This window comes from Massilia agri, from assembly GCF_024753255.1.
Lineage (GTDB): Bacteria > Pseudomonadota > Gammaproteobacteria > Burkholderiales > Burkholderiaceae_D > Telluria > Telluria agri.
This window is the reverse complement of sequence record NZ_JANUHA010000016.1, coordinates 1-113,675: the sequence shown is the minus strand read 5'-3', so window position 1 is coordinate 113,675 and position 113,675 is coordinate 1. Positions and strand designations below refer to the sequence as shown.

The following is a 113,675-nucleotide window of genomic DNA, read 5'->3' as shown; positions in this document are numbered from 1 at the left end:
GTCCACGTGTCCTACCGCAAGGGCGACAAGGTTTACTGGACCGCGAAGAAAGTGATGCTGGCCGAGGGTGAAACCCTGGTATCCGACGGCAACATCGAGGCGCGCGCCCGTTGCGCCAACCAGATTTCCGACACCCCACGTCTTCCGGTCGAGGCCCACGGTCCGTCAGCCGAAGAGCTCGACTCCTCGGTCGTCGAAAACGATCCCGCAGCAGGCGGGCTCGAGAACGTGTCCATGGCCATGCTCGAGGGTGAAGGCGCGCCCGGCGGCTTCCTGCATGCACCGGGGACCGGCAGCGCCGGCGGCATCCTGGCCGGCGGCGCCGCGCATGAAAGCGCATCCCTGTTCGCCGCTACGGCGAATGTCCCGGGGGCGTCCAGCGGCGCCATCCTGTCCTCGCGCTCGGGCAGCTCGCGCGCCGCGCCCGGCAAGGGTGCTGAAGAATCCTCGGGCGGCGGCAGCGATGACGACAGCGGCAGTGGCGGCAGTGGCGGCGGCACCCCGGCCGAATCGAATCCGTCGACGGACACGCCCGGAACCAGCGTGCCCGGCACACCGTCCACCCCGTCGCCCCAGCCCGTGACACCGCAGCCCTCCACGCCCGGCACCACCCCGGGCGACGGCGGCAGCCCCGGTTCGCCGGGCACTTCGCCTTCGCAGCCGAACGTCCCGACGCCCGCGCTGCCTGACGGCGGCCAGTCGGGCGGCGGCGAGAGCGGCACCCCGTCCCAGCCCCCGGCCGAGATCGGCACCAATCCGTCGCCTGGCGGCCCGGACGATTCGCCTGTGCCCGAGTCCTCCCTCGAACCGCCGAAGGAGCCGGTGCAACCCGGCCAGCAGCCGGCCAAGCCGGTCGAGGTTCCCGAGCCGGGGTCGTTGTGGCTGCTGGCCCCCGGCCTGGCGCTGCTCCTGGTCCTGCGGCGCCGCAAGCGCCGCGCTTAGGCGTTCAGGCCGGGATCTTGAGCCCGGCCGCCACCGCCGGTCGCTCGCGGAAGCGGGCCAGGGCCGCCTGCAAGCGCGGGAAATCCTCGAAGCCCACCAGCTCGCCGGCATCGTAGAAGCCGACCAGGTTGTTCACCCAGGGGAAGGTCGCGATGTCGGCGATCGTGTACTCCTCGCCGGCGATCCAGGCGTGCCTGCCCAGCTGGCCTTCCAGCACGCCCAGCAGGCGTTTCGATTCATTGACGTAGCGATCGCGCGGACGCTTGTCCTCGTATTCCCGGCCGGCGAACTTGTGGAAGAAGCCGAGCTGGCCGAACATCGGCCCGATGCCGCCCATCTGGAACATCAGCCACTGGATCACCTCGTAGCGTTTACCCGGATCGCGGGGCAGGAAGCGGCCGGTCTTCTCGGCCAGGTAGATCAGGATGGCGCCCGATTCGAACAGCGCCAGTGGCTTGCCGCCGGGACCATCGGGATCGATGATGGCCGGGATCTTGTTGTTCGGATTGAGCGACAGGAAGGCCGGCGACAGCTGGTCATTGGTCTCGAAACTGACCTTGTGCGCCTCATAGGGCAGCCCCGTTTCCTCCAGCATGATCGAGGCCTTCACCCCATTGGGCGTCGGCAGCGAATACAGCTGGAGGCGGTCCGGATGTTGCGCCGGCCACTTGGCGGTGATGGGAAAGGCGGAAGCGTCGAGCATGGCAGTCCTCATACGGTTGCAGGACTGCCAACGATAGCAAAGTTCGGCGCTTCCTGCCGGAGGCGCCTTCAAGCATCCTGCACCGGCATCCCGTCCTAGCCGAACAGCTTGGCGGCCGTGCGTGCGATCAGTTCACCCTGGTGGCGAGCGCCGCCCAGCTCGATCTCGCTCGGCTGGCGCTGGCCCTGCCCGCCCGCGATGGTCGAGGCGCCATAGGGGCTGCCGCCGACGATCTCGTCAAGCGACATCTGCGGCGCATAGCTGTATGGCAGGCCGACCACCACCATGCCGAAGTGCAGCAGATTGGTGATGATCGAGAACTGCGTCGTTTCCTGGCCGCCGTGCTGGGTGGCCGTGGAGGTGAAGGCGCCGCCGACCTTGCCGTGCAGGGCGCCGCGCGCCCACAGGCCGCCGGTCTGGTCGAGGAAGGCCGCCATCTGGGAGGGCATGCGGCCGTAGCGGGTCGGCGCGCCGATGACGATGGCATCGTAGTCCGGCAGCTCGTTCACGGTGGCGATCGGCGCATCCTGCTGGAGCTTGAAGTGGGCGTTTTTCGCCACCTCCTCGGGCACCGTTTCGGGGACCCGCTTCACGTCGACCGTGGCGCCGGCCGCGCGCGCGCCTTCCGCCACTGCGTTCGCCATCTGCTCGATATGCCCGTAGGTCGAGTAATACAGTACCAGTACCTTTGCCATCGACTGCCTCCGCTAGATTGGTGGGTAGAAGGCCATTGTAGCGACAATGACCACCTTCCACCCTCGGCGTCCGGAATCGTGCGGCGAGCGCTGCGCTTCATGCGCGACCGCGCCGCCCTGTGGATCAGATCCAGTAGATGAAGGCCGCCAGGGCCAGCACCAGCAGCACGCGGGTGATGTTGTAGGCCGTCCTGTTCCACGCCTTGAAGCGGCGGCGGTACTGGCCCATGTAATAGGAAATACGGAACAGCTTGCTCACCAGGCCGACCTGGTCGCCCGTCTCGTTGGGCGAGGCGGCGGCCGTCATCATGGTGCGGCCCAGCCAGCGGTTGACGGCCCCCATCCAGCGGTAGCGCATCGGACGCTCGACGTCGCAGAACAGGATGATGCGGTCGCTCTCGCTGCCGTTGATGGCCCAGTGGATATAGGTCTCGTCGAAGATCACGCCCTGGCCGTCGCGCCAGCTGTGGCGCTCGCCGTCGACCTCGATGAAGCAGCGGTCGTCGTTCGGCGTGGCCAGGCCCAGGTGGTAGCGCATCGACCCGGCGAAGGGGTCGCGGTGCGGGTTCAGCTTGCCGCCCGGCGGAAGCTCGGCGAACATGGCCGCCTTAACCGAGGGGATAGCCTGCAGCAGCGCATAGGTTTGCGGGCAGAGGCGCTCGGCCGAGGGGTGGCTGGCGTCATACCATTTCAGGTAGAAGCGCTTCCAGCCGTTCTTGAAGAAGGAATTGAAGCCGGCGTCGTCGTTCTGCTCGGCCGCCTTGATCTTCTTGAGTGCCAGCAGGTTCTCGGCCTCGGCGCGGATGATGGGCCAGTTCTCCTGCAGGCGGCTCAGTTCCGGAAATTCGCTCACCGGAATGTAAGGCGTACTCGGCACCCGCGAGAACTTGTGCATGAAGATGTTGATGGGCGCCATGAACGACGAATGGTCGAACAACTGGCGGCGGAAAGGCAGGCGGACCCGTCCGCGGAAGTGGATGTGCAGGATCGAGAGAAGATAAAAACCGACCACAACCCACTTCATTGCATCCTCCATCTCGGCCGACCTGGCCAGCTTGACAAGGACGCAGGATACCATAACGGCCGCTCGGCCGTTGGAGGGTGGGTCGCAATTCTACGGACCCATGGAGCGCCGGCAAGTGAGTCGCTCACGGGCCGGCGCGGTGTGCGGCATGCAAGGCCGCAGGGGAAACTCAGTGCTGGCTGGAGGTGATCGCGTAACCCTTCTCGCCGATCTGGCCGGCCACGTTCTCCAGGTCGAACTCGCTCACCTGGTCGGCGTCGTCGTCGACCTCGTAGGCGCGGGTTTCGATTTCCCAATCGGTATTGGTGGCTTCTTCAGGGATGTTGCGTGATTCCGGTACTGCCAGATAGGACAGCTTGCCGTCGGTCTCTGCTCTACGGTAAATATCCAAGCGCATAGTCGTTTCCTCAAAGTCAAAGCCTGCTTTCACGATAAAAGCGGGCAGCTCCACAGTAGAAGATCGAAGCGCTGTCGTCTGTTATCTGGCCCACACTCAGCGGCCGGGTGAATTGCCGAGTATCCGCGCCGGCAGCATCACAATCGCGCGCAGCAACTCGAACACCGCCTCCACCCCGATGCCGAGCAGCCGGAATGGCAGGAGGATCAGCCAGACCAGCGGATACAGCAGCAGGGCCAGCAGGGCGATGGGCCAGCACAGGAACAGCAGCAGCAACCATAGCAGGAAACCTAACATTGTTCTCGCTCCTTTGAGTTTGACGGCGCAGGAGCACTGTAGGCTGGCGTGGCGGTATTGACAATCCGTCTGCGACAGACGGGGCAAAACGCGGGGTGGACGGGAGAAAAGGCGGGCAAGCGGCGGGTGGACGGCGCTGCCGCCCACCCCGGACACGGCCTCAGGCGAAGGCCGGGGCCGGCTCGAGGACCTTCTGGTTGATCACCTGCGCCTGGATCGAGGCCTGCAGCGACGGGATCGAGCCGCCGGCGCGGTACTGGAAGGCCACGTGCAGCATGTCGCCCGCCTCCACCTGCATCGGGTTGGCCAGCGGCAGGGTCATGTAGTGGTTGAGCCAGTCGATCGTGGTCGACTGTTCCTGCACGATGGCCAGCACGTTCTTGGTGATGAAGCGCATGGCGTTGAGCAGGCCGCCCTTCTCGATCATGATCGCGCCCTCCCAGGCGAACACACTGTCGACCGGCTGGCTGAAGTCGATCACGCTGTAGACGGCCGGCTGGCCCAGCTCGACGGTGCCTGGCCAGATCACGCCGGTCTCCTGGAACTGCACGATCGGCGCGTGGAAGCCCTCGAAATCGTATTCCTGCGAGATCGGCTGGGCCGCCATGATCACGGCTTCCGGCAGGAAGACCGGCAGCGGGCCGCCGAACTTGGCGAGATAGCGTCGCTTGAACGATTCGATGACCTCGACCTGCTTTTCGCGCAACATGGCCACGTGGATCATCTCGCAGATCACGACGTCGACCGGCTCGGGCGGCAGGTACTCGAAGGCGTCGGCGTGGATCACCTCGACCTTGTGGCCGTTCGGGTTCATCGCCAGGAACTTGCGCGCCTCGCGCACCATGTCCGGGTTGTATTCGACGCAGTAGACCTTGGCCGCCTGCTGGGCTGCGAAAAAGGACAGCACGCCGGTGCCGCCGCCCAGTTCGAGCACTTTGGCGCCCGGCTTGACGGCATAGTGGATGGCGGACTTGAAGCTGTGCATCCGGTTCTGGTCCATCAGCATATTGTGATGGTAGTGGACTGGAATGAACTGCCCCAGGTAGCAGCTTTCGATTTCGCGTTCGTTCAGCATGGTCTTCCTTCTCGCACGATGTGCACGTGATGTGCACATTTCAGGTCGTGCAAGCATTATGGCCAAGGAAACATGCGGCCCATGCGCGGAGCTGGAGGGTGTTTACCGTCCAGTTCCGTGAAGGAATGTTAAAGCGTCAGCGCTTGAAGCTGGAAATCGCCCTGGCGATATCGTCGCGGCCGGCGCGCTCGGCGATCTGCACGGCGGTAAGGCCCTCGCCATTCCTCAGGCGCGGATCGGCGCCCTGGGCCAGCAGCAGCCGTGCGACTCCCTCCTGCCCCTCGCGCGCCGCCATCATCAGGGGCGTATAGGCGCCGCTCGCGCGCGGCGAGCGCGCATCGAGCTTCGCCTTGCGGGCGATGAGCAGGCGTGCAATGTCCTCGTCGCCGCTGGCGGCCGCATAGTGCAGCGGGGTCCAGCCGGCCCGGTTCACGGCGGCGCCGCGCTCCAGCAGGGCCTGGGCGGCCGCCTTGTTGCGCTTGAACGCCGCCATCATCAGGGCGGTGTTGCCGTTCATGGCCTGCGCTTCGAGGTCGGTGCCCGGGTGGGCCAGCAGGGCCCGGAACACGCCCATCGCGTCCTCGCGCACCGCCAGCACCAGGGCCGGCTCGCCGCCGAGCGGGTTGATCTCGTTGGCGTTCACCACCTTGCCCACCATTTCCGTCACGGTCTTCGTATCGTTCAGCTGGACCGCACGGAAGAAGGCCGTGCGCTCCTCGGGCGTGGCGGCAGCGGCCAGGCTCCCGTGCAGGGTGGCGGCCAGTACAAAGGCAGGCAGGATGAATGAACGCATGGGTGGACGCATGATTCAGGCCTTCGCGGTACTGAACAGGGTGAAGAAATTCTCGCTGGTCTGGCGCGCCAGCTCGGGGAGCGACACGCCCTTGAGGTTGGCGATGAACTCGCCCACGTGGGCCACATAGCCCGGCTCGTTCATCTTGCCGCGGAAGGGCACCGGGGCCAGATACGGCGAATCGGTCTCGATCAGCATGCGCTCGAGCGGCACGGCCCGGGCCACTTCCTGCAGCTCCTTCGCGCTCTTGAAGGTCACGATGCCGGAGAAGGAAATATAGAAGCCCTGCTCCATGGCGGCCTGGGCCACTTCCAGCGACTCCGTGAAGCAGTGCATGACGCCCGCAACGCCGCCGGCGTCCGTGCCGGCGCCCTCTTCCTTCATCAGGCGGATGGTGTCGGCGCTGGCCGCCCGGGTGTGGATGATCAGGGGCTTGCGGGTCTCGCGTGAAGCGCGGATATGGGTGCGGAAGCGCTCGCGCTGCCATTCCAGGTCGCCCTCCAGGCGGTAGTAGTCCAGGCCGGTCTCGCCGATGGCGACGATCTTCGGATGGTTCGCCAGCTCGACCAGCTGCTGCACGGTCGGTTCCGGCGTGTCTTCGTAGTCGGGGTGGACGCCGACCGAAGCGTAGATATGCGGATATTGCTCGGCCAGGGCCAGCACCTGGGGGAAGTCCGGCAGGTCGACCGACACGCACAGGGCGTGGGTCACCCTGTTTTCGGCCATCCTGGCGAGGATCTCGGGCATCCGGGCTGCCAGCTCCGGAAAATTGATATGGCAGTGGGAATCGATGAACATCCCGTCATTTTAATGCAGCGAGCGGACGGCCGTCGCCTTGGCCCGGCCACCATCCCGACAACAACCTCGGTGTCAGGTCTGACATTCGGACACGAACTCAACAGTTGCGAGCCAATATTGCTGAGCTCGTGTCCATTTGTCAGACCTGACACCAGGGTTTGCCGGTGTTGGGCTAGGATTCCAGCAGCCCGCGCAGGCGCTCCAGCGAGGCGTCCCAGTGCGCGGACACGGCGTCGAGGTAGGCGCGCGCCTCCTGCAGCCGGCGCGCGTCGAGGGCGTACAGCACTTCCCGGCCCTGGCGGCTGTGCGTGACCAGGCCTGCGGCCTCCAATACCTGCAGCTGCTTGACGATGGCCTGGCGGCTGACCGCTTCGCCGTCCGCCAGCACGGTGGCCGACACCGCCCCGGCCGCCAGCAGGCGCCTGATCAGCTGCAGGCGGCCGCTATCGCCCAGGGCTGCGAACAGCTGGGCGAGTTCGCCTTCACTGCTGGTCGACATGGCGCCGGATGTTGTCAAGCTGGGCCGCCCAGCCGCCCTCGTTCATGCGGAAGGCGCGCAGGCGCCGGTGCTCGGGGACGCGGCTGAATCCGGATTCGATGATGGTCAAGCTGGTGCCGGCGCCCTTTTCCTCCAGCGTGAATTCGACGAGGGTGGTCGGCTCGCGTGCGGGATCGCACTCGGCGTCGATCCCGTAAGGAATCCAGCGGAAGCTGAAGGCATGCGGCGCATCCATCCGCTCGACGGTGCAGAACACCGTGTTGGGTGCGATCGGGCGGATGCCGGAAGCTTCCACACCGAGCGTGCGCTGGTGCGCCATGATGCGGGCTTCGTCGAACTGCATGGTGAAGGTGCCGGTGACCGTCTCACCCGGCTTGAAGGGCTGGTCCAGCACGACGCCAAACCACTTGCCGAATTCCCGGTGGTCGGTGAGCGCATGCCAGACGCGCTCCCGGCTGGCCTGCAGGTCGATACGCTTTTCGATACGGTCGAGCGATTCCATACATCCTCCATGAAGTGCAACTAGATGGTTGCATTATAGAGGATTTGCGTCATAGTGCAACCATTTTGTTGCACAACGAGGATCAGGCGACGCGCTTGCCCAGGATGATGAGGTCGCGCTCGACGCCGTCGAGATTGGCCACGCGCGGGAAATGCGCCCATTTCTCGAAGCCGTACTTGCCGAACAGCGCCAGGCTCGGCGCATTGTGGCCGAAGATGAAACCCAGCAGGGTGTGCACGTCCACCCGCGGCGCATGCGCGATGGCGAGCTCTAAGCAGTAGCGCCCGATCCCCTTGCCGCGCGCTTGTTCCGCGATGTAGATCGACACTTCGGCCGTGCCGGAATAGGCCGGGCGGCCGTAGAAATTCGAGTAGGACAGCCAGCCGATCACCGCTGGCTTGTCGCTCTTGTCGTCGGCGTCGTGGATCACCCACAGCGGACGCCGCTCCGGCGTATGGTCCGCGAACCACTGCTCGCGCGACTGGACCGTGATGGGCTCGGTGTCCGCGGTGACTTCGCGCGAGGCGACGGTGGAATTGTAGATATCGACGATGACGGGCAGGTCGTCGCGGGTGGCCAGGCGGTGAACGTAGGACGGCATAGATTAAGCGCAGCTAATGCGAAACCGAAATAGGTAAATTAAATTGAATCAGAGCGTGTGGGTGGCGCGCGCCGAGCGCAGGGCCGCGCCGAGGATCTCTTCGATGCGCGCCTTGGCGCGCTGGCCCGCCTCGTCGGCGGGGAAGTGCACGCCGATGCCCTGTGCCTTGCTGTTGTTGGCCCCGGCCGGCGTGATCCAGGCGACCTTGCCGGCGATCGGGTATTTGTTCGGGTCGTCCATCAGGGACAGGATCAGGTAGATCTCGTCGCCGATCTTGTAGGGTTTGGTGGTCGGCACGAACATGCCGCCATTCTTCAGGAAAGGCATGTAGGCGGCGTACAGGGCCGCCTTTTCCTTGATCGCGAGCGACAGGACGGACGGCCGCGGCTGCTGCGGGGCGGTCGGGTCGTTCGTCGTGGCGTTCATCGGATTCCTTTCATGCGCAGCACGAAGTGTACTCAAGCAACATATCTTCTACAAATAATTTCGCAGAAAGGGGGTGGTCCGCCACGGCCCGGCGCTCCCCGAGCCCCTTGATGGCGCGGTTCAGCTTTGCCGTGGGCACGCGGCCGGCCAGCTGGGAAACCTCCCTCTGGTAGCGCGGATAATAGCGGATTCGGCCGGACAGCTTCATCGAGAGCACATCGTAAAGCCAGCGCTGCTGCCACGCCACCAGCGCCGGCAAGGCGGCCTTGGATAGCTTGTCCGCGGTGCGCAGGGCGCCATCCACGCTTGGCGTTGCCAGGAAATGCAGCAGGGTGTCCAGGTCTTCGCGGCTGCCGGACTCGGATTCCCGCAGCGCCGCCAGCGGGGCGCCGCCCTGCTCGCGCAGCCAGCTGTCGGCATCCTGCACGCCCTGCGCCTTGAGCCAGGCCAGCGCTTCCTCGTGGGCCGGCATCGGCAGGGCGAACTTGCGGCAGCGCGACAGGATGGTCGGCAGCAGGCGGTCCAGGCTGTTCGAGGCCAGCAGGAAGACGGTGCCCGGCGGTGGCTCCTCCAGGGTTTTCAGCAGCGCATTCGAGGCCGGCATGTTCAGCGCCTCGGCCGGATACAGGACCACCACGCGCAGGCCCTGCCGGTGCGTGGAAATGTTCATGAAGTCCGCGAGCGCGCGGATCTGCTCGATCTTGATCTCTTTCGACGGCGCCTTGCTCGACTTGGCCTTGCCGGCGGGTTCGGCGCCCTCTTCTGCCTCGCCGGCGGGTTCGTCTTCCAGGGCCTCGGGCCGCACGCGGCGGTAGTCGGGGTGGTTGTTCTGCAGGAACCAGCCGCAGGACGCGCATTCGCCACAGGCGTGGCCGTCCGGGCGCACGTTCTCGCACAGCAGGGCCTGGGCGAAAGTCTCCATGAAGTCGGCCTTGCCGACGCCAAGCGGGCCGTGGAACAGGATGGCGTGGGGCAGGCGCTCGCGCATCTGCTGCAGGCGGGACCAGGCGTCCACCTGCCAGGGGTACATCGTCACAACAATTTCTCCAACACTTGCGACAGCTGCGACTGGATCGCGGGAATCGCCCGGGTCGAGTCGATCACGACGAAGCGCTCCGGGTACTGGGAGGCCCGGCGAAGATACTCGCCGCGACATTTCTCGAAAAATTCAGTCTGCTCGCGCTCGAACTTGTCGAGGGTACGCGTCGCATCCAGGCGCTCGCGCGCCACTTCCAGGGGCACGTCGAACAGCAGGGTCAGGTCCGGCTGCAGCTGCGGATGCACCCACGCTTCGAGCGCCTCCATCTTGCCGCGGTCCATGCCGCGGCCGCCGCTCTGGTAGGCGAAGCTGGCATCCGTAAAACGGTCCGACAGCACCCAGTCGCCGCGCACCAGGCCCGGCTCGATGACCTGGGCGATGTGCTCGCGGCGGCTGGCGAACATCAGCAATGCTTCGGTTTCCAGGTGCATCTTCTCGTGCAGCAGCAGCTCGCGCAGCTTCTCGCCCAGCGGCGTGCCGCCCGGTTCGCGCGAGGACACCACGGTCTTGCCGCGCGCCGCCAGGAAATCGGCGACGAAGCCGATGTGGGTCGACTTGCCGGCGCCGTCGATGCCTTCGAAGGTGATGAACTTGCCTCTCAAGATACTTCCTACAGCCTGTCCCTGCCTCATTGATTGGTCCGTCGCTGGTACTGGTTGACCGCCCGGTTGTGGTCGTTCAGGTTGTCCGAGAACTGGCTGGTGCCGTCCCCGCGCGCCACGAAATACAGGGCCTGGGTCTTGGCCGGCGCCAGCGCCGCCGCCAGCGACTGGATGCCCGGCAGTGCGATCGGGGTCGGGGGCAGCCCGGCGCGCGTATAGGTATTGTAGGGGGTGTCGAGCTGCAGGTCCTTCTTGCGGATGTCCCCGGCGAAGCGCTCGCCCATGCCGTAGATGACGGCCGGGTCGGTCTGCAGCATCATGCCGGTGCGCAGGCGGTTCACGAACACGCCGGCGATCATGGTGCGCTCGCTCTTCTGGCCGGTTTCCTTCTCGATGATCGAGGCCATGATCAAGGCCTCGTAGGGGCTCTTGTAGGGCAGGCTCGGGTCGCGGGTCTCCCAGGCGGCCTTCAGGTGGTTCAGCATGGCCTGGTGCGCCTGCTTGTAGATGGCCAGTTCCGACGAACCCTTGGCGAAGAGATAGGTATCCGGGAAGAAGAGCCCTTCCGGCTTCGTGTACTCGGTCGAGATCTTCTTCATGAGCTCTTCGTCCGACAGCTTGACGGTGTCGTGGCGCAGGCGCGCGTGGGCCTGGACGGCGGCGCGCATCTGGCGGAAGGTCCAGCCTTCGACGATGGTGATCGATTCCTGGGCGAACTCGCCGCGCACCAGCTGGGTGAGCAGGCGCCGCGGCGAGGTATTCGGTTTCAGCTCGTAGCTGCCGGCCTTGATCCGGCTGGCCTGGCCCGTCACGCGCGCCAGGATGTTGAACAGCTGCGGGTTGACCGGCACGCCGGCCTTGGCCATCTGCTGCGCCGCCGCGCCGACCCCGCTGCCCGGGTTGATGGTGAACTCGACCACCGGCCCTTCCGTGGTGAGGGGGCTCTTGGCCCACCAGGAAAAGCCGGAGACCGCGGCCACCGAGACGATGACGCCGGTGACCAGGAGTTTTTTAATGAATGCCATATGTTCTTTTTGTGGTTTGCGCCGCGGCTTGGACCGCTTCCGGCGCGATTGTGCCGACATCTTTATAATGAGCCCGTAATGATAAAGCCTAATTGCTAATACTAACTGGATTTATGCTTAACTGGACAGATACGCTTGCCTCGCTTGGCGCCCGTTTCCATATTGACGAGGCATCCCAAGTGGAAGATTTTGGCCGTCCCCTGGCGGCCGCCGAGCTGGCCGAGGGCTTCGTGGCCCCGGTCACCGACCTGGGTCTCATCGCCGTGCAAGGCGAGGATGCCGCCAGTTTCCTGCACAATCAGCTGACCAACGACGTCGAACACCTGGGCCGGAACGAGGCCCGCCTGGCCGGTTACTGCACCCCGAAGGGCCGCCTGCAGGCGACCTTCCTGGTCTGGCGCGATCCCGACACCGTGTTCTTGCAGCTGCCGCGCGCGATCCAGGCGCCGCTGCAGAAGCGCCTGTCGATGTTCGTGCTGCGCGCCAAGGCAAAGCTGCGCGACGCCACCACTGAGGCCCCCTTCGCGGCCGTGCTGGGCCTGGGCGGCGCCAAAGCCGAAACCGCCCTGCGCCGGCACGTGGCCACGCTCCCCGATGCCCCCTACGGGAAGGTCGAGGGCGAGTTCGGCACCGTGATCCGCCTGCTGGACGCTTTCAAGGCGCCGCGCTACCTGTGGCTGGCCACGGTGGAAGCGGCGAGCGGCGCCCTGCCCGCCCTCGCCGGCGAACTGGCGCTGGGCGGGACCCAGGCCTGGCAACTCGCCGCCATCCATGCCGGCGTGCCGCAGATCGCTGCCGCCACCCAGGAACAGTTCGTGCCGCAGATGGTCAACCTCGAGCTGCTAGGCGGCGTGAATTTCAAGAAAGGCTGCTACCCGGGCCAGGAAATCGTCGCGCGCAGCCAGTATCTCGGCAAGCTCAAGCGCCGTACGGCCCTCGCGACGGTCGCGAACCCGGCCGCGCGCGCCGGCGACGAAGTCTATTCGATGGAAGACCCGGGCCAGCCCTGCGGCATGGTGGTCAACGCCGCTCCGAACGGCCTGGGTGGCGCCGACCTGCTGGTCGAGCTGAAGCTGGGCGCACTGGGCGAGGACGTGCGCCATGGCGCGGCCGGCGGCCCCGCCCTGCGCTTCGAGCAGATGCCCTACCACCTCGACGCGCTCGACATCTAGCGATGATCGACCTGTACGTGTATTACAAGGTGCGCGAGGAAGATGCTTCTGCCCTCGCGCCGCGGGTGCGCGCCATGCAGGAGCGGCTTGCCCGCGCCGGCATCGCCTGCCAGCTCAAGCGCCGTCCGGAAGTCCGCGACGGCCTGCAGACGTGGATGGAAGTCTATCCCGCCACCACCGATGCCTTCGCAAGCTCGGTGGAAGGGGCCGCCCTTGAGGCCGGCCTTGCCGAATTCATCCAGGGCCCGCGCCGGTCCGAAGTCTTCATGGACCTGCCGACATGTGCCTGATCGTCCTTGCCTGGAAAGTGCTGCCGGGCGTACCCGTCATCGCCGCGGCCAACCGCGACGAGTTCTACGACCGTCCCGCCACCCCGGCCGCGCCCTGGCCGGAACACCCGCACGTCATCGCGGGCCGCGACCTGCAGGGCGGCGGCAGCTGGATGGGCGTGACGACCCGCGGTCCAAGCGGTCCGCGATTCGCCGCCCTGACGAATATCCGCGGCCCGGCCGAGCGCCGCGAGAATGCGCCCACCCGCGGCGACCTGGTGGCCGGCTTCCTGACGGGCGAGATGTCCGCGCCGGAATACATCGCCGGGATCGTGGCGCGCGGCGACGTCTACAACGGCTACAACCTGGTGCTGGGCGACCGCGAGGCCCTGTACTGGTACTCGAACCGCGGCGCCGACGACCCGCGCAACGGCCAGGCCCTGGAACCGGGCCGCATCTACGGCATCTCGAACGGCCTGCTGGACGCGCCCTGGCCCAAGGTGCTGCGCACCAAGGCCCAGTTCGCCAGCCTGCTGTGCCAGGGTGCGCCGGAAGACGCCTATTTCGAGATGCTGGCCGACACCACCCGCGCGCCGGACGTGCGCCTGCCCGAGACCGGCATGCCGATCGAACTCGAGCGCATGCTCTCGCCGGTCTGCATCGAATCCGACGGCTACGGCACCCGCACCTCGACCGTCGTCAAGCTGTACAGCGAAGGCGAGCCGGAACTGCACGAAAGGATCGTCCAGCCCGACGGCCAGGTCGCCGCCTGATCCACATCACTCCCGCCCCGACTTTCCCCCTCGGGTGGGGGAAAGACATTTGCGCGACAGATTCCAGGCGCCGGCGAACTTAACATTCTTTCCTCATGGCAACCACAAGAGGAAAGATATGAAGACATCCCTTACACGACTGGCGGCGCTCTGCCTGCTGGCAGCCAGCGCCGCCGCGCCTGTCGCGGCCCAGGCCCAGGACACCGGCAAATGGGTGACCGGCTACTACGGCGCCTACTTCTGGGACAACCCTGACTACCAGGCCCCCGAGCACGTCGACATGACGGCGATGACACACTTCGTGTTCGCGCGCATCGGTCCGGGCGGCGGCAAGAGCGGCAAGCCCGGCGAGATCGTGCCGGGCGCCGGCACGGCCCATGAGCGCCGCGACCTCGGTCCCGGCGCGGCCTGGGACAAGAGCGTCGAGGAATACCTGATCATGCGCGCCCACCAGGTCGGGACCAAGGCGATCATCATGCTGGGCGGCGAAGGCGACAATGCGGGCTTCATCGCCTCCTCGCAGCCCGCCGTGCGCCCGACTTTCGTCAAGAACCTGGTCGACTACATGGTCGCCAAGGGCTACGACGGCGTCGACGTCGACTGGGAAGGCATCAAGGACGACGCGGCGGAGGAACAAGCCCTGCTCGAGGCCCTGATCGCGGACATTCGCACGGAGGCCAACGCGCGAGCGCGCTACCAGGACAAGCCGGTCATCATCACTTTCCCGGCCGGGATGCTGAACACCAACATCGACAAGGTGAGCGAACACCACAAGCGCGTGGCGAACCTGGTCGACCAGTACAACTTCATGAGCTATGGCATGGGCTGGTTCGGCCAGGGCTGGGCCAGCACCACCTTCGCCCCGCTCACCGGCCACAGCCGCACCCGTCCGATGTCGATCGCCAGCACCATCCAGATGTACGAGGACGCCGGCATCCCGCGCTCCAGGCTGGGCATGGGCCTGGGCTTCTATGGCATGAACTACGCGCCGCCCTTCACCGGACCGGACCAGCCGACCGATGGCGACCTGAGCCAGTGGTCCGTGTTCGACGTGCGCTGGAACTACGCCCAGCTGCACAAGCACGGCTACCTGAATAACGGCATCCTCGCCTGGGACGCGGCAACCCGGACCAGCTACCGGGTCTACCCGGGCGGCTACACCCCGGCCAGCCGCCCGGAGTGGGCGACCGGCTACCTGAGCTACGAGGAGCCGGACACCATCGCCGCCAAGGGCGCCTGGGCGCAGTCGACCCGCGCGGGGGAAGGCGCGGCCGGCACCATCATCTGGCTGGTCAACTACGGCACCACGGACGGCGTCAACAACCCCCTCCTGACCGCGACCAAGAAGGCCTTCCTCGACCCCAACGCGGTCGAGCCCGGCCCCTACCCGAACCCGCTGCCGCCGGCGCCGGTGCCGACGGTATCGGTGGCGTTCGCGAAGCCGAACGACTGGGGCAGCGGCTGGTGCGGCGCCATGACCGTCACCAATGTCGGCGACACGGCAGGCTGGTGGGTGGCCGAGCAGGACTTCCCGGACACCGTCACCTCGCTGTGGAACGGCAGCTGGACGCAGGAAGGCCGCAAGCTCACCGTCAAGGGCATGAACTGGAACAAGATGCTGCGCCCGGGCGACAAGGCCGAGATCGGCCTGTGCGCGACGCGTCCGGCCAGGCCGGTGGAACCGCCGCCGCAACTGCCGGCCGGCGCCCTGGTATCCAAGCTGCTCATTACCGGGGACTGGGGCAGCGGCTACTGCGCGCGCGTCGAAGTGAGCAGCACGAGCCAGGTCGATGCCGTGGGCTGGACTGTGTCGCTGCCGGTTGCGGGCACGCCGAGCGGGCTGTGGAACGGCAAGTACACGCTCGAGAATGGCGTGATGCAGCTGTCGGGGCCGGACTGGAAGCCGGACCTGGCGGCCGGCGCGACCTGGGACAGCACGGGCTTCTGCGCGACCCGCTGACCGGCTCTACGTACCTTGAACGCGTGGGCGGTCCCCCGCCCGCGCGTCCAATCAGAGCATGGTCAGCGCCGCCCCTTGACCCCCGCCTTCAGCATCGCCGTCAGCTGCGGCGTCGCCGCATACGGATCCGCCGGCTGCGCCCCTTTGACGATCGCCTCGAAGCGCTCGGCCGCCGCCCCCAGCGCCTGGGGGTGGGAATAGATGTAGAAGCGTTCCTCGCGGATCGCATCGAAGGTGATGCGCGCCACGTCCTGCGCCGTCACCTTGCCCGACTCGACCGCCTTTTCCGTCATCATCTGGGCCGCCACCTGGCTGGGCGTCACCTTCTCTTCGCTCTCCAGTTCCTCCGGCCGGTTGCGGTGCGACCGGGCTATGCCCGTCGACACGAAGTATGGGCACAGCACGGAGGCCTTGATCGGCGCATCGACCAAAGCCAGGTCGTGGTACAGCGTCTCGCTGAGCGCCACCACCGCGTGCTTGGAGACGTTGTAGACACCCATGGCCGGCGGGCACAGGAGGCCCGCCATCGAGGCCGTGTTGACGATGTGGCCTTCGTAATCGCTGTCGCGCGCGGCGCATTCGAGCATGGCGCGGGTGAAGACGCGCACGCCGTGGACGACGCCCCAGAGGTTCACGCCCAGCACCCATTCCCAGTCCTGCTCCGAGTTCTCCCAGATCAGGCCACCCGAGCCGACGCCCGCATTGTTGAACACCAGGTGCACGGCGCCGAAGCGCGCGATGGCCGAATCGGCCAGTTCCTGCACGTGCGATCCCTTGCTGACGTCGCAGACCATGGACAGCACCTCGGCGCCGACGTCCAGCAGCTCTTCGGTGGCGTGTTCGAGCGCCTTGGCCTGCACGTCGGCCAGCACCAGCTTCATGCCGAGCCCTGCCGCCATGTTGGCGAACTCGCGCCCCAGGCCGCTCGCGCCGCCGGTGATGACGGCGACCTTGCCGCGAAAATCCTTCATGCTTGTTCTCCCCTTGCGTGGGTCTCAGACCGCGGACACGCCCCCGTCGACCGCCAGCGTCTGGCCCGTGATGTGCTTGCCGGCATCGGAGGCGAACAGCACCACCGCGCCTTTCAGGTCCTCGTCGTCGCCCAGGCGGTTCAGCGGCGCATCCTTGGCCAGGTTCTCGGCCCCAAAGGCCGCCAGCACCCCCTTGGTCATCTTCGAGGGGAAGAAGCCGGGGGCGATCGAGTTCACGGTGATGCCGTAGCGGCCCCATTCGCCGGCGAGGGCGCGCGTGAAGTTGACCACGGCGCCCTTGGAGGTGTTGTAGGCGATCGTCTGCATCGTACCCGGTGGATTGCCGGCCAGGCCGGCGATCGACGAGATGCTGATGATACGCCCGTAGCGGCGCGGGATCATGGACAGTTTGCCGACCGCCTGGGTGACCAGGAAGATGCTGCGCACGTTCAGGTCCATCACCTTGTCCCAGGCCTCGACCGGATAGTCCTCGGCCGGGGCGCCCCAGCTGGCGCCGGCATTGTTGACCAGGATGTCGACGTGGCCGAGTTGGGCGATGGCCTGTTCCACGAAGGCGTGGGCCTGCGCTTCGTCGGACAGGTCGGCGGCGATGGCGAAGGCGTCGATGCCGCCTTCCTTCAGTTCCGCGACGGCCTGGTCGAGTTCTTCCTGCTTGCGCGAGGAAATCACGACCCTGGCGCCCTGCTCGCCGAGGGCGCGGGCCATCTGCAGGCCGAGGCCGCGCGAGCCGCCGGTGACGATGGCGGTCTTGCCTTGCAGGGAAAAGAGTTCCTGGGTGGTGCGCATTGCTGTCTCCGTTCTATTTGTTGGGTGGCGGGTGGATCAGACTTCGTAGTCCATGCACTGGCGGCCCTCGCGGATCGCGCCGATGAAAGGCACCACCGCCTTGTGGACCGGGTGGTTGGCGTAGGCGTCGAGCGCGGCCTTGTCGGTGAACTCGGAATACAGCACCACGTCATAGGTCGCCTCCAGGCCGGGCTGGGCCAGGGTCACTTCGAAGGTCAGTTGTCCCGGCACGATATTCGCGCACTCGTCCAGCCTGCGCTTCATTTCGCGCGCATTGGTCAGGCGGTCCGCGCCCGCCGCTTCATCCTTCAACTTCCACATCACGATATGCTTGAGCATCTTGACTCCTGAAAGGTCAAACGCGGTTAAACGACTTCGAACAACCCGGCCGCGCCCTGGCCGCCGCCCACGCACATGGTCGCGACCACATACTTCACGCCGCGGCGCTTGCCCTCGATGAGCGCATGGCCGACCAGGCGGGCGCCCGAGACGCCATAGGGATGGCCGACGGCGATCGCGCCGCCGTTCACGTTCAGGCGGTCCATCGGGATGCCGAGCCTGTCGGCACAATACAGCACCTGCACCGCGAACGCTTCGTTCAGTTCCCACAGGCCGATGTCGTCCACCGTCAAGCCGGCGCGCTGCAGCAGTTTCGGGATCGCGAACACCGGGCCGATGCCCATCTCGTCCGGCTCGCAGCCGGCCACGGCGTAGCCGCGGAAGATGCCCAGCGGAGCCAGGCCACGGCGCTCTGCCATGCGGCTGCTCATCACGATCGTGGCGGCGGCGCCGTCCGAGAACTGGCTCGCATTGCCGGCGGTGATGACGCCGCCCGGCAGCGCGGTGCGGATCTTCGAGACTCCCTCCAGGGTCGTGTCGGCGCGGATGCCTTCGTCGGCCGAAATGGTCACTTCACGCGAGAGCAGCATGCCGGACGCCTTGTCGGCCACGCCCATGGTCACGGTCATCGGCACGATCTCGGCATCGAAACGGCCGGCGGCCTGGGCGCCTGCAGCGCGCTGCTGGCTCTGCACGCCGTACTCGTCCTGGCGTTCGCGGCTGATGCCGTAGCGCCTGGCCACGGTCTCGGCGGTCTGCAGCATCGGCCAGTAGATCTCCGGCTTGTTCTGCTTGAGCCAGACGTCATACAGCATGTGGCGGTTCATTTCCTGCTGCACGCAGGAGATCGACTCGACGCCGCCGGCCGCAAAGACTTCGCCTTCGCCGGCCAGGATGCGCTGGCTGGCGGTGGCGATGGTCTGCAGGCCGGACGAGCAGAAGCGGTTGATGGTCATGCCCGGCACCGTCACCGGACAGCCGGCGCGCAACGCGATCTGGCGCGCGATGTTCACGCCGGTGGCGCCTTCGGGGTTGGCGCAGCCCATCAGGACGTCCTCGATCTCGCCCGCCTCGATCCCGGCGCGCTCGATCGCCGCCTTCAGGACGTGGCCGCCGAGGGTGGCGCCGTGGGTCATGTTGAATGCGCCCTTCCACGACTTGGCCAGGCCCGTGCGGGCGGTCGAAACGATGACGGCGTCTACCATGCTTGTCTCCTTCTATGGGTGTTCTGGACCGGTCGAGAATAGCATGATTTAGAACGGTCGTTCGTAAATAATTCTGCAAGTCATATTGCGCAGCGCAGCAACGATACATACAGAATGAAAGCGGACGCCATTATGTTGTCTTGCACCAATTGCAATGCTCATCTGTAAGTTTGATGTAAGTTTGGAGAAAGCATCGTGTAAGGAAAGCGGCACACACTCCGCGACAGCTGACAAACAATCAGCATTTCCGGTGACACGAAGTACATCAACTATAACGGAGACACACATGGCAATTACACCCGGCATGACCGCCGGAGGGAAAGCTGCACCTTCCTCCGCCGGACTCACCAAGGAAGAACGGAAAGTCATCCTCGCTTCCTCGCTCGGCACCGTGTTCGAGTGGTACGATTTCTACCTCTACGGTTCGCTCGCCGCCATCATCGCCAAGCAGTTCTTCATCGGCGACCCGACCACCACCTTCATCTTCGCCCTCATGGCCTTCGCGGCGGGTTTCATCGTGCGTCCCTTCGGCGCACTGGTGTTCGGCCGGCTCGGCGACATGATCGGCCGCAAATACACCTTCCTGATCACGATCCTGATCATGGGTGCGTCAACCTTCCTGGTGGGGCTGTTGCCGAGCTATGCATCCATCGGCATTGCCGCGCCGATCATCCTGGTCAGCCTGCGCATCCTCCAGGGCCTGGCGCTCGGCGGCGAGTATGGCGGCGCGGCCACCTATGTGGCCGAACATGCGCCGCACGGCAAGCGCGGCTACTTCACCGCGTATATCCAGACGACCGCCACCCTCGGCCTGTTCCTGTCGCTGCTGGTCATTCTGGGTACCCGCACCGCCATCGGCGAAGAAGAGTTCCAGGCCTGGGGCTGGCGCATTCCCTTCCTGATCTCGGTCGTGCTGCTGGGGATTTCGGTCTGGATCCGGCTGGCCATGAACGAGTCGCCGGCATTCGCGAAGATGAAAGCCGAGGGCAAGACATCGAAGGCGCCGTTGACCGAATCCTTCCTGAAGCCCAAGAACGCCAAGATCGTCCTGCTGGCCCTGATCGGCCTGACGATGGGCCAGGCGGTGGTCTGGTACACGGGCCAGTTCTACGCGCTGTTCTTCCTCACCCAGACATTGAAAATCGATGGCCCGACCGCCAACATCCTGATAGCGATCGCGCTCGCCCTGGCGACCCCTTTCTTCATCGTGTTCGGCATCCTCTCCGACAAGATCGGTCGCAAGTGGATCATCCTCGGCGGTTGCGTGATCGCCGCGGCGACCTACTTCCCGATCTTCAAGGCCATTACCCACTACGGCAACCCGGCCCTCGAGCGCGCCATCCAGACTTCGCCGGTGGTGGTCGTCGCCGACCCGGAAACCTGCCACTTCCAGGTGGACCCGACCGGCACCACGAAATTCCCGTCCTCCTGCGATATTGCAACCCGCATGCTGACCGCAGCCTCGGTCAGCTACACCATCCAGGATGCCCCGGCCGGGACGGTCGCCACGATCAAGGTTGGCGACAACACCTTCCAGTCCTTCAACGCCGTCATGACGCCGGATAACCTGAACTTCGATGCAGCTTCGAAGGCCCGGGAAGATGGCCTGAAGAAGGAAGTTACCGCGTCGCTGAAAGCCGCCGGCTATCCGGCCAAGGCCGACCCGGCCGAGATCAACAAGCCGATGCTGGTGCTGCTGCTCTTCATCCTGGTGCTCTACGTGACCATGGTGTACGGACCCATCGCCGCCATGCTGGTCGAGATGTTCCCGACCCGTATCCGCTACACCTCCATGTCCCTGCCCTACCACATCGGCAACGGCTGGTTCGGCGGCATGCTGCCCACCATCTCCTTTGCACTGGTGGCCTTCAAGGGCGACATCTACTATGGCTTGTGGTATCCGATCATCATCGCGCTGATCACGGTGGTCATCGGCGGCCTGTTCGTCCGGGAGACCAAGGACAACAACATCTACGCAAACGACTGAGCATCGAAGGCGCAATGAAAAATGCCGCTGGCGACAGCGGCATTTTTTTATTGCGGCGCTACTTCGAGTCGAGCAAGGGACTGCGCGGCCAGGCCAGCAGGATGGCCAGCCAGGCCAGGAAGGAAAAGCCGCGCCAGAAGCCCAGCACGCAGAAGAAGAACAGCGTCCATTGCGCCGCGCCGGCAGGATCGGGGATACCGGCCTGCTCGAGCACGAAGCGTGCGCAGAACGCACTGACACCGCCGGCAAGTGCGTTAAACCACCATTTCTTTTCAAGGTTCGACATCGGATCGCGAGCGTTGGTTTGGGAAGGGGCAGTGTAGCAAGCCACCAGGGCAGGAAAATCCACGAAAACTCACCCGGGCGAGATCGGCCGGGCACTTGATCGGAGACGGAAGGAGTGGTTTAATCATACGGTGTATATTTAAGGAGACTACATGAACACCGGTCACGTATTCATTGCCACCAGCCTCGACGGCTACATCGCCCGGCCGGATGGCGACATCGGCTGGCTGCTCCAGCGCGATGCCGCCGACGAAGACCACGGCTACACCGACTTCATCGCCGACAAGGACATGATCGTGATGGGCCGCGGCAGCTTCGACAAGGTGCGGACCTTCGAGACCTGGCCCTACGACCGGCCCGTCCTCGTCCTGTCCCGCCAGCTCGCCGGCACGCCGGTCCCGCCCACGCTGGAAGGCAAGGTACGCTTCTCGAGCCAGGCTCCGCGCGAGGCGATGCGCATGCTGGGCGAACAAGGGGTACGCCGGGTCTACGTCGATGGCGGCCGGCTGGTGCAGTCCTTCCTGCGCGAGGGCCTGATCGCCGACATGGTGATCACCACGGTGCCGGTACTCATCGGCGCCGGCCGCCCCCTGTTCGGGGTACTGGAGCGCGACCTGGACCTGGAACTGCTTGGGAGCCGCAGCTTCCCCTCGGGCCTGGTCCAGTCGACCTACCGCGTGCTGCCATGAACCGGCCTAGAGGCCGCCCGGCACGCGGCCAGGGCGTGACGGTGGACGCCATCCTGGACGCCGCCCTGTCCCTGCTGGACGAGGAAGGCGAGCAGGCGCTGTCGATGCGGGCCCTCGCCGCCCGCATCAAGGTCACGCCCATGAGCCTGTACCACCATGTGGCGGACCGCGCCGCCCTGCTCGTCGCCTTGTCGGGCAAGATCTATGGCGGCGTGCTGGAGGACGTACCCGACGACCGGTCCCCGCAGGAGGCGCTGCGCGTGCTGCTCCTGCGCTACCACGAGGCCGTCGGCCGTCATCCGGCGCTGACCCTGGCCATCTTCGGCGAACCCGCGGCCTTCGCCGGCACGACGGTCCGGATCACGCAGCGCCTGGAAGCACTGCTGTCCGCGCTCACCCCACAGCTGCGCCTGTGGCGCGACATCCTGGTCGACCACGCGCACGGCAGCGGCCTGGCGCTCGCCGCTGCGCGCGACGATGCGGTTCATGCGGACACGCTCCGGGGCCAGTATGCCGAAGCGTTGGACCCGCTGCTGGCAGCGTTGCGCGCATCCGGCAAGGAGCGCTGAGCGCGCGCGCCCGCCAGGGCCATCGCTGTACCATGGGGTCCGGCAAGCACGCACAGGAGGAAGCGGTGTTCGAACAGGTGGAAGGACAAGTCCAGGCGTCGGTCGAGTGGCTGCGCCTCTTCGTGGAGGCGCTCGGCGCCCTGGTGATCGCGGCCGGCGTCGTCGTGGTCGTGCTGGCGCTGGCGCGGCACCTGCTGCGCGAGCGGGGGTCGAGCTTCGGCCCGATCCGCCTGTCGTTCGCCCGCTACCTGACGCTCGCCCTCGAGCTGCAGCTGGCGGCCGACATCCTCTCGACCTCGGTGGCGCCGACCTGGGACCGGATCGGCAAGCTTGCCGCGATCGCCGTGATCCGGACCGCCCTGAACTACTTCCTGAGCAAGGAGCTGCAGGCGGAAGGCGCTACTGTCGTGGCGCCTGCGGGGGAGCGGCTGTCCCGTCCTGACCGGCCGTGATTCCGTCCGGCCGGCCGCCGCTTCCCATGGTCTTCCTCATAGGAAGCGCCCCATTCCTCTCGCGCAGCAGGAAGACGATGGCGCCGACCGGCAGCGACGCGGTCAGGATCCAGGAGCCGCCCAGGGGCGCCATGAAGCTCGCGCCGAGGAGCTCCAGGTGCAGGGGTACGAAGCGCCATTCACCGCTCGTCCAGTCGACCGCGAGCTGGCCGAAGCTCACCAGGATGAACAGGACCCAGAGCGCCTTCTTCGCCAGGCCCTTGGTACGCACGCAGCGGTACAGGGCGTACAGCGACAACGCGAAGGCCGCCAGTGCGGCTACGAGCACGCCATACTGCACCATCGACTTCCCGGCCAGGCTGAAGCCATGTTCCGCGGCCAGCGACTGGGCTCTCGGATAGACGTGGAAGGCAATGACGGAGCGGGCGCCGTCGCGCATTTCGGTAGTGACGGTGGCGAGCATCCAGCCGGTGGCGAACTCGTACTCGGTATTCAGGGTCAGCCAGGTGACGCCCCCTTTGGTATTCTTGTGGGCGCTCACGATGGTCACCGAGCGCGGTTCTCCCACCGGCACCGCTGCCGCCATCGTGTCCAGCGCCTCGCGCAGTTCGGGCGTGCGCAGGTCTGCGCGCAGCGCACGCTCGATCGCCACATAATCACGCGCGCGCAGCCGGTCCACGAGGCTGTGGGCCCGCGCCTGCTCGTCGGGCGTCGCGATCAGGCCGATCCAGGCTTCCAGGGAGCAACCGGCCAAGGCAGTACACAAGACCAGGCACGACAGGATGAAGCGCGTGCGCAGGGCGGCACGAAGAAGGTGTGTTCGCATCGCGACGGTCCGGAAATGAACAGGACGCAGATTAACACTTCGCCGGCCCCTCAAAACCAGCGAAATGTCACGCGAAGGAAGCGGTGGCTAGGCGTGCGGCAGCTCGATGCCGCCCAGCTTCCAGGTCCACAGCCCGTGGCGGTGCAGGATGAAGGCTCCGGCGTCGCCGCTTTCGCGCTCGATGGCGACGCGGTCCCAGCTCCGGTAGGACAGCGTATAGCGGACCTTCTTCCCGCTTGAAGAAGGCGGCGGCATGCCGTCGCCCGGCTTATGCCGGACGCGCACGTCGCCCGCTTCGAGCATGGCGGTCACGCCGGCCGGCGACACCAGGGCGTCGACGAGCGGGTCGATCACCACGCCGGCGAGCGCCCTGCCGAAATTACCCAGGAGACCGCCGCTGTCCTGCCCCTGCGCTCCCGCCCCCATCCTCGCCATCACCTGGACCTTGACGTTCTCGCGCAGCGCCGGGAAATCCACGAATCCGGCAACACGCGTGGCGTCGCGTTCGGACACCGCTTCGCGCAACTGCTGCAGGCGCCACCAGGGACTCGCATAGCTCGTTGCCCCGAGCAGCAGCAGCGCCGCGACCGCGCCGGTCAACAGGCGCTTGCCGGTCTTGCGCGCGCTCACCCGTTGAAGCCCTTGCCCTCAAGCGCACGCTGTTCCAGGAGCGGCGCAGGCTTCCAGGCTTCGCCATGGCGGCCGCTCGCATACTTGCGGATGGCGTCGAGCACGTTCGGCAGGCCGACCGTGTCCGCGTAGAACATCGGGCCGCCGCGGTGCAGCGGGAAGCCGTAGCCGGTCAGGTAGACCATGTCGATGTCCGAGGCGCGCAGCGCGATGCCCTCTTCCAGGATCTTCGCACCTTCGTTGGCCAGGGCGTACACCAGGCGTTCGACGATCTCCGCATCGTCAATCGCGCGGCGCTCCACGCCGATGTCCCGCGAATGACGCTCGATCATGTCGTTGACCAACTCCGAGGCATAAGCCTTGCGGTCGCCCGCCTTGTAGTCGTACCAGCCGGCGCCGGTCTTCTGGCCGAAGCGGCCCTGTTCGCACAGCAGGTCGGCGGTCTTCGAGTAGGCGATTTCCGGCGACTCGATGGCGCGGCGCTTGCGGATGTACCAGCCGATGTCGTTGCCGGCCAGGTCGCTCATGCGGAAGGGTCCCATGGCGAAGCCGAACTTCTCGATGGCCGCATCGACCTGTTCGGGCAGCGCGCCTTCTTCCAGCAGGAAGAAGGCCTGGCGCAGGTACTGCTCCAGCATGCGGTTGCCGATGAAGCCGTCGCACACGCCGGACACCACGCCGGTCTTCTTGATCTTCCTGGAGAGCGCCAGCGCGGTGGCCAGCACGTCCTTGCCGGTTTCCTTGCCGCGCACGATTTCCAGCAGCTTCATCACATTGGCCGGGCTGAAGAAGTGCAGGCCGATCACGTCCTGGGGACGCTTCGTGAAGGAGGCGATGCAGTCCAGGTCCAGGGTCGAGGTGTTCGAGGCGAGGATCGCGCCCTGCTTCATGACCTCGTCCAGCTTGCGGAACACCTGCTCCTTGACGCCCATGTCCTCGAACACGGCTTCGACCACGATGTCGGCCTGGGCGATGTCCTCATACGCCAGGGTGCCGGTGATGAGCCCCATTCGCTGCTCGAATTTTTCCTGGGTCAGCTTGCCCTTCCTGACCGTGTTCTCGTAGTTCTTGCGGATGGTGGCCAGGCCCTTGTCCAGTGCCTCCTGCTTCGTCTCGAGGATGCTTACCGGGATGCCGGCGTTGGCGAAGTTCATCGCGATGCCGCCGCCCATGGTGCCTGCCCCGACCACGGCGGCGCGCTCTATCCCGCGCACAGGCGTATCAGAAGGCACGTCCGGCACCTTGCTGGCGGCACGCTCGGCGAAGAAGGCATGGCGCAGGGCCTTCGATTCCGGCGTTTGCGCCAGGTGCAGGAAGCGCTCGCGCTCGAACTTCAGGCCTTCCTCGAAGGGCTTGGTCACCGACGCGGCGACGGTCTCGACGCATTCCAGCGGCGCCGGGAAGGGACCGGCCATGGCCTTGACGGTATTGCGCGAGAACTGGAGGAAGGCCTCGTGGTTCGGATAGTCGACCTTGCGGTCGCGCACCTTCGGGAGCGGACGCACATCCGCGACCTTCTCGGCGAAGGCGATGGCGGCCGGCAAGAGGTCGGTCTCGGCCGGGAAGACCTCGTCGAACAGGGCCGTGCCGGCCAACTTCTCGGACGGCACCGGCGTGCCCGACACCACCATATTGAGGGCCATTTCCAGGCCCAGCACGCGCGGCAGGCGCTGAGTGCCGCCGGCGCCCGGCAGCAGGCCGAGCTTCACTTCCGGCAACGCGATCTGGGCGCCAGGGATGGCCACGCGGTAGTTGCAACCCAGGGCCAGTTCCAGGCCGCCGCCCATGCAGACGGCGTGGATGGCGGCGACGGTCGGCTTGCTGCTGTTCTCGACCACGCGGATCAGGCTGTGCAGCGTCGGCTCGGTCAGGGCCTTGGGCGAATTGAACTCGCGGATGTCCGCGCCGCCCGAGAACGCCTTGCCGGCCCCAAGGATGACGATGGCCTTGACGGCGTCGTCGCTCTCGGCCTGGCGGATCGCGTTGACGGCGGCGGTCCGGGTCTCCAGGCCCAGGCCGTTCACCGGCGGATTATTCAAGGTTACAACGGCAACACTGCCCTGGACGGTGTAGTCGGCGCTCATGTCTCTTCCTTCTCCTTGTTAGTGGCTCGGGCTTGCCCCGGCTATCAAATCCACTTCACTATACATCAAATAAAAGTACGCCCGTATTATTTTCTGGTCCGGGCTTGTGTGCCAGAATAGCGCTCCCGCATGCCACGCTCACACGATATGGAAAAACTGTCCGCGCAACTGTGTCGCCTCTACCTGATGCCCGGGAACACGCCGGAGGACCGGAACGGCCAGGGTCTTGTTTCGCTGGTTTCCGGCGAAGGCCTGAGTCGCGCCATCGTCATCGATTTTCCGAGATTGCGAGGCGCTGCGCCGGAACAGCACTGGCTCGACCTGTGCGCGGTCGCGAACGCCTTGCAGGAGTCCTTCGGCTTTCCCGCGCCGGCCGTCAGCATCACGGGCGAGAGCGGCTACCAGTTGTGGCTGTCGCTGCGCGAGCCGGTCCCTGAAGGTGATGCGCGCCGTTTCGTGGCCATGCTGCGCGAGACGCGTTTCCCGCAGTTGGAACTCTTGACCAGCGAGCAGGTCCGGCTGCCCCCGGCACGCAATCCGGTGTCCGGCAAATGGGCAGCCTTCATCCACCCCGGCATGGGCGCCTCCTTCGCCGAGGAAGCCGGCCTCGAGGTCGCGCCGCCGGGGCACGCGCAGCTGGCTTTCCTGGAGGGACTGGAGAGCATCGAGAAGACGCAGTTCTTCGATGCGCTGGTGTCGCTGAAACAGAACGAGCCGGCAGTCGACCTTTCCCGTGCCGCAACACCGGCGGCCGAAGGCCTGCTGCTCAAAGATGCCACGCTGGAAGACATTGTGCGCCACCTGCATGCGATGAATATCGAGCCGACCTTCCGGCACGTGCTGCCGCGCCGCGAAACAGGCGGATAGAATGTAATACCGCCTGCCCCCGGAGGAACGATGAAGACCGCCGTATACAGCGCCCGCCGCTACGACAAGACCATGCTGGGCCGCGCCAACGCCGGGGCGGGCCACGAACTGCGTTTCTTCGAAGATCGGCTCACCGTCTCGACCGCCGCCCTGGCCGAGGGCTGCGAGGCGGTCTGCGTTTTCGTGAACGACTGCGCCGACGCCGAGGTGCTGGGCATCCTGGCCAGGCAGGGAACACGCCTGGTCGCCACCCGCTCCACCGGCTACAACCAGATCGACGTGGCGGCAGCCGAGGCGCTGGGCATCGCCGTCGTGCGTGTCACCGACTACTCGCCCCATTCCGTGGCCGAGTTCGCGGTCGGCCTGCTGCTGGCCGTGAACCGCAAGATCGCGCGGGCCAGCACGCGCACGCGTGACGGCAACTTCGACCTGGAAGGCCTGATGGGTTTCGACCTGCACGGCAAGACCGTCGGCGTCATCGGCACCGGCAAGATCGGCGCCATCTTCGGCCGCATCATGGCGGGCTTCGGCTGCACCGTCCTGGGCCACGATCCCTTCGTGAATCCCGCCTTCGACCAGGCCGGCGGTCGCTACGTGCCGGTGGAAGAGCTGCTCGCACTCAGCGACGTGGTCTCGCTGCACTGTCCCCTGCTCGAATCGACGCGGCACATCATCAATGCCGGCACGCTGGCCCGGGCCAAGCGCGGCGGCATCCTGGTCAACACCAGCCGCGGCGGCCTGGTCGACACCAACGCCGCCATCGAGGCGCTCAAGACCGGCCAGCTGGGCGGCCTGGCGATCGACGTCTACGAACAGGAGGCCAACCTCTTCTTCCAGGACCTGTCGACGACCATCATCTGTGACGACGTGATCCAGCGCCTCGTGTCCTTTCCGAACGTGATCGTCACCGGCCACCAGGCCTTCTTCACTGTCGAGGCGATCAGCCAGATCATGCAGACCACCATCGACAGCATCGGCGCCTTCGAGCGCGGCGAGGAGCTGCTCAACCGCGTCCCGCGCGGCTGATTCCCCTGCCCGCCCGGGCAGTCGTCCGGGTGCGCACGCGGCGCCTCAGGCCGTCGGCAGGCGGTGGTCCTGGTAGGCGTCGCGCAGCTTGTTCTTCTGGATCTTGCCGGTGCCGCCCACCGGCAGGGCATCGGCGAACACGACGTCGTCCGGGATCCACCACTTGGCCACCTTGCCCTCGAAGAAGGCCAGCAACTCCTCGCGCGACAGGTCGGCGCCGGGACGCCTGACCACCACCAGCAGCGGCCGCTCGGCCCACTTCGGATGCTGCACGCCGATGCAGGCCGCCTGCAGCACGGCCGGGTGGGCCATGGCGATATTCTCCAGGTCGATCGAACCGATCCACTCGCCACCCGACTTGATCACGTCCTTGCTGCGGTCCGTGATCGTCAGGTAGCCATCCGCGTCGATGGTGGCCACGTCGCCGGTCGGGAACCAGCCGTCCTGCAGCACCTCGCCCCCTTCGCCGCGGAAGTAGCCCGACACCACCCACGGCCCCTTCACCAGCAGGTGGCCATAGGTCGCGCCGTCCCAGGGCAGTTCGCTGCCGTCGTCGTCGACGATCTTCATGTCGACGCCGTAGATCGCATGGCCCTGCTTGCGCAGCACGGCCCGTTGTTCGTCAGGCGGCAGCGCACGGTGCTTGGCCATCAGGGTGCAGGCGGTGCCGAGCGGCGACATCTCCGTCATGCCCCAGGCGTGCACCACTTCCACGCCGAACCGGTCGATCAGGGTATCCATCATGGCGGGCGGGCAGGCCGAGCCGCCGATCACGGTGCGGCGGAAGGTCGAGAAGCGCAGCTCGTTCTGCATCATGTAGTTGATCAGGCCGAGCCAGACGGTCGGGACGCCCGCCGAGAAGGTCACGCCTTCGCTCTCGAACAACTCGTAGAGCGACTTGCCGTCCAGGGCCGGCCCCGGGAATACCATCTTGGCGCCGGACAGCGGCACCGAGTACGGCAGGCCCCAGGCGTTTACATGGAACATCGGCACCACCGGCAGCACGACGTCGCTGCTGGACACGTTCAGGGCATTTGGCATGCTCGATGCGTAGGCGTGCAGCACGGTCGAGCGGTGCGAGTACAGAGCGCCCTTCGGGTTGCCGGTGGTGCCCGAGGTGTAGCACAGGGCCGCGGCGGAGCGTTCGTCGAACTCCGGCCAGGCGTAGTCGCTTGACGAGGCCGCGATCAGGTCCTCGTAGCACAGCAGGGTCGGAATGCCCGTCTCCTGCGGCATGTGGGCGCGGTCGCACATCGCCACATAGCCCTTGATGGTCTTGCAGTGGCGCGCCATGGCTTCGATGGCCGGCAGGAACGTCATGTCGAAGAACAGGTACTGTCCTTCCGCATGGTTGATGATGTAGGCGATCTGCTCCGGGTGCAGGCGCGGGTTGATGGTGTGCAGCACGGCGCCCGAGCCGGATACCGCATAGTAGAGCTCCATGTGGCGGTAGCCGTTCCAGGCCAGGGTCGCGACCCGGTCACCCATCCTGACACCCAGCTTTTCCAGCGCCCCGGCCATCCGGCGCGCCCTCAGCTCGCAGTCGCGGTAAGTGGTGCGGTGGATGTCGCCCTCGACGCGGCGCGATACGATCTCGCTGCCGCCATAGTGGCGGGCGGCGAACTGGATAATGCTCGAGACCAGCAGCGGCTGGTCCATCATCTGGCCCATCAGGGGACTCACCGGGTATGCGCTCATGCTCCTCCCTATGCAACGTGACTATTTGGCAATATTTCCAAGGTAAAGCCGAGTTTCGACTGCATGCTTGAGCTGCGTCAATCCAATTCGATGACGCGATGCAGCATCCCGGCCTCTGCCGTGCCTGCACACCCGTGGCGCATGGAATCCGCCCGGGTACGGTAAAATCCTGCCAACTTTGCGACATTCCATACTGGAGCCGCCATTACTGCTGACGAAATCCCCTTCAACAACTCCTTCGCGGAGTTGCCGCCCGCGTTCTACACGCGGCTGATGCCGACGCCGCTGCCGTCGCCCTCCTTCATCGCTGCCAGCGCTCCCGCGGCGGCGCTGGTCGGGCTCGACCCGGCGGACCTCGCGCGCGATGATTTCGTCGAGGTCTTCAGCGGCAACAAGGTGGCCGTGCGCTCCCAGCCGCTGTCGGCGGTCTACTCGGGCCACCAGTTCGGCGTCTGGGCCGGTCAGCTCGGCGACGGCCGTGCCATCGTGCTGGGCGACCTGGACGGCCCCGAGGGCGCGATGGAAGTGCAGCTCAAGGGCGCGGGCCTGACGCCCTATTCGCGCATGGGCGACGGGCGCGCGGTGCTGCGCTCCTCGATCCGTGAATTCCTGTGCTCGGAAGCCATGGCCGCGCTCGGCATTCCGACCACGCGCGCCCTGATGCTGACCGGCTCGCCACAGCGCGTCATGCGCGAGAACGTCGAGACCGCCGCCGTCGTCACCCGCATGGCGCCCAGCTTCGTGCGCTTCGGCTCCTTCGAGCACTGGCACTACCGTAACAAGCAGGACGAGCTCAAGCTGCTGGCGGATTACGTCATCAAGAACTGGTATCCCGATTTCCTGGCCGCGGCCAACCCCTACAAGGAGCTGCTGGCCGAAGTCACGCGCCGGACCGCGCGCATGATCGCGGGGTGGCAGGCGGTGGGCTTCATGCACGGCGTCATGAACACCGACAATATGTCGATCCTCGGCCTGACGCTCGACTACGGCCCCTTCGGCTTCATGGAAGCCTTCGACGCCAACCACATCTGCAACCACACCGACCAGGGCGGACGCTACTCGTACGCCAACCAGGTCCCGGTGGGCCACTGGAACTGCTATGCGCTGGGCAATGCCCTGCTCCCGCTGATCGGCACGCCGGAAGAAGCCGAAGAGGCGCTCGACGTCTACCGCCCGGCCTTCGGCGCCAGACTGGACGAGTTGTTGCACGCCAAGCTCGGCCTGTTCGACGCGCGTCCGGGCGACGAAGCCCTGTTCGACGCCATGTTCAAGCTGCTGCAGGCCAACCATGCGGACTTCACCCTGTTCTTCCGCCGCCTGGGCGAGCTGAAGCTGGACGGAGGCCCGCAGAGCGATGCGCTGCTGCGCGACCTGTTCATCGACCGCGAGGCCTTCGACGCCTGGGCCCTCAGCTATCGCGAGCGCCTGCGCCAGGAAAACAGCGTCGATGCGCAGCGCCGCGCCGCCATGCACCGCGCCAATCCGAAATACGTGTTGCGCAACTACCTGGCCCAGACCGCCATCGAACAGGCCCAGAACGGCGACTACGCCGGCGTGCACAAGCTGCTCGCCATCCTCGAGCGCCCCTTCGACGAGCAGCCGGAAAACGAGGCCTACGCGGCCCTGCCGCCCGACTGGGCGGCCCACCTCGAGGTGAGCTGCTCTTCCTGAACATCGTTTAAATAAAACCGACGAGAACGACGAGACCGACATGAACGACAAAGTGACCAAGACCGACGCCGAATGGCGCGCCCAGCTCGACCCCATGGAATACCAGGTGACCCGCCACGCCGCCACCGAGCGCGCCTTCACCGGCAAATTCTGGGACCACCACGAGCACGGCATCTATACCTGCGTGTGCTGCAATACTCCGCTGTTCGAGTCGGACGCCAAGTTCGATTCCGGCTGCGGCTGGCCCAGCTATTTCCGTGCGCTCGACCCGGACAACGTGGTCGAAAAGGTCGACCGCAGCCACGGCATGGTGCGCACCGAGATCATCTGCGCCGTCTGCGACGCCCACCTGGGCCACGTGTTCCCGGACGGACCGCCGCCGACCGGGCTGCGCTACTGCATCAACTCGGCCGCGCTGCGCTTCGAACCCCGCTAAGGAAGCCTACATGATCAAGTTCTTGTTCGACATGCTGCCGGTAATCCTGTTCTTCGGCATCTACAAGTATGGCGAAAACAACCAGGACTGGGCCCATGGCCTGGTCAGCGACTACCTCGGCTTCCTGATCGCGGGCGGCGCGGTGCCGGCCTCGCAGTCGCCGATCCTGCTGGCCACCGCCGCCACCATCCTGGCGACCGTGCTGCAGATCGTCTACCTGCTGGTGCGCCGCAAGAAGATCGACGGCATGCTGTGGCTGTCACTGGGCGTGGTCGTGGTCGCCGGCGGCGCCACCATCTACTTCCACGACGACACCTTCATCAAGTGGAAGCCGACCATCCTCTACTGGGCCTTTGGCGCGGCGCTGCTGTTCGGCCAGCTGGTCTACCGCAAAAACCTGATGCGCTCGGCGCTGGGCGGCGCGATGAACCTGCCGGAAGCGGTCTGGAACCGGGTGCTCTACGCCTGGGCCGCCTTCTTCATCGCGATTGGCCTGTTGAACCTCCTGATGGCCTTCGTGGTCTTCCGTAGCGATACCGGCGCCTGGGTGAGCTTCAAGCTGTTCGGCATCACCGGCATCCTGTTCGCCTTCATCATCATCCAGTCGTTGTTCCTTTCCAAACATATTCAGGAGGATGCACAATGAGTACGAATCCGGCCGACCAGAACCGCACCGAACGCCTGCGCGAACGCCTGCAGGCGGAACTGTCCCCCACCCTGCTCGAGATTACCGACGACTCCCACCTGCACGCCGGCCACGCCGGCGCGGCCTCTGGCGGCAGTCATTACAGCGTCAAGATCGTCTCCGGGAAGTTCGCCGGCCTCACGCTGGTCATGCGCCATCGTCTTGTGTATGATGCCGTTCACGAAATGATCAACAAGGCGGAAATCCACGCCCTCGCGATCACGGCCATCGCGCCGTCGGAGCAGGCTTGAAGCCGGCCGGCAAGCTGCCGGCTTCAGTCATCTTTAAGAATAGTGGCAGACAATAGGTAACACGTAGTATCAGAACTCGAAGTGCAAGAACACATCCAAGAACGAAGCAACTCCCGTCCAAGCTCATCCCCCCAAGGAATCCCAGAAATGACTTTTAAGCCAGCACGCCTGCTGTTAGCTCTGATCGCCGTTAGCGCGGCGCCTGCCTTCGCGCAGAACCTCGCCGTCGTGAACGGCAAGCCGATCCCGACCTCGCGCGTCGAGGAAGCGGTCAAGCAGATGGTGGCCGCTGGCCAGGGCCAGGATTCCCCGCAGCTGCGCAATGCCATCAAGCAGGAAATGATCGCCCGCGAAGTCCTGATGCAGGAAGCCGTCAAGCAGGGTTACGACAAGAAGCCGGAAGTCAAGGCAGCCCTCGACAACGCCCGCCAGGCCATCGTCGTCAATACCCTGGCGCGCGACTACATCACCAAGAACCCGGTCACCGACGCCGACATCAAGGCCGAGTACGACCGCTTCGTCAAGCAGACCGGCGACAAGGAATACCACGTGCGCCACATCCTGCTGGAGAACGAAGCCGACGCCAAGGCCGTGATCGCCAAGCTCAAGGGCGGCGCCAAGTTCGAAGAACTGGCCAAGCAGTCGAAGGACACCGGCACCGCCAACAGCGGCGGCGACCTGGATTGGGCTGTTCCGGCGGCCTTCCCGCCTGAATTCGCCGCCGGCTTCACCGGCCTGCAGAAAGGCGCCGTCACCGAGAACCCGGTCAAGACCGCCAACGGCTTCCACGTGATCAAGCTGGACGACACCCGCCCGGCCAAGCTGCCCTCGCTCGACGAACTGAAGCCGCAGATCGCCGACTCGCTGGCCCAGAAGAAGCTCGAAGCCTATAAAGAGCAAATGGTCAAAAAGGCAAAGGTGCAGTAAGATGTACTACCGCCGGTGCTGCGAAGCACCGGTTATTGCCGCCCGCGGCGAACTCTTTCGTGTTTAGATAGGACCTTAACAATGATTTTGAAGCCAGCCCGCCTGTCCTTGGCACTTAGCTTAGCCATGACCGCATTCGTCGCCGCGCCAGCAATCGCGCAGAACGTCGCGACCGTCAATGGCAAGGCCATCCCGGCGGCAAAGGTTGACCAGCTGGTCAAGCAAGTTGTCGCACAAGGCCGCGCCACCGATTCGCCGCAGCTGCGTGAAGCGATCAAGAAAGACCTGATCGGCCGCGAAGTCCTGATCCAGGAAGCGGACAAGCAAGGCATCGGCGGCCGCGCCGAAGTCAAGGCGGCCATCGACAACGCCCGCCAGAGCATCATCATCAACGCGATGCTCGCCGACTACGTCAAAAAGAACCCGATCAAGGATGCCGACATCAAGGCCGAGTACGACAAGTACAAGGCTGCCGTGGGCGACAAGGAATACCACGCACGCCACATCCTGGTCCCGACCGAAGACGAAGCCAAGGCCATCATCACCAAGCTGAAGGGCGGCGCCAAGTTCGAAGAACTGGCCAAGGCCCAGTCGAAAGACGGCTCGGCGCAGAACGGCGGCGACCTGGACTGGGCAAGCCCGGCCAACTACGTGCCTGAGTTCTCGAAAGCGATGACCGCCCTGCAAAAAGGCGCCATCACCGACACCCCGGTCAAGACCCAGTACGGCTTCCACGTGATCAAGCTGGAAGACGTGCGCCAGGCCAAGATCCCGGCCTTGGACGAAGTCAAGCAGCAGGTCGCGGAACAGCTGCAGCAGCGTCAGCTGGCGCAGTACCGCGAAAGCCTGGTCAAGAAGGCCAAGATCCAGTAATCCGGCTTTCGCCCAACAAGAAGCGCTCCCACGGGAGCGCTTTTTTATTGGCGCCCTGCTTTTCAATCCTCGTCGCAGTGCTTCGGCGCGCCGGGATAGTCGCCGTTGTTGTACTCGTCGAGGACGCCGGCCCAGGAGCGCTGCAGCTGGCAGGCGCCCTTGACGCAGGTGCCGGGCACGGCGGTCGAGAACCAGGAGCCCGCCGCGAGGACGATCGCGCGCAGGCTGTTCGGCGCCGACGCTCCGGCGCCGATGTTCAGCACCGCCGCGATGTACTGGTGCGCCAAGGATGAAGTACGCGTCGCCCCGCACCGGGCTGTCGAGCACTTCCTGCCAGCTGAGGCCGCTACGGAAGAAGGGCGCATTGCGGTCATAGCCTTTGGGCCAGACCACGTCCGGCTTGTTGCCCCAGTAGCCCTGGGTGCGCACGCAGCCCTTCGGCGGGCAGGTGCAGTCGGCCAGCAGGGACTCCGGGGTCGCGCCCCCGGCCAGCACCAGGCTCTCGCAGCTGGCCGCGGCCTGCGCTCGCGCGGCCTCCTGCGCCGACGCCGCTGGACTGGCACCGATACCGAGCATGAGGCCTGCGGCGAGAATGAGTCGCGTAGCGAGTTGGGCGAAGCCGAGACGTACAATCATGAGTTCCTCCGTGAAAAGTGGCGACCGTGCGGGCCGTCTTGCAACCATCATGCGCTGGCGGGCGGAATCAGATCTTGCGTGAACTCATCCACGCAAATATTTGATTTTTAACCATATTTTGCCGGAAAGCATTGCAGTACTCGGAACCCTCCTACGCCAGCGCGGAAGGTGCGCCTATTCAGTCTTCCACCCGGTTGGCTAAGATCGTCAGCAAGGCCAACGACACAGGAGACCATCATGAACACCGAAAAACGGATTCAGGAAGGCGCGGCACTCGACGGCGGTCGCGAAGGACCGGGTGAAGACCAGCGCCTGCCCGGCGCAGCCGGTGGGCCCATCGGAAGCGGCACAAGCGCGCAGCCGGCCGAGCCGGTGTGGCGCTACCAGGTGCCGCCGCCGGGCAGCGGGACCGGGGCCGGCGAATCGAATGCGGGCCACTACACGCCGAATGCGGCAGGCCACGGCGGCGGCATCGTCAGCGCGCCCGCGGAAAGCAATGTGAATGCGCCAGGCCGCCCGCTGAGCGGGGCCGGCAGCGCCACGGAGCCCATCGCCGGCGGCACCGCCGGCGCCATCGAGGCCAGCCGGAAGGCGCAAGCGACGGGCGGCGCCGTGAAAGGCGCTCCCGCCGATACTGACGGGAACGCAGCAAGCAATGCGGATGGCAATATGAGCGGCTCGGCCGGCACCGATCGCGCCTAGCGTCAGCTCCCTGAGTCATCCATGGACAGGAGGACAGCATGGACAAGGAACAGGCAAAGAATGTGGCCGCCCGGCAAGACACAGGCGGCAAGGACGGGCTGTGGCAGTACCAGGTGCCGGCCCAGGATCCGGGCGCGGGCGGCGTGCAGTCGAACGCCGGCCACTACACCGGCGGCGCCCACGGCGGCGACAGCCAGGCGGGCGATTTCCTGCCTTCCCCGCCGGAGGCCAATGCCATGCCCGCAGGCGCCGCGCAAACCAGCCGCGGCAGCGCAGGCCAGCCGGAAACCGGCGGCGGAGGCACGCGCGGCGACACCGGCGCGACGGGCGGCTCTGCCGGGCGCGAAGAGGAGGAGAACGGCGCCGGGGGCGGCAGCCTGGGCGGGGCCGGCGCGGGCGCCGGGAAGACCCCTGGCACGCCTGGCGGTAACGGCAGCAAGGACGAGCCGATCTGGGGCAGCTGAGGCAATCCCGGCCGCAAAGGCCGGTAGATCGGAGCGCCGGCAAAGACGCTTCGATTGCCCTGCTGCGCCCCTGCGCCTACGACCGGCGTGGACGGCGGCGTGCGACGGCGCCCACGCCCAGCAGGCCGAGCGCCAGCAAGACTGTCGTCGCCGGCTCCGGGACCTTTGCCGGCAACGGCGCGCGGGCCAGGACCGAGATGTCGTCGAGGCGCAGGCTGCCGCGTTGAGGCTGGGTCGAGAAGTAGAAATTCAGGGTGATGCTGGCCGTGCTGGCGACGAAGCTCGCCTTGGTGAGACCGAAGGACGTCGTCGGCACCGTGATCCAGCTGATGCCGGCCGCGCCAAAACCGTAGCCGAGCCGGTTGGCCGGATCCCCGGTGAACGAATAGAAGGACAGATCGTAAGTGCGGCCGATCTCGGTCGCGAAGCGCTGGGACACCCGGCCCACGCCCGCATTCTGGTAGGCGGACAATCCCGCTCCACCATTGCGCCCGGCACTGCCACTCACACCGCAGTTCGCTTCGCCGCTGATCGTGCAGTTCCAGGACGCGATCCCCAGGTCGAACCCGCCGTTCCTGATCAGTTCCGCCCGTGCCGGCAGCCAGGCTGCGCCCAGCAGAACCTATGCAAGCAACTTCTTCATCATTCATGCTCCACTATTCAATCGGTATTGATTCCTTTAAGCAAGAATCATGCCCTGTTGCAATCACTGCCTATAATCAAGGACTTAGCGCGCTGGCGGGCTGCTCCATATGACGCACTGTCAAGTTTCCCGACGCAAAAAAAAAGCGCCCCGCAGGGCGCTTTCCAGACAGGCTATGAGAATCAGCCCAGCCACTTGCGCGCATTCTGGAACATGCGCGCCCAAGGCGCGGCGTCGCTCCAGGAATCCGGCGCCCACGAATGGACGACGGTGCGGAACACGCGCTCCGCGTGCGGCATCATCGCGGTGAAGCGACCGTCCTCGGTCGTCACGGCGGTCAGGCCGCCCGGCGAGCCGTTCGGGTTGAACGGATAGGCCTCGGTCGCCTGGCCGCGGTTATCGACGTAACGCAGGGCCTTGACCGCTGCATTGATGTCGCCGGTCAGCGAGAAGTCGGCGAAGCCTTCGCCGTGGGCGATGGCGATCGGTGCGTGGGTGCCGGCCATGCCCTGGAAGAAGATCGACGGCGAATCGAGCACCTCGACCATGCCGAAGCGCGCTTCGAACTGCTCGGACTTGTTGCGGGTGAACTTCGGCCAGGCGTGGGCGCCCGGGATGATCGGCTTCAGGTTGGCCAGCATCTGGCAGCCATTGCACACGCCCAGGCCGAAGGTGTCCTTGCGCGCGAAGAAGGCGGCAAATTGATCCGACAGCTGTGGGTTGAACAGGATGGTCTTGGCCCAGCCCTCCCCCGCGCCCAGCACGTCGCCGTAGGAGAAGCCGCCCACCGCGATCACGCCATGGAAGTCATCCAGTTTCGCGCGGCCCGCGATCAGGTCGCTCATGTGCACGTCCACGGCGGTGAAGCCGGCCTGGTGCATCGACCAGGCGGTCTCGATGTGCGAGTTCACGCCCTGTTCGCGCAGGATGGCCACGCGCGGACGCGCGCCCGTCGCAATGAACGGCGCCGCGATGTTCTCGCTTGGGTCGAAGGTCAGGATCGGCGACATGCCCGGATCGGTTTCGTCCAGCAGACGGTCGTATTCCTGGTCGGCGCAGGCCGGGTTGTCGCGCAGGCGCGCGATGCGCCAGCTGGTCTCGCTCCACAGGCGGTGCAGTTCGCTGCGCTTGACGTTGTAGATCACCTTCGCGTCACGGGTGAACTCGATCACGCCGCGGTCGTTCAGCTTGCCGATGATGTGGCTGCAGGCGCCCAGGCCCCCTTCGCGCAGCACGGCCATGACCGCCTGCTTGTCTTCCGCGCGCACCTGCACCACCGCGCCCAGCTCTTCGCTGAACAGCGCGCGCAGGGTCATCTCGTTGCGGCGCTCACCCACCTGGGTCGCCCAGTTCTTGGCGTCGCCCCAGTCGGAAGCGTGCTCGCCTTCCATGGTGAGGATGTCGAGGTTGACCGACACGCCGGCGCGGCCGGCGAAGGCCATCTCGGTCAGGGTGGCGAACAGGCCGCCGTCCGAACGGTCGTGGTAGGCCAGCAGCTTGCCTTCCCTGTTCAGGCGCTGGATCGCGTTGAAGAAGGCTTTCAGGTCTTCCGGGGAATCGACGTCCGGCACGCTGTCGCCGATCTGCTGCGTCACCTGCGCGAGCGCAGAGGCGCCCAGGCGGTTCTTGCCGCGGCCCAGGTCGATCAGCACGAGGGCGGTGTCGCCCAGGTCGGTGCGCAGCTGCGGGGTCAGCGAACGGCGTACGTCCGAGACCGGTGCGAAGCTCGAGACGATCAGCGAAACCGGCGAGATGACGGCCTTGTCAGAACCGTCGTCGTTCCAGGTGGTGCGCATCGACAGCGAATCCTTGCCCACCGGGATCGACACGCCCAGGGCCGGGCACAGTTCCATGCCCACGGCCTTCACGGTGTCGAACAGCGCGGCGTCCTGGCCCGGCTGGCCGCAAGCCGCCATCCAGTTGGCGGACAGCTTGATGTCGCCGATCTGCTCGATCGCCGCGGCGGCGATGTTGGTGATCGCCTCGCCCACGGCCATGCGGCCCGAAGCGGCGGCGTCGATCACGGCCAGCGGGGTGCGCTCGCCCATCGCCATCGCCTCGCCCACGAAGCCTTCATAGGACATGGCCGTGACGGCGCAGTCGGCAACGGGCACCTGCCACGGACCGACCATCTGGTCGCGAACGGTCATGGCGCCCACGGTACGGTCGCCGATGGTGATCAGGAAGGATTTGTCGGCGACGGTCGGCAGCAGGAGCACCCGGCGCGCCGCCTCTTCGAGCTCGATGCCCGTCAGGTCGATCGCCGGGAAGTTGTATTTGACGTGCTCGACGTCGCGCAGCATCTTCGGCGGTTTGCCGAGCAGGACGTCCATCGGCATGTCGACCGGGGCCGCATTTTCTCCACCTGCAGCCTGCGGGTCGATCACGCGCAGCTGGCGCTCTTCGGTGGCAGTGCCGACCACCGCATACGGGCAGCGCTCGCGTTCGCACAGGGCGGCGAACTTGTCGAGGTCCATCGGCGCGATCGCCAGCACATAGCGCTCCTGCGATTCATTGGACCAGATCTCCTTCGGCGCCATGCCGCTTTCTTCCAGCGGCACCTTGCGCAGGTCAAACAGCGCGCCCCGCTTGGCGTCGTTGACGATTTCCGGGAAGGCGTTCGACAGGCCGCCCGCGCCCACGTCGTGGATCGAGATGATCGGATTGTCGGCGCCCATCTGCCAGCAGCCGTTGATGACTTCCTGGGCGCGGCGCTCCATCTCCGGGTTGCCGCGCTGGACCGAGTCGAAGTCCAGGTCGGCGGTGTTGGTGCCGGTCGCCATCGAGGACGCGGCAGAGCCGCCCATGCCGATGCGCATGCCCGGACCGCCCAGCTGGATCAGCAGGCTGCCTACCGGGATCTCGTCCTTGTGGGTGTGCTCGGCCGAGATATTGCCGATGCCGCCCGCGATCATGATGGGCTTGTGGTAGCCGTAGACCGCGTTCGCCGCGCCGACGTTCTGCTCGTAGGAGCGGAAGTAGCCGCCCAGGACCGGACGGCCGAATTCGTTGCTGAAGGCGGCGCCGCCGATCGGGCCGTCGATCATGATCTGCAGCGGCGAGGCGATGCGCTCCGGCTTGCCGTAGACGGCGTCCACGCGGGCAGCGATGCCTTTGCTGACGTCGCTGGCGTTTTCCCAGGGACGCTCAGCGCCCGGGATCAGGAGGTTCGACACGGTGAAGCCCGTCAGGCCCGCCTTCGGCTTGGCGCCGCGGCCGGTTGCGCCCTCGTCGCGGATCTCGCCGCCGGCGCCGGTCGAGGCGCCCGGGAAGGGGGAAATCGCGGTCGGGTGGTTGTGGGTCTCGACCTTCATCAGGGTGTGCACCAGCTCCGTCGACGGGGCATATTCCTGCTTCTCACGCGGGAAGAAGCGGGTGACCTGTGCCCCCTCGATGATCGAGGAGTTGTCGCTGTAGGCGACCACGGTGCCGCGCGGGTTCAGCTGGTGGGTGTTCTTGATCATGCCGAACAGCGACTTGTCCTGCTTGACGCCGTCGATGATCCAGTCCGCGTTGAAGATCTTGTGGCGGCAGTGCTCGGAGTTCGCCTGGGCGAACATCATCAGCTCGACGTCGGTCGGGTTGCGCTGCGCCTTCGTGAACGCATCGTGCAGGTAGTCGATCTCGTCGACCGACATGGCCAGGCCCAGCTCCGTATTCGCGCGCACCAGCGCCTCGCGGCCCTGCCCAATCACGTCCACGGTTTCCAGCGGCTTGCCTTCGAGTTCGTCGAACAGGCGCGAGGCCTCATCGGCGTGGCGCAATACGGTCTCGGTCATGCGGTCGTGCAGCAGCGCGGCGACCAGGGCCACCTCGTCGTCGTCCAGCTTCTTCGGGGCGCCGATGCCGGTGCCGAGCAGGCCGCTCTTGAGCACCACGGTATAGCCGACGCCGCGCTCGATGCGGTGCACGTGCGCCATGCCGCAGTTGTGCGCGATGTCCGTGGCCTTCGAGGCCCAGGGCGAAATCGTGCCCAGGCGCGGAATCACGAAGAACTCCTCGGTCACGCCTTCGTACAGCGTTTGCGCGGCAGGCTCGCCGTAGGTGAGCATGGCCGATAGACGCTCGGTGTCCTCGATTGACAACGGTGCGCTGCTGTCGATGAAGTGGTAGAAGCGGGCCTGGACTGCGGCAATCGATGGGGCGACCGATTGGAGTTGCGACAGGAGGCGTTGGCTACGGAAGGCGGAGAGGGCGTTGGAACCCGGCAGAATCAACATGGCTGAGAAGTCGGTTGACGCAGCGTGGCTGCTAGGGTGGAAGATAGCCCGCTATTATACAGTGTTGCAATGCAGCGATGCATTCTGCCCAATGAAAGGCTTGTAGAACGGACATTTCTTGATCCCTCAGGAACTTATCGGTATTGTAAGGGCTACATAATTACAATCCGAAGAACGGAAAGCGAAGATGCAAGAGAATGCGAACCTGTCGGTCCTGATCGTCGATCCGAACCAGGGCATGCGCGGCAGCCTGCAGAACATGCTGAACCAGTCCGGCATCAGCAAGGTCGAGTCGGCGATCAACGCCAGCATGGCCATCAAGCAGCTCGGCAAGCGGGCCTACGACATCATCCTGTGCGAGTACGACCTTGGCGGCCCCAGCGGCGACGGCCAGGACGGCCAGCAGCTGCTGGAAGACCTGCGCCACCATCGCCTGATCACCGCCTCCACCATCTTCATCATGCTGACGTCGGAAGGCGTCTACGACAAGGTCGTCAGCGCGGCTGAACTCACGCCTACCGACTACGTCCTGAAACCCTTCACGGTCGAGATGCTCAGCAGCCGCATCAAGCGTGCGCTCGAGCGCCGCACCGGCCTGCTCCCGGTCTGGCAGCTCGCCGCCCAGGGCAAGCCGGTCGACGCCATCCGCGCCTGCACCACGGCGGCGATCGCCAGCCCGCGCTATGCGCTCGACTTCCTGCGCCTGAAGGCCGAGCTGCACGTGTCGGTCGGCGAGCACGCACAGGCCGGCAGCATCTACCGCGACGTGCTGGCCGAGCGCCCGCTGGGCTGGGCCGAACTGGGCCTGGCGCGCACCATGGTGGCCCAGGGCCAGGTCGAGGAGGCGCGCGACACACTCGAACAGCTGGTGCAGGCCAATCCGCGCCTGATGGCCGCCTACGACCTGCTGGCGCGCTGCCACGAGAAGCTCGGCGCCACCCAGGATGCCCAGAAGGTGCTGGAAGACGCTGTATCGATCTCGCCGCACATGGTGCGGCGCCTGCGCAAGCTCGGCGAAGTCGCGCTGGAGAACGGCGACGCGCTGGCCGCCGAGAAGTCCTTCAAGCAGGTCGTGAGCAAGGCCAGGTATTCGGAATTCCGCAATCCCGAAGACCACGTCAACCTCGTCAAGGCGCTCGTCACGCGCGGCGACGTTCAGGGAGCCAGCGGCGTGATCCGCGACCTGGAGCGTTCGATGCGCGGTAGCGCCGAGGTCGACGCCTGCAAGGCCTATTCCAGCGCCCTGCTCCACGAAAAAATGGGCAATGGCAGCGCCGCGGTGGCCGAACTGCAGATGGCGGCCAGCGCCGCGCGCACCAGCAATGCCTTGTCCTCGAACCTGCGCATCGGCCTGGCCGAAGCCTGCCTCGAACACCAGATGGACGAACAGGCGTCGAACGTCATGATGACCGTGATGCACGACGTGTCCAGCCCGGTCAGCGTCGACGAAGCCATGGGCGTGTTCGTGCGCGCCGGCCGCCCCGACCTGGCCGACGGCATGGGCGCCCAACTGCGTGCGCAGGCCCAGATCCTGCTGGGCGTGGCGGACGAGAAGCGCAATATGGGCGACGTGCGCGGCGCCGTGCAGACCCTGCTCGAGGCACTGCACATGGCGCCGGGGAACCTGCAGGTCATGGTCGCGGTGGCCGGCGGTATCCTGCGCCAGGTGAACGAGCTGGGGTGGGATCACACGCTCAGCGAGGTGGCCGCGGAGCAGATCGAGCGGCTGCGGGCGATGGACCCGCATCATCCGCGCCTGGCCGCGCTGACCGAAGAGTTCCAGCAGGCCAAGCGCAAGTACGGCATCTCGGCCTGAACCCCATCGGGACCAGCGCGCAGGCCAGCAGCACGAGGTGGGCCGCGCTGGAATACCAGGGCGCAAGCGCAGGCTGCGCGACGTCTGCACGGGCAAAGGTGTCGAGCAGGCCGTTGGCGAGGTTCCAGCCCCAATGCAGGCCCACCGCCGCCCACAGCGACCGGCTGCGGTAGAGCGCCGCCGCGTAGGCGAGTCCGAAGCAGAACAGCATCACCCACTCGGCCGGGCCCTTGTGCAGGCGGTGCACGTGGTTGAGCACATACAGTCCCGACGACAGCAGGACGACTCCCCAATGCAGGCCAAGTCGTGGAAAAGCGCGCAGCACGAGGCCGCGCGTGAGGATGTCCTCGGCCGTCGAAGCGACGAAGGTCGAGAACAGGAGCCAGGCCAGCGTCGCGACCAGCGCGGAAGCGGCTCCGGCATCCGGCCAGGCCAGTGTGTACACGCCGCGCTGCGTCCCGATCGCGACGGCGGCGAACTTGGCGGCGATTGCCAGCGTCAGTCCGAGCGCCAGCAGGCGCGGCCAGCCCGGGCGTGCATCCAGGTACCAGGCCCGCATGCCGCGAAAGCCGAGCAAGCGCGAACCCCACCAGGCGGCCAAAGGAAAGAGCAGCAGGAGGTAGTCGTTCCCTGAGGCCCGCGGGAAATGATAGAAAAAGATCAGCATGGCAGCGACGAGCAGCATGCGTGATGGCGTTGGCTGGACGAGGGACTGACGGGTGTTGGCTGGCAGGGTCATGTGGCTGATCAAAGCTGAATTGGAGCTGGACTCTAGCCGGTCGCTCCTCCCGCAGTCACCGGGATTGCGATAAAGTCCCGAATCCTGGCGTGAAGCGTGCTGTATGATCCGCGTCTCGCAATCGAAAGCACCACATGCTCATCATCACCATCAAACAAGGCAAGGAAAAAAGCCTGCAGAGCGGCGACCCGTGGATCTACCTGTCGGCCATCGACAAGGTCGAGGGCAAGCCCCACGAACGCAGCAAGATCGGCGCCACGGCGCTGGTGCAGTCTTCCTCGCGCCAATTCCTGGCCCGCGCCGCCTACAACGCCAAGTCGCAGATTGCCGGCCGGGTCTGGACCCTGCGCGAGGACGAGCCGGTCGACCACGCCTTGATCAAGCGCCGCGTGCAGGCGGGGCTGTCCCGACGTATCGATACCTGGCGCAGCGCCGATCCGCAGGCACTGGTGCCGCTGATCGACGGTGAACAGGATGGCTTGTCCGGCCTGCAGGTCCACGGTTACGGTGGCGCCGACGGTTACCTCGTCTGCCAGTTCAATGCCGGGGGTGTCGAATACTGGAAGGTCCCGATCGTGCAGGCGCTGCTCAAGGAAACGAGCTGCCCGAACGTCTACGAACGCTGCGACAAGCTGGTGCGGGAAGCCGAAGGGCTGCCGTTCCGGGCGCGCGTGCTGGCGGGCGAAGAGCCGCCGCAACGCCTGACGGTGCGCGTCGACGGCCGGCTGGCGCCGATGGACATCCGCACGGGTTTCATCTATCCGCGCTGATCGATGCCTTGCCTGTCGGGAAATTTTACAGGCTAGAAGTAACTATTGGTTAAGCCATTGATCTTGCTGCTGTTCTGAATCTGGCATCTTTTTTGCTCTACGCGGGTATTCACACCAGAGGAGATGCCATGACACTGAAAAGCACGATCTGCGCCCTTCTTGCGGCGCTGTCCCTGCCCGCCTTCGGCGGGCCGATGCTGGAGACGCTCAATTACGCCCGCTTCTACAACGCGTCCGACCCGCGCAGCTGGAACGCCTGCCAGAGCGCCACCAGCGCCTGCCAGGGATCGGTGGCGGTTCCCGGCACGAACTTCACTGCGCACTACCATTCCCATGGATCGGCCGACTACGGCATCCTGAAGAACTACGCCGCCGTGAGCCTGAGCGGGGACGCGAGCGCCGGCGCCTTCCCCTCGTTCTTCTCCGGGGGCTCGCGCTCCGGTTTCATCGACTCCTACACCTTCACCGGTGGCGAGGGCAGCGGCACCGCCTACTTCACGTTCGCAGTCGACGGCATCACCAGCCAGAGCGGCGGCGCCTATGGCGGCAGCCTGTTCCAGTACGTCCCTGCCAATAACGGCGTGCTCGACTGGGCAGGCCAGCGCAATTTCTCGGTCATCGACGGCGTGGGCACCATCACGGTGCCGATCGTCTTCGGATCGCCGGTCGACATGCTGCTCTCCTTCTATGCCCTGGCCCAGGTGTTCCAGTGGGAAGAAGGCTCGGCGGCCATGGCGGACTTCAGCCATACGGCGATCCTCAGCAAGATCGCGGTGCGCGACAGCGCGGGACAGCTCGTCGAGGACTTCGCGATTGCCTCGGCTTCGGGTACGCGCTATGGCGCGAATGGCGTGGTGTCGGAGCCTGGCTCTGCTGCCCTGCTGCTTGCCGGGCTGGGAACTGCGGCGTACTGGCGCCGCAAACGCAAGCAGCCGGGGATCTGATCAAGGAGCGCCGTAGGCACCGCCGCCGGGCGTCTCGATCACGAACAGGTCGCCCGGCCCCATGTCCACCTTGCCGATATGGCCGAGCGTTTCCACCGTCCCGTCGGCCCGCAGCACCGTGTTCCTTCCGCGCTCGCCCGGCGCGCCACCCGCCATGCCGAAAGGCGCATGGATGCGGTTGTTCGACAGGATGGCCGCGGTCATCGGCTCCAGGAAGCGCACCTTCCTGGTGCCCCCATTACCACCGTGCCAGCGCCCTGCTCCGCCCGAACCACGGCGGATCTCGTAGCTTTCCAGCCGCACCGGGAAGCGGAACTCGAGGATTTCCGGGTCGGTCAGGCGCGAGTTGGTCATGTTCGTCTGGACCACGTCGGTGCCATCGAAGCCCTCGCCAGCGCCGGCACCTCCTGAAATGGTTTCGTAGTACTGGTAGCGTTCGTTGCCGAAGGTGAAGTTGTTCATCGTGCCCTGGCTTGCCGCCATCACGCCCAGCGCGCCGTAGAGCGCATTCGTGATGCAGGTCGAGGTCTCGACGTTCCCCGACACCACCGAGGCCGGATAGTGCGGATTGAGCATGGAACCCGGCGGGATGATCACCTTGAGCGGCTTGAGGCAGCCACCGTTCAGCGGAATCTCGTCATCCACCAGGGTGCGGAAGACGTAGAGCACCGCCGCCATGCAGACGGCGGACGGCGCATTGAAGTTGTTCGGCAGCTGGGCCGAAGTGCCGGTGAAATCGATCTCCGCGCTACGGCTGGCCTTGTCGACGCGGATCGCCACTTCGATGCGGGCGCCGTTGTCGAGGTCATAGCTGTAGCGGCCATCCTTGAGGGCCGAGATCACGCGCCGCACGGCTTCTTCCGCATTGTCCTGCACATGGCCCATGTAGGCGCGCACGACGTCCAGGCCATAGTAGCCGACCATGCGGTGCAGCTCTTCGACACCTTTCTGGTTGGCCGCCACCTGGGCGCGCAGGTCGGCCATGTTCTGGTCCGGATTCCTGGCCGGGTAGCGTCCGCTGCCGAGCAGGACACGCGCCGCATCTTCGCGCAGGATGCCGTCGCCGCCGTCGACCAGCTTGAAGTTGTCGATCAGGATGCCCTCCTGCTCGATGTGGTGCGAGTCCGGCGGCATCGAGCCCGGCGTGGTGCCGCCGATGTCGGCGTGGTGGCCGCGCGAGCCGACGTAGAACAGAATTTCGTCCCCGGCCTCGTCGAACACGGGCGAGATCACCGTGACGTCCGGCAGGTGGGTGCCGCCGTTGTAGGGATCGTTGAGCACATAGACATCGCCGGCCTTCATCTTGCCCGCGTTCCTGCGCATCACGGTCTTGATGCTCTCGCCCATCGAGCCGAGGTGCACCGGCATGTGCGGCGCGTTCGCGACCAGGTTGCCGCCTGCATCGAAGATCGCGCAGCTGAAGTCCAGGCGCTCCTTGATGTTCACCGAATAGGCCGTGTTCTGCAGCCGCAGGCCCATTTGCTCGGCGATCGACATGAACAGGTTGTTGAAGATCTCCAGCATCACCGGGTCGGCCGCGGTGCCGATGGCGCGCCGCTCGGGCAGCACTTCCACGCGCTTGAGCACCAGGTGGTCATAGGAAGTGACCTCGGCCTGCCATCCCGGCTCGACGACGGTGGTCGCATTCGCTTCGGCGATGATGGCCGGGCCGCGCACGATGTCGCCTGGCCCGATGGATTCGCGCACGTAGATACCGGTGTCATGCCAGGCGCCGCCGCTGTACATCCTGACGGTTTCGCTGGCCTGGGGCCGCGCGCCGGCCGACACGACGGACGCCTGCATCTCGCCGGGCGCGTCCGAGCGGCCGATCGCTTCCACGGAGACCGCTTCGACGACCAGGCCGCGCGCGGGCATCAGGAAAGAATAGCGGCGCTTGTAGGCCTGCTCGAATGCCGCCTGCATGCTGGCCGGGTCGGCGAAGGGCACGACGATGGCCGAATCGGTTCCCTCGTAGCGCAGGTGCACGCGCTGGACCAGTTCGATGCGTTCTTCCGCCACGCCCTGCCTCCGCAGCTGGCCGCGCGCGTCCTGGCCGAGGGCCGAGAGCTCCTGCGCCAGCGCATCGCTTGCGAGTTCGGCCAGGCGCCGTTCGACGGCGCGCTCGCGCATCGCGGTCTGGTCGGCCAGGCCCATGCCGTAGGCCGACAGCACGCCGGCCAGCGAATGGATGAAGACCGTCTTCATGCCCAGCGCGTCGGCCACCAGGCAGGCGTGCTGCCCGCCGGCGCCGCCGAAGCTGGTCAAGGCATACTCGGTGACGTCGTGGCCGCGCTGCACGGAGATCTGCTTGATGGCATTGGCCATATTCCCGACCGCGATCCGGATGAAGCCTTCGGCCACTTCCTCGGGCGCCGGCGTCGTGCCGGTGCTGGCGCCGATCTCCTGCGCCATCGCAGCGAAACCGGCACGCACGGCCACGTCGTCCAGCGCGTCGACGCCCATCGGCCCGAACAGGCGCGGGAAGTGGCGTGGCTGGATCTTGCCGAGCATGACGTTGCAGTCGGTGACAGCGAGCGGCCCGCCGCGCCGGTAGCTGGCCGGGCCCGGATTGGCGCCGGCGCTGTCGGGGCCGACGCGGTAGCGGGCGCCGTCGAAGTGCAGGATCGAGCCGCCGCCGGCCGCCACCGTGTGGATGCTCATCATCGGGGCGCGCATGCGCACGCCGGCGACCTGGGTCTCGAACACGCGCTCGAACTCCCCGGAGTAATGCGAGACGTCGGTCGAGGTGCCGCCCATGTCGAAGCCGATCACGCGCTCGAAGCCGGCCAGGCGGCTGGCGCGTACCATGCCGACGATCCCGCCGGCTGGCCCCGACAGGATGCTGTCCTTGCCCTGGAAGGCGCGCGCATCGGTCAGGCCGCCGCTCGATTGCATGAACTGCAGGTTCACCCCAGGCAATTCCCCGGCGACCTGGTCGACATAGCGCCGCAGGATCGGCGAGAGATAGGCATCGACCACCGTGGTGTCGCCGCGCGCCACCAGTTTCATCAGCGGACTGACCTCGTGCGAACTCGATACCTGGGTGAAGCCGATCCCGCGCGCGATGCGCGCCACCGCCGCCTCGTGCGCGGTGTAGCGGTAGCCGTGCATGAAGACGATGGCAAGCGAGCGCAGGCCGCGATCATAGGCCGCCTGCAGCGCCGCGCGCGTGGCCGGCTCGTCCAGTTCGCGCACCACTTCGCCATGCGCGCCCATGCGCTCGCTGACCTCGATCACCTCGGCATACAGCAGCTCGGGCAGCACGATGTGGCGGTCGAACAGGCGCGGCCGGTTCTGGTAGGCGATGCGCAGCGCGTCGCGAAACCCTTTCGTAATGGCCAGCACGGTCGGCTCGCCCTTGCGCTCCAGCAGCGCATTGGTGGCCACCGTCGTGCCCATCTTGACCGCCTCGACCAGGGCCGCGGGAATCGATTCGCCTGCCGCCACGCCGAGCAGGTGGCGGATGCCGGCCACCGCCGCGTCGCGGTACTGTTCCGGGTTCTCGGACAGCAGCTTGTGGGTCAGGAGCTGCCCGTCGGGCCTGCGCGCCACGATGTCGGTGAAGGTGCCGCCGCGATCGATCCAGAACTGCCAGTCCATGCTTCCCTCCTGCCCTATGCTGTCGATCCCGCCATTCTAGCCGCTGCGCGCGACCGCCCCGGCGAAAATGGACGACAATGCGGAACATGGACAATCATCTTTACACCGTGGCGCAGGTACGCGCCATCGAAGAGGCGGCCTGTGCCGGCCTGCCGCCCGGAACCCTGATGCGCCGCGCCGGTGACGCGGCCGCCCGCTTCGCCCTCGAACTGCTGGGCGAGCGGCGCGACAAGCCGGTGCTGGTGCTGGCCGGCCCCGGCAACAACGGCGGCGACGCGCTCGAAGTGGCGGCCAACCTGGCCGACAGCGGCGTCGACGCCACCGTGCTGTTCCAGCCGGGCCAGCGCGAGATCTCCGACGAGGCCCAGTCGGCCCACGAGCGCGCCAGGAGCGGCACCGTCGGCTTCATCGACATGCTGCCGCCCAGCGGCGACTGGGGCCTGGTGGTGGACGGCCTGTTCGGGATCGGGCTGGCCCGTCCGATCGAGGGCGACTACCGCGAGATGGTGGAAGCGGTCAATGCGATGCGCTGCCCCGTGCTGGCCCTCGACGTGCCGAGCGGGCTGGACGCCGATACCGGCGCCGTCATCGGCCCCGGGGGCGTCGCGGTTCGCGCGACCCACACCATCACCTTCCTGGGCGACAAGTCAGGCCTGCACACCCTGGATGGGCGCGATTCAGCGGGACATGTACGGGTGGAGATGCTGGGCGTCAGCCCGGAGCTGCTGCCCCCACCTTCCGCGCGCCTCGGTACGGCCGAGCTGTTCGCGCATCGCCTGGCGGCGCGGCGCCACAACAGCCACAAGGGCAGCTTCGGCGACGTCGCCGTGCTCGGCGGCGCCCATGGCATGGCGGGCGCGCCGGTGCTGGCGGCGCGCGGCGCCCTGTATGGCGGCGCGGGCCGGGTCTTCGTCGCCATGCTGGATTCCGGCCCGGGCTACGACAGCGTCCAGCCGGAACTGATGTTCCGCACGGCCGACGGATTCGATTTCACAGGCCGCACCCTCGTCATCGGCCCCGGCATGGGCGACTCCGCGGGCGCGATGCGCCTGCTGGCCAGGGCGCTCGACAGCGACAGCCCGCTCCTGGTCGATGCCGATGCCATCAACCTGATCGGCGCGAGTCCCGACCTGCTGGCCCGCCTTGCCGGCCGCGGCGCCCCGAGCGTCTTGACGCCGCATCCGCTGGAAGCGGCACGCCTGCTCGGCCAGAGCACGGGCGTGATCCAGGCCGACCGCCTGGCGGCGGCGCGCGAGATCGCCCTGCGCACGCGGGCGACCGTGATCCTGAAGGGCTCGGGTTCCGTCATCGCGCAGCCCGACGGCGCTCTCGTGATCAATCCGACCGGGAATGCGGGGCTGGCCACGGCCGGCAGTGGCGACGTGCTCGCCGGGATTTGCGGCGCGCTGCTGGCCCAGGCTTGGCCGGCAGGGGAAGCGGCGATCGGCGCAGCCTGGATCCACGGCGCGGCGGCGGACCTGCTGGTCGCCCATGGCATCGGGCCGATCGGGATGACGGCCGGAGAGCTGCCCGCGGCGGCGCGGGCAGTGCTCAATCTGCTGGTCGCGGAAGTGTCCTAGCGTCTTACGCCAGGCGGCCGGCCGCGATCGTGATGGTGCGCCCACAGCGGGCCGCCATCGCCGGATCGTGCGTGACGAGCACCAGGGTCGAGCCGCGTTCGCGGTTCAGTTCGAACATCAGCTGGATCACGGACTCGCCGGTGGCCGCATCCAGGCTGCCGGTCGGCTCGTCCGCGAACAGCAGCGGCGGTTCGGTGACGAAGGCCCGTGCCAGCGCGACGCGCTGCTGCTCGCCGCCCGACAGGTATTTCGGATAATGCTTCAGGCGACTCGACAATCCGACCCGTCCCAGCATGGCCTCGGCCCTGGCGCGCGCGTCCGGGTCGCCGCGCAGTTCCAGCGGCAGCATCACGTTCTCGAGCGCGTTCAGGTGGGCGAGCAGCTGGAAGGACTGGAACACGAAACCGAGCTTGGCCTTGCGAAACGCCGCGCGGCCGTCCTCGTCAAGGGCGAAGATATCGGTGCCGTCGAGCACGACCTTGCCCTCGCTTGGCGTGTCGAGGCCGGCCAGCAGGCCGAGCAGGGTCGACTTGCCCGAGCCCGAAGCGCCGACGAGCGCGAGCGTCTCGGCCGCTTGCACGGTAAAATCGATGTTTTGCAGGATGGTGAGTTCGCCGCTGGCGTCCGCCACCCGCTTCGACAGGCCGCTGACGACGATTGCCGGCGGCCGGGCAGTTTCGGCTGCCGCACCATTCTTGAACACCTCGGGGTTATCGCGCATGCTTCTTCTTCGTAGTCTTAAAAAGTTGTCCGTGATTGCGTGCTTGATGCTGGCCGCGTCGGCGAGCGCCTATTCTGCACCAAAAACCGTACTCGTGGTGGGCGACAGCCTTTCGGCCGAGTACGGCATCACCCGCGGCACGGGCTGGGTCGCCCTGCTCGAGCGCAAGCTCAAGCAGGAGAAAATCCCCGCCACCATCGTCAACGCCAGCATCAGCGGCGAGACGACCATCGGCGGGCGCACCCGCATGCCCGCCCTGCTGGACCAGCACAAGCCGCACATCGTCGTCATCGAACTGGGCGCCAACGATGGCCTGCGCGGACTGCCGGTGGCCTCGGCCGAAAGCAATCTGCGCGCGATGGTGAGCATGGCCCAACAGAAGAAGGCCAAGGTCATGCTGATCGGGATGCGCATGCCGCCAAACTACGGGCGCGCCTATACCGAGAGCTTCTTCAATATGTTCAAGAAGATCGCGAACGAGACCAAGTCGCCGCTGGTACCCTTCATGCTGGAAGGCGTGGCCGACAAGCCGAGCCTGTTCCAGCAGGACCGCCTGCACCCGCTGGCCGCCGCCCATCCCATCATCCTGAACAATATCTGGCCTACTTTCTCCGGCCTCGTGAAAAAACAATGAAATACCCCGCCGTCCTCAGCTTTGCCGACATCCTCCCTGCACTGGACGCGTTCGACACCATCATCGACGCGCGCAGCGAGTCCGAGTACGCGCTCGACCGCATTCCCGGCGCCATCAACGCCCCGGTGCTGGACGACGCCCAGCGCATCCGGGTCGGCACGCTGTACAAGCAGACCGGCCCCTTCGAAGCCAAGCGCGTCGGCGCGCCCCTGGTGGCCGCCAACATCGCGCGCCACATCGAGACCCTGTGGGCGGACAAGCCGCGCGAGTGGAAGCCGCTCGTGTATTGCTGGCGCGGAGGCAACCGCAGCGGCTCGATGGCCCACATCCTGGCGAAGATCGGCTGGCCGGTGGTGCAGCTCGATGGCGGCTACAAGGCCTACCGCGCCCACGTAGCCGGCAGCCTGGAGAATCCGCCCGAGCTCGATTTCCGCGTGGTGTGCGGCACCACGGGCAGCGGCAAGAGCCGCCTGCTCGAAACCCTGGACGGCATCGGCGCCCAGGTGCTCGACCTCGAGAAGCTGGCCGCCCACCGCGGCTCCGTGCTGGGGCACCTGCCGAACGAGCCGCAGCCCACCCAGAAGTGGTTCGAGAGCCAGATCTGGGACCTGCTGCGCCGCTTCGATCCGGCCAGGCCCGTCTTCGTCGAATCCGAGAGCAAGAAGGTCGGCAACCTGCGCGTGCCGGAAGCCGTCATGGCGCGCATGCGGGCCTCGCCCTGCATCGCCCTGTCCCTTTCGCGCGAGAACCGCGTGCGCCTGCTGATGGAAGATTACGAGCACTTCTGCGCCGATCCGTCGGCCCTGAACGGGCAGCTCGACCACCTGGTCCAGCTGCATGGTCGCGACACGATCACCGCGTGGCAGGAGATGGCCAACAGCGGCGCGATGCCGGAGCTGGTGGACCAGCTCCTGGTGCAGCACTACGACCCGGCCTACCTGCGTTCGATCGACCGCAACTTCGTGCAGTACCCGAAGGCGCAGCTGCTGGAGCTGGGCGATATCTCGAAGGGCGATTTCGAAGCCGCGGCGCGCAAGTTGCACGCCGCCTGAACACCGGGGCGCGCCCTACGGACAGCGCGTCCGTCCACAAGACAAAAAGCCCGGACTGCTCACGCAGCCGGGCTTTTTTTATGCCTTGCTCGCCTACGGCGTCTTATTGCGCGTCGCTGCGCACGCCCAGTTGCGACGGCGAGACGGTGACCTTGGCCTTGGCCTTGGTCTTGAGCGCTTCGACGTAGTTGTACATCTCCGCCTGGCCCACCAGCTGGCCGATCTGCTGCGCTTCCTGGGTGCGGCGCGCGGTGTCCGGTGCCGCGGGCTGCGAGACCTTGCCGATGCGGTAGACGCCATAGCCCTGGCCCGGCACTTCCACGCCCACATAGGCCGGCAGCTTGCTCACGTCCGCTTTCAGCACGGCGAGGGCCGCGGCGGTGTTGATGGTCGGCTGCTTGGTGCGGGCGACCACGGTCGGCGCGCCGAAGCCGGTGGCGTCGCCGGATGCCTTCACGGCGGCCAGCTTCTGCTCGCCGGCGGCGCGCGCCAGACGGGCCGCTTCTTCCAGGGTCACGCGCTGGCGGATCTGGGCGTCAACTTCGGCCAGCGGACGCTTGGTGGCAGGCTTGAACTCGACCACGCGGCCCGAGATCAGCACGCTCGGCGACACCTCGATGGCTTCGGTGTTGCGCTTGTTCTTGACCGCGTCCACGCCGAAGATCGCAGCCAGGAACTTCTCGTTGTTGTACGGCGCCTGTGCCAGCGCCGGATTCGGCTTGCGGGTCAGGCCCTCGACGGTCTCGATCTTCAGGCCCAGCTTGTCGGCGACGGGCTTGAGGCTCTCCGACTGCTCGTACACCATATTGGTGAAGGTCTCGGCCATCTCCGAATACTTCTTCGACAGCTTCTGCTTCTTCAGGTCGGCCGCGATCTCGTCCTTGGCTTCGGCCAAAGGCTTTTGCTGGGCAGGCTTGAGCGAAGTCACCTTGATGACGTGGTAGCCGAATTCCGACTGCACCAGGCCGCTCACTTCACCTTCCTTGAGCGCGTAGATCGCGTCCTCGACCGGCTTGACGAAGACGCCCTTCTCGACCACGCCCAGGTCGCCGCCCTGCGCGGCCGAGCCCTGGTCCTGCGACTGTGCCTTGGCGATCTCGGCGAAGTTGGCCGGGTTCTTGCGAACCTCCGCCAGCACGCTTTCCGCCTTGGCCTTGGCAGCGGCCTGCTCGGCCGGCTTGGCGTCGCGCGCCAGGTTGATCAGGATGTGGCTCGCGGTGCGCTGTTCCGGCGTCGTGTAGACCTTGAGGTTCTTGTTGTAGTAGTCCGTGACTTCGGCATCGCTCACCTGTACCTGGCTGGCCACGGCGTCCGCGTCGAACAGGACGTACTCCGCCTTCACCTGTTCCGGGATGGTGAACAGCTGGGCGTTATTGTCATAGTAGGCCTTGACCATCTCGTCGGTCACCTTCACCTGCGGCAGGTACTGGGCGATCGGGAAGACCAGTTCCTGCACTTCGCGTTCCTGGTCGTTGATGTCCGACAGGCGGGTCGCGACCGTGCGCGGCGCGAAGGCGGTCTGCTGGATCGAACCGGCCAGCTGCTGGACGGTCAGGTCGCGGCGCAGGCGCTGGTCGTACATGCTCGGGGTCAGGCCCTGGGCGGCCAGCAGCGACTTGTACTGCTCCATGTCGAAGCTGCCGTCGGGCTTGCGCAGGCCGGGGATGTCGGCGATCTGCTTGGCGATGGCGGCGTCGCCGACGGTCATGTGACTGGCCGCGATCTCGGCGTTGATCGCGCGCTCGGCGACCAGGTTGTTCAGGATGGCCTGCTTGGCTTCCGGCGTCTCGAACATCTTCTGGTCGAACTGCGGGCCCATCATCTGGCGCGCCTGGTCGATCTGGCGGCGCTGGGCTTCTTCCCATTCCTGCTGGGTGACCTTCTGGCCGGCCACGGTTGCCACGCCGGCGGCGGCGTCACCGCGGTCCTGGTAGCTCTCGAGACCCACTAACACGAACGACGGCACGATGATCACGAGCAGCAGCCCCTGCATCACGCGCTTGTTGTTACGGACAAAATCAAACATGGTCAGCCATTCAAGGTTGAAAATGCTTTAACAGCACAGGTTAAAAAAAAAGGCGAACTCGCGTTCGCCTCTTCTCGTTTCCCGAGGCCTTTGCAGACTTCGGATCTTACTGAATTCTGGCGGAGCGGACGGGGCTCGAACCCGCGACCCCCGGCGTGACAGGCCGGTATTCTAACCAACTGAACTACCGCTCCAGAATAATGTTGTGGATGTTGGCGGAGCGGACGGGGCTCGAACCCGCGACCCCCGGCGTGACAGGCCGGTATTCTAACCAACTGAACTACCGCTCCAACAAGAATTCACTACATCGCAATACCTTTGCAGGTAGTGCTCCCTGCATGTCACTGCAGAGAAGGCATTAGTTTACAGCATCTTTCAGAGCTTTACCAGCCTTAAATTTCGGAACCTTCGCAGCCTTAATCTTGATCGGTTCCTTGGTGCGCGGATCGCGGCCCGTACGTGCGGCGCGCTCGCCCACGGTGAAGGTGCCGAAGCCGACCAGCGTGACGCTGTCGTTCTTCTTCAGGGACTCGGTCACGGCTTCGATCATCGCGTCGAGAGCACGCGTTGCCGAGGCCTTGGTGATGTCCGCGGACTTCGCGATTTCTTCGATCAGTTCTGTCTTGTTCACTTCTCAACCCTCGTGTGTTCGTTTGACGCCGCGGCGCCTACTTGCAAAAGTGCAAGCGCGTATTAAACAAGGGCAACATTGGTATGTCAAGCAACATGCGTCGAGGGTCGCGTCGGGTTGTTCGCAAGCCGCGTACCGCGCAAGAAAAACAGGCGCCCGAGGGCGCCTGTTTAGCGGAGTGTGCAGGCGGTTTAGTGCTTGACCACGTCGGTCGAGCCATCCGCCGTCGCGGCCGGAGCCACGGCAACGGTGGCCGGCACATCGCTGAGCGCTTCCGGCTGGCGCTCCAGCGCCACTTCCAGCACCTTCTCGATCCAGCGCACCGGCACGATCTCGAGCTTGTTCTTGACGTTGTCCGGGATGTCGGCCAGGTCCTTCACGTTCTGCTCGGGGATCAGGACCGTCTTGATGCCGCCGCGATGCGCCGCCAGCAGCTTCTCCTTCAGGCCGCCGATCGGCAGGACTTCGCCGCGCAGCGTGATCTCGCCCGTCATCGCCACGTCGGCGCGCACCGGGATGCCGGTGAAGGCCGAGACCAGGGCGGTGGTCATGCCGATACCTGCCGACGGACCATCCTTGGGCGTCGCGCCTTCCGGCACGTGGATGTGGATGTCGGTCTTCTCGAAGGTCTCCGCCTTGATGCCGAAGCGCTGCGCGCGCGAACGGACCACGGTGCGGGCCGCTTCGATCGATTCCTTCATCACGTCGCCCAGGGTGCCGGTGCGGATGATGGCGCCCTTGCCCGGCACGTTGACCGCTTCGATCGTGAGCAGGTCGCCGCCGACTTCGGTCCAGGCCAGGCCGACCACCTGGCCGATCTGGTTTTCCTTCTCGGCGACGCCGAAATCATAGCGGCGCACGCCCAGGAACTTGTCTAGGTTCTTGGCGTTGACCAGGATGCGCTTCTCGGCTTTCGTCAGCAGCAGCATCTTGACGACCTTGCGGCAGATCTTCGAGATCTCGCGCTCGAGCGAACGCACGCCCGCTTCACGGGTGTAGTAGCGGATGATGTCGCGGATCGCCGATTCCTCGACCTTGATCTCGCCTTCCTTCAGGCCGTTGTTCTTGATCTGCTTCGGCAGCAGGTAGCGCTGCGCGATGCTGGTCTTCTCATCCTCGGTATACCCGGACAGGCGTATCACTTCCATCCGGTCGAGCAGCGCCGGCGGGATGTTGAACGAGTTCGAGGTCGCCACGAACATCACGTCCGACAGGTCGAAGTCGACTTCGACGTAGTGGTCGCTGAAGGTATGGTTCTGCGCCGGGTCCAGCACTTCGAGCAGGGCCGACGACGGGTCGCCGCGGAAGTCCGCGCCCATCTTGTCGATCTCGTCGAGCAGGAACAAGGGATTCCTCACGCCGACCTTGGCGAGCGACTGCAGCACCTTGCCCGGCATCGAGCCGATATAGGTACGGCGGTGGCCGCGGATCTCGGCCTCGTCGCGCACGCCGCCGAGCGCCATGCGCACGTACTTGCGGTTGGTGGCGCGGGCGATCGATTCGCCCAGGGAGGTTTTACCCACGCCCGGAGGACCGACGAAGCACAGGATCGGGGCCTTCAGCTTGTCGACGCGCTGTTGCACCGCGAGGTACTCGAGGATGCGTTCCTTGATCTTGTCGAGGCCGTAGTGGTCGGCTTCCAGCACTTGCTGGGCCTTTTCCAGGTCAATGGTGACCTTGGACTTTTTCTTCCACGGCAGACCAACCAGGGTGTCGATGTAGTTGCGCACGACGGTGGCTTCGGCCGACATCGGCGACATCATCTTGAGCTTCTTGATCTCGCCCTGCGCCTTTTCCAGCGCCTCTTTCGGCATCTTGGCGGCGATCACCTTCTTCTCGAGTTCCTCGATATCGGCGCCGTCTTCGCCTTCACCCAGCTCTTTCTGGATGGCCTTGACCTGTTCGTTCAGGTAGTACTCGCGCTGCGACTTCTCCATCTGGCGCTTGACGCGGCCGCGGATGCGCTTCTCGACCTGCAGGATGTCGAGTTCGCCTTCCAGCTGGCCGAGCAGGTGCTCGAGGCGCTTGGCGACGTTGAAGATCTCCAGGATGACCTGCTTCTGCTCGAGCTTGAGCGGCAGGTGCGCGGCGACGGTGTCGGCCAGGCGGCCGGCGTCGTCGATGCCCGCCAGCGAGGCGAGGATCTCCGGCGGGATCTTCTTGTTGAGTTTGACGTACTGGTCGAACTGCTGGACGATGGCGCGGCGCATGGCCTCGACTTCGGAATCGTCGCCGATTTCCGAAGCGACCGGGGTCAGCTCGGCGGTGAAGTGGGTCGCGCCATCGGTGATGTGGTCGATGCGCGCGCGCTGGGCGCCTTCCACCAGCACCTTCACGGTGCCGTCGGGGAGCTTCAGCATTTGCAGAATATTGGCCACGCAGCCGATCTCGTAGATGTCTGCGGCGGAAGGTTCGTCCTTGGCGGCAGCCTTCTGGGCGGCCAGCATGATGCTCTTGCCCTGCTCCATCGCGGCTTCCAGGGCCTTGATGGATTTCGGACGGCCGACGAACAGAGGTATCACCATATGCGGGAACACGACCACGTCGCGCAGCGGCAGGAGGGGCAGCGTCGTTTGCTCGGTTAATTTCGAAGTTGTCATGGCGTACCTTATAAAAGCGTGTTGCTGAACTTGGGCGCTCGCAGCCTGAATCTCAAGACCGCTGCGAAAATATTTTCTTCAAGTAAAAGAATACCAATTTCTAGAAAATATAGCCGTTCCAATAAAATTCGCATTTTCAAAAGAAAAAGCCACCGCACGAGCGAACCCGCGAGTGGCTTTTCGATTGAAGCCTACGTCTTTTATTGAAGTAAATTGTACCTTCAAGAATCCGTACGGCAAGACTTTTGTTGCAAGCGTGCAGGGCTTTTTTAATTTTCCCCAGAAGCTTTTGGCGTTTCGCTGTAAATCAGCAAAGGTTTTGCGCCATTCGTGATCGTATTTTCATCAATAACGACCTTCACGACGTTTTGCTGGCTTGGCAGCTCGTACATCACGTCCAGCAGCGCGTGCTCGAGGATCGAGCGCAGGCCGCGGGCGCCGGTCTTGCGGGCCAAAGCCTTGCGCGCAATCGCGTGCAGGGCCGCAGGACGTATTTCGAGTTCGGCGCCTTCCATTTCAAGCAGCTTCGAGTATTGCTTGATCAAAGCATTCTTCGGCTCGATCAGGATCTGGATCAGCGCCTCTTCGGTCAGCTCGCTCAGGGTGGCGACGACCGGCAGACGGCCGACCAGCTCGGGGATCAGGCCGAACTTGATCAGGTCTTCCGGCTCGGCTTCCATCAGGATTTCGCTGTTGGCGCGCTCGGTCTGGCTCTTGACCGTGGCCGCGAAGCCGATGCCGCTCTTTTCCGAACGGTTCTGGATGATCTTCGCCAGGCCGTCGAATGCGCCGCCGCAGATGAACATGATGTTGGTCGTGTCGATCTGGACGAAGTCCTGGTTCGGATGCTTGCGGCCGCCCTGCGGAGGGACCGAGGCCATGGTGCCCTCGATCAGCTTCAGCAGCGCCTGCTGCACGCCCTCGCCCGAGACGTCACGGGTGATCGACGGGTTGTCGGACTTGCGCGAAATCTTGTCGATTTCATCGATGTAGACGATGCCGCGCTGGGCTTTCTCGACTTCGTAGTTGCAGCTTTGCAGCAGCTTCTGGATGATGTTCTCGACGTCTTCGCCGACATAGCCGGCTTCGGTCAGCGTGGTCGCGTCGGCGATCACGAAGGGAACGTTGAGCATGCGCGCCAGGGTCTGGGCCAGCAGGGTCTTGCCGGAACCGGTCGGGCCCACGAGCAGGATATTGCTCTTGGCCAGTTCGACGTCGTCCTTCTTGCCCAGGTGCTTGAGGCGCTTGTAATGGTTGTACACCGCCACCGACAGGATGCGCTTGGCCGTCTGCTGGCCGATCACGTACTGGTCGAGCAGTTCGGTGATTTCGTGCGGCGTCGGCAGGTCGGACTTCGCGCCCGCCACCGACTCGACGTTGGAGGTCTCGTCGCGGATGATGTCGTTGCACAAATCGATGCATTCATCGCAGATGAACACCGACGGGCCCGCGATCAGCTTCTTCACTTCGTGCTGGCTTTTTCCGCAGAAAGAGCAGTACAGAAGTTTTTCGCCGCTGGAGGATTTTTTGTCAGACATGGGGCAGGTTATCTAATAAGTTGCTTGAATATAACGCTAATACGAGCACGCAACAAGTGCGCACACGAACATGCTACCCGAAATAAAAACGAAACGCCCGAACACGTTTTGCGCCCGGGCGTTTTTTGGCAACACCTTTGACGGCGTCGCAACGCGCAGCTGGTATTGCTGCCCTTATGCGCGGTTGGTCAGTACGCGGTCGATCATGCCGTACTCGACAGCCTCTTCCGCCGACATGAAGCGGTCGCGGTCGGTGTCGCGGTGGATCTGCTCGATGCTCTGGCCGGTGTTGTCGGCCATGATGCGCGCCAGGCGCTCGCGCAGGTACAGGATTTCCTTGGCCTGGATCTCGATGTCCGAGGCCATGCCCTGGGAACCGCCGGACGGCTGGTGGATCATCACGCGCGAGTTCGGCAGCGAGAAACGCTTCCCCTTGGCGCCGGCGGCCAGCAGGAAGGCGCCCATCGAGGCGGCCAGGCCGGTGCACAGGGTGGAGACGTCCGGCTTGATGAAGTTCATCGTGTCGAAGATCGCCAGGCCCGCCGAGACCGAACCGCCCGGGGAGTTGATGTACAGCGAGATGTCCTTGTCCGGATTCTCGCTCTCCAGGAACAGCAGCTGGGCCACGATCAGGTTGGCCATCTGGTCGTTGACAGGACCGACCAGGAAGATCACGCGCTCCTTGAGGAGGCGCGAGTAGATGTCATAGGCGCGCTCGCCGCGGCCGCTCTGTTCGACCACCATCGGCACGAGGCCGAGTGCTTGGGTATCCAATGCCGGATTACGAATCATACCTGTCTCGTTCCTTGTAAAAATGGGTTAAAAAACCTAGCCTCCAGACACGTCGGGTGGACGTCATCCCGGGCAGCACCCGGCATGACGTCCACCCGACGATAAACCGAAACCCATACGGGTCGGGCTATTTTTAACCCTGTGGGTTGCCACCCATCAGTTCATCGAAAGCGATGGTCTTGGTGCTGACCTTCGCCTTGCCGAGGACATAGTTAACGACGTTTTCTTCCAATACAAGAGCTTCCACTTCGGCCAGGCGGCGACGGTCGCTGTAATAGTACTTCAGGACTTCTTTCGGGTCTTCGTAGCTCTGCGAGAAGTCTTCGATCTGGGCTTTCACCTGCTCCTGGGTGGCTTCCAGCTTGTTGTCGGCCACCAGCTGCGACAGGATCAGGCCCAGGCGCACGCGGCGCTCGGCCTTGTCGGCGAACATCTCGGCCGGGAACGGCATCGACTTGACATCCATGCCACGCTGCATCATGTCCTGGCGGGTCATCTCGGCCAGGCGCTCCGAATCCTGCTGGATCATTGCCTTCGGCACTTCCAACTCGGTCGACTTGACCAGGGCGTCCATCACGGCGTCCTTGTTGCGGGCCTTGATGCGGGCGTTGACTTCACGCTCCAGGTTGGTCTTGATGTCGGCGCGCATCTTTTCGATGGAGCCGTCTTCGATGCCCAGCGACTTGGCGAACTCGGCGTCGACTTCCGGCATGTGGGCCCACTCGAGGTTCTTCAGGGTGATGGTGAACTCGGCGGTCTTGCCGGCCACATCCTTACCATGGTAGTCCTCGGGGAAAGGCAGCGGGAAGGTCTTGCTCTCGCCGACTTTCAGGCCGACGGTCGCGGCTTCGAATTCCGGCAGCATGCGGCCTTCGCCCAGCACGAAGGGGTAGTTTTCGGCCTTGCCGCCAGCGAATTCCTCGCCGTCGATCTTGCCGACGAAGTCGACGGTCACGCGGTCGCCGTTGGCAGCCACGGCTTCGCCACCGGTGCCGTGCTCGCCTGCCTCACCCTTGGTGTGGTAGTGCACGCGCTGCTTGCGCAGGATGTCGATGGTCTTGTCGATCTCGGCGTCCGACACGTCGGCCGACACGGTTTCGATTTCCACATTGGCCAGGTCGCCGATCACGACGTCCGGGTAGACTTCGAAGGTCGCGTCAAACGCCAGGGTGCCTTCCGGCGCATCCTGCTTCGGCTCGATTTTCGGGAAGCCGGCAACGCGCAGCTGGTTCTCGTTGGCTGCGGCGTTGAACGCGCGGCCGACCTTGTCGTTCAGCACATCCGATTCGATCTGGTAGCCGTATTGGGCCGCGACCATCTTGAGCGGCACCTTGCCCGGACGGAAGCCCGGAGCCTTTGCCGTCTTGGCCTGCTGCTTGAGGCGCTTTTCGACCTCCGTACGGACGTCAGCTACCGGAAAAGAGATCGTCAAGCGACGCTCGAGTTTACCCAGGGTTTCGACTGCAGTTGCCATTATAAAAATCGTCCAAAAAAATAATTATTCGTGGTGCGAGGAGGGGGACTCGAACCCCCACACCATTGCTGGCGTCAGGACCTAAACCTGGTGCGTCTACCAATTTCGCCATCCTCGCGCAGGATTGCATTTTCTGCCACAAAAACAAAGGGCGCCCGACAGTGAAACCGGCCGCCCTGCACTCCTCTGTTTAGGGGCTACAACTTCAAACGAATATTTTACTGGATTTTCTGTCACTATTGGGCGTTTTTTGCTAGGCGTGCCGGACCTCGAGCTCATCCATATAGATGAGAAGAGGCTTATCCATATGCATGATCTGGCTGGACGCGTGGGCGCGCGAGCGCCCACGCCTTCCAACCACCGGTCCAATCACGCGACCTTGGCGCCCACCGGTTTCTTTACCCGGAACCAGGCCGCATACAAGGCCGGCAGGAACAGCAGGGTCAGAGCGGTCGCCACCAGCAGGCCGCCCATGATGGCCACCGCCATCGGCCCCCAGAACACGGACCGCGACAGCGGAATCATGGCCAGCGCCGCCGCTGCGGCCGTCAGCAGGATCGGACGGCAGCGGCGCACCGCCGCCTCCACGATCGCGTCCCAGGCTTCGGCGCCGGCGGCGATGTCCTGCTCGATCTGGTCCACCAGGATCACCGAGTTGCGGATGATCATGCCGAACAGGGCGATCACGCCCAGGTTGGCGACGAAGCCGAAGGGGCGGTCGAACACCAGCAGGGCCATGGCGGCGCCGGCGATGCCCAGCGGCCCCGTGAGGAAGACCAGCAATGCGCGCGAGAAGCTGTGCAGCTGCAGCATCAGGAGCGTGAACACGATGAACAGCACCAGCGGCACGTTCGCCATGATCGAGGCTTCCGCGTCCGAGCTGTCGGCCGCGGCGCCCTCCACTTTCACGCGGTAGCCGGCCGGCAGTTTGGAACGGATGTCGGCCAGCTTTTCGTCGACCTGGGCCGTGACGGTCGGCCCTTGGATGCCGGCGACGACGTCGGACTGGACCATGATCGCCCACTCGCGCCCCTCGCGCCAGACCACGCCCGGCTCCCACACGAACTGCACCCTCGCCACCTGCCCGATCGGCACGGCGCCGCCACCGGCCGTCGGTACGAGTGCTTCCGACAGGCGGGTGATGGTCGAGCGCTCCTCGACCGGCTGGCGCACCACGATGTCGATCAGGCGGTTGGTTTCGCGGAACTGGCCCACCGGGGTGCCGGTGAGGGTCGTGTTCACCACGCGGCGCACGGCCTGCGAGGTCACGCCCAGCGCGCGCAGCTTGTCCTGGTCGAGGTCCAGGCGCAGCACCTTGACCGCCTCGTTCCAGTTGTCGTTCACGCCGACCGTGTTCTGGTTGGCGCGCATGACGTCCTTGACCTGGTCGGCGACCTTGCGCACGATGCCGATGTCCGGACCCAGCACCTGGAACTGCACCGGGTAGGCCACCGGCGGACCGTTCGGCAGCAGCTTCACCCGGCCGCGCACCTCGGGAAAATCGTTGCGGAAGGCGTCCTCGATGGTCAAGCGCAGCCTGTCGCGCGCCTCGGCATCGACGGGCAGCACGACCAGCTGCGAGACGTTCGACTGCGGGAAGATCTGGTCCAGCGGCAGGTAGAAACGCGGGCTGCCGGTGCCGACATAGCTCGTCACGCTCTGCACGCCCTGCTGCTTCGCAAGGAAGGCCTCGAAACGCTTCACGGTCGCCTCGTTGGCGGTGAAACTGGTGCCTTCGGGCGACCACATCTCGACCATCAGCTCGGGACGGCTGGAATCGGGGAAGAACTGCTTCTCGATGAAGTTGAAGCCGAACACGCCCAGTGCGAACACGCCCAGGCTGAGCGCAATGGTGGTCTTGCGCCACTCCACGCAGCGGTTGACCAGGCGGCGGAAGCGCTCGTAGGCCGGGCTGTCGAACACGTCGTGCGAGGATTCGCCCTGGCCGTGCGGTTTCACCTTCAGCAGGATGTAGCCGATATAGGGCGTGAACACCACCGCCGCCACCCAGGAAATCAGGAGGGCGAGCGCGTTCACCGAGAACATCGTGAAGGTGTATTCCCCCGCCGCCGACTTGGCCAGGCCGATCGGCAGGAAGCCGGCCGCCGTGATCAGGGTCCCCGTCAGCATCGGGATCGCGGTGGAGGTGTAGGCGAACGTGGCGGCCTCGAAGCGCGACATCCCCTCCTCCATCTTCCTCACCATCATCTCGACCGCGATGATGGCGTCGTCCACCAGCAGGCCCAGCGCGATGATCAGGGCGCCCAGCGAGATCTTGTGCAGCGAGATGTCGAAGACGCGCATGAAGAGGAAGGTAATCGCCAGCACCAGGGGAATGGTCAGGGCCACCACGAGGCCCGGCCGCACGTCGATGCGCAGCTTGGGTTTGGTGTGCAGGCCCAGCGAAATGAAGGACACCGCCAGCACGATGATGACCGCCTCGGCCAGCACCTTGATGAACTCGTTGACCGAGGCGGTCACCGCCTGCGGCTGGTTGGCCACCCTTTCGAGCTCGATGCCGACCGGCAGCTGGGCGCGGACCGACCGTACCGTCGCATCCAGCCCCTCGCCCAGCTTGATGATGTTCCCGCCCTTCTCCATCGACACGCCCAGGCCGATGACTTCCTTGCCGTTGTAGCGCATCTTGTCCTGCGGCGGATCCTGGTAGCCTCGCTTGACGACGGCGAAGTCACCCAGGCGGAAGGTCGTGTTCCCGGCGCGCAGCTGGAGGTTTTCCAGCAGTTCGGTCGTCTTCAAGGCGCCCGTGACCCGCACCTGCAGGTTGTCCGTCGGCGTGACCAGCACGCCGCTGGCCTCGACCCCGTTCTGGGTCGCGATCTGGTTGACGATCTGCTCGAAGGGCACGCCCAGCTGGGCGAATTTCTTACTCGAGAATTCGATGTAGACCTTCTCCTGCTGCACGCCGAACTGCTCCACTTTCGAGACCAGCGGCACTTTCAGCAGCTGCTGGCGCACGAAGTCGGCGTAGTCGCGCATCTCGGCCTGGGTGAAGCCGTCGCCGGACAGGGCGAAGATCGAACCGTAGGTGTCGCCGAATTCGTCGTTGAAGAAGGGTCCCACCACACCCTGCGGGAGCGTGCCGGCCATGTCGCCGATCTTCTTGCGCACCTGGTACCAGGTCGGCCCCGTTTCGGCGGGCGGCGTCGATTCGCGCAGCTCGAGGATGATGGTGGTCTCGCCCGGCTTGGAGAAGCTGCGGATCTTGTCGATATACGGCGTCTCCTGGAGCTTGCGCTCGAGCGGGTCGGTCACCTGCTCGGCCATCTGCACGGCGGTGGCGCCCGGCCACACGGCCTTCACCACCATCGCGCGGAAGGTGAAGGGCGGGTCCTCGTCCTGGCCCAGCTGCTGGTAGCTGAGAATGCCGCCGATCAGGAGGGCCGCGATCAGGTAGCGCGTGAGCGGGATGTGTTCCAGCGCCCAGCGCGACAGGTTGAAGCCCTTGATCATTTAGCGTCCCCTTGCGCGCCAGCGCCCACTGCGGCGGCTTCGGTGTCGCCGCGGCGCGAGACGTCGGCCGTCAGGATCCTGACCTTCTGGCCGGGCTTGAGCAGGTGCACGCCGGCCGTCACCACGGTCTGTCCCGGCTGCACGCCGCCCGCCAGCAGGATGTCGTTGCCGGCCTGGCCCGCCACCTGCACGCGGCGCAGCTGCACCGCCCCGTTCTCGACGACCCAGACGCTGGTCGCGCCCTTGTCCTGCACCAGGGCGCTGAGAGGCACGCGCAGGCGCGAGGCATCGCCCGTGCCGCCTGCGGCCATGTCGACGGTGGCCGTCATCCCAAGGCGCACCTCGGGATTGGCGGGAATCGAGACTTTCACCGTATACGTGCGGGTGGCCGGGTCGGCCACCGGCGAGACTTCGCGGATCTTGCCGGGGATGGCTTCGTCGCGATTGGCCCACAGGCGCACCTTGACGTCGCTGGCCTTGCGCAGCTGCTCGACGCGGTCTTCCGGGATGCCGATCACCACTTCCTTCTCGTCCGTGCGCGCCACGCGCACCACCGGCGCGCCGGCCGCGACGACCTGGCCGACTTCGGCGTCGACCGCCGTCACCACGCCATTCGTGTCGGACTCCAGGTTGGCGTAGCCGGCCTGGTTCGACTGGCCGCGGAAGCCCGCGCGCGCCGCGTCCACGTTCGCCTGGGCCGCGCGCAGGGCCGCCTGCTTGGCATCCAGCACCGCCTGGCTGACGAAGTTCTGGGCGCGCAGGTTCTGGTGCCGCTTGTAGTCGGCCTGGGCCAGGTCGCGCTCGGTCTCGGCGGCGCGCAGGGTGGCCCTGGCCTGGGCCTCGGCCAGGCGCAGGTCCTGCGGGTCGAGGCGCATCAGGACCTGGCCGTCCTTGACGTTCGCGCCCACGTCGACCTTGCGCTCGACGATCTTGCCGCCGACCCGGAAGCCCAGGCGCGACTCGTAGCGCGGACGCACGTCGCCCGAGAACTCGACGCGCTCGGCGCCGTCGCCGGCGGCGAGCTTGACGACGCGGACCGGGCGGATGTCTTCGACCTTGGCCTCTTCCTTGCCGCAGCCTGCCAGCAGCAGGAGCAGGAGGGGCGCGGCGCAGGCGGCGCGGACGAGGCAGGGGGAATGGCGGGAAGCGGAATGCGGGAGAGCGGACACGGGGAATCCTTTGCTGGTGGATTTGCTGCGCTAGGGCATTTGTAATTGAGCAATTATAATCATGGAAAGAGCAAAGAATCTGACTTTAGAGTCAACAGTCAAATATGCCCGTCGAGCATTACGAAAACTTTCCGGTTGCATCATTCCTGCTGCCGCGCCGCCTGGTGCCGGCCGTCGAAGCCATCTATGCCTTTGCCCGCAGCGCCGATGATATCGCCGACGAGGGCGATGCCCTGCCTGCCGAGCGGCAGGCGAGCCTGGAGCGCTATGGCCAGGAACTGGACGCCATCGAACGCGGCGCCATCCCCGCCGACCCGATGTTCGCGCGCCTGGCCCGGGTGGTTGCCGAGTACCGGCTGCCGGTGGCGCCGATGCACGACCTGCTGTCGGCCTTCCGCCAGGACGTGGTCACCGCCCGCTATGCCGACTACACCCAACTGCTCGACTATTGCCGACGCTCCGCCAACCCGGTCGGGCGCCTGATGCTGGAACTGTACGATGCCGTGGACGAGCGCAACCTGCGCGATTCGGACGCGATCTGCACTTCCCTGCAGCTCATTAACTTCTGGCAGGACGTCGCGATCGACCTGGCCAAGGGCCGGATCTACATCCCCCGGGAAGACCTGGAACGCCATGCCGTCCTCGAGACCGAACTCGGCCGCGACCCCGCCAGCCCGGCCTGGCGCGCCCTGATGCGCTTCGAGGTCGACCGGGCGCGCGCCCTGATACAGAGCGGCGCGCCGCTGGCCTTGCGCCTGCCGGGCCGGGTCGGCTGGGAGCTGCGCCTGATGATCCAGGGCGGCCTGCGGATCCTGGAAGCGATCGAGAAGGTCGACTACGACGTCTTTACGCGGCGCCCGACCCTGCAGCCGGCCGACTGGATCGTCGTCGCCTGGCGCGCCCTGAAAATGTAGGGCGCGCCCCGCATCGGCTAAGATAGCGGATTCGCCGCCCACAGCAGCAAACACCATAAGCAAGAATTACATGTCCCCCGACGAATACTGCCAGCAAAAGACCGCCCAGAGCGGCTCCAGCTTCTACTACAGCTTCCTGTTCCTGCCGCCCGAACGCCGCCGCGCGATCACCGCGCTGTATGCCTTCTGCCGCGAAGTCGACGACACGGTGGACGAGACCAGCGACGCCTCGGTGGCGCGCATCAAGCTGGCCTGGTGGCGTACCGAAGTGTCGAGCATGTACAAGGGCACGCCCACCCACCCCGTGACCCAGGCCCTGCAGCCGCACATCGCGACCTACAAGCTGGAAGAGCAGCACCTGCAGGCCATTGTCGATGGCATGGAGATGGACCTGGACCAGAGCCGCTACCTCGACTACGCCGGCCTGCAGAAATACTGCTGGCGCGTGGCCGGCGTGGTCGGCATCCTGTCGGCCAGCATCTTCGGCTACACGAACCCGCAGACCCTGGCATATGCCGAGAAGCTGGGCCTGGCATTCCAGCTCACCAACATCATCCGCGACGTCGGCGACGACGCACGCAAGGGCCGCATCTACCTGCCGGTCAACGAGCTGCAGCAGTTCAATGTGACGGCCGCCGACATCCTGAATTTCCGCCACGGCGAGAAGTTCGAGGCACTGATGAAGTTCCAGGCCGAGCGCGCCCAGCGCACCTATGACGAGGCCCTGTCCCTGTTGCCGAAGGAAGACCGCCGTGCCCAGCGCCCCGGCCTGATGATGGCCGCGATCTATCGCACCCTGCTGGATGAGATCCAGCGCGACAACTTCCACGTGCTGAACCAGCGCATCTCGCTGACTCCGCTGAGAAAGCTCTGGCTGGCCTGGAAGACTTATGTCCGTACCTGATCGGGTCGCCGTCGTCGGCGGCGGCTGGGCGGGTTGCGCGGCGGCGGTCGAACTGGCGCGCGCGAGATGCCGGGTCACCCTGGTGGAATCGGCCCGGGCGCTGGGCGGACGCGCACGCGGGGTCGAGGTCGGGGGGCGGATGCTCGACAACGGCCAGCACATCCTGCTGGGCGCCTACGAAGACACGCTGCGCCTGCTGCTGGAAGTCGGCATCGATCCCGATGCGGCCCTGCTGCGCCTGCCCGTGCAGATGCGCTACCCCTTCCCCGAAGAAGGCGGCGGCATGGATTTCGTCGCGCCAAGCTGGCCCGCGCCCTTCCACCTGCTCGCCGCCCTGCTGCGCGCCAAAGGACTTGCCCGCGCCGACAAGATGGCCCTGGCGCGCTTCAACAGCGCCGCGAAGTGGATGGGCTGGGTGCTCTACACGGATTGCAGCGTCCAGGAGCTGCTGGATCGCTTCGACCAGACCCCGCGCCTGAACCGCCTGCTCTGGCATCCCCTGTGCATCGCGGCCCTGAACACGCCGCCGGAGCGCGCCTCGGCCAAGGTCTTCCTGGCCGTGCTGCGCGACAGCCTGGGCGCGCGGCGCCGCGCCGCTTCCGACATGCTGCTGCCGCGCCTCGATATGGGGTCCCTGTTCCCGCAGGCCGCCGCCCGCTACGTGGAAAGCCGTGGGGGCAGCGTGCGCCTGGGCGTCAAGGCCGAGGCCCTGGTCCGCGGCGAGGATGGCTGGCAGCTGACCCTGAACGGCCGGCCTGAGGCGTTCGATGCCGTCGTGCTGGCCACGCCGGCCAGTGTCAGCGCTGCCCTCTTGGCACCGCACCCGAAGACGGCCGTTTTGAGCGAGCAACTCGGCGGCTTCGGCTACGAGCCGATCGCCACCTGCTACCTGCAATACGATCCCTCCCTGCGCCTGGAACTGCCCTTCTACGCCCTGCTCGACGATCCGGCCCAGGGCCGCTGGGGCCAGTTCGCCTTCGACCGCGGCCAGCTCGACGCGAAGCAGCCGGGACTGCTGGCCGTGGTGGTCAGCGCGGCCGGCGATGCGGCAGGGCTGGGACAGGAGGCGCTGGCGGCGGCGATCGCCGCCCAGCTGGCGCAGGACCTGCGGCGCCCGCAACTGGCGGCGCCCCAGTGGAGCCGCGTCATTACGGAAAAGCGCGCAACCTTCTCCTGCACCCCGGGCCTGGCGCGCCCCGGCAATGAAACAGGCTTGCCGGGCGTCCTGCTGGCGGGCGACTACACGGCCAGCGACTACCCCGCCACCCTGGAAACGGCGGTGCGCAGCGGTATCGCCGCGGCCACGGCCATCGCTTCTAGCGACACCCTGACCCGCGAAAAGCGCAGCCTGTCGCACGCCGGTGGCCCCGGGACCTCCACTTCCGTACAGTAGCACCATCGATTACATGGTTTTACGGCACGAAATGGACATCATGAACAAGCTACAACTCGGACTGCGCACCCTGGGCCTGCTGGCCCTGGTCATCGCCAGCACCGCCGTGCTGGTCCATCCGGAACTGATCGGCGGTTCCAGCGCCGGCACGGCCGTGGCGATCGGCAGCATTCCCGTGGTCGCGCACCACTGATTCACAGAAATACATACAGGCCGCACATGGGCAAACTGGAATATCTCGACGCGCTCAAGCGGGCCATGCATGGCCTGCCGCCGGAGACGCAGGCCAAGACCCTGGCCTGGTACGAGCAGCGATTCGTGGACGGCGTGGCGGCTGGCCGGAGCGAAGAAAGCATCGCCGAGGAACTCGGCGACCCGCGCAAGGTCGCGGTCACGCTGCGCGCCAGCACCCACATGGATGCCTTCACCGCAAGGAAGAACCCGGCGAATGCGCTGCGCCTCTTGGTCTCCAGCGCCGGCCTGATCGTGTTCAACCTCTTCATGGCCATCCCGGCGGCGGTCTACGCGGCGCTGCTGGTCACAGTGTATGCCTGCGCGCTGGGCTTCTACGTGTCCGGCATCGCGATCACGGCCAGCGGCCTGGCCGGCGCCAATGAACTCATCCTGAACAATCCCCTGCACCGCGTCGAGCGCATGGAGGATGGCAGCGAGCGCCGCACCACCACCGGCTCGCGCACCCGGGTCGCGATCGGCGACCAGGGCATCCACGTCTACCAGGAAGACCCGCCCAGCCGCGACGAGGCCGACGCGGAAGCGGAAGCCGACAAGGAGATGGGCCAGTCCGAACTCGTGATACGCCGCGCCGAAAAGGTGGCCGACACCGGCATCCAGATCACGACCGACCTGGACAAGGAATCGCGCACCACCCAGACCGTTTTCGGCCTGGCCATGGTGTGCGGCGGCATCCTGCTCTTCCTGCTCTCGCTGGTGGTGACCAAGTACACCTTCATCGGCCTGAAGCGCTACCTGCGCATGAACCTCTCGCTCCTGAAGGGGACCTGAGATGCGCACCCTCCTCAAAGTCGGCTTCAGCCTCCTGCTGCTGGCCTTCGTCCTGATCGGCCTGAGCTACGGCATGCTGCGCGCGAACGGCGTGGCCGCCGCCGCCGAGGGCCGCCAACTCAGCACCGAAACCCGCGAGGTCCCGGCCGGCATCAAGGCCGTGGACCTGAACGGCCCGATCGACCTGACCCTGCGCTACGGCGCGGCGCCTTCGCTCAAGGTGCGCGGCGAATCGCGCCTGCTGGGCAATGTCGACGTCACGAAGGATGGCGAGGTCCTGCACATCGGCATCCGCGGCATGGTGCTGCGCCACCGCCGGCCTCTCGAGGTCGAACTGGTCCTCCCTGGCCTGAACAGCGTGACGGTGGACGGCAGCGGCGAGAGCACGGTCAATGGCTTCTCGGGCGAACGCATCGAGGTGCGCATGGAAGGTCCGGGCAGCCTGCGCTTCAACGGACGCTTCCGCGAGGTCACGGCAAGCCTGAGCGGCAGCGGCGAACTGGACCTGAACGGCGGCGCCGGCATCGAACGCTTCGAAGCGAGCCTCACCGGCTCCGGCAGCATGACCATCGTCGGCAGCGCCCGCGAGCTGGCGGCCAGCGCCAGCGGGTCGGGCGACCTCGACGCGCGCCACCTGCGGGCGGAAACGGTCAAGGTGAGCCAGAGCGGTTCGGGCAGCAGCACGGTACAGGCCCGCGATACCGTCACCGCCTCGGTCTCGGGCAGCGGCGACATCGAAGTGCACGGCAATCCGGGCGAGCGCAGCGTGAGCCGCACCGGCACCGGCAGCGTTACTTTTTCAGAATAGAACCATCAAGCCAGGCGAGCGCGTCGCGTCCCGCGGCGCGCCCGCTGCCGAAGCAGGCGGTGAGCAGGTAGCCGCCGGTCGGCGCTTCCCAGTCCACCATCTCTCCGGCCACGAAGACACCCGGCAGCGCGCGCAGCATGCTGCCTTCCAGGGCTTCGAACATCACGCCGCCGGCGCTGCTGATGGCCTCGTCGATCGGGCGCGGGCGTTTCAATACCAGCGGCAGCGCCTTCAGCGCATGCGCCAGCTTGTCCGGATCGTTGTAGTCCTCTTTGGACAGGCACTCGTGCAGCAAACCCGCTTTCACGCCCTTGATGCCGAGGCGTCCCTGCAGGTGGCTCGATAGCGAACGCGAGCCGCGCGGGCGCGTCACCTCTTCCAGCACACGTCCGGCGTCCAGGTCCGGCAGCAGGTCGAGCCAGATGGTGGCCCCGCCCTCGCTTGCAATGCGGTCGCGCAGCGGCGCCGAGATCGCATACACCAGGCTGCCCTCGATGCCGGTCGCCGTCACCACGAACTGGCCCTGGCGGCGCTGCATGGCGCCCTGGCTGTCCTGCCAGGCGATCGCCACGGTAGTCAGGGGGCTGCCGGCGAATTTCTCGCGCATGTGCGCGCTCCAGTCGACATCGAAGCCACAGTTCGAGGGCTGCAGGGGCGCCACGTCCACCCCATGTCCGGCCAGCAGCGGCGCCCAGGCGCCGTCCGAGCCTAACCGCGCCCAACTGGCGCCACCCAGGGCCAGGATCGTGGCATCCGCCTCGACCAGGATTTCGCCATCCGGCGTGGCGATGCGCAGGCGCCCGCCCTGCCAGCCCAGCCAGCGATGGCGCTGGTGGAAGCGCACGCCGGCTTCGCGCAGGCGGTGCAGCCAGGCGCGCAGCAGCGGCGCAGCCTTCATTTCAAGCGGGAAGACCCGGCCGGAACTACCCACGAAGGTGTCGATGCCGAGTCCATGGATCCAGTCGCGCACGGCCTGCGGGTCGAAAGCGTCCAGCCAGCGCGCCACTTCGGCCTCGCGCGCGCCGTAGCGGGCGCGGAAGCTCGGTATCGGCTCGGAATGGGTGATGTTCATGCCGCCCTTCCCGGCCAGCAGGAACTTGCGGCCCACCGATGGCATGGCGTCGTAGACATCGACCTGCACGCCACCCGCGGCCAGGGTCTCGGCCGCCATCAGGCCGGCGGGGCCGCCGCCGATCACGGCGACACGTTGGGATTGGCTGGGCTGCTGACTCATCGGAGTTCAAGGGAGGCAAAGGAGCGGCATTGTAGTCGAGTTTGCGTTCCGCATAAAATGCGCGGTGCGATGTAAAGGGAGCTTGACATGTCAGGTTTCCTTGACTACGATGTCAAGCATACTTTACTTCCTGGAGGATGTCATGCACGAAAAGCGGGTCGGAAAAGCCTATCTGCGCGAGCTGGTCTCGTCGATCGCGCTCTACATGGTCTTGCTGGTGGCCGCCATCCGCTGGGGCCGGCCGATGGAGGAAGGCGCCCTGCGCACCCTGGTGCTGCTGTCACCAATGATCGGCTTCTTCGCGGCCCTGTGGGTCATCGCGCGCCACTTCGGCCGCATCGACGAATACCAGCGCATGCGCATGCTCGAGAACGTTGCGCTGGCCGCGGCGCTCACCGCCGGCCTGACCTTCAGCTACGGCTTCCTCGAAACGGCCGGTTACCCGCGTCTCTCGATGTTCACCGTGTGGTGCGTCCTGTGCGGCTCCGTCGGCGTCGTCGGCATCCTGCGCAAGCTGCTCGACCGATGAACAACCACATCCGCACCCTGCGCGCCGAGCGCGGCTGGAGCCAGGCCGAGCTGGCCGACATGCTCGACGTCTCGCGCCAGAGCGTGAACGCGATCGAGACCGGCCGCTACGACCCGAGCCTGCCGCTCGCCTTCGCTATCGCCAGACTGTTCCAGCTTCCGATCGAATCGATCTTCACCCCAGACCAGGAGTCCGCATGAAAGCCTCGTTGTTGTTCGCAGCAATCTTCGCCCTCGCCACCCCGTCCATGGCCCAGGACGCGCCCGCGCAGCCCAACCGCTTCCTGGTGGCGCAGCCGGCCGCCGCGGAGCGCTTCGAAATCAAGGGCATGCTGGTCGAGCGCCACGGCAGCGGACCGCGCGCCCTGATCCTGGTCCCCGGCCTGTCCAGCGGCGGCTGGGTGTGGCAGCAGATGGTGCGCGACTTCGCGCCCACCAATACGGTCTACGTCGTGACCCTGCCCGGATTCGACGGCCGTCCAACGGTCAGCGGCGACCCCTTCGACAATGCGCGCGACGCCCTGGCCGAGCTGATCGCCTCGCGCAAGCTGGTCAAGCCGGTGGTCGTGGGCCACAGCATCGGGGCAACGCTCGCCTATGCCCTGGCCCAGGAAGTGCCGGACCGCCTCGGCGGCGTGGTCGGCATCGACGGCCTGCCGGTCTTCCCGCGCACCGAAGACCTGACGCTTGAGCAGCGCGCAGCCATGTCCGACGGCGTGCGCAAGCAGATGTCGGGCCTGGCCGGCCCGGCCTTCGCAGCCCAGCAGCAACAATACATGCGCAGCATCGGCATGACCGATATCGGCAAGGCCGACGATGCCGCGAAACTCAGCGCCCGCAGCGACCCGCAGGCGGTCGGCGCCTACGCCGGCGCGGTGATGGCGCGCGACCTGCGTCCCGGCATGGCGAAGGTAGCGGTGCCGGTCCTGGTGCTGGCGCCCTATTATGCGCCCGACGCGCCCTACCTCGGCAATATCAGCATGCAGGACAAAGTGGCGTATTATCGGGCGCTGATGGGCGAAACGCCGAAGCTGGAAGTCGAGGCCATCGACAAGGCCCGCCACTTCCCGATGATCGACCAGCCCGAGGCCGTGAGCGAGGCCGTCCGCCGTTTCCTGAAGCGCCTGTAGGAAGCCGTTGTCCACGATAGGGAGAGAGACCATGCAAAGACTGATCTACTGGAGCGGCCAATACCTGCTGGCGGCCGGCACGATGTTCGCCCTGCTGGTAGGCATCGACGTGCTGCTGCGCGGCGAGGCCTTCGAGACGGGCTGGCGCGAATCCCTGGCCTGGGCCGTCGTGTCGAGCGCGATCTTCATCGGCTCGCGCTATTACCGGGCCAGCCGTGGCGCCAGCTGCGCGATGTGCAGCCACCCCGATACGAAGACCTGAACCTCCACTCCTCCGGAATGCATCAAGACGTGCCCGGGCCGGTAGCGCAGAATTCGCTACCGGCCCGGGCACGTATGCATTTGTAATATCTGCAAGATTCCGCTTGACAATACATGTGAGGGGAATATTCTTGTATCCGCCATAAGGAACGATGGCGCCCGCTCGACGAGGCCGCCACGATTCCGGAAGCAGTCCGTTTCAACATCTTGGAGGATGTGTATGTCGGTAATGACAAGGGCAGCAATGTCTCGTAGGACAATGCTGGGCGCAATCGCGTCCAGTCCACTCTGGATGCAGTCCGCATGGGCGCAGCCGAACAATCTCAAAATCTCGCACCAGTTCCCCGGCGGCAGTATTTCCGAGGGTGATTTCCGCGACCGCTTGTGCCGCATGTTCGCGGCCGACGTCGAACGCCGCACCCGTGGCGGGCTGAAATTCTCGATCTACCCGGGTTCCAGCCTGATGGGCGCCAACGCCCAGTTCCCCGCCCTCAGGAACGGCTCGCTGGACATGGCCCTGGTGCCGCTGTCCTACGCGGGCGCCGAGGCGCCGGAAGCCAACATCGGCCTGATGCCCGGCCTGGTCACCTCGTACGAGCAGGGTTTCGCCTGGAAGAACGCGGCGGTCGGCAAGGAGCTGAGCCGCATCCTCAATGAACAGGGCCTGGTGATCGTCAGCTGGATCTGGCAGGCCGGCGGCGTCGCCTCGCGCGGCAAGCCCTTGCTGCATCCGGAAGACGTGGCCGGCCTGAAGGTGCGCGGCGGCTCGCACGAGATGGACCGCCTGCTGACGGACGCCGGCGCGACGGTCGTGAACATGCCGTCCAATGAGATCGCGGCCGCGATGCGCGCCGGGACCCTCGATGCGGCGCTGACCTCCTCGACCTCGCTGATTTCCTTCCGCCTCGCGGAATCGGCGCGCGCCCTGACCACGGCCCGTGGCGGCGCCTACTGGTTCATGTTCGAGCCGCTCCTGATGTCGCGCACCGTCTTCGACCGCTTGAGCAAACAGCAGCAGGCAGCCGTGATGGCGGTCGGCGCCGAGCTCGAGGCCTTCGCGCTCAAGGCCGCGCGCAACGACGACGCGACCGTGGCCTCGGTCTACGCCAAGGCCGGCGCCCAGGTGGTGGACATGAATGCCGAAGCCCTGCGCAAGTGGCAGGCGGTGGCGCGCACCAATGCGTGGCGCGAATTCGGCGAACGCAACGCGAACTGCGCCAGACTCCTGGCGCTGGCCGAGCAGACCATCGTCTGATCCGTAGGGTGGACGGCTTCGCCGTCCGCGCGTTCAACCGCCCCCTGAATAGTCACTGCAATACTGCTCATGCACTGTTTGAACGCGCGGTCGGCATAGCCGACCACCCTACCCGCCCGTCACGGGCGGGAAGAACGCCACTTCGGCGCCCTCTTCCACCGGCGCCTCCGGTCCGCACATCACCTGTCTGCAAGCCATGCGCACGGCGCGCCCCTCGCCGAGCGCTTCTCCCCACACACCGCCACGCGACGCCAGCAGGCTGCGCACCGCGCCGACCGTCGATGCACCGTCGGGCAACTCGAGCGTTTCCTGGCCCGTGCCGACCGACTCGCGCACCGAGGCGAAATACTTCACATTGATCTTCATGCTGGTCCTAGTGCTGCAGTTCGGCGAAGGGAATGAAGCGTACGAGATCGCCTTCCGCGATCGCCTGGCCCGGCGGATTGTCGACCAGGCCATCGCCCCAGACAGTCGAGGTCAGCACGCCCGAGCCCTGGTTGGGGAAGAGGTCCAGGCCGCCGGCGGCGTTCACGCGCACGCGCAGGAATTCATTGCGGCGGTCGGCCTTGGGCAGCGCGAAATCGGCGCGCATGACGTAGCCGCGCGGCTCCACCGGACCGCTCACGCCCTGCAGGCGCAGCAGGAATGGCCGCACGAAGAGCAGGAAGGTGACGAAGCTCGATACCGGATTGCCGGGCAGGCCGATGATGTACGAGGAACCTTCTGCGCGGCGCACTTCGCCGAAGGCGAGCGGCTTGCCGGGCTTGACGGCGATCTGCCACAGGTCCAGGCGCCCTTCGCTTTCCACCGCCGGCTTGATGTGGTCTTCCTCGCCGACCGAGACGCCGCCCGAGGTGATGATCAGGTCGTGCCCGGCGGCCGCGCGGCGCAGCGTGTCGCGCGTCGCCTCCAGCGAATCCGGCACGATGCCGAAGTCGGTGAAGTCGCAGCCGAGGTTCTCCAGCAGGCCGCGCAGGGTGAAGCGGTTCGAGTTGTAGATCGCGCCGGGCTGCAAGGGCTCGCCCGGCATGGCCAGCTCGTCGCCCGTGAAGAATACCGCCACGCGCACCCGGCGACGCACCGGGAGTTCGGCCAGCCCGACGGACGCTGCAAGCCCGAGCTCCTGGCTGCGCAGGCGCGTCCCCGCAGGCAGGATCACGGAACCGCTCGAGACGTCCTCGCCGGTACGGCGGATCCATTCGCCCGGACGCGGCATATGGCGCACGGTGACGCTGTCGCCCACCGCCTCGCACTGCTCCTGCATCACGACGGCATCGGCGCCCGGTGGAATCAGGGCGCCGGTGAAGATGCGCGCCGCCGTGCCAGGCTCCAGGGGCGCACCGACGGTGCCCGCCGGGATGCGCTGGGCCACGCGCAGGGTCGCGCTGCCGCTCTCGCAATCGCGCGCGCGGACCGCGTAGCCATCCATCTGCGTGTTGTCGGCCGAGGGCACGTCGATGGTCGCGAGCATGTCTTGCGCCAGCACGCGGCCGTTGCCCTCGAGGGTAGGCACGCGCTCGACGCCGTCGACGGCACTAGCCGCGTCCAGCAGCTGGGTCAGCGCCTCGCGCACCGACAGCATGGGCGGCTTCATCGTCACAGCCCCGTGTGCCCGGCGATATAGGCTTTCATGCTGTCCACCTCGGGACGCATGACCACGAAGCGCTGCGGCAGCGCCTCGATGTTCTCGAAGCCGGCCGGGCGCTCGGCGTCCTGGCCGAGTGCTTCGAGGATGGTCTCGTTGAACTTGGCGGCCAGCGCGGTTTCCAGCACGATCATCGGCACGCCCGGCTGCATGTGTTCGCGCGCGACCTTGATGCCGTCGGCAGTGTGGGTGTCGATGGTGATACCGTAATCGTCCGCCACGTCGCGGATGGTGGCCAGGCGATCGGGGTGGGTCGACTTGCCCGAGGCGAAACCGTACTGGCCCACGAGTTTGAATTCGTCGCCATCGCTGCCCGGAGCGCCGGACAAGTCAAAACCGCCGTGGGTGTCGACCTTCTTGAACAGGGCATGGGTGCGCTCGGCGTCGCGCCCCACCAGCTCGTAGACGAAGCGCTCGAAGTTCGAGGCTTTCGAGATATCCATCGAGGGGCTGCTCGTGTGGTAGGTCTCGGCAGGTTTACGCACGCGGTAGACGCCGGTGCGGAAGAACTCGTCGAGCACGTCGTTCTCGTTGGTGGCGGCGACCAGCTTGTCGATCGGCAGGCCCATCATGCGGGCGATGTGGCCGGCGCAGATATTCCCGAAGTTCCCCGAAGGGACGGTGAACGACACCTTCTGCTCGTTATTGGTGGTGGCAGCCAGGTAGCCGCGGAAGTAGTAGACCACCTGCGCGACCACGCGCGCCCAGTTGATCGAGTTGACGGTGCCGATCTTGTGGCGCGCCTTGAAGGACAGGTCGTTCGACACGGCCTTGACCATGTCCTGGCAGTCGTCGAACACGCCTTCCACCGCGATATTGAAGATATTCGGGTCCTGCAGGCTGAACATCTGGGCGGTCTGGAAGGCGCTCATCTTCTTGTGCGGCGAGAGCATGAACACGCGCACGCCGCGCTTGCCGCGCATCGCGTACTCGGCGGCGCTGCCGGTGTCGCCGGAGGTCGCACCAAAAATGTTCAGTTCGTCATTGTTCTTGGCCAGCGCATACTCGAACAGATTGCCCAGCAGCTGCATCGCCATGTCCTTGAAGGCCAGGGTCGGGCCATTGGACAGCGCCTGCAGCACCAGCTTGCCCTTTTCCCCTTCTTCCAGCACGCGCAGCGGGGTGATGTCTTTGGCCGACTCATCGGCCCGCGCATTGCGGTAGACCTCGGGGGTGTAGGTCTTCGCGGTCAGGGCGCGCAGGTCGTCGTCGGGAATGTCGGTCGCAAACTTGCGCAGGATTTCATAGGCCAGTTCGGCATACGACAGCTTGCGCCAGGCATCGAGTTCCGCGCCGCTGACTTGCGGATAGGTTTCGGGGAGATACAGGCCGCCATCCGGAGCGAGACCGGCTAGCAGGATGTCGGAAAAACGCTGGGGATTGCGTGCTGCGGACGCGCTGGTTGCGCGGGTGGAGACGTAATGCATACGGTAGGAAATCCGGTAGGGGCCAAAGTTGAACTTTTATTATAGCGCCCTGAGGGATCGTATGCTGTGGTGCAAAAAAACATCCCGGTTACGTAGGGTGGGCCTGGGCGGCCCCGCGAGTCCTCCGCCCACGCGTTCAACCGTAATACGAACAGAGACGGTGTCGGCCCTCGACGTGTAGTTGAACGCGTGGGCGAGGGATCGCCCACCCTACGGGAAGCGGCAGCGTCAGGTCAGCAGGCGGCGTGGTTAACGGTCACAACGTGGACGGCCAAACCGCCCAGCGAAGTTTCCTTGTACTTCACCTGCATGTCGGCGCCGGTCTGGCGCATCGTCTCGATGGCATTGTCGAGACTGACGAAGTGGGTGCCGTCGCCCTTCATGGCCAGCGAGGCCGCGGTGATCGCCTTGATCGCGCCCATGCCGTTGCGCTCGATGCAGGGAATCTGCACCAGGCCGCCGATCGGGTCGCAGGTCATGCCGAGGTGGTGCTCGATGCCGATCTCCGCCGCATTCTCGATGCGCTCGTTGGAGCCGCCGAGCGCCGCCACCAGGCCGGCCGCCGCCATGGCGCACGCCACCCCGACCTCGCCCTGGCAGCCGATCTCGGCGCCCGAGATCGAGGCATTCTTCTTGCACAGCATGCCGATCGCGGCGGACGTGAGCAGGAAGTCGCGGATGCCCTGCACCGGGTCGCTCGGACGGCAGTCCTCGGCGTAGTAGCGCAGCACCGCCGGGATGATCCCGGCCGCGCCATTGGTCGGCGCGGTGACGACACGGCCGCCGGCCGCATTCTCCTCGTTGACGGCCATCGCATACAGGGTCACGTGGTGCGTCGCATCGTGCGGCAACTCGTTGACGCGCTTGCCCTCGTTGCAGTGCGCCTGCTTCCACAGCTTGGCCGCGCGGCGCTTGACGTTCAGGCCGCCGGGCAGTTCGCCCTCGGTGACGAGGCCGTGGGCGATACAGTCGTGCATCACCTTCCAGATGCGATCCAGGCCCGTGTCCAGGTCAAGCTCGCTCATGCGCGCCAGCTCGTTCGCGCGCAGCATGTGCGGGATCGACAGGCCGTGCTCGCGCCCCTGGGCCAGCAACTCGGCCATCGTGTCGAATGGGAAGGGCACCGTGCGCGAAGGCGCTTCCGCCGCGCGCGCCTGGCTCTCGCCTGCCGCGGTGATGAAGCCGCCGCCCACCGAGTAATAGATGCGTTCGATGATGCTGCCGTCAAGCAGCTGCAGGACGAACTTCATGCCGTTCGGGTGTTCCGGCAGGGTCGACTGCTTGTGCCAGATGAGGCCGGTACGGTACTGGAAGGGGACTTCCTTCTCGCCCAGCAGTTTCAGCTTGCCGTCCATCTCGGCTTCGGCCAGCTTGTCCTCGACCGTGTCCGGGTCCACGCCCTGCGGCGTCTCGCCCATCAGGCCGAGGATCACGGCCTTGTCCGTCGCGTGGCCGACGCCGGTCAGCGCCAGCGAACCATACAGGTGTGCCTCGACGCCCACCGCCTGCTCAAGCGAACCACACTCCAGCAGGAAGCGGCGCGCCGCCACCATCGGGCCCACCGTGTGGGAGCTCGACGGGCCGATACCGATCTTGAAAAGATCGAAAACGCTCATATCCATCTTGTTGTCTCGACTATCCGGTTTTGATTGTTTTTATTGTTTGATCTTGGGTTGACGCTCAGGCGGCGACGCCGACGTCGATGTTCTTCAGCATATCGGCGACCATCTCCTCGACACCGATGCGCGCCTTCCAGCCCCAGTCGGAGGTCGCGCGGCTGTCGTCCAGGCTCTTCGGCCAGGAGTCCGCGATCTGCTGGCGGCTGTCCGGCTTGTAGGCGATCTCGAAGCCAGGTACCGCCTTCTTGATGGCGGCCGCCAGTTCACGCGGGTTGAAGGACACGCCGGCCACGTTGTACGAAGAGCGGATCGCGACCTTCTCCGCCGGGGCATCCATCAGCTCGATGGTGGCGCGGATCGCGTCCGGCATGTAGATCATCGGCAGCGTGGTTTCCGGGCCCAGGAAGCATTCATAGGTCTCGCCCTTGAGCGCCGAGTAGAAGATCGCGATCGCGTAGTCGGTGGTGCCGCCGCCCGGGGGCGACTTGAAGCTGATGATGCCAGGGTAGCGGATCGAGCGCACGTCCACGCCGTACTTGCTGTGGTAGTACTCGCACAGGCGCTCGCCGGCGAGCTTGCTGATGCCATAGATCGAGGTCGGGTCCATCACCGCGTACTGCGGAGTGGATTCGGCCGGGGTATTCGGCCCAAAAGCGGCGATCGAGGAAGGCCAGAAGATCTTCAGCGGCTTGCCCGCTTCGCCACGCTCGCGCGCGACTTCCAGGATGTTCAGCAGGCCGTCCATGTTCAGGGTCCAGGCCTTGAGCGGGGCCTTTTCGCCGGTGGCCGACAGCAGCGCTGCCAGCTGGTAGACCTGGGTGATGCCTTCCGCATCGATCAGCTGGGCGAGACGGTCCTTGTCCAGCACGTCCAGCTGAGTGTAGCGCGCCGCGCCGTAGACGTTGTTGGTGCCGATGTCCGAGGCGATGACGTTCTGCGCGCCGTGCTGCTCCGCCAGGGCGGTCACGAGTTCACTGCCGATCTGGCCGTTGGCGCCAATGATGAGGATGCGTTCCATTGTTCTGTTCCGATCTTATTGATTCTTGAGGATGCCCAGCTCTTTGCCGGCTTGTTCGAAGGCCTTGAGCACGGTGTCGAGCTGCTCGCGGGTGTGGGCGGCGGAGAGCTGCACGCGCACGCGCGCCTGCCCCATCGGCACCACCGGGTAGAAGAAGCCTGACAGCAGCACGCCCAGCTCGAACATGCGGGCCGCGAATTTCTGGGCGATCGGCGCGTCGAACAGCATCACCGGCACCACCGGGTGGGTGCCCGGCTTGATGGTGAAGCCGATGCGCTCGATCTCCTTGCGGAAGTATGCGGTGTTGTCCATCAGGCGGTCGCGCAGCTCGGTCGATTTCGAGATGCGGTCCAGCACTGCCAGCGAAGCGCCGGCGATCATCGGGGCCAGGGTGTTCGAGAACAGGTAGGGGCGCGACTTCTGGCGCAGGGTCTCGATGACCTCCTTGCGGCCCGAGGTGAAGCCGCCCATCGCACCGCCCAGGGCCTTGCCCAGGGTGCCGGTGATGATGTCGATCTTGCCGATCACGCCGCAGTGCTCGTGGGTGCCGCGGCCGGTCTTGCCCATGAAGCCCGAAGCGTGCGACTCGTCGATCATGGTCAGGGCGCCGTATTTCTCGGCCAGCGCGACGATCTTGTCCAGCTGGGCGATGGTGCCGTCCATCGAGAAGACACCGTCGGTGACGATGATCTTGTGGCGCTTGCCCGCTTCCGTAGCGGCGACCAGCTGCTTCTCCAGGTCCGCCATGTCGTTGTTGGCGTAGCGGTAGCGCGCCGCCTTGCACAGGCGCACGCCGTCGATGATCGAGGCGTGGTTCAGGGCATCCGAGATGATGGCGTCGTTCTCGTCGAAGAGCGGCTCGAACACGCCGCCGTTGGCGTCGAATGCGGCCGCGTAGAGGATGGTGTCTTCGGTGCCGAGGAATTCGGAGAGCTTCTGTTCCAGTTCCTTGTGCACGGTCTGGGTGCCGCAGATGAAGCGCACCGAGGACAGGCCGTAGCCATACTTTTCCAGCGCGGCGGCGGCCGCATCGCTGGTCTCCCTGTCGCCGGACAGGCCCAGGTAGTTATTGGCGCACATATTGATCAAGGTGCGGCCATCCTGGGAGACCACCTCGGAGCCCTGGCGCGAAGCGATCACGCGCTCCGGCTTGAAGAGGCCCTCGGTGCGCAGCGTCTCGAGTTTCGATTGCAGGCCGCTGTAAAATGCTTGATCGCTCATGTTGTAACCACTCCCAGGTTGGTCCGGCTTGACCGGCGGTTGGCGGATGTCGTATCGTTGGCTCGTTCGATTTAGAAACCAAGTTCTGTATGTCGAACGAAAATTCAATATATTGAATCTTACCCCCAGCTAATGAACTTGGCAAGCAAAGCTATAAGCATATTCAGGTCCTAATTTAATCAATGAGCAAAACTCTAACAAATAACGCTCCGCCCGAAGTTGGCGCCACGCTACAGCGCCTGCGCCTGGCCAGGGGCCTGACCCTTGAAGATCTGTCACGTATCGCGGGGGTGTCCAAGTCGATGCTGTCCCAGATCGAGCGCGAAAAGGCCAATCCCACCATCGCCATCACCTGGCGCCTGGCCAATGCCCTGGGCGTGGAGATCGGCGAGCTGCTCTCGTCGGAGGTGCGGGCCGTGGACCTGATCCGCGTGGTGGACCCGCACGAAACCCCTACCCTGCCCGGCGCCCATGCCGGTTATTCCCTGCGCATCCTGGGTCCGATGGACCTGGCGGGCAAGTACGAGTGGTACGAGCTGACCCTGGCGCCGGGCGGCGAGATGGCGTCGCAGGCCCACGATCCGGGCACCAAGGAGCACCTGACCGTCATTACGGGCACGATCGAGCTGGAAGTGGGGACGGAAAAGAAGAAGATCAAGCATGGGGGCACGGCGCGCTATCCGGCGGATTACGACCATGTGATCAGGAATGCGGGGAAGACCGAGGCGAAGGCGCTGCTGGTCGTCGTTCAGAGGTAGGGTGGACGGCTTCGCCGTCCGCGCATTCAACTCACGGATGCGCAGTGACGGCTCATGTTGCATTTGAACGCGCGGACGCTTGTAATTCCGGGCATTGCCCGAAATTACCCCGTCCACCCTACAAAAACGGCCACTCGTTCGAGTGGCCGTTCTTACATCAAGGCTTCGGCTTAGTTGCTGCCACCGACCGCGGTCGGCGCAGCGCCGCCAACCTTCAGCTCACGCGCCAGGAAACCCCAGCGATCCGCCACTTCCTCGATCTGCTTGGTGGTCGGCTTGCCCGCGCCATGACCAGCCTTGGTCTCGATGCGGATCAGCACCGGTGCGGCGCCCGCCTGGGCGGCCTGGGCGGCCGCGGCGAACTTGAAGCTGTGCGCCGGGACCACGCGGTCGTCGTGGTCGGCCGTGGTCACCATGGTCGCCGGGTAGCAGGTGCCCGGTTTCAGGTTGTGCAGCGGCGAGTACTTGACCAGGGCCTTGAACTCGTCCGGGTTCTCCGACGAGCCGTAGTCCGAGGTCCAGGCCCAGCCGATGGTGAACTTGTGGAAGCGCAGCATGTCCATCACGCCCACCGCCGGCAACGCGGCGCCGAACAGTTCCGGACGCTGGGTCATGGCCGCGCCCACCAGCAGGCCGCCGTTCGAACCGCCGCCGATCGCCAGCTTTTGCGGCGAGGTCACCTTGTTCGCGATCAGCCACTCGGCCGCGCCGATGAAGTCGTCGAACACGTTCTGCTTCTGCAGCTTGGTGCCGGCCTGGTGCCAGGCTTCGCCGTATTCGCCGCCGCCGCGCAGGTTGGCCACGACATACACGCCGCCCATCTCCATCCAGGCCAGGTTGGCCGGCGAGAAGCCCGGGGTCATCGAGATGTTGAAGCCGCCGTAGCCGTACAGGTAGGTCGGGTTCTGGCCGTCCAGCTTCAGGCCCTTCTTCGACACGATGAACATCGGGACCTTGGTGCCGTCCTTCGAGGTGAAGAACTGCTGGCGGGTCTCGTAGTCCGCCGGATTGAAGTCCACCTTCGGCTGGCGGAACACGGTGCTCTCGCCGGTCTTCATGTTCAGGCGGTAGATCGTGGTCGGCGTGGTGAAGCCGGTGAAGGAATAGAAGGTCTCAAGGTCGCCACGCTTGCCCGACAGGCCGCCGACCGAGCCGATGCCCGGCAGCTTGATTTCGCGCACCGGCTTGCCCTTGAGGTCATGCACGCGCACCACGGCGCGCGCGTCCTTCAGGTACTCGAGCACCAGCTGGTTGTTGATGATGTCCGCGCCGGTCAGGGTTTCGCCCTTCTCGGCAACGATCTCCTTCCAGTTCGACTCCTGCGGCCTGGTGATGTCGATCGCGACGATGCGTTTCTTGGGCGCGTTGCGGTCGGTGCTGAAGTAGAACACCGTGCCGACGTTGTCGATGAAGTCGTAGCCGGCATCGAAGTTGTCGATCAGGTCGACCACTTTCGAATCGGGCTTGGACAGGTCCTTGTAGGACACGCGGTACTTCGGCGCGGTGCCTTTCGTCGTGGTGATGATCAGGTAACGGCCGTCGTCGGTGGTGTGGCCGCCGAAGCCCCATTCCTTCTGGTCCGGGCGGTCGTAGACCAGGGTGTCGGCGCTTTGGGGCGTGCCGATGCGGTGGAAGTAGAGCTTCTGGAAGTAGTTCACGTCGGCCAGCTTGGTCGCTTCCTTCGGCTCGTCGTAGCGGCTGTAGAAGAAGCCCTTGCCGTCCTTGGTCCAGGCGGTGCTCGAGAACTTGACCCACTTGATGTGGTCGTCAATGTCCTTGCCGGTCTCGATGTCGCGCACGCGGATCTCGTTCCAGTCCGAACCCGAGGCGGCGGTGCTGTAGGCCAGCAGCTTGCCGTCCGGGCTGACCGCGGCGCCGGCCAGGGCGACGGTGCCGTCGCTGGACATGGTGTTCGGGTCGAGCAGCACGCGCGGGGTGTCGCTCAGGGTCTTCTGGGTGTACAGCACCGACTGGTTCTGCAGGCCGTCGTTGCGCGAGTAGAAGTAGCGGCCGCCTTCCTTGCCGGGGACGCTGTAGCGCTCGTAGTTCCAGAGCTTGGTCAGGCGCTCGCGGATCGCCGCGCGCTGCGGGATCTGGTTCAGGTATGCCTGGGTCACGGTGTTCTGGGCGGTCACCCAGGCCTTGGTGTCGGCGCTGTTCGCGTCCTCGAGCCAGCGGTAGGGGTCGGCCACGACGGTGCCGTGGTAGTTGTCGGTCTGGTCGAGCTTCTTCGCGACCGGGTAGGTCAAGGAAGGGCCATTGGCGGGGCAGCTCTGCGCCAGCGCCGTGTTGGCGCCAAAGGCCGCAGCCAGCAGGGTGACGAGCGTTACGTGTCTCAGGGTCATATCGTTCTCGGTCGATTATTCATGGGGTCGGCGATTGCCGACGGCCATCATAACGCGAATTGCCGAGGTCGCCTATGCCTCTCCAGGCTGGCGCATGGGCGGCATTTACCCGCTCAATAGGGAGATGATCGTGGTGGATTGACTGATGGAAGTTAGTGGCCAGGCGCCTGGCCGCGCTGGCGTCGTCCGGCCTGGACCCGGTTGGTCAGGGCGCGGCCCCAGTGCCCGCCCGTTCCCGGCTTGCCGGTCTTGCCGGCGCTGCGGGAACCGGACCCGGCGTCCTCGTGGTCGGAGCCGGCCGCGAGCAGCATCCACATATAGGCGCGCAGCGGATCGCGTTCGGCGCCGCGTCCGCTGCCCACCATGCCGCCCAGGTTGTACTGGGCCAGCGCATGGCCCTGTTCGGCCGCCTGGCGGTACCAGTAGGTGGCGAGGGTATCGTCGTGCGGCACGCCCTGGCCGTTGGCGTAGAGGACGCCGAGGTTGTTCTGGGCGCTGGCGTCGCCCTGCTGGGCTGCACGCCGGTACCATTCGGCGGCCCTGGTCTCGTCGCGCGGCGCGCCCTCGCCCCGTGCGTACATGACCCCGAGGCTGAACTGGGCATTCGGCGCGCCCTGCTCCGCCGCGCGCTGGGTCCACTCGAAGGCGCGCGCCGGGTCGCGCACCGTGCCGCGACCGAGCGAATACATGACGCCGGCACAGTACTGGGCCTGGACGTGGCCGCGCGTGGCGGCCCGCAGGAACCAGGACAGGGCGCGCTCGTCGTCGCCCGAGCCGTGTCCGCCGGCCAGCAGGGTGGCAAGGGCGTACTGGGCCTCGGTGTCGTCGCGCATGGCGGCCCGCTCGAGCCAGGCGACGGCGCGGGCCGGGTCGGCCGTCACCCCCTGTCCCTGGGCATAGGCAAGGCCGAGGTAGCGCTGGGAGACGGGGTCGCCCTGGGCGGCCGCCTGGCGGAACCAGCACAGGGCCTGGGCGTCGTCGGCCTCGACGCCGTCGCCGCGCCGGTACATCAGGGCCAGGCTGCGCTGGGCGCCGACATGGCCCTGGCGCGCCGCCTTGCGAAACCAGGCCATCGCGAGCGGGTGCGAGACCGGCACGCCGAGCCCCTGCAGGTAGCACTCGCCGAGCAGGTGTTCGGCGCTGGCCAGGCCCTGCTCGGCGGCGCGGTAGAACCAGCCGAAGGCAACCTCGTGCGACTGCGGCACCCCGCGCCCCTTGCGGTACAGGAGTCCGAGGTTCTGCTGGGCCGAAGGATCGCCCTGGGCGGCGGCACGCCCGAACCAGCGCGCGGCGAGCTCGTCGCTGCGGGGCGCGCCCTGGCCCCGGCTGTACATGGCCCCGAGATGGTTCTGGGCGGCCGCCAGCCCCTTCTCGGCGGCCAGCTGCATCCACTTGAGCGCATGGGCGTCGTCGCGTTCGACCGCCTGGCCCTGCTTGTACAGCAGGCCGAGATTGAACTGGGCGTAGGGATTGCCTCGCATGGCGGCCGGGTGGAACCACAGGAAGACATCGTAGCCCTCGCGGGCGGCGTTCTGGCGACTCATCCCTTCCCCTCCACGCCGAACCCGCCTCTGGGGTGCCCGGCAACGATCGACACGGCGGGACGCAGATGCGCCGCCGTTGTTAAAAGTTTAAGGGGGCGACACGCGCGCGGTTTGCGTCCGCGCAAGCGTGCCGGTGCTCGCGCAGCCGCTGCGCAGACTCAGGCTGCCGCAAGCCGGCGCTCGCGCTCGAGGCTCGCGTATTTTTCGAGGAAGACCGGCACCTTGGCTGCGGCCAGCTTGTTGATCGACACCAGCAGATCGGGCGCGACCTGCTGCAGGCCGTGGCTCGTGCCCAGGTGGCGCGCCGCATGCAGCAGCACCTCGGCCGAGACCTCGGCGTCGGCCTCGGCCCGGTGGGCGGTGCCGCGGAAGACGATGCCGAGGCGGCTGGACAGGTTGCCGAGCTTGTAGCTCGGCAGGCCCGGGTAGAGCCGGCGCGCCAGCTTCAGCGAACAGACCAGGCCGCAGTGGCCGGTCGGGCGGCCGATGCGCCAGCCCTCGGCCTTCAGGAACTTCTCGTCGAAGCTGGCATTGTGGGCGGCCAGCATGTCGCCACCGATGAAGTCGAGCAGCTCGGCCACCACGCGCTGGCTGGGCGGCGCCGAATCGACCATGTCCTGGCTGATGCCGGTCAGCTGGGTGATGAAGGATGGGATGCGCACCCCGCAGTTCACCAGCGAGACGTAGCGGTCGCGGATCTCGCCGCCGACGATGCGCAGGGCCGCGACTTCGGTGATACGGTCGCCCGCATCCGGCGACAGGCCGGTGGTCTCGAAGTCGAGCATCACGATCGGACGTTCAAATATACTCATGGCTTTCCTCTGCTTTATCTGCCTTATCTGTCTTGACTGCTCTATCCGAACCTGCGCAGCGCGTCGAGCGCGAGACCCGCGCCGATGCTGCCGAACAGGTCGCCCTCGACCTTGCGGGCGCGCGGCAGCAGGGCCGCGATGCGTTCGCGCAGCAGCGCCACGCCGCTCGAACCGCCAGTAAAGAAGACCGTGTCGACCGCGTCCGGGTCCACGCCCGCTTCACTGAACAGGCGCGTGACGGTGGCGCCGACCTGGTCGACCAGGCCGGCGATCGCCGCCTCGAACTGTTCACGCGTGACCAGCAGCTGCTCGGGCGGCGACAGGCGGTCGAGATCCATCGTCACCTCCGGGCTGGCCGACAGCCCGATCTTGGCCGCTTCCACCTGGATCGCCAGCCAGTGGCCGGCACGCTCGTCGATCAGCTTCTGCAGCCGGATCAGCTTGGCCGGCTCCTTCGCGTCGCGCACCAGGTCGGCCAGCTGGGCGATGCTCTTGCGCGTATAGGCCTGGTTGATCGTGTGCCAGGTGGCGAGGTTGAAGTAATAACTGGACGGGATCGCGGCGCCGGACAACATGGTGGAGCCGTGCCCGAGCAGCGGCATCACGCTCGCCAGGCTCAGGTATTTGTCGAAATCGGTGCCGCCGATGTGCACGCCGCCGTTGGCGAGGATGTCCTCGCGCCGCTCGACGCGCCCGGCGCGATCGGGGCCGAGCCGCACCAGCGAGAAGTCCGAGGTGCCGCCGCCGATGTCGGCGATCAGGACCAGCTCTTCGCTCTCGATGCGCGACTCGTAATCGAAAGCGGCGGCGATGGGCTCGTACTGGAAGGCGACTTCGCGGAAACCCACCGAATGCGCGACTTCCTCGAGCGTATCCTGGGCGCGGCGGTCCGCGTCCGGATCGTCGTCGATGAAGTAGACAGGGCGGCCGAACACGGCGCTCTCGAAAGTCCGCCCGGCCTGCCCCTCGGCGCGACGCTTGACCTCGCCGATGAACTGCCCGAGCAGGGCCTTGAACGGCAGCGCGCGGCCGGCGACCTCGGTCTGGCCGTCGATCAGGCTGGTGCCGAGCAGGCTTTTCAGGGAGCGCATCAGGCGCCCTTCGTAGCCTTCGAGGTATTCGGCCAGCGCCGCGCGGCCATAGGTGACCTGCTCGTCGTCGGCATTGAAGAACACCACCGACGGCAGGGTCGCCTTGCCCTCTTCCAGGGTGAGCAGCGCCTGGCCGGCGGCGGAAAAACTGTCGCCGGCAAGCCAGCCGACGGTGGAATTGGACGTGCCGAAGTCAACGCCGCAAGCGCGCGCCATACGAACCTTTATTACGAACGGATATCTTTGGAGGGGCGCAATGTTAGCAGATATGGCGCGCTGCCGGACGACCGGGCGTGGCGTTTTTCGCTCCTGTGGCAAACTTGCCTAGGCAAGCGGTCAATCTTGTTCTCACCACCACACCGGCAGGCATGGACGCATCCACAGGCACCGAGACCCCTGCATCGGCCGAATGGCTGATGAAGCGCAATTGCTCCCTGAGCCCGCGCCAGGCACTGCTGGTCTACGCCCTGCTCTGCGCGGCCACACTCGGCATCGCGTTCGTGTTCACCCTCCGGGGCGCCTGGATGGTGCTCGCCTTTGCCCTGGTCGAGGCCGCCGCCGTGGGCGCCGCCCTGCTCCACTACAGCCGCCACGCCCTCGACCACGAACGGGTCCGCCTGGAAGATGGCTGGCTGCTGGTCGAACGTGCCGACGGCACGCGACGGCAGGCCGTGCGCCTCGACCCTTCGCACGCGCGCGTGAGCCTGCCGGACGCCGGCATGCGCACCCTGGTCCGCATCGAAGCGCGTGGCGTACAGGTCGAGGTCGGACGTTTTCTGACACCTTCCGCACGGCTCGAATTGGTGCGCGCCCTGCGGCAAGCCCTGCGCGGTGCCTCTCTCCTCTATCCGGGCCCGGCTGGCTCCCTGTAAGCAAGCTCTTACACAAGCACGGCAACGCTACCGATATGGGGCACTGGCCCCACCCCGGATAATCCCCATATTAACTCCGTGACAACGGAGCTGAGCATTTTTGCAACGCACAACCATTAGGATTACATGAGCAACATTCAACCGGCCGGCGCCGTCGTGGTGCACGGTGGCGTCGGATCGTCGACGGACAACGAAGACGGCTGCGTACTGGCGGCGCGCCGCGCCCTCGGTCAGCTGGAAGTCAACGGCGACGCGCTCGACGCCGCCATCACCGCGGTCGCCACCCTGGAAGACGACGGCCGCTTCAATGCCGGCAGCGGGTCCTCGCTCGGCCTGGACGGCGCCACCATCGAGATGGATGCCTCGATCATGGACACCCGCGGCCGCCTCGGCACGGTGGCCTGCGTGCGCGACGTGAAGAACCCGGTGCGCCTGGCCCGCGCCATCGCCGACACGCCGCACGTGATGCTGGCCGGCGAAGGCGCCCAGCAATTCGCGCGCAGCCTCGGCATGCCCGGAAGCGATCCGGTCTCCGACCACCAGCGCAGCGAACATCGGCAGATCATGAAGGAACTGGCCGGCTCGGTACCCCTCATGCCTGGCATCGACAACCGCCTGTTCGACCGCTTCTGGAATTACAAGACCCCGCTGCAGCTGCCGGCGTCGAAAGCCTGCGACACGGTCGGCGCCGTGGTGCGCGGACCTGACGGCCACTTCGCCGTGGCCTGTTCCACCGGCGGCTCGGCGCCCTGCCTGCTGGGCCGCGTCGGCGACAGCCCCATCATCGGCAGCGGCTTCTACTGCGGCTCGCTGGGCGCCATCGCGGCCACCGGCATCGGCGAACACATCATCCGCCACCTGCTGGCGCGCACCGTCTACGGCTGGCTGGAGCACGGCATGACGCTGGAAGAAGCGCTGCGGCGCGGCGTCGACCTGTTCGACAAGGATGTCGACATCGGCCTGATCGGCGTGACAAAGACCGAAGCCGGCGCCTACGCCAACAAAGCCATGCCCCACTCCAGGATGACCCAACGATGAGCGACACCGACAAACAGCAGCAGTACGGCCACCTCGTGATCATCGGCGGCCACGAAGACCGCAAGCGAGAAATGGAGATCCTGACGCGCTTCGTCGAACTGTCGGGGGGCGCGGACGCCAACATCGTCGTGCTCACCGCGGCCAGCACGATTCCCGACGATATGTGGAGCATCTACGACGAAGCCTTCGGCAACCTCGGCGTGACCCGCCGCAGCCACCTGGAACTGACCAGCCGCCAGGACGCCAACAGCGAGGAATTCGTGCGCCAGATCGATGAAGCCACCGGCATCTTCATGACCGGCGGCGACCAGAAACGCCTGCTGGCCCTGATCGGCGGCAGCGCCCTGGACGCGGCGATGCACGTTGCGCTGAAAACCCGCGGCGCCACCATCGGCGGCACCAGCGCGGGGGCGTCAGCCATGTCCGGCCACATGCTGGCGCAGGGCCGCGCCGAGACGCTTCCCGAAAAGGGTTCGGTGAGCCTGGGCGCGGGCCTGGGCTTCCTGCACCGCGTCGTGATCGACCAGCACTTTTCGGAACGCCAGCGCCTCTCCCGCCTCCTGACCGTGGTGGCACAGAACCCGTATTTGCAGGGCATCGGCATCGACGAGGACACCGCCCTCGTGGTCGCGCCGGGCCGCGGCATCGAAGTGCTCGGCGCCGGCGCCGTCACCATCGTCGACGGCCGCACCATGATCACCAACGTGGCCGACATCAAGGACCGCGACACCCCGGAGCTGATCGACGTGCGCCTGCACCTGCTCCCGGCCGGTTCGAGCTACCAGCTGCCTTCCGTCTCGCACGAAGCCGGCAAGGGCCTGCCGCCGCCGCTGCTCGATTTTTTGGAAAATGTAACGAAACGGAACCCGATCCAATGAAACTCAAGGAAAAACGCCTGCTGCGCGGCCCCAACCTGTATGCCGACAGCCCCTGTCTGATGGCAGTCGTCGACGACGCCGCAACCAAGTCCCCGGGGTTCGCCGCCCGCCTGTTCGCCCTGCTGCCCGACCTGCCGCCGGACGCCGCCGTGCGCCTCGCCGACGAAGCCCTACTGGTCGAAGCCCTCGAACCGGTCGTGATGGAGCTGCAGCGCCTGGCCGGCGCACCGGGCACCGCCGGGGCCACCCTGGCTGTCCCTGGCGCGCCGCGCGTGCGCCGCGTGGTGTGCGGCTATGCGATCGAGCAGCTCGTCGTGCAAGCACTGCAGACCGGCCTGGAACTGGTGCGCGCCGTCGCCGAGGACCGCCCCTTCGACCTGCTTGATGCCGTCGCGCAGCTGCACGAGCTGGCCGAACGCCATGCGATCGGCACCAGTACCGGCGCCGTGGTCCAGGCCGCGATCCGGCGCGGCATTCCGGCGCAGCGCCTGACCGAAGAAGCGAATCTGTTCCAGCTCGGCTGGGGCAGCCGCCAGAAGCGCCTGCAGGCCACCATCACCGGCGCCACCAATTCCATCGCCGTCGGCATTGCCAGCGACAAGCAGCTGACCAAGACCTTGCTCGAGCAGGCCGGCGTGCCGGTCCCGGGCGGCGCCACCGTGACTTCCGAGGCCGAGGCGCTGCGCGTGGCGCGGCGCCTGCGTGGCCCCGCCTGCATCAAGCCGCTCGACGCCAACCAGGGCAAGGGCGTGACCACCAACTGCGCGACGCCGGAAGAAGTGGCGCGCGCCTTCGCCCATGCGAAGAAATACGGCCGCCACGTGATCGTCGAGGAACACCTGGCGGGACGCGACTACCGCGTGCTCGTCACCGGCAGGAAGATCGCCGCCGCCTCCTGGCGCCGCCCGCCCTGCGTGACGGGCGACGGCTACAAGACCATCCGCGAGCTGGTCGAGATCGAGAACCGCAATCCTGCGCGCGGCGAAGGCCACACCAATATCCTCACGAAGATCCCGATGGATGCGCTGGCCGAAGAGACTCTCGCCAAGCAGGGCTACGGCTTCGATACCGTGCTGGCGGCTGGCGTCAGCGCCGACCTGCGCGGCAACGCGAACCTGTCCACCGGCGGCACCGCCGAGGACGTGACCGACCTGCTGCCGGAAGAAACCCGCGACATCTGCATCCGCGCCGCCGCCACGGTCGGCCTGGACATCGCCGGCATCGACATCGTCTGCCAGGACATCGCCAAACCCTTGCGCGAACAGCAGGGCGGCATCATCGAGGTGAACGCCGCGCCCGGCATCCGCATGCACCAGTATCCGAGCCGCGGCACCCCGCGCGACGCCGGCGCCGCCATCGTCGACGCCCTGTTCGGCGACTGCGACGGCCGCATCCCGACGGTGGCCATCACCGGCACCAACGGCAAGACCACCACCTCCCTGCTCATCGCCCACGCCACCCGCACGGCGGGCCTGCGCACCGGCGTGACGACGACCGAAGGCGTCTTCGTGGACGGCACGCTCACGATGAAGGGCGACTGCACCGGCTACCATTCGGCGCGCAGCATCCTGTCCGACCCCGGCGTCGACTTCGCCGTGCTGGAAACGGCGCGCGGCGGCATCCTCAAGCGCGGCCTGGCCTACGACCGCGTGGACGTGTCGGTGGTGCTGAACGTCTCGAGCGACCACCTGAGCCTGGACGGCGTCGAGACCCTGGACGACCTGGCCAGGGTGAAAGCCGTGGTCGCGCAGCGCGCCTCGCGCGCAGTCGTGCTCAATGCCGAGGACGACTACTGCGTGTCGATGGCCGCCAGCCTGCGCGATGGCGTGGAAGTCATCTACTTCTCGCTCGACGCCGACAATCCGACCCTGCTGCGCCACCTGGAGAATGGCGGGCGCGCCGTCTACCTGCAGGACATGACGCTGGTGCTGGCCAACGGCGCGCGCCACGAAGCGCTGCTCGACGCGCGCGAGATGCCGGTATCGCTGGGCGGCGCCGCGCGCTACAACATCGCCAACGCCCTGGCCGCCGCGGCCGCGCTGACGGCGCACGGCTTCGGTAACCAGGAGATCGCCGATGGCCTGCGCGGCTTCGTCTCGGATGCCAAGCACAACCCGATGCGCTCGAACGTGTTCGACGTGGACGGCGTGACGGTGATCGTCGACTACGCCCACAACTGCGCGGCGTATGCGGCCCTGGCCGAGAGCGCGCGCGCCATGAGCGCGGGCCGCCTGGTGGGGGTGGTGGCGGCGCCGGGCGACCGCCGCGACGCCGACCTGATCGACATCGGCCGTACCTGCGCCGCCGGCTTCGACGACCTGGTCGTGTTCGAGACCGAGAACCGCGGCCGCCCGGAGGGCGAAACCGCCTCGCTGCTGGTGCGCGGCGCCGAGCTGGGCAGGATTGCCCGGGACGCGCTCACCGTGGTGCTGGAATCGCACCGCGCGATCCAGCACGGCCTGTCGTTGTGCCGCCCCGGAGACGTGCTGGTCTTCGGCTGCGGCACGACGATCTCGGAACTCACCGATGCGCTGCGTCCGACCCGCCCGGAACTGGCGAGGAAGATTGAAGCGGAAGCCGTCTGAGCCCCTCTACTCCCGCCATGAACGCCCCGCTCGTCGGGGCGTTTCACTTAAGGACGTCTTAAAATCAGGATGCATATGTGTCTATAAGGTCAACTTCTTGCATTTCGTTACAAATTGATATTTCCTTCCTCCTGCTCAGCTGTTACCTTGCCGATTCGAAATTCGGTTCTTTGAAGGATTGGAAGGAAGACGCATGCGGAAATGGTTGGCTGTCCTGTTGTCGGGTTATGTAATTGCCGGCGTCGCTTGTGCGGCGGGCCCGGTGTCCGAGAACCGTCCCGTCGCGCCGCAAGCCTACGCAGGCCTGGGCATCGGCCTGGTCGACTACAGCGGCGGGGGCAGCAAGGCCAGCCCGAAACTCTTCGGCGGCTACGAATTCACCAACAAACTGGCCATCGAGGCCGGCGGTGTCGATTTCAAGAAGGGCTACGGTATGTACATCGCGGTCAAGCCGACCATTCCCCTGAGCGAGAAGCTGTCGGTTTACGGCAAGGTGGGCGTGGCCAAGAGCCGCCGCGAGATCGTGCTGCCCGCCGCGCCGGCGATCAAGAAGTCGGATACCGGCGCCTATGGCGCCTTCGGCCTGCAGTATTCGGTGACGCCGAACACCGCCATCACGGCCGAATACGAACGCTTCGGCAAGAAGAAGGACGCGGGCGCCAAGGAAGACGTGTGGACCCTGGCCCTGAAGTTCTTCTTCTGACATCTTCGGCCGGCCACGAGAAAAGCGGCCCGCGGGCCGCTTCGTCGTTTCAAGGGACTATTTTCAGACCTGTCCCGCCACCAGGTCCGCGCTCTCCGGGTCATTGACCCGCAGCGCATCCACGAAGACCTGCAGCGACGAGCCGCAGGCGAACACCAGCACGTCGCCCGGGCGGCACAGCGACAGCCCGTGGCGGATCGCCTCGCCCACCTCGATCACGCGGTGCAGCGTGTCACTGATGCCCGCCGCCTCTTCGGCGCCCTCGAGGATCAGGTCGACGGCCTCGCCGACCTCGCGGCCACGGCTCTGTGATTCGTACACCACCAACTCGTCGAAGCGCTCGCCGCAGACCCGCCCGACTTCCAGCAGGTCCTCGTCGCGGCGGTCGCCCGGCGCGGTGACGATGCCGACCAGCTGGCCCGGCAGCAGCGCCCGCGCCATCTCCGCCATCGCCTTGTAGGCCGCGGGGTTGTGGGCGTAATCGACGATCACGGTCACGCTGCGGATGTCGAACATATTCGTGCGCAGCGGGTTGGTGCGGCCGTTGGACACGAAGGTCGACAGGCCGGTGGCGATCTGCAGGTTGCTAAAGCCCGAGGCCATCAGCGCGGCCGCGGCGGCCAGGCTGTTGGCGATATTGAAGCGCGCGCGTCCGCCGAAGGCGACCGGCATGCTCTCCACGCGCACCAGTTCCTGGTGCAGGTTGCCGTCGGCAACCACTACCGCATTGTCCTGCAGGTAGACGCCGCGCCCGCCGTCTTCCAGGTGCTGCAGGAAGACCGGGTTCTCGGCATCCATCGAGAAATACACGACTTCGGTCTCGGGCTTCACGCGGCGCGACATCGCCACGCACAGCGGATCCTCGGCATTGAGCACCGCCACTTTCGAGGCCGACTGCGCGATCACGGCCTTCACCTGCGCCAGGTCCTCGACTGTGTCGACACCGTCCAGGCCCAGGTGGTCGGCGGCGATGTTCAGCACCACGCCCACGTCGCAGCGATCAAAAGCCAGGCCGCGCTTGAGGATGCCGCCGCGCGCCGTCTCCAGCACCGCGAATTCCACGTCGGGCGAGCCGAGCACGGTGCGCGCCGACCAGTAGCCGGTGCAGTCGCCCCTGGCCACCTGCTTGCCGTCGATGAAGACGCCTTCGGTGGTGGTCACGCCCGTCACCTTCCCCGCCAGGCGCACAGTGTGCGCGATGAGCAGGGTCGTGGTGGTCTTGCCGTTGGTGCCGGTGACGGCGATGGTCGGGATGCGCCCGTCCGAATCACCCATCAGGCCCTGCACGATGGCGTCGCCCGCATCGCGCGCTTCGCCACTGCTGGGATACTGGTGCATGCGGATGCCGGGCGCCGCGTTGACCTCGATGACGGCGCCGCGCTGGGCGTCGAGCGGCAGCGCGATGTCGCGGCAGACGATGTCGATGCCGGCCACGTCCAGTCCGATCTTGGCGGCCGCGCGCACGCACAGCAGGCGCGTCGATTCCGGCAGCAGGTCGGTCACGTCCTCGGCGGTGCCGCCGGTGGACAGGTTCGCATTGCCGCGCAGCTCGGCCATCACGCCCACCGGCGGGATGCTGTCGAAGTCGAAGCCCTGCTTGCGCAACATGTCCGCCGCATGGTCGTCGAGGGCGATCCTGGTGAGGATGTTGGCATGGCCGGCGCCGCGCGCCGGATTCTCGTTCTCGCGTTCGACCAGCGCACGTACGGTCGAGACGCCGTCGCCCACCACGTGGGCCGGGCGGCGGCAGGATGCCGCGGCGACCTTGCCGTTCGCCACCAGCACGCGGTAGTCGCGTCCCTCCACGAAGCGTTCGACGATGATCTTGCGGCCATATTCGCGGGCAAAAGCGAAGGCGCGCGCCACGTCTTCCGGCGTGCGGCAGTCGACCGTCACGCCCTTGCCCTGGTTGCCGTCCAGGGGTTTCACGGTACACGGCGCCTTCAGGCGCGCCGCGGCGCGCTGGGCTTCCTCGACCTTCGTGACGACCGAGCCTTCCGGCACCGGCACGCCCGCTTCCTTGAGCAGGGCCTTGGTCAGTTGCTTGTCGCTGGCGATCTTCACCGCGATGAAGCTGGTGTCGCCCGTGGTGGTGGCTTGCAAGCGCTTCTGTTTCGCACCCCAGCCGAGCAGGAAGAGATTGGCGTCCTCGGTGATGCGCTGGGTCGGGATGCCGCGCTCGTGGGCGGCAGCCAGGACAGCGGCGGTGCTGGTGCCGATGGCATGGCGGGCCGCGATCGAACGCAGGTCGCCGAGGCGCGGGGCGAGTTCGAAGGCTTCGCCATGGGCGAGCGCCGTAACCAGGTCGACGGCCAGCTCGAAGGCGGGCTGCACCAGCTTCTCGGACTGGTAGGCGACCACGATGCGGAACTGGCCCGGATGCCCCATCACGGGACGGGTGCGGCCGTAGCTCGCAGGGCTCCCGGCCAGGGTCTGCAGGTCGAGCGTCACCTGCTCGATCACGCGGCCAAGATAGGTGCCCTCGCGCAGGCGCTGGGCGAAGCCGCCGCGCTGGCCGCTGGGCAGCAGCTGGCCGTGCAGCGAGGGCAAGGCTTGCAACAGCGCCTCGTTGAAACCGGGGATGTCTTTCGACGAGCGTCCGTACAGGTCTTGCAGGTCGATCACACTGAGCAGGCAGGGTGAGTCGGCGTGGACGTTCGGTCCGCGCAGGAAGCGTTGTTCCAGGATTTGCACGAATAGATCCTTGTCGTCATTGTGGACGTGTCCCGGCGCGGGGGCCGGGGCACGCGAAAACCGCTTGCGGCCGTCCTCGAGCCCGTTCAGGCGTCGAACAGCCGGGTGACCATGCGGGTGGCCATCAGGCCCACCGCCGTATGGTGGATCTCGGGCGACATCAGGCCGCCCAGCAGCTCCATCGCTTCCTGCTTGCTGCCGCATGCCGCCACCTGCTCTTCCAGCAGGCGCAGCTCGTTGTCCTGCGTCTCCAGGCGCGGATGGCGCCGGATCAGGCCGCGCTCCGGAAAGTCGGCGCTGCGGTCGGCGTGCTGGCCGAGGTTGTCCAGGGTGCGCTGGCGTGCGCGCCAGGTCATGCTGCGGGCGCCCTCGGCACGGCTGCCGTCGGGCTTCGCGGTGATCCAGTCGCGCAGCACCTGCTGCTCGTAGGCGCTGAACACGCCGAACATCTCGGCCTTCTCGCCATGCACCAGGCGCCAGAAGCGGCTGTGCTCGACCTCTTCGCCGCGCTTGATCCAGCCGGCGTTCTCGAGCGCCGCCAGGAAGTCCGGAATGCGCGCCGGGTCCGTCAGCCAGTCGTTGACCGAGCGGCCCGCGACACGGCAGTAGTCCGAGTGCATGTTCTTGCCGACGCCGCTCTTGGCGGCGAGGATGTTCACCAGTTCGGCCTGGAGGTCGAACTCGGCGATCACCGAGGTGGTGCTGGCGCCCAGGTCGTTCAGGCGATAGCCGTCCAGCACGCGCCGGTAGAAGGCCTCGCGGTCGCCCACGCGCGGCATCAGCCCGGCAAGCGCCTGCACCGCCTTCTGGGCGTGGCCGCTGGCCGCATTGTCGACCGTGACGTGCAGGGTGAAGTAGTAAGGGTCGATCCCGAACTCGTTGAGCTCGTAGGACGTGATCAGGAGGTGCAGCGGCAACTGCTCGTAGCCGAGGTTGTAGCCGATGACTTCCGGCAGGAAGTGGTCGGCATTGTGGCCCAGGGCCAGCTGGATGGCGCCCTGCACGAAGTGGTTCTCGCCCAGGCTTTCCCAGCCGTCGCAGCCGTGGGTCGCCAGCAGCTTGCGGTAGATGGTGACGTGGTTCTTGTCGGGCACGCCTTCGCCCAGCTCCTCGAGGTAGGTCTTGATCAGCTCGTGGTAGGCCGGATTGTCCCAGTGCCTGAGCAGGCCATAGAGCCAGGCGCCGTCGACCAGCTTGGTTGGCGCCACCGCCTTGATGAAATAGAGCGCATGGGCGCGGCAGGAGAAATAGCGGCGCGGCGCGCCGTTCTTGCGTGCCGCGAGGTAGTCGCGATACTGGGCGCCGACGGCGTCGGTGCGTTCCTGGACCCAGGCCGGCAGTTCGGCGAGCGTCGGCGGCAGGTCGGCGGGCATGGCCTGCACGGCCGCGATCTGGTCGGCCACATAGGCGCGCGCCGCGTCGGGATTGGACTGCGGCGTTTCGTACAGCGAGAAATACAGTCGCTTGGCGCGCTCGCGGGTGGCGTACGCGCCTGCGGTGACGTGGCTGGCGGCGGTGGCCGCGCAAGCGTCGGCTAACAGCATCGAATTCATGTGTCTCGGCTTCTGTTGTTGGTGTCCTGGGACGATAAGCAACATTATCCGGGCTGGGCTATTGCCCGAGAATCGGCTCCGGCGCTGAGAGTATGTAAGAAAGGGATTACAAAGTTACAAAAGCTGGACAGCGTTTTACTTGCATCTCCTTCAAGACGGCGATTGCGTATCGACACCCCGCCGCACATCGTGCGCTTCCGCATCTCCTTTCGCCAGCGCCTCTTCCACCTTGTCCTTCTGCTTTTGCACCGTGTGCGGCGGCAGCGGCGGAATGTTCGGGTCGACCATCACTTCCAGCACGAAAGGACCGTCGGCGGACAAGGCCTGCTCCCAGGCGGCGCCGAGTTGTTCAGGATCGTCGACCCGCAAGCCATCCAGGCCCAGCAGGCGCGCATACGCGGCATAGGAGAAGTCGGGTAGCCGCTGGGACGCCTCGTACTTCGGCTCGCCCTGGTTGCCGCGCTGTTCCCAGGTCACGAAGTTGAGGTCGCGGTTGTTCAGCACCAGCACGACGAAAGTCGGATCGGACCAGCGCGCGCGGTGCCAGGCGATCGACATCAGGCCGTTGATGCCGTTCATCTGCATGGCGCCGTCGCCGGCCAGGGCGATCACGGGCCGGTCGGGGTGCGCCAGCTTGGCCGCCAGTGCATAGGGCACCGCGCAACCCATGGTGGCGAGGCCGCCCGACAGCGAGGCGAGCATGCCGCGCCGGATGCGCAGGTCGAGCGCATACCAGGCCGCGGCCGAACCGGAGTCGGCGGCGAGGATGACCTTGTCCGGCAGGCGCGGCGAGAGTTCGGTGAACACGCGCTGGGGATTGACAGGCTTGGCCGGCTCCATCGCTTTCTGCTGGAGCTCGCGCCAGCTCCGGTCGACCTTGCCCTCGATCGTTTCGCGCCAGCCGCGATCTTCCTTGCGCTGCAGGTGCGGGATCAGGGCGCGCAGTGTCGCCCTGGCGTCGCCCACCAGATTGGCTTCCATCGGATAGCGCAGGCTCAGCATGCGACCGTCGATATCGATCTGCACGCCGCGCGCCTGCCCTTCCGGCGGCAGGAATTCCGCGTAGGGGAAGCTCGATCCGACCATGAGCAGGGTGTCGCACTCCTGCATCATCTCGTTGCTGGCTCTGGTGCCGATGATGCCGATCGATCCTGTCACGAATGGCAGGTCGTCGGGCAGCACGGCCTTGCCGAGCAGGGCCTTCGCCACGCCGGCGCCGAGCAGTTCGGCGACCTCGATCAATTCGTCCTGGGCGCCGTGGGCGCCGGCCCCGGCCAGGATCGCGACCTTCCGGCCCGCGTTCAGGATGGAGGCGGTCTCGACCAGCGCGTCCTCGGGCGGCACCTGGGCCCTTCTTGCCGCGCCGACGCCGGAAAAGGTCGAGCCGTGTTCGCGCGGCGGCGTGGGCATGGCCTCCTCTTCCTGCAGGTCGTTCGGGATAATGATGCAGGTGACGCAGCGCTCGCTCTGCGCAATGCGCACGGCGCGGTCGACCAGGTGGCGCAGCTGCTCGCTGGTCGCCGCCATCTGCACGTACTCGCCGGCCACGTCCTTGAACAGGGCCATCAGGTCGATCTCCTGCTGGTAGCTGGCGCCGAGCGCGCTGCGCTGTTGCTGGCCGACGATGGCGACCACCGGCTGGTGGTCGAGCTTGGCATCGTAGAGGCCGTTCAACAGATGGACCGCGCCCGGCCCCGACGTGGCCAGGCAGACCCCGACCTCACCGGTGAACTTGGCGTGGGCGCAGGCCATGAAGGCCGCCATTTCCTCGTGCCGCGTCTGGATGAATTCGAGTGCAGCGTCTCCGCCATCACGCCGGCCAAAGGCGGCCATGATGCCGTTGATGCCGTCGCCGGGGTAGCCGAATATGCGGCGCACGCCCCACTGGTGGAGGCGCTCGAGCAGGAAGTCGCCGACGGTCGCCATGGCGTCCCCTCAGGCCTGGCCGGCGCCGGGAATGAGCTCGACCTTGAGCCAGCCGGGACGGCGCGCGTCGAACGCCTTGTAGGCGTCGATCACACCTTCCAGCTTCTCCTGCTGCGTGATGATGCTGGTCGGATCCACGGTGCCGCTCCGTACCAGGTCGATCAGGTGGGGAATGTACTTGCGGTGGTTGCAGTTGCCCATCCGGATCGTGATGTTCTTGTTCATCGCCTTGCCGATCGGGAAGGAGGTATCGTCGGGCGGATAGACGCCGATGATGGACAGGGTTCCCGCCTTGGCCAGGGCGGCGATCGCCCACTGCTGGGCCTGGGAAGGCGCCTGCCCCGGACGCCAGTTCTCGCCGTCCGGATGCTGCACCGGCGCCACCGCCTGCACTTCCTTCTCGAACCCGGCGGCCTGCTCCTTTGCCTGCTTCGCGGCCGGACCGTGGTGCGGGCATTCCGCGTCCACGCCCACCGCGTCGATGGCGCAATCGGCGCCGATGCCGCCGGTCAGGTCCTGGATCGCCTGGACCGGATCTTCCTCGTCGAAGTTGACGACCTCGGCCCCCTGGCGGCGCGCCATGTCGAGGCGGTCCGGCAGATTATCGACCGCCAGCACCCGGCCAGCCCCCCATCAGCTTGGCGGAAGCGATGGCGAACTGCCCCACCGGGCCGCAGCCGAAGACCACGACCGTATGGCCGGGCTTGATATTGGCAAGGTCGGCGCCGAAGTAAGCGGTCGGGAAGATGTCGGACAGCAGGATCGCCTGGTCGTCGCTCACCTCGTCCGGCAGCTTCACCAGGTTGATGCTCGCAAAAGGCACGCGCGCCTTTTCCGCCTGCAGGCCATTGAAGGGGCCGGTGGCTTTCGGTCCGCCATAGAAGGCCGTCCCGGCGCCCGGACCGTTGGGATTCGCGTTGTCGCACTGCGAATAATGGCCGGCGCGGCAGTAGGAGCAGTAGCCACAGGCGATCGTCGAGGGAATGACCACGCGGTCGCCGACCGACAGGTTACGCACGTTCTCGCCGAGCTGCTCCACGACGCCGACGGCCTCGTGGCCGAGAATGGTGCCCTGTTGCATGCCGCTGAAGGTGCCGCGTACGAAATGCAGGTCGGTCCCGCAGATCGCGCTTGCCGTGATGCGCACGATTGCGTCGTTCGGGCTTTCGATGCGGGGTTCGGGCACCTCGTCCAGGCGGATATCGCCCACGTCATGAAATACAACGGCTTTCATCGCTTCTCCTCGCCAGGCTGTGTCGGGAACCCGCTCGCCGGTGGGCGGCGCGGGCATGGAAGGGACAGCCTAAGGAGTCCGGCAGGACGGCACCGTGCGTTGCCTCGCATAGCGCGCGGCAACACGAAGCACGTGCGGGCGGAAAGCGATCAGGGCAGCGCGCCCAGCGACAGGTCGCCCACCAGGCCGCCGCCGGACAGCCGTACCGGCACCGCGCCGCGCGAGAGCATGCGCGCGATCGCGCGGTCGCCATCGCCCGGCGTGACCTCCACCGCGCGCGTGCCCTCGAGGGCGAGCAGGATCTCGAAGCCGGCGTCGATGCCGTCGAGGACGGTATTGAGCACGCAATAGTCGGTGGCCAGGCCGCACACCGTCACGCGCTTGACGCCGTCGGCCAGCATGCTGCGCGCCAGGCCCGTGCCGTTGAAGGCGGAATAGGCGTCTTCCTGCGAGGTGGCGGCCTTCGAGATCACGATGGCGTCCTGCGGGAGCTTGAGTGCCTGCGAGAACGCGGCGCCCGGGGTGTCGGCCACGCAGTGCGGCGGCCAGGGCCCGCCCTGGGCGGCGAAGGAGCAGTGGTCATCCGGGTGCCAGTCGCGCGAGGCATACACCGGCAGGCCGCGGCTGCTGTACAGCGCGATGAGCGTGTTGATCGGGTCGATCACGAGATCGCCCTGGGGCACGCCCAGGCTGCCGCCCGGCAGGAAGTCGTTCTGCAGGTCGACGATCAGGAGGGCATCGCCCTTGCCGAGCACGATGGCGCTCATGGAAAACTCCCCGTATCCGATGGAAACACAAGCTTACCATGCCGGCCATGAAACGACAGCGCCCGCCCCTCTTGCAAGGGGCGGGCGCCGGGTCAGGACGCTGCCTCAGGCAGCGTCGTTGCAGCTCAGGCCTGCGGCTGGTTCAGCAGCGAGCGCTGGCGGGCATACATGAAGTACACCACCAGGCCGATCGCCAGCCAGATGATGAAGGCCACCCAGGTGTGCCAGCTCAGGAAGGACATCAGGGCCAGGCAGAAGATCACGGCCAGGGCCGGGATCACCGGCACGCCGGGGCAGCGGAAGGCGCGGTGCAGTTCCGGACGCTTCTTGCGCAGGATGATCACGGCCACCGAGACCAGCGAGAAGGCAGCCAGGGTGCCGATGTTGACCAGCTCGGCCAGCACGTCCAGCGGAACCACGGCGGCGATCAGGCCGAACACGATGCCGACCATCCAGGTGGCGAAGTACGGCGTGCCGTATTTCGGATGCACTTCCGACAGCTTGGCCGGCAGCAGCCCGTCGCGCGACATGGCGAACAGGATGCGGGTCTGGCCGTAGGCCATCACCAGCATCACGGTGCTCATGCCCAGGATCGCGGCCAGGTCGACGAAGCCGGCGACCCAGTCCTGGCCGGCGTACTGCAGCGCCAGCGAGACCGGGTGGTCGACGCCCTTGAAGTTCGGGAAGGGAACGATGCCGGTCATGATGGCGGCGACGATCACGTAGAGCACGGTGCAGACGGCCAGCGAGCCGATGATGCCGATCGGGAGGTCCTTCGACGGGTTCTTGACTTCCTCGGCGGCCGAGGTGACGGCGTCGAAGCCGATGAAGGCGAAGAACACCAGGGCGGCGGCGCTCATCACGCTGCCGAAGCCGAATGGCATGAAGGGAGTCCAGTTGTCCGGCTTGACGTAGTTCATGCCGACCACGATGAACAGGACCACGACGCCGGTCTTGATGATGACCATGATGTTGTTCAGGCGGGCCGATTCGCGCACGCCCATCGACAGGATCCAGGTCAGGAAGATCATGATCAGGAAGGCCGGCAGGTTGAACATCGTGGCCACGCCCGGCTGGGCGCCCGGAGCCGCGCGCAGCGCTTCCGGCAGCACGACGCCGATGCCCTTGAGCAGCGACTGGAAATAGCCCGACCAGCCCACGGCGACCGTCGAGGTGGCCAGGCCGTATTCGAGCAGCAGGTCCCAGCCGATCATCCAGGCGACCAGCTCGCCCAGGGTGAAGTAGCTGTAGGTATAGATCGAGCCGGCGACCGGCACGCTGGAGGCGAATTCGGCGTAGCAGAGCGCGGCGAAGCCGCAAGCCAGTGCGGCGATGACGAAGGAGAGGGTCAGGGCCGGGCCGGCAGTCACGGCGCCTGTGCCGGTGAGCACGAAGATCCCGGTACCGATGATGGCGCCGATGCCCATGAGGACGAGGTCGAACGGGCCCAGTACTTTCTTGAGGCCGCCCGGCTTCTGGGCCGCCGCTACCATCGTATCGAGGTTTTTGGTTCTGAAAAGACTCACTGCTGGTTCTCCAATCAAAAATAGTATGGCTGCCGCGTCTCGTGGGCGCTGTTGTGTGCCGCCGGCAATGGGCCTGTGAGCCGCCTGCCAGGCTGGAACCGACCTGGCTGCGCCTGCCGGCCCGTGTGCGGGTGTAACATTATCACCAGAAAGTTGTTTGGAATCAAAGTAAAGTGATGAAAGTCGAATAATTCCTGTGTTTTATTCAAAAAACCACGCCGTTGCGCCGCGGTGACGTAAAGACCCAAGCAGTTTCCCTACAGGCTTGATTTCCGCAAATCAACAGAACATAATCGTCCAGTGACAGCATTCCGCTGCAACGTCCCGCAGCGCTTCCGCTGCCCACTCTTCCTTCCGCCGGCCACACCATGCGCCCTTTACTGCCAGCCACACCAGGATCCCGGACCCTGCGCAAGGCCGCCTCGCTGGCGCTTTCGCTGGCGCTGGCTTCCGCCTGGGCGACGGCAGGCGGGACGCCGGCGACCGGCACGGTAACGGCCGAGCTGCGCCTGCGCGAACTCGGCCAGATGGCGGAACGCAACAATGCAAAAGCCCGCAGCCTGCTGCTCCAGGAAGGCGCCAGCTTCGGCCCGGCTACCCCTTACCCTGTCCTGATTTCCTACCTGCGCCTGCTGCGCCGTTCCCATAGCGACGCCGGCCAGATGCGCGATGCGTATGCGGTCGACGAGCGCATGATCGCCCTGGCTGCCGCACAGCACGACGCGGCCAACCTGGCGCTTGCCAGCCTGGGGCGCGTGTACAAGCGCCTCAACGACAACGATCCGGCCGCCGCGATGGCGTTGCTGGAAACCCTGGTCGGCCAGCACCGCCCGCTCGGCAACATCGAATTCGAGACGAATGCCGAAATCGCCTACGGTGCAATCTACAACATCATGGGCCAGCACGACCGCGCCCTCAGCCACTATTTGCGCGGCCTCGAACTGGTCCAGCGGCATCCCGAGATGTGGAGCCCGCGCGAAGCCGACGTGCGCCTGGCGCTGGCCCGGCTCTACGTCAATGGCGGCAATGCCGCCAAGGCCCTGGAAACCACTGCCGCCTACCGCGAAGCGCGCGCCGGCCGCAAGGACCAGGAGGCGATGACGCCCCGGGTCGAGGCGGCGATGCATTTCATGGACGGACGCGCCTATGTCGCACTGAAACAGTTGCCGCAAGCGCATGGCGCCTTCAACCGGGCGCTGGAGCTGGCGCGCAGGCACGAGCTGCGCTCGCTGCAAGGCAATATTCTTGGCAATATTGCCGACGCCTGGTTGAAGGAACACCGCTACGTGGAGGCCGAGCGCGCCGCGCGCGCATCGATTCCAATCGCCGAGGAAGTGCAGGACCAGAGCGTGATCCAGATGGCCTGGGCCAACCTGGGCTTCGCCCTGTTCGGACAAGGCAAGATGCAGGAGGGGACGGTCTACATCGAGCGAGTTGCCGCCGACCTGCGCAAGGCCGGCGCCATGCCGACCGTCTCCGCCCTGCTCGACGAGCAGGCCGCGGCGCTGGAGAAAGCCGGCCTGTACCGGCAGGCGCTGCAGACCGTGCGCGAGCGCGAGAAGATCCAGGAGTCGCTCGCCGTCGAGCGCCGGGACAAGGCGTTTGCGGCCCTGCAGGAACAGTTCAATGCCAAGCAGCGCGCGGCCCAGATCGAGCGCCTGCGCCACGAGAATGCCGCCAAGGACACCGAGATCCGCAACCGCAAGCTGCGTTCCTGGCTGGCGACGGCCGGCGCCCTGCTCGCCTTCGGGCTGGCGGCGGTGGTGTTCGTGCTGTACCGGAAATCGCAGGCCACCAGCCGCCGCCTGGCGGAACTGAACGCGGAACTGGCCTACCATTCGGCCCACGATCCGCTCACCGGCCTGTACAACCGCCGTTCCTTCGTCGACCGCATGCGCGAGACCGACGCGCCGTCGGGCGGCTGCTTCACCCTGCTCGACATCGACCACTTCAAGCGCATCAACGACCAGTACGGCCATGCCGCCGGCGATGCGGTGCTGGTCGAGGTCGGCCGCCGCCTGAACGAGACGGTGCGCGAGTCGGACATGGTGCTGCGCTGGGGCGGCGAGGAGTTCCTGGTGTACTCGCAGGGCGTGACCCAGGCCCAGCGCCCGCTGCTGGTCCAGCGCATCCTGAACGCGATCGCGGCCGCCCCCGTGGTGCTGGACGACGGCACCACCTTGCAGGTCAGCGCCACCGCGGGCGCGGTCTCGCTGCCCCTGGTGTCGAACGCGGCGCTCGGCTGGGAACAGGCGATCGCGCTGGCCGACCGCGCCCTCTACAAGGGCAAGGAAGCGGGCCGCAACCGCGGCTTCATCGTCGAGGACCTGGCGCCCGTAGCGCCGGGCGCCGGCAATGCCGAACCCGGCCTGCGCCTGCAGATGGTCCTGCCCGACATGTACTGGCAGCCGGCGCAATAAGACCCGGCCGGGTCGCGCGCCTTCTTCAGGTATCCAGCGGCGCGCGGCGCCGCGCGATGGTCACCACCGCCTGCACCAGCGCGGCCGGACGCAGCGGCTTGGCCATGAATTCATCGAAGCCTGCTTCCAGCGCGCGCTGCTGGTCTTCGCGCCGCGAGAACGCCGTCAGGGCGATCGCCGGCACGCCGGCCAGCTGCCTGTCGCGCAGGCCGCGCACCCGGCGAATCAGCTCGAAGCCGTCCATCAGGGGCATGCCGATATCGCTGATCAGGATGTCCGGCCTGTCGCGCGGCATCGCACGCAGCGCCTCCTGGCCGCTGGTGGCCGCGACGATGCGCGCGCCGGTCTCGGACAGCACCTGCTGCACCAGTTCCAGCGAATCCCTTTCGTCTTCCACCACCAGCACCGTGACGCCGGCCAGCTCGCCGCCTGCCTGGTCCGCATCCTCGGACACGGCCGGCGTACCCGGGGCCGGCACGCCGGCGGGGCCTTGCGCAACGGTTTCCTCGGCCTGGCGGATCGGCAGGTGCAGGGTGAAGGTCGCGCCGCGCCCCGCGCCGGCGCTGGCCACGGTGATCGTGCCGCCCTGCAGTTCGACCAGCTGGCGCGCGATCGACAGGCCCAGGCCCAGGCCGCCGTGGCGGCGCGAGGACGAGGAATCGGCCTGGCGAAAGCGGTCGAAGACGAAGGGCAGGAAGTCGGGATCGATGCCGGCGCCGGAGTCGGCGACGTCGATCGCCACCTCGCCGCCTTCGCGGCGCACGCTGACGAGGACCCTGCCGCCGCCGTCGGTGAACTTGATCGCGTTCGACACCAGATTGCTCATCACCTGCTGCATGCGGGCGGGATCGCCCAGCACGGGGCCGGCGTCGTAGTCGACTTCGGCGGACAGGTGGATGCCCTTGCTCATGGCCGCCGGGCGCGCCGTCTCGAGGGCCGCGTTGACGAATTCCGCCGGCGTCACCGCACGCGCCTCGACCCGCACCTTGCCGGCCATCAGGCGGCTCATGTCGAGCATGTCCTCGATCAGCTGCGACTGCGCGCGCGCATTGCGCTCGATGGTTTCCAGGCCGCGGCGCAGCATCGCCTCGTCGCGCGCGCCCTGCAGCAGCAGCTGGGACCAGCCCAGCATCGCATTGAGCGGGGTGCGCAGCTCGTGCGAGAGGGTGGCGAGGAATTCGTCCTTGAGCTGGCTGATGTTCTCGGCCTCCACGCGCGCCTTCTGCTCGCGCAGGTAAAGCGCCTGGCGTTCGGCTGCGGTTTCCAGCGAGGCGGCCAGGGTACGGGTGCGCATCTCCAGGCGGGTGTCGAAGATCGCCGCCAGCAGCGCGATCGTGAGCACCGCACAGGTTGCCACCGCCACCAGGATCGCCAGGTAGTCCTGGTCGACGCCGCCGGCCGCCGCGCGGCACACGCTGCCCGCCTCGAAGTGGGCGGCGGCCATGCCGGTATAGTGCATGCCGGCGATGGCGGCGCCCATGACCACGGCCGCGCCCAGCTGCAGCAGGCGCGGGTGCAGCAGGTTTTCGTTGAGGCGGAAGGCGATCCACAGCGCGCCGGCCGAGGCGCCGATGGCGATCGCCACCGAGGCCAGGAACAGCCAGGGGTCGTAGGTGATGGCCGGGTCCATGCGCATGCCGGCCATGCCGGTGTAGTGCATGGCGTTGATGCCCAGGCCCATCAGCAGCGCGCCCCAGGCCAGGTGTCGTCCGCCGATCTCGCGGTGCCTCACCTGCCACAGGGCCAGGCCCGACACCACCACCGGCAGCAGCCAGGACACGAAGGTGATCGCGGGATCGTAGGCGAGCGGAATGGGCAGGCGGAAGGCCAGCATGCCGATGAAGTGCATGGCCCAGATGCCGCTGCCCATGGCAAAGGCGCCGCCGGCCATCCAGGCGTGCGGAGCCAGGCCCTGGGTCGCCTTGACGCGCATGGCCAGGCTCAGCGTCGTATAGGAGGCGAACATCGCGACCAGGATCGAGAGGAGCACCAGCGAGGGTTCGTAATGGCCGATCAGCATAGGAGTGGGAATCGCGTTTCCATTCTTGTCCGCACCAGCGCACTGGCAGCCTGGCATGCCGAGTGTACACGAGCCGGCCGGCTGGGGGCGCTATCGGTTCTGGGAGGTCGGTTCACCAGAGCAACGACGGTGCAGCTGGACTTTCTCTTCTGCAATTTTACACGGGTCAGGCGTACTTGCGGGCGCGCTGCAGGCCCAGGATCGGACTGCGCCCTCAGGCAGGGTCGCCATAGGCCACGACCCGGTCGCGGCCGCCGCGCTTGGCCGCGTACAGGGCCTTGTCGGCCGCCTCGATCAGGGCGGCCGGTTCAGTCAGGCCGTCCCTGTCGCATGCGGCGACGCCGATGCTCAGGGTGACGTGGGGCCGCGCGGCGGCCGGCGCATGCGGCAGGTTCAGGGAAGCGACGTGGGCGCGGATCGCGTTGGCGTGGGCACGGGCCTGTTCGAGCGTGGTGTCGGGCAGGATCGCCGCGAACTCCTCGCCGCCGTAGCGCGCCGCGACGTCGGCCGGGCGCTTGAGCATGGCGGCCAGGGCCTGGGCGACGGTCGTCAGGCAGGCGTCGCCATCCTGGTGGCCGAAGTGGTCGTTGTAGGCCTTGAAAGAGTCGATGTCCATCAGCAGCAGCGACAGGGCGCCGCCGTTGCGCTGGGCGCGCCGCAGCTCCCGGTCGAGCGCCACGTCGAAATGGCGGCGGTTGGCGATGCCCGTGAGTCCATCCACGTAGGAGCGCGCGCGCAGCGACTCGGCGTGGTCGAGCAGGCGCCGTTCGCGGTCGACCGCGTTGCTGACGTCGCGGATCTCGACCAGGCAGTAGCGCTCCCCGCCTTCGCTGAAAGGGATCACGGCGACCGCCTGGTCGATGCGGGCGCCGTCGAAGCTGCCCGCCTCGCGCAAGGGAAACGGCGAGCGGCCCTGGGAGGCAGGGACGGTCGCTGATATATTGTCAGTGAGAGCAGCCAGCACGGCGGCCTCCACGCGCGAGCCGCGCAGTTCCGGGAACACGTCGAGCAGCGCCCGCCCCTGCACCCGCGCCGCAGAATAGCCCGAACGCGGCACCATCCAGCCATTCCACAGGACGATCTCCTGGGCGGCGTCGAGCACCACGAGGCCGCAATTGACGAGGTTGACGGCGCGCGCCAGCACGGCGCCGCCCGGTTCAGGCTTGGTATTCATCCAGTGAAACTAGTGTCAGAAAGAAACGAACGGATCATACCCGAGATTGCCGGCGCCGGGTCCGCCGCCCGCCGGGAGGACCATCCCAAAAGATGTATTGTCAAAAAGCGGGCCGGTGTGATTTTTCGTGAGCCTTGGAGCCCACCTTTCCGATTACGATCGAGGCCTTGGTGCGGCACTCGGGCAAACAGCCGGCCGCAAGCGGGTAACGAAACGTGTGAACGAAGGGAAGTACGACATGGCGGGCAAGATGATGGATGGAGAACTGGGCATGGATCTGGCGCCGGAGACGACCGCGCAGAACGCCGGCTGGCCGGCCGCGCCGCACGAGCTGCGCCGCCTGCGCATCCGCAAGCGCGAGAGCCAGGAGAAGTTCTGGAGCCGATTCGGCGTCACCCAGTCGAGTGGCAGCCGCTTCGAAACCGGCGTCATGATCCCGCCGCCGGTCGCGATCCTGCTGCGCCTCTATGTCAGCGGCGCCCTCAAGGACGACGACCTGCACGGCTGATGGCGCCTGCACGCCCCACCATGCGTGGGGCGCGAAGGTACTTTCGCTTCTCCCATTTTTCGGAAGAAAACTTTCGGGAATCTACGCTTTTCCCGAATGGCTCAGATGCTTTATTCTTTCCCATCGTAAAATACGGCAAACCTGCCGTCGCTAGCGATCATCGAATAAGGTATTGGACCATGAAGCGCCTCTTCCACCCCGCCGCACCTGTTCCCCGCCGTCCTGTCGCCGCTTGCTTGCGCGGCTGAACGAGGACAGGCCCAGGATGCGCGCTTCTTCCTATGTACTGCCGGTGGCCTTCGCCATCGCCCTCGGGCTGCTGCTGCAGCATTTCCTCGGTTCCCTCGCCTGGGCCGGCCTGCTGGCCGTGATCACCTGGCCGCTGCACGAGCGCCTCCAGGCGCGCGGCCTGCCGCGCATGGCCAGCGCCAGCGTGATGCTGCTGCTGCTGATCGTCGGCTTCTTCGGTCCCTCGCTGCTGCTGGTCAAGGCCCTGGGCAACGAACTGGTCGGCCTGCAGCACCTGCTGGCCCGCCTCAACGAGGTCGGCATCGCACCGCCAGGCTGGCTGTCCTCGCTGCCGGTGGTCGCGGAGCGCGTCCTCGCCTGGTGGGAGGAACACCTTGCCGTCCCGGGCGGCCTGAACGCGCTGATCCAGACCACGCTGGGCGACGTGATGCCCCAGCTGACCGGCGCCGCGCGCCTGTGGGGCTCGGCCATCCTGGCCAATGCCCTCTACCTCTTCCTCACCCTGCTGACCCTGTTCATCCTGTACCTGCACGGCCCCACCGTGGTGCGCTACGTGGACGGCGCCGGCGCGCGCCTGCTCCCCAACCACTACGGCAGGCTACGCGCCATTCTTCCGCTGTCGGTGCGCGGAACTGCGCTCGGCCTGTGCTCGATCGCCGTGCTGGAGGGCATCGTGCTGGGCGTGGCCTACGCCATCGCGGGCGCGCCGGCGCCGGCCCTGCTGGGCGTGCTCACCGGCTACCTGGCCCTGATCCCGGGCGGCGCGCCGCTGTCCTTCACCATGGTCTCGCTGCTGCTGCTCGGCCAGGGCAATCCGGGCGCGGCCCTGGGCCTGTTCACCTGGGGCGCGGTGGAGCTCTTCATGGTCGACAAGTTCATCCGCCCGAAGCTGATCGGCCACCGGGTCAACCTGCCCTTCCTCGCGGTGCTGTTCGGCCTGCTGGGCGGCGTGTCGACCCTGGGCGTGATCGGCCTCTTCGTGGGTCCGTTCATGATGGCGGTGCTGTTTGGCTGGCTGCGCGATGGGCAGGCGGCGAAGTAAGGCTTGACGGCTGCGCCGCGCGCGCAGCCTCCAACCCCGACAATGCAAAAGGCGCTGTCACCGTTCAGTGTGGGCTCGCCCTGCTGAACACGCCCAGCGCCGCAGATAGCAGCCGTTCGGCCGTCTTGATGCGCCGACCGTCGAGCGCCCATTGCCAGCCAAGATAGTTCGGCAGATATCGTGACGCCACTCCATTGAACCGCGCCAGCCACTGGCGGAAACGGCGGTGATAGGCGTTCACGTTCTGCACGTGTACGGCGCCGCGCACTCTTTCGCCGCTACTGACGTTCACAGCCTCGTGCGATATTCCGGCTCCCAGGGCAAATGATCTGTAGGCAGGGTAGGCGTCCGTGACCAGCAGCACGTCCCGGTCGAGCACCGGCAGCAGGTGCCGGCGCAGCTGGGCTGCGGTCACCTTGCCACGTCCGGTCACGCAATCAATTGTTCCGCCAGTCCGATCGCGT

Annotated in this window: 101 protein-coding genes, 3 tRNA genes and 2 pseudogenes (1 of these 106 running past the window's edge); 45 read left to right on the top strand and 61 right to left on the bottom strand. The window is 66.3% G+C overall.

Annotation, left to right across the window (positions count from 1 at the left end; translation table 11 throughout):
* A protein-coding gene (locus tag NX780_RS25260) for a PEP-CTERM sorting domain-containing protein (RefSeq protein ID WP_307732971.1) crosses the window boundary here: on the top strand, positions 1-942 show its 3' portion. It extends 378 nt beyond the left edge of the window; only the last 942 of its 1,320 coding nucleotides appear in the window; its start codon lies off the left edge, out of view; it ends in the stop codon at positions 940-942.
* Between the two features lie 4 nt (positions 943-946).
* On the opposite strand, the gene NX780_RS19790 is transcribed toward NX780_RS25260, so the two are convergent.
* The 15 genes from NX780_RS19790 to mltG form a co-directional block, all read right to left on the bottom strand.
* Positions 947-1,645 carry a glutathione S-transferase N-terminal domain-containing protein gene (locus NX780_RS19790; RefSeq protein ID WP_258829594.1) on the bottom strand — a complete coding sequence of 233 codons (699 nt, stop codon included), beginning with the start codon at positions 1,643-1,645 and terminating at the stop codon, positions 947-949.
* A gap of 95 nt (positions 1,646-1,740) precedes the next feature.
* Positions 1,741-2,340, bottom strand: a complete 600-nt coding sequence (wrbA, locus tag NX780_RS19785; protein ID WP_258829593.1) for an NAD(P)H:quinone oxidoreductase — start codon at positions 2,338-2,340, stop codon at positions 1,741-1,743.
* Positions 2,341-2,464: 124 nt separating this feature from the next.
* Positions 2,465-3,364 carry a lipid A hydroxylase LpxO gene (gene lpxO / locus NX780_RS19780; protein ID WP_258829592.1) on the bottom strand — a complete coding sequence of 300 codons (900 nt, stop codon included), beginning with the start codon at positions 3,362-3,364 and terminating at the stop codon, positions 2,465-2,467.
* 169 nt (positions 3,365-3,533) lie between these two features.
* Complete coding sequence (locus tag NX780_RS19775) at positions 3,534-3,761, bottom strand: DUF6139 family protein (protein ID WP_258829591.1); 228 nt, start codon at positions 3,759-3,761, stop codon at positions 3,534-3,536.
* Between the two features lie 96 nt (positions 3,762-3,857).
* Positions 3,858-4,058, bottom strand: coding sequence for a hypothetical protein (locus NX780_RS19770; protein WP_231057997.1), 201 nt, complete (start codon positions 4,056-4,058; stop codon positions 3,858-3,860).
* Positions 4,059-4,218: 160 nt separating this feature from the next.
* On the bottom strand, positions 4,219-5,133 hold the full coding sequence (locus tag NX780_RS19765) for a class I SAM-dependent methyltransferase (RefSeq protein WP_258829590.1): 915 nt from the start codon (positions 5,131-5,133) through the stop codon (positions 4,219-4,221).
* Between the two features lie 136 nt (positions 5,134-5,269).
* Positions 5,270-5,926 carry an ankyrin repeat domain-containing protein gene (locus NX780_RS19760; RefSeq protein ID WP_258829589.1) on the bottom strand — a complete coding sequence of 219 codons (657 nt, stop codon included), beginning with the start codon at positions 5,924-5,926 and terminating at the stop codon, positions 5,270-5,272.
* Between the two features lie 15 nt (positions 5,927-5,941).
* Positions 5,942-6,724, bottom strand: a complete 783-nt coding sequence (locus tag NX780_RS19755) for a TatD family hydrolase (RefSeq protein WP_258829588.1) — start codon at positions 6,722-6,724, stop codon at positions 5,942-5,944.
* 172 nt (positions 6,725-6,896) lie between these two features.
* The gene (locus NX780_RS19750; protein WP_258829587.1) at positions 6,897-7,223 is read right to left on the bottom strand and encodes an ArsR/SmtB family transcription factor; all 327 of its coding nucleotides are present in this window, start codon (positions 7,221-7,223) and stop codon (positions 6,897-6,899) included.
* On the bottom strand, positions 7,207-7,725 hold the full coding sequence (locus tag NX780_RS19745) for an SRPBCC family protein (protein WP_258829586.1): 519 nt from the start codon (positions 7,723-7,725) through the stop codon (positions 7,207-7,209). The genes NX780_RS19750 and NX780_RS19745 overlap by 17 nt, the downstream gene beginning before the upstream one ends.
* Positions 7,726-7,807: 82 nt before the next feature.
* Positions 7,808-8,326 (bottom strand): GNAT family N-acetyltransferase, encoded by a 519-nt coding sequence (locus tag NX780_RS19740; protein WP_258829585.1) that lies wholly within the window; start codon positions 8,324-8,326, stop codon positions 7,808-7,810.
* Positions 8,327-8,374: 48 nt separating this feature from the next.
* Positions 8,375-8,752, bottom strand: coding sequence for a PilZ domain-containing protein (locus tag NX780_RS19735; RefSeq protein WP_258829584.1), 378 nt, complete (start codon positions 8,750-8,752; stop codon positions 8,375-8,377).
* 10 nt (positions 8,753-8,762) lie between these two features.
* Entirely contained in the window at positions 8,763-9,782 is a 1,020-nt protein-coding gene (locus NX780_RS19730) for a DNA polymerase III subunit delta' (RefSeq protein ID WP_258829626.1), read from the bottom strand.
* A 2-nt stretch (positions 9,783-9,784) separates the two neighbouring features.
* Positions 9,785-10,423 (bottom strand): dTMP kinase, encoded by a 639-nt coding sequence (gene tmk, locus NX780_RS19725; protein WP_258829583.1) that lies wholly within the window; start codon positions 10,421-10,423, stop codon positions 9,785-9,787.
* Positions 10,420-11,418 carry an endolytic transglycosylase MltG gene (gene mltG, locus NX780_RS19720; RefSeq protein WP_258829582.1) on the bottom strand — a complete coding sequence of 333 codons (999 nt, stop codon included), beginning with the start codon at positions 11,416-11,418 and terminating at the stop codon, positions 10,420-10,422. Before mltG ends, tmk begins: the two co-directional genes overlap by 4 nt.
* A gap of 113 nt (positions 11,419-11,531) precedes the next feature.
* On the opposite strand from mltG, the gene ygfZ reads away from it, so the two are divergent.
* The 4 genes from ygfZ to NX780_RS19700 all read left to right on the top strand — a co-directional run bounded on the left by ygfZ (position 11,532) and on the right by NX780_RS19700 (position 15,592).
* On the top strand, positions 11,532-12,590 hold the full coding sequence (ygfZ, locus tag NX780_RS19715) for a CAF17-like 4Fe-4S cluster assembly/insertion protein YgfZ (protein ID WP_258829581.1): 1,059 nt from the start codon (positions 11,532-11,534) through the stop codon (positions 12,588-12,590).
* Between the two features lie 2 nt (positions 12,591-12,592).
* Complete coding sequence (locus NX780_RS19710; RefSeq protein ID WP_258829580.1) at positions 12,593-12,880, top strand: DUF4936 family protein; 288 nt, start codon at positions 12,593-12,595, stop codon at positions 12,878-12,880.
* Positions 12,871-13,632, top strand: coding sequence for an NRDE family protein (locus NX780_RS19705; protein WP_258829579.1), 762 nt, complete (start codon positions 12,871-12,873; stop codon positions 13,630-13,632). The genes NX780_RS19710 and NX780_RS19705 overlap by 10 nt, the downstream gene beginning before the upstream one ends.
* Before the next feature lie 118 nt (positions 13,633-13,750).
* Entirely contained in the window at positions 13,751-15,592 is a 1,842-nt protein-coding gene (locus NX780_RS19700) for a glycosyl hydrolase family 18 protein (protein ID WP_258829578.1), read from the top strand.
* Between the two features lie 62 nt (positions 15,593-15,654).
* Here NX780_RS19700 and NX780_RS19695 read toward each other — a convergent pair whose 3' ends face one another.
* Genes NX780_RS19695 through NX780_RS19680 form a run of 4 tightly spaced genes read right to left on the bottom strand, consistent with a single transcriptional unit; the run spans position 15,655 to position 18,914 of the window.
* Entirely contained in the window at positions 15,655-16,563 is a 909-nt protein-coding gene (locus NX780_RS19695; RefSeq protein WP_258829577.1) for an SDR family oxidoreductase, read from the bottom strand.
* A 24-nt stretch (positions 16,564-16,587) separates the two neighbouring features.
* Complete coding sequence (locus NX780_RS19690; protein WP_258829576.1) at positions 16,588-17,370, bottom strand: SDR family oxidoreductase; 783 nt, start codon at positions 17,368-17,370, stop codon at positions 16,588-16,590.
* Between the two features lie 36 nt (positions 17,371-17,406).
* Positions 17,407-17,709, bottom strand: coding sequence for a Dabb family protein (locus tag NX780_RS19685; RefSeq protein WP_258829575.1), 303 nt, complete (start codon positions 17,707-17,709; stop codon positions 17,407-17,409).
* A gap of 26 nt (positions 17,710-17,735) precedes the next feature.
* Positions 17,736-18,914, bottom strand: coding sequence for an acetyl-CoA C-acyltransferase (locus NX780_RS19680; RefSeq protein WP_258829574.1), 1,179 nt, complete (start codon positions 18,912-18,914; stop codon positions 17,736-17,738).
* Between the two features lie 286 nt (positions 18,915-19,200).
* Here NX780_RS19680 and NX780_RS19675 point away from each other — a divergent pair, with 286 nt between their 5' ends.
* The gene (locus NX780_RS19675; protein WP_258829573.1) at positions 19,201-20,901 is read left to right on the top strand and encodes an MFS transporter; all 1,701 of its coding nucleotides are present in this window, start codon (positions 19,201-19,203) and stop codon (positions 20,899-20,901) included.
* A 58-nt stretch (positions 20,902-20,959) separates the two neighbouring features.
* Here NX780_RS19675 and NX780_RS19670 read toward each other — a convergent pair whose 3' ends face one another.
* Complete coding sequence (locus NX780_RS19670; RefSeq protein ID WP_258829572.1) at positions 20,960-21,187, bottom strand: hypothetical protein; 228 nt, start codon at positions 21,185-21,187, stop codon at positions 20,960-20,962.
* Positions 21,188-21,338: 151 nt separating this feature from the next.
* Here NX780_RS19670 and NX780_RS19665 point away from each other — a divergent pair, with 151 nt between their 5' ends.
* From NX780_RS19665 to NX780_RS19655, 3 genes are read left to right on the top strand one after another with little or no spacing between them, the layout of a single operon-like run.
* Entirely contained in the window at positions 21,339-21,875 is a 537-nt protein-coding gene (locus NX780_RS19665) for a dihydrofolate reductase family protein (RefSeq protein WP_258829571.1), read from the top strand.
* Positions 21,872-22,444, top strand: coding sequence for a TetR/AcrR family transcriptional regulator (locus NX780_RS19660; RefSeq protein WP_258829570.1), 573 nt, complete (start codon positions 21,872-21,874; stop codon positions 22,442-22,444). The genes NX780_RS19665 and NX780_RS19660 overlap by 4 nt, the downstream gene beginning before the upstream one ends.
* 32 nt (positions 22,445-22,476) lie before the next feature.
* Positions 22,477-22,896, top strand: coding sequence for a DUF1622 domain-containing protein (locus NX780_RS19655; RefSeq protein WP_258829569.1), 420 nt, complete (start codon positions 22,477-22,479; stop codon positions 22,894-22,896).
* On the opposite strand, the gene NX780_RS19650 is transcribed toward NX780_RS19655, so the two are convergent.
* The 3 genes from NX780_RS19650 to NX780_RS19640 all read right to left on the bottom strand — a co-directional run bounded on the left by NX780_RS19650 (position 22,844) and on the right by NX780_RS19640 (position 26,436).
* Entirely contained in the window at positions 22,844-23,722 is an 879-nt protein-coding gene (locus tag NX780_RS19650; RefSeq protein ID WP_258829568.1) for a hypothetical protein, read from the bottom strand. The genes NX780_RS19655 and NX780_RS19650 overlap by 53 nt on opposite strands.
* An 87-nt stretch (positions 23,723-23,809) precedes the next feature.
* Positions 23,810-24,352: a DUF2939 domain-containing protein gene (locus NX780_RS19645; protein ID WP_258829567.1), complete on the bottom strand. Its 543-nt coding sequence runs from the start codon at positions 24,350-24,352 to the stop codon at positions 23,810-23,812.
* The gene (locus tag NX780_RS19640; protein WP_258829566.1) at positions 24,349-26,436 is read right to left on the bottom strand and encodes a 3-hydroxyacyl-CoA dehydrogenase NAD-binding domain-containing protein; all 2,088 of its coding nucleotides are present in this window, start codon (positions 26,434-26,436) and stop codon (positions 24,349-24,351) included. Before NX780_RS19640 ends, NX780_RS19645 begins: the two co-directional genes overlap by 4 nt.
* Before the next feature lie 147 nt (positions 26,437-26,583).
* Between NX780_RS19640 and NX780_RS19635 the strand changes: the two genes are divergently transcribed.
* Positions 26,584-27,303 (top strand): hypothetical protein, encoded by a 720-nt coding sequence (locus NX780_RS19635; protein WP_258829565.1) that lies wholly within the window; start codon positions 26,584-26,586, stop codon positions 27,301-27,303.
* Between the two features lie 30 nt (positions 27,304-27,333).
* Positions 27,334-28,329, top strand: coding sequence for a 2-hydroxyacid dehydrogenase (locus NX780_RS19630; RefSeq protein ID WP_258829564.1), 996 nt, complete (start codon positions 27,334-27,336; stop codon positions 28,327-28,329).
* 45 nt (positions 28,330-28,374) lie between these two features.
* Here NX780_RS19630 and NX780_RS19625 read toward each other — a convergent pair whose 3' ends face one another.
* Positions 28,375-30,027 (bottom strand): 3-(methylthio)propionyl-CoA ligase, encoded by a 1,653-nt coding sequence (locus NX780_RS19625; RefSeq protein ID WP_307732968.1) that lies wholly within the window; start codon positions 30,025-30,027, stop codon positions 28,375-28,377.
* Between the two features lie 204 nt (positions 30,028-30,231).
* Here NX780_RS19625 and NX780_RS19620 point away from each other — a divergent pair, with 204 nt between their 5' ends.
* The 6 genes from NX780_RS19620 to NX780_RS19595 all read left to right on the top strand — a co-directional run bounded on the left by NX780_RS19620 (position 30,232) and on the right by NX780_RS19595 (position 34,870).
* Complete coding sequence (locus NX780_RS19620) at positions 30,232-31,698, top strand: protein adenylyltransferase SelO (RefSeq protein WP_441294999.1); 1,467 nt, start codon at positions 30,232-30,234, stop codon at positions 31,696-31,698.
* 40 nt (positions 31,699-31,738) lie between these two features.
* Positions 31,739-32,134: a peptide-methionine (R)-S-oxide reductase MsrB gene (gene msrB, locus NX780_RS19615; protein WP_258829563.1), complete on the top strand. Its 396-nt coding sequence runs from the start codon at positions 31,739-31,741 to the stop codon at positions 32,132-32,134.
* 13 nt (positions 32,135-32,147) lie between these two features.
* Positions 32,148-32,780 (top strand): septation protein A, encoded by a 633-nt coding sequence (locus NX780_RS19610; RefSeq protein ID WP_258829623.1) that lies wholly within the window; start codon positions 32,148-32,150, stop codon positions 32,778-32,780.
* Complete coding sequence (locus tag NX780_RS19605) at positions 32,777-33,070, top strand: BolA family protein (RefSeq protein ID WP_258829562.1); 294 nt, start codon at positions 32,777-32,779, stop codon at positions 33,068-33,070. The genes NX780_RS19610 and NX780_RS19605 overlap by 4 nt, the downstream gene beginning before the upstream one ends.
* Before the next feature lie 147 nt (positions 33,071-33,217).
* On the top strand, positions 33,218-33,997 hold the full coding sequence (locus NX780_RS19600; RefSeq protein WP_258829561.1) for a peptidylprolyl isomerase: 780 nt from the start codon (positions 33,218-33,220) through the stop codon (positions 33,995-33,997).
* 81 nt (positions 33,998-34,078) lie between these two features.
* Positions 34,079-34,870, top strand: coding sequence for a peptidylprolyl isomerase (locus NX780_RS19595; protein WP_258829560.1), 792 nt, complete (start codon positions 34,079-34,081; stop codon positions 34,868-34,870).
* A gap of 62 nt (positions 34,871-34,932) precedes the next feature.
* Here the strand turns inward: NX780_RS19595 and NX780_RS19590 are convergent, their stop codons facing one another.
* Positions 34,933-35,157, bottom strand: a complete 225-nt coding sequence (locus NX780_RS19590) for a hypothetical protein (RefSeq protein WP_258829559.1) — start codon at positions 35,155-35,157, stop codon at positions 34,933-34,935.
* 586 nt (positions 35,158-35,743) lie between these two features.
* Here NX780_RS19590 and NX780_RS19585 point away from each other — a divergent pair.
* Positions 35,744-36,208, top strand: coding sequence for a hypothetical protein (locus NX780_RS19585; RefSeq protein ID WP_258829558.1), 465 nt, complete (start codon positions 35,744-35,746; stop codon positions 36,206-36,208).
* 38 nt (positions 36,209-36,246) lie between these two features.
* Complete coding sequence (locus NX780_RS19580; RefSeq protein ID WP_258829557.1) at positions 36,247-36,672, top strand: hypothetical protein; 426 nt, start codon at positions 36,247-36,249, stop codon at positions 36,670-36,672.
* A gap of 76 nt (positions 36,673-36,748) precedes the next feature.
* Here the strand turns inward: NX780_RS19580 and NX780_RS19575 are convergent, their stop codons facing one another.
* Both NX780_RS19575 and purL read right to left on the bottom strand, forming a co-directional pair.
* Positions 36,749-37,144 carry a PEP-CTERM sorting domain-containing protein gene (locus NX780_RS19575; protein WP_258829556.1) on the bottom strand — a complete coding sequence of 132 codons (396 nt, stop codon included), beginning with the start codon at positions 37,142-37,144 and terminating at the stop codon, positions 36,749-36,751.
* Positions 37,145-37,497: 353 nt separating this feature from the next.
* Entirely contained in the window at positions 37,498-41,535 is a 4,038-nt protein-coding gene (gene purL / locus NX780_RS19570; RefSeq protein WP_258829555.1) for a phosphoribosylformylglycinamidine synthase, read from the bottom strand.
* A 187-nt stretch (positions 41,536-41,722) separates the two neighbouring features.
* On the opposite strand from purL, the gene NX780_RS19565 reads away from it, so the two are divergent.
* Positions 41,723-43,351 (top strand): tetratricopeptide repeat-containing response regulator, encoded by a 1,629-nt coding sequence (locus tag NX780_RS19565; protein ID WP_258829554.1) that lies wholly within the window; start codon positions 41,723-41,725, stop codon positions 43,349-43,351.
* Between the two features lie 130 nt (positions 43,352-43,481).
* On the opposite strand, the pseudogene NX780_RS19560 reads toward NX780_RS19565, so the two are convergent.
* Positions 43,482-43,910: pseudogene (locus NX780_RS19560) on the bottom strand (CPBP family intramembrane glutamic endopeptidase); the annotation flags it as partial.
* Positions 43,911-44,224: 314 nt separating this feature from the next.
* Between NX780_RS19560 and NX780_RS19555 the strand changes: the two are divergent.
* Together NX780_RS19555 and NX780_RS19550 are read left to right on the top strand one after the other, a co-directional pair.
* Positions 44,225-44,860: a class I SAM-dependent rRNA methyltransferase gene (locus tag NX780_RS19555; protein ID WP_258829553.1), complete on the top strand. Its 636-nt coding sequence runs from the start codon at positions 44,225-44,227 to the stop codon at positions 44,858-44,860.
* 128 nt (positions 44,861-44,988) lie between these two features.
* Positions 44,989-45,804, top strand: coding sequence for a PEP-CTERM sorting domain-containing protein (locus NX780_RS19550; protein WP_258829552.1), 816 nt, complete (start codon positions 44,989-44,991; stop codon positions 45,802-45,804).
* Here NX780_RS19550 and NX780_RS19545 read toward each other — a convergent pair whose 3' ends face one another.
* A complete protein-coding gene (locus tag NX780_RS19545; RefSeq protein WP_258829551.1) occupies positions 45,805-49,404 on the bottom strand; it encodes a hydantoinase B/oxoprolinase family protein in 3,600 nt (1,199 codons plus the stop codon). It abuts the gene before it with no gap.
* An 86-nt stretch (positions 49,405-49,490) separates the two neighbouring features.
* Here NX780_RS19545 and NX780_RS19540 point away from each other — a divergent pair, with 86 nt between their 5' ends.
* Complete coding sequence (locus NX780_RS19540) at positions 49,491-50,984, top strand: NAD(P)H-hydrate dehydratase (RefSeq protein ID WP_258829550.1); 1,494 nt, start codon at positions 49,491-49,493, stop codon at positions 50,982-50,984.
* 4 nt (positions 50,985-50,988) lie between these two features.
* Here the strand turns inward: NX780_RS19540 and NX780_RS19535 are convergent, their stop codons facing one another.
* Positions 50,989-51,705, bottom strand: a complete 717-nt coding sequence (locus tag NX780_RS19535) for an ABC transporter ATP-binding protein (protein WP_258829549.1) — start codon at positions 51,703-51,705, stop codon at positions 50,989-50,991.
* Here NX780_RS19535 and NX780_RS19530 point away from each other — a divergent pair.
* Together NX780_RS19530 and mnmH are read left to right on the top strand one after the other, a co-directional pair.
* Positions 51,704-52,339, top strand: a complete 636-nt coding sequence (locus NX780_RS19530) for an arylesterase (protein ID WP_258829548.1) — start codon at positions 51,704-51,706, stop codon at positions 52,337-52,339. The two genes, NX780_RS19535 and NX780_RS19530, sit on opposite strands and share 2 nt — an antisense overlap.
* Positions 52,336-53,391: a tRNA 2-selenouridine(34) synthase MnmH gene (gene mnmH, locus NX780_RS19525; protein WP_258829547.1), complete on the top strand. Its 1,056-nt coding sequence runs from the start codon at positions 52,336-52,338 to the stop codon at positions 53,389-53,391. The genes NX780_RS19530 and mnmH overlap by 4 nt, the downstream gene beginning before the upstream one ends.
* 103 nt (positions 53,392-53,494) lie before the next feature.
* Here the strand turns inward: mnmH and NX780_RS19520 are convergent, their stop codons facing one another.
* From NX780_RS19520 to NX780_RS19470, 11 genes are all read right to left on the bottom strand, one after another.
* On the bottom strand, positions 53,495-55,417 hold the full coding sequence (locus NX780_RS19520) for a SurA N-terminal domain-containing protein (RefSeq protein ID WP_258829546.1): 1,923 nt from the start codon (positions 55,415-55,417) through the stop codon (positions 53,495-53,497).
* Between the two features lie 117 nt (positions 55,418-55,534).
* A tRNA-Asp gene (locus NX780_RS19515) sits at positions 55,535-55,611 on the bottom strand.
* A gap of 19 nt (positions 55,612-55,630) precedes the next feature.
* Positions 55,631-55,707 (bottom strand) — tRNA-Asp (locus NX780_RS19510).
* Between the two features lie 68 nt (positions 55,708-55,775).
* Complete coding sequence (gene hbs / locus NX780_RS19505; RefSeq protein ID WP_005671138.1) at positions 55,776-56,048, bottom strand: non-specific DNA-binding protein Hbs; 273 nt, start codon at positions 56,046-56,048, stop codon at positions 55,776-55,778.
* 191 nt (positions 56,049-56,239) lie between these two features.
* Positions 56,240-58,648 (bottom strand): endopeptidase La, encoded by a 2,409-nt coding sequence (gene lon, locus NX780_RS19500; protein WP_258829545.1) that lies wholly within the window; start codon positions 58,646-58,648, stop codon positions 56,240-56,242.
* Between the two features lie 269 nt (positions 58,649-58,917).
* On the bottom strand, positions 58,918-60,186 hold the full coding sequence (gene clpX, locus NX780_RS19495) for an ATP-dependent Clp protease ATP-binding subunit ClpX (RefSeq protein ID WP_227803045.1): 1,269 nt from the start codon (positions 60,184-60,186) through the stop codon (positions 58,918-58,920).
* Positions 60,187-60,360: 174 nt separating this feature from the next.
* Entirely contained in the window at positions 60,361-60,978 is a 618-nt protein-coding gene (clpP, locus tag NX780_RS19490) for an ATP-dependent Clp endopeptidase proteolytic subunit ClpP (protein ID WP_159696901.1), read from the bottom strand.
* 133 nt (positions 60,979-61,111) lie between these two features.
* Positions 61,112-62,452 (bottom strand): trigger factor, encoded by a 1,341-nt coding sequence (tig, locus tag NX780_RS19485; RefSeq protein ID WP_258829544.1) that lies wholly within the window; start codon positions 62,450-62,452, stop codon positions 61,112-61,114.
* A gap of 31 nt (positions 62,453-62,483) precedes the next feature.
* A tRNA-Leu gene (locus tag NX780_RS19480) sits at positions 62,484-62,570 on the bottom strand.
* A 251-nt stretch (positions 62,571-62,821) separates the two neighbouring features.
* Entirely contained in the window at positions 62,822-65,923 is a 3,102-nt protein-coding gene (locus NX780_RS19475) for an efflux RND transporter permease subunit (protein WP_258829543.1), read from the bottom strand.
* Positions 65,920-67,092 carry an efflux RND transporter periplasmic adaptor subunit gene (locus NX780_RS19470; protein WP_258829542.1) on the bottom strand — a complete coding sequence of 391 codons (1,173 nt, stop codon included), beginning with the start codon at positions 67,090-67,092 and terminating at the stop codon, positions 65,920-65,922. Before NX780_RS19470 ends, NX780_RS19475 begins: the two co-directional genes overlap by 4 nt.
* Positions 67,093-67,196: 104 nt before the next feature.
* Here NX780_RS19470 and hpnC point away from each other — a divergent pair, with 104 nt between their 5' ends.
* From hpnC to NX780_RS19440, 6 genes are all read left to right on the top strand, one after another.
* Positions 67,197-68,006: a squalene synthase HpnC gene (hpnC, locus tag NX780_RS19465; protein WP_258829541.1), complete on the top strand. Its 810-nt coding sequence runs from the start codon at positions 67,197-67,199 to the stop codon at positions 68,004-68,006.
* Positions 68,007-68,076: 70 nt separating this feature from the next.
* Positions 68,077-68,910, top strand: a complete 834-nt coding sequence (hpnD, locus tag NX780_RS19460; protein ID WP_258829540.1) for a presqualene diphosphate synthase HpnD — start codon at positions 68,077-68,079, stop codon at positions 68,908-68,910.
* Positions 68,897-70,303, top strand: coding sequence for a hydroxysqualene dehydroxylase HpnE (gene hpnE / locus NX780_RS19455; RefSeq protein WP_258829539.1), 1,407 nt, complete (start codon positions 68,897-68,899; stop codon positions 70,301-70,303). The genes hpnD and hpnE overlap by 14 nt, the downstream gene beginning before the upstream one ends.
* 40 nt (positions 70,304-70,343) lie before the next feature.
* Positions 70,344-70,496, top strand: a complete 153-nt coding sequence (locus tag NX780_RS19450; protein ID WP_258829538.1) for a hypothetical protein — start codon at positions 70,344-70,346, stop codon at positions 70,494-70,496.
* 26 nt (positions 70,497-70,522) lie between these two features.
* Positions 70,523-71,326, top strand: a complete 804-nt coding sequence (locus NX780_RS19445) for a DUF1700 domain-containing protein (RefSeq protein WP_258829537.1) — start codon at positions 70,523-70,525, stop codon at positions 71,324-71,326.
* Between the two features lies 1 nt (position 71,327).
* Complete coding sequence (locus NX780_RS19440) at positions 71,328-72,134, top strand: head GIN domain-containing protein (protein WP_258829536.1); 807 nt, start codon at positions 71,328-71,330, stop codon at positions 72,132-72,134.
* Here the strand turns inward: NX780_RS19440 and NX780_RS19435 are convergent.
* Positions 72,118-73,368 carry a TIGR03862 family flavoprotein gene (locus NX780_RS19435; protein WP_258829535.1) on the bottom strand — a complete coding sequence of 417 codons (1,251 nt, stop codon included), beginning with the start codon at positions 73,366-73,368 and terminating at the stop codon, positions 72,118-72,120. The genes NX780_RS19440 and NX780_RS19435 overlap by 17 nt on opposite strands.
* A gap of 142 nt (positions 73,369-73,510) precedes the next feature.
* On the opposite strand from NX780_RS19435, the gene NX780_RS19430 reads away from it, so the two are divergent.
* From NX780_RS19430 to dctP, 5 genes are all read left to right on the top strand, one after another.
* A complete protein-coding gene (locus NX780_RS19430) occupies positions 73,511-73,897 on the top strand; it encodes a hypothetical protein (RefSeq protein ID WP_258829534.1) in 387 nt (128 codons plus the stop codon).
* Positions 73,894-74,097, top strand: coding sequence for a helix-turn-helix transcriptional regulator (locus tag NX780_RS19425; RefSeq protein WP_258829533.1), 204 nt, complete (start codon positions 73,894-73,896; stop codon positions 74,095-74,097). The genes NX780_RS19430 and NX780_RS19425 overlap by 4 nt, the downstream gene beginning before the upstream one ends.
* Positions 74,094-75,026 carry an alpha/beta fold hydrolase gene (locus tag NX780_RS19420; RefSeq protein ID WP_258829532.1) on the top strand — a complete coding sequence of 311 codons (933 nt, stop codon included), beginning with the start codon at positions 74,094-74,096 and terminating at the stop codon, positions 75,024-75,026. Before NX780_RS19425 ends, NX780_RS19420 begins: the two co-directional genes overlap by 4 nt.
* Before the next feature lie 31 nt (positions 75,027-75,057).
* A complete protein-coding gene (locus NX780_RS19415) occupies positions 75,058-75,288 on the top strand; it encodes a hypothetical protein (RefSeq protein WP_258829531.1) in 231 nt (76 codons plus the stop codon).
* A 243-nt stretch (positions 75,289-75,531) separates the two neighbouring features.
* Complete coding sequence (gene dctP / locus NX780_RS19410; protein WP_258829530.1) at positions 75,532-76,542, top strand: TRAP transporter substrate-binding protein DctP; 1,011 nt, start codon at positions 75,532-75,534, stop codon at positions 76,540-76,542.
* Between the two features lie 108 nt (positions 76,543-76,650).
* Here dctP and moaD read toward each other — a convergent pair whose 3' ends face one another.
* The 6 genes from moaD to NX780_RS19380 all read right to left on the bottom strand — a co-directional run bounded on the left by moaD (position 76,651) and on the right by NX780_RS19380 (position 83,472).
* Complete coding sequence (moaD, locus tag NX780_RS19405) at positions 76,651-76,908, bottom strand: molybdopterin converting factor subunit 1 (protein WP_258829529.1); 258 nt, start codon at positions 76,906-76,908, stop codon at positions 76,651-76,653.
* 7 nt (positions 76,909-76,915) lie between these two features.
* Positions 76,916-78,136 carry a molybdopterin molybdotransferase MoeA gene (locus NX780_RS19400; RefSeq protein WP_258829528.1) on the bottom strand — a complete coding sequence of 407 codons (1,221 nt, stop codon included), beginning with the start codon at positions 78,134-78,136 and terminating at the stop codon, positions 76,916-76,918.
* Between the two features lie 2 nt (positions 78,137-78,138).
* The gene (gene thrC, locus NX780_RS19395) at positions 78,139-79,614 is read right to left on the bottom strand and encodes a threonine synthase (protein ID WP_258829527.1); all 1,476 of its coding nucleotides are present in this window, start codon (positions 79,612-79,614) and stop codon (positions 78,139-78,141) included.
* 233 nt (positions 79,615-79,847) lie between these two features.
* The gene (locus NX780_RS19390; protein WP_258829526.1) at positions 79,848-81,236 is read right to left on the bottom strand and encodes an L-serine ammonia-lyase; all 1,389 of its coding nucleotides are present in this window, start codon (positions 81,234-81,236) and stop codon (positions 79,848-79,850) included.
* Between the two features lie 58 nt (positions 81,237-81,294).
* Positions 81,295-82,251 (bottom strand): NAD-dependent epimerase/dehydratase family protein, encoded by a 957-nt coding sequence (locus NX780_RS19385; protein ID WP_258829525.1) that lies wholly within the window; start codon positions 82,249-82,251, stop codon positions 81,295-81,297.
* 15 nt (positions 82,252-82,266) lie between these two features.
* On the bottom strand, positions 82,267-83,472 hold the full coding sequence (locus tag NX780_RS19380; RefSeq protein WP_258829524.1) for a glycine C-acetyltransferase: 1,206 nt from the start codon (positions 83,470-83,472) through the stop codon (positions 82,267-82,269).
* A gap of 182 nt (positions 83,473-83,654) precedes the next feature.
* Between NX780_RS19380 and NX780_RS19375 the strand changes: the two genes are divergently transcribed.
* A complete protein-coding gene (locus NX780_RS19375) occupies positions 83,655-84,230 on the top strand; it encodes a helix-turn-helix domain-containing protein (protein WP_258829523.1) in 576 nt (191 codons plus the stop codon).
* Positions 84,231-84,400: 170 nt separating this feature from the next.
* On the opposite strand, the gene NX780_RS19370 is transcribed toward NX780_RS19375, so the two are convergent.
* The 4 genes from NX780_RS19370 to NX780_RS19355 form a co-directional block, all read right to left on the bottom strand.
* Positions 84,401-86,575 (bottom strand): prolyl oligopeptidase family serine peptidase, encoded by a 2,175-nt coding sequence (locus NX780_RS19370; protein ID WP_258829522.1) that lies wholly within the window; start codon positions 86,573-86,575, stop codon positions 84,401-84,403.
* 152 nt (positions 86,576-86,727) lie between these two features.
* Positions 86,728-88,119 (bottom strand): tetratricopeptide repeat protein, encoded by a 1,392-nt coding sequence (locus NX780_RS19365; RefSeq protein ID WP_258829521.1) that lies wholly within the window; start codon positions 88,117-88,119, stop codon positions 86,728-86,730.
* Between the two features lie 158 nt (positions 88,120-88,277).
* The gene (locus NX780_RS19360) at positions 88,278-88,931 is read right to left on the bottom strand and encodes a 3'-5' exonuclease (RefSeq protein WP_258829520.1); all 654 of its coding nucleotides are present in this window, start codon (positions 88,929-88,931) and stop codon (positions 88,278-88,280) included.
* A gap of 41 nt (positions 88,932-88,972) precedes the next feature.
* Positions 88,973-90,238, bottom strand: a complete 1,266-nt coding sequence (locus NX780_RS19355) for an Hsp70 family protein (protein ID WP_258829519.1) — start codon at positions 90,236-90,238, stop codon at positions 88,973-88,975.
* 152 nt (positions 90,239-90,390) lie between these two features.
* Here NX780_RS19355 and NX780_RS19350 point away from each other — a divergent pair, with 152 nt between their 5' ends.
* The 5 genes from NX780_RS19350 to NX780_RS19330 all read left to right on the top strand — a co-directional run bounded on the left by NX780_RS19350 (position 90,391) and on the right by NX780_RS19330 (position 96,098).
* The gene (locus NX780_RS19350) at positions 90,391-90,894 is read left to right on the top strand and encodes a DUF2244 domain-containing protein (RefSeq protein WP_258829518.1); all 504 of its coding nucleotides are present in this window, start codon (positions 90,391-90,393) and stop codon (positions 90,892-90,894) included.
* A gap of 126 nt (positions 90,895-91,020) precedes the next feature.
* Entirely contained in the window at positions 91,021-91,932 is a 912-nt protein-coding gene (locus tag NX780_RS19345; RefSeq protein WP_258829517.1) for an isoaspartyl peptidase/L-asparaginase, read from the top strand.
* Positions 91,929-92,810, top strand: coding sequence for a cyanophycinase (locus NX780_RS19340; RefSeq protein ID WP_258829516.1), 882 nt, complete (start codon positions 91,929-91,931; stop codon positions 92,808-92,810). Before NX780_RS19345 ends, NX780_RS19340 begins: the two co-directional genes overlap by 4 nt.
* Positions 92,807-95,395: a cyanophycin synthetase gene (gene cphA, locus NX780_RS19335; protein WP_258829515.1), complete on the top strand. Its 2,589-nt coding sequence runs from the start codon at positions 92,807-92,809 to the stop codon at positions 95,393-95,395. The genes NX780_RS19340 and cphA (NX780_RS19335) overlap by 4 nt, the downstream gene beginning before the upstream one ends.
* A gap of 193 nt (positions 95,396-95,588) precedes the next feature.
* Positions 95,589-96,098: an outer membrane beta-barrel protein gene (locus tag NX780_RS19330; protein WP_258829514.1), complete on the top strand. Its 510-nt coding sequence runs from the start codon at positions 95,589-95,591 to the stop codon at positions 96,096-96,098.
* A gap of 63 nt (positions 96,099-96,161) precedes the next feature.
* On the opposite strand, the gene cphA (NX780_RS19325) is transcribed toward NX780_RS19330, so the two are convergent.
* The 6 genes and pseudogenes from cphA (NX780_RS19325) to bcaP all read right to left on the bottom strand — a co-directional run bounded on the left by cphA (NX780_RS19325) (position 96,162) and on the right by bcaP (position 105,798).
* Positions 96,162-98,792, bottom strand: a complete 2,631-nt coding sequence (cphA, locus tag NX780_RS19325; protein ID WP_258829513.1) for a cyanophycin synthetase — start codon at positions 98,790-98,792, stop codon at positions 96,162-96,164.
* A gap of 86 nt (positions 98,793-98,878) precedes the next feature.
* Positions 98,879-100,345, bottom strand: coding sequence for an iron-containing redox enzyme family protein (locus tag NX780_RS19320; protein ID WP_258829512.1), 1,467 nt, complete (start codon positions 100,343-100,345; stop codon positions 98,879-98,881).
* A gap of 150 nt (positions 100,346-100,495) precedes the next feature.
* On the bottom strand, positions 100,496-102,271 hold the full coding sequence (locus tag NX780_RS19315; protein ID WP_258829511.1) for a thiamine pyrophosphate-requiring protein: 1,776 nt from the start codon (positions 102,269-102,271) through the stop codon (positions 100,496-100,498).
* 9 nt (positions 102,272-102,280) lie between these two features.
* Positions 102,281-103,505, bottom strand: a pseudogene (locus tag NX780_RS19310) (zinc-dependent alcohol dehydrogenase).
* 149 nt (positions 103,506-103,654) lie between these two features.
* Positions 103,655-104,272 carry an isochorismatase family protein gene (locus NX780_RS19305; RefSeq protein ID WP_258829510.1) on the bottom strand — a complete coding sequence of 206 codons (618 nt, stop codon included), beginning with the start codon at positions 104,270-104,272 and terminating at the stop codon, positions 103,655-103,657.
* Between the two features lie 125 nt (positions 104,273-104,397).
* On the bottom strand, positions 104,398-105,798 hold the full coding sequence (gene bcaP / locus NX780_RS19300) for a branched-chain amino acid transporter BcaP (protein ID WP_370663629.1): 1,401 nt from the start codon (positions 105,796-105,798) through the stop codon (positions 104,398-104,400).
* A gap of 368 nt (positions 105,799-106,166) precedes the next feature.
* Here bcaP and NX780_RS19295 point away from each other — a divergent pair, with 368 nt between their 5' ends.
* Positions 106,167-108,218 carry a tetratricopeptide repeat-containing diguanylate cyclase gene (locus NX780_RS19295; RefSeq protein ID WP_258829509.1) on the top strand — a complete coding sequence of 684 codons (2,052 nt, stop codon included), beginning with the start codon at positions 106,167-106,169 and terminating at the stop codon, positions 108,216-108,218.
* 25 nt (positions 108,219-108,243) lie between these two features.
* Here NX780_RS19295 and NX780_RS19290 read toward each other — a convergent pair whose 3' ends face one another.
* A complete protein-coding gene (locus tag NX780_RS19290) occupies positions 108,244-110,238 on the bottom strand; it encodes an MHYT domain-containing protein (RefSeq protein ID WP_258829508.1) in 1,995 nt (664 codons plus the stop codon).
* Positions 110,239-110,452: 214 nt separating this feature from the next.
* The gene (locus NX780_RS19285; protein WP_258829507.1) at positions 110,453-111,412 is read right to left on the bottom strand and encodes a diguanylate cyclase; all 960 of its coding nucleotides are present in this window, start codon (positions 111,410-111,412) and stop codon (positions 110,453-110,455) included.
* A 238-nt stretch (positions 111,413-111,650) separates the two neighbouring features.
* Here NX780_RS19285 and NX780_RS19280 point away from each other — a divergent pair, with 238 nt between their 5' ends.
* Together NX780_RS19280 and NX780_RS19275 are read left to right on the top strand one after the other, a co-directional pair.
* Positions 111,651-111,920: a helix-turn-helix domain-containing protein gene (locus NX780_RS19280; RefSeq protein ID WP_370663630.1), complete on the top strand. Its 270-nt coding sequence runs from the start codon at positions 111,651-111,653 to the stop codon at positions 111,918-111,920.
* A gap of 265 nt (positions 111,921-112,185) precedes the next feature.
* Complete coding sequence (locus NX780_RS19275) at positions 112,186-113,211, top strand: AI-2E family transporter (RefSeq protein ID WP_258829506.1); 1,026 nt, start codon at positions 112,186-112,188, stop codon at positions 113,209-113,211.
* 64 nt (positions 113,212-113,275) lie between these two features.
* Here the strand turns inward: NX780_RS19275 and NX780_RS19270 are convergent.
* Positions 113,276-113,675, bottom strand: a 400-nt coding sequence (locus NX780_RS19270; protein ID WP_258829505.1) for an IS1595 family transposase, incomplete at its 5' end; no start/stop codon positions are given.

Bases quoted from the DNA above. Each gene is read 5' to 3' on its own strand.
- NX780_RS19790 (WP_258829594.1), bottom strand. From the start codon at position 1,645: ATGCTCGACGCTTCCGCCTTTCCCATCACCGCCAAGTGGCCGGCGCAA.
- wrbA (WP_258829593.1), bottom strand. From the start codon at position 2,340: ATGGCAAAGGTACTGGTACTGTATTACTCGACCTACGGGCATATCGAG.
- lpxO (WP_258829592.1), bottom strand. From the start codon at position 3,364: ATGAAGTGGGTTGTGGTCGGTTTTTATCTTCTCTCGATCCTGCACATC.
- NX780_RS19775 (WP_258829591.1), bottom strand. From the start codon at position 3,761: ATGCGCTTGGATATTTACCGTAGAGCAGAGACCGACGGCAAGCTGTCC.
- NX780_RS19770 (WP_231057997.1), bottom strand. From the start codon at position 4,058: ATGTTAGGTTTCCTGCTATGGTTGCTGCTGCTGTTCCTGTGCTGGCCC.
- NX780_RS19765 (WP_258829590.1), bottom strand. From the start codon at position 5,133: ATGCTGAACGAACGCGAAATCGAAAGCTGCTACCTGGGGCAGTTCATT.
- NX780_RS19760 (WP_258829589.1), bottom strand. From the start codon at position 5,926: ATGCGTTCATTCATCCTGCCTGCCTTTGTACTGGCCGCCACCCTGCAC.
- NX780_RS19755 (WP_258829588.1), bottom strand. From the start codon at position 6,724: ATGTTCATCGATTCCCACTGCCATATCAATTTTCCGGAGCTGGCAGCC.
- NX780_RS19750 (WP_258829587.1), bottom strand. From the start codon at position 7,223: ATGTCGACCAGCAGTGAAGGCGAACTCGCCCAGCTGTTCGCAGCCCTG.
- NX780_RS19745 (WP_258829586.1), bottom strand. From the start codon at position 7,725: ATGGAATCGCTCGACCGTATCGAAAAGCGTATCGACCTGCAGGCCAGC.
- NX780_RS19740 (WP_258829585.1), bottom strand. From the start codon at position 8,326: ATGCCGTCCTACGTTCACCGCCTGGCCACCCGCGACGACCTGCCCGTC.
- NX780_RS19735 (WP_258829584.1), bottom strand. From the start codon at position 8,752: ATGAACGCCACGACGAACGACCCGACCGCCCCGCAGCAGCCGCGGCCG.
- NX780_RS19730 (WP_258829626.1), bottom strand. From the start codon at position 9,782: ATGTACCCCTGGCAGGTGGACGCCTGGTCCCGCCTGCAGCAGATGCGC.
- tmk (WP_258829583.1), bottom strand. From the start codon at position 10,423: ATGAGGCAGGGACAGGCTGTAGGAAGTATCTTGAGAGGCAAGTTCATC.
- mltG (WP_258829582.1), bottom strand. From the start codon at position 11,418: ATGGCATTCATTAAAAAACTCCTGGTCACCGGCGTCATCGTCTCGGTG.
- ygfZ (WP_258829581.1), top strand. From the start codon at position 11,532: ATGCTTAACTGGACAGATACGCTTGCCTCGCTTGGCGCCCGTTTCCAT.
- NX780_RS19710 (WP_258829580.1), top strand. From the start codon at position 12,593: ATGATCGACCTGTACGTGTATTACAAGGTGCGCGAGGAAGATGCTTCT.
- NX780_RS19705 (WP_258829579.1), top strand. From the start codon at position 12,871: ATGTGCCTGATCGTCCTTGCCTGGAAAGTGCTGCCGGGCGTACCCGTC.
- NX780_RS19700 (WP_258829578.1), top strand. From the start codon at position 13,751: ATGAAGACATCCCTTACACGACTGGCGGCGCTCTGCCTGCTGGCAGCC.
- NX780_RS19695 (WP_258829577.1), bottom strand. From the start codon at position 16,563: ATGAAGGATTTTCGCGGCAAGGTCGCCGTCATCACCGGCGGCGCGAGC.
- NX780_RS19690 (WP_258829576.1), bottom strand. From the start codon at position 17,370: ATGCGCACCACCCAGGAACTCTTTTCCCTGCAAGGCAAGACCGCCATC.
- NX780_RS19685 (WP_258829575.1), bottom strand. From the start codon at position 17,709: ATGCTCAAGCATATCGTGATGTGGAAGTTGAAGGATGAAGCGGCGGGC.
- NX780_RS19680 (WP_258829574.1), bottom strand. From the start codon at position 18,914: ATGGTAGACGCCGTCATCGTTTCGACCGCCCGCACGGGCCTGGCCAAG.
- NX780_RS19675 (WP_258829573.1), top strand. From the start codon at position 19,201: ATGGCAATTACACCCGGCATGACCGCCGGAGGGAAAGCTGCACCTTCC.
- NX780_RS19670 (WP_258829572.1), bottom strand. From the start codon at position 21,187: ATGTCGAACCTTGAAAAGAAATGGTGGTTTAACGCACTTGCCGGCGGT.
- NX780_RS19665 (WP_258829571.1), top strand. From the start codon at position 21,339: ATGAACACCGGTCACGTATTCATTGCCACCAGCCTCGACGGCTACATC.
- NX780_RS19660 (WP_258829570.1), top strand. From the start codon at position 21,872: ATGAACCGGCCTAGAGGCCGCCCGGCACGCGGCCAGGGCGTGACGGTG.
- NX780_RS19655 (WP_258829569.1), top strand. From the start codon at position 22,477: ATGGGGTCCGGCAAGCACGCACAGGAGGAAGCGGTGTTCGAACAGGTG.
- NX780_RS19650 (WP_258829568.1), bottom strand. From the start codon at position 23,722: ATGCGAACACACCTTCTTCGTGCCGCCCTGCGCACGCGCTTCATCCTG.
- NX780_RS19640 (WP_258829566.1), bottom strand. From the start codon at position 26,436: ATGAGCGCCGACTACACCGTCCAGGGCAGTGTTGCCGTTGTAACCTTG.
- NX780_RS19635 (WP_258829565.1), top strand. From the start codon at position 26,584: ATGGAAAAACTGTCCGCGCAACTGTGTCGCCTCTACCTGATGCCCGGG.
- NX780_RS19630 (WP_258829564.1), top strand. From the start codon at position 27,334: ATGAAGACCGCCGTATACAGCGCCCGCCGCTACGACAAGACCATGCTG.
- NX780_RS19625 (WP_307732968.1), bottom strand. From the start codon at position 30,027: ATGAGCGCATACCCGGTGAGTCCCCTGATGGGCCAGATGATGGACCAG.
- msrB (WP_258829563.1), top strand. From the start codon at position 31,739: ATGAACGACAAAGTGACCAAGACCGACGCCGAATGGCGCGCCCAGCTC.
- NX780_RS19605 (WP_258829562.1), top strand. From the start codon at position 32,777: ATGAGTACGAATCCGGCCGACCAGAACCGCACCGAACGCCTGCGCGAA.
- NX780_RS19600 (WP_258829561.1), top strand. From the start codon at position 33,218: ATGACTTTTAAGCCAGCACGCCTGCTGTTAGCTCTGATCGCCGTTAGC.
- NX780_RS19595 (WP_258829560.1), top strand. From the start codon at position 34,079: ATGATTTTGAAGCCAGCCCGCCTGTCCTTGGCACTTAGCTTAGCCATG.
- NX780_RS19585 (WP_258829558.1), top strand. From the start codon at position 35,744: ATGAACACCGAAAAACGGATTCAGGAAGGCGCGGCACTCGACGGCGGT.
- NX780_RS19580 (WP_258829557.1), top strand. From the start codon at position 36,247: ATGGACAAGGAACAGGCAAAGAATGTGGCCGCCCGGCAAGACACAGGC.
- purL (WP_258829555.1), bottom strand. From the start codon at position 41,535: ATGTTGATTCTGCCGGGTTCCAACGCCCTCTCCGCCTTCCGTAGCCAA.
- NX780_RS19565 (WP_258829554.1), top strand. From the start codon at position 41,723: ATGCAAGAGAATGCGAACCTGTCGGTCCTGATCGTCGATCCGAACCAG.
- NX780_RS19555 (WP_258829553.1), top strand. From the start codon at position 44,225: ATGCTCATCATCACCATCAAACAAGGCAAGGAAAAAAGCCTGCAGAGC.
- NX780_RS19550 (WP_258829552.1), top strand. From the start codon at position 44,989: ATGACACTGAAAAGCACGATCTGCGCCCTTCTTGCGGCGCTGTCCCTG.
- NX780_RS19545 (WP_258829551.1), bottom strand. From the start codon at position 49,404: ATGGACTGGCAGTTCTGGATCGATCGCGGCGGCACCTTCACCGACATC.
- NX780_RS19540 (WP_258829550.1), top strand. From the start codon at position 49,491: ATGGACAATCATCTTTACACCGTGGCGCAGGTACGCGCCATCGAAGAG.
- NX780_RS19530 (WP_258829548.1), top strand. From the start codon at position 51,704: ATGCTTCTTCTTCGTAGTCTTAAAAAGTTGTCCGTGATTGCGTGCTTG.
- NX780_RS19535 (WP_258829549.1), bottom strand. From the start codon at position 51,705: ATGCGCGATAACCCCGAGGTGTTCAAGAATGGTGCGGCAGCCGAAACT.
- mnmH (WP_258829547.1), top strand. From the start codon at position 52,336: ATGAAATACCCCGCCGTCCTCAGCTTTGCCGACATCCTCCCTGCACTG.
- NX780_RS19520 (WP_258829546.1), bottom strand. From the start codon at position 55,417: ATGTTTGATTTTGTCCGTAACAACAAGCGCGTGATGCAGGGGCTGCTG.
- lon (WP_258829545.1), bottom strand. From the start codon at position 58,648: ATGACAACTTCGAAATTAACCGAGCAAACGACGCTGCCCCTCCTGCCG.
- clpX (WP_227803045.1), bottom strand. From the start codon at position 60,186: ATGTCTGACAAAAAATCCTCCAGCGGCGAAAAACTTCTGTACTGCTCT.
- clpP (WP_159696901.1), bottom strand. From the start codon at position 60,978: ATGATTCGTAATCCGGCATTGGATACCCAAGCACTCGGCCTCGTGCCG.
- tig (WP_258829544.1), bottom strand. From the start codon at position 62,452: ATGGCAACTGCAGTCGAAACCCTGGGTAAACTCGAGCGTCGCTTGACG.
- NX780_RS19475 (WP_258829543.1), bottom strand. From the start codon at position 65,923: ATGATCAAGGGCTTCAACCTGTCGCGCTGGGCGCTGGAACACATCCCG.
- hpnC (WP_258829541.1), top strand. From the start codon at position 67,197: ATGCCCGTCGAGCATTACGAAAACTTTCCGGTTGCATCATTCCTGCTG.
- hpnD (WP_258829540.1), top strand. From the start codon at position 68,077: ATGTCCCCCGACGAATACTGCCAGCAAAAGACCGCCCAGAGCGGCTCC.
- hpnE (WP_258829539.1), top strand. From the start codon at position 68,897: ATGTCCGTACCTGATCGGGTCGCCGTCGTCGGCGGCGGCTGGGCGGGT.
- NX780_RS19450 (WP_258829538.1), top strand. From the start codon at position 70,344: ATGAACAAGCTACAACTCGGACTGCGCACCCTGGGCCTGCTGGCCCTG.
- NX780_RS19445 (WP_258829537.1), top strand. From the start codon at position 70,523: ATGGGCAAACTGGAATATCTCGACGCGCTCAAGCGGGCCATGCATGGC.
- NX780_RS19440 (WP_258829536.1), top strand. From the start codon at position 71,328: ATGCGCACCCTCCTCAAAGTCGGCTTCAGCCTCCTGCTGCTGGCCTTC.
- NX780_RS19435 (WP_258829535.1), bottom strand. From the start codon at position 73,368: ATGAGTCAGCAGCCCAGCCAATCCCAACGTGTCGCCGTGATCGGCGGC.
- NX780_RS19430 (WP_258829534.1), top strand. From the start codon at position 73,511: ATGCACGAAAAGCGGGTCGGAAAAGCCTATCTGCGCGAGCTGGTCTCG.
- NX780_RS19425 (WP_258829533.1), top strand. From the start codon at position 73,894: ATGAACAACCACATCCGCACCCTGCGCGCCGAGCGCGGCTGGAGCCAG.
- NX780_RS19420 (WP_258829532.1), top strand. From the start codon at position 74,094: ATGAAAGCCTCGTTGTTGTTCGCAGCAATCTTCGCCCTCGCCACCCCG.
- NX780_RS19415 (WP_258829531.1), top strand. From the start codon at position 75,058: ATGCAAAGACTGATCTACTGGAGCGGCCAATACCTGCTGGCGGCCGGC.
- dctP (WP_258829530.1), top strand. From the start codon at position 75,532: ATGTCTCGTAGGACAATGCTGGGCGCAATCGCGTCCAGTCCACTCTGG.
- moaD (WP_258829529.1), bottom strand. From the start codon at position 76,908: ATGAAGATCAATGTGAAGTATTTCGCCTCGGTGCGCGAGTCGGTCGGC.
- NX780_RS19400 (WP_258829528.1), bottom strand. From the start codon at position 78,136: ATGAAGCCGCCCATGCTGTCGGTGCGCGAGGCGCTGACCCAGCTGCTG.
- thrC (WP_258829527.1), bottom strand. From the start codon at position 79,614: ATGCATTACGTCTCCACCCGCGCAACCAGCGCGTCCGCAGCACGCAAT.
- NX780_RS19390 (WP_258829526.1), bottom strand. From the start codon at position 81,236: ATGGATATGAGCGTTTTCGATCTTTTCAAGATCGGTATCGGCCCGTCG.
- NX780_RS19385 (WP_258829525.1), bottom strand. From the start codon at position 82,251: ATGGAACGCATCCTCATCATTGGCGCCAACGGCCAGATCGGCAGTGAA.
- NX780_RS19380 (WP_258829524.1), bottom strand. From the start codon at position 83,472: ATGAGCGATCAAGCATTTTACAGCGGCCTGCAATCGAAACTCGAGACG.
- NX780_RS19375 (WP_258829523.1), top strand. From the start codon at position 83,655: ATGAGCAAAACTCTAACAAATAACGCTCCGCCCGAAGTTGGCGCCACG.
- NX780_RS19370 (WP_258829522.1), bottom strand. From the start codon at position 86,575: ATGACCCTGAGACACGTAACGCTCGTCACCCTGCTGGCTGCGGCCTTT.
- NX780_RS19365 (WP_258829521.1), bottom strand. From the start codon at position 88,119: ATGAGTCGCCAGAACGCCGCCCGCGAGGGCTACGATGTCTTCCTGTGG.
- NX780_RS19360 (WP_258829520.1), bottom strand. From the start codon at position 88,931: ATGAGTATATTTGAACGTCCGATCGTGATGCTCGACTTCGAGACCACC.
- NX780_RS19355 (WP_258829519.1), bottom strand. From the start codon at position 90,238: ATGGCGCGCGCTTGCGGCGTTGACTTCGGCACGTCCAATTCCACCGTC.
- NX780_RS19350 (WP_258829518.1), top strand. From the start codon at position 90,391: ATGGACGCATCCACAGGCACCGAGACCCCTGCATCGGCCGAATGGCTG.
- NX780_RS19345 (WP_258829517.1), top strand. From the start codon at position 91,021: ATGAGCAACATTCAACCGGCCGGCGCCGTCGTGGTGCACGGTGGCGTC.
- NX780_RS19340 (WP_258829516.1), top strand. From the start codon at position 91,929: ATGAGCGACACCGACAAACAGCAGCAGTACGGCCACCTCGTGATCATC.
- cphA (WP_258829515.1), top strand. From the start codon at position 92,807: ATGAAACTCAAGGAAAAACGCCTGCTGCGCGGCCCCAACCTGTATGCC.
- NX780_RS19330 (WP_258829514.1), top strand. From the start codon at position 95,589: ATGCGGAAATGGTTGGCTGTCCTGTTGTCGGGTTATGTAATTGCCGGC.
- NX780_RS19320 (WP_258829512.1), bottom strand. From the start codon at position 100,345: ATGAATTCGATGCTGTTAGCCGACGCTTGCGCGGCCACCGCCGCCAGC.
- NX780_RS19315 (WP_258829511.1), bottom strand. From the start codon at position 102,271: ATGGCGACCGTCGGCGACTTCCTGCTCGAGCGCCTCCACCAGTGGGGC.
- NX780_RS19305 (WP_258829510.1), bottom strand. From the start codon at position 104,272: ATGAGCGCCATCGTGCTCGGCAAGGGCGATGCCCTCCTGATCGTCGAC.
- NX780_RS19295 (WP_258829509.1), top strand. From the start codon at position 106,167: ATGCGCCCTTTACTGCCAGCCACACCAGGATCCCGGACCCTGCGCAAG.
- NX780_RS19290 (WP_258829508.1), bottom strand. From the start codon at position 110,238: ATGCTGATCGGCCATTACGAACCCTCGCTGGTGCTCCTCTCGATCCTG.
- NX780_RS19285 (WP_258829507.1), bottom strand. From the start codon at position 111,412: ATGAATACCAAGCCTGAACCGGGCGGCGCCGTGCTGGCGCGCGCCGTC.
- NX780_RS19280 (WP_370663630.1), top strand. From the start codon at position 111,651: ATGGCGGGCAAGATGATGGATGGAGAACTGGGCATGGATCTGGCGCCG.
- NX780_RS19275 (WP_258829506.1), top strand. From the start codon at position 112,186: ATGCGCGCTTCTTCCTATGTACTGCCGGTGGCCTTCGCCATCGCCCTC.